Annotated in this window: 119 protein-coding genes and 1 pseudogene (1 of these 120 only partly in view); 47 read left to right on the forward strand and 73 right to left on the reverse strand. The window is 66.2% G+C overall.

Going from position 1 to position 110,142, the window contains the following annotated elements; all coding sequences use genetic code 11:
• Positions 1-9 precede the first annotated feature (9 nt).
• Positions 10-144 carry an integrase core domain-containing protein gene (locus tag AB4089_RS08685; RefSeq protein WP_441409070.1) on the forward strand — a complete coding sequence of 45 codons (135 nt, stop codon included), beginning with the start codon at positions 10-12 and terminating at the stop codon, positions 142-144.
• Between the two features lie 549 nt (positions 145-693).
• On the opposite strand, the gene AB4089_RS08690 is transcribed toward AB4089_RS08685, so the two are convergent.
• The 5 genes from AB4089_RS08690 to AB4089_RS08710 all read right to left on the reverse strand — a co-directional run bounded on the left by AB4089_RS08690 (position 694) and on the right by AB4089_RS08710 (position 4,202).
• Positions 694-1,281, reverse strand: a complete 588-nt coding sequence (locus AB4089_RS08690) for a TetR/AcrR family transcriptional regulator (RefSeq protein ID WP_441408887.1) — start codon at positions 1,279-1,281, stop codon at positions 694-696.
• Between the two features lie 98 nt (positions 1,282-1,379).
• Positions 1,380-1,958, reverse strand: a complete 579-nt coding sequence (locus AB4089_RS08695) for a histidine phosphatase family protein (protein WP_441408888.1) — start codon at positions 1,956-1,958, stop codon at positions 1,380-1,382.
• 60 nt (positions 1,959-2,018) lie between these two features.
• The gene (locus tag AB4089_RS08700; protein ID WP_441408889.1) at positions 2,019-2,771 is read right to left on the reverse strand and encodes a lytic murein transglycosylase; all 753 of its coding nucleotides are present in this window, start codon (positions 2,769-2,771) and stop codon (positions 2,019-2,021) included.
• 94 nt (positions 2,772-2,865) lie between these two features.
• Complete coding sequence (locus AB4089_RS08705; protein WP_441408890.1) at positions 2,866-3,168, reverse strand: DUF4193 domain-containing protein; 303 nt, start codon at positions 3,166-3,168, stop codon at positions 2,866-2,868.
• 125 nt (positions 3,169-3,293) lie between these two features.
• Positions 3,294-4,202 (reverse strand): LysR family transcriptional regulator, encoded by a 909-nt coding sequence (locus AB4089_RS08710; RefSeq protein ID WP_441408891.1) that lies wholly within the window; start codon positions 4,200-4,202, stop codon positions 3,294-3,296.
• A 69-nt stretch (positions 4,203-4,271) separates the two neighbouring features.
• Between AB4089_RS08710 and AB4089_RS08715 the strand changes: the two genes are divergently transcribed.
• Positions 4,272-5,183, forward strand: coding sequence for an EamA family transporter (locus tag AB4089_RS08715; RefSeq protein ID WP_441408892.1), 912 nt, complete (start codon positions 4,272-4,274; stop codon positions 5,181-5,183).
• 67 nt (positions 5,184-5,250) lie between these two features.
• On the opposite strand, the gene AB4089_RS08720 is transcribed toward AB4089_RS08715, so the two are convergent.
• The 13 genes from AB4089_RS08720 to AB4089_RS08780 form a co-directional block, all read right to left on the reverse strand.
• On the reverse strand, positions 5,251-5,484 hold the full coding sequence (locus AB4089_RS08720) for a hypothetical protein (protein ID WP_441408893.1): 234 nt from the start codon (positions 5,482-5,484) through the stop codon (positions 5,251-5,253).
• A 148-nt stretch (positions 5,485-5,632) separates the two neighbouring features.
• Complete coding sequence (locus tag AB4089_RS08725; protein ID WP_441409071.1) at positions 5,633-6,184, reverse strand: GNAT family N-acetyltransferase; 552 nt, start codon at positions 6,182-6,184, stop codon at positions 5,633-5,635.
• 17 nt (positions 6,185-6,201) lie between these two features.
• On the reverse strand, positions 6,202-6,717 hold the full coding sequence (locus tag AB4089_RS08730; protein ID WP_441408894.1) for an RES family NAD+ phosphorylase: 516 nt from the start codon (positions 6,715-6,717) through the stop codon (positions 6,202-6,204).
• 209 nt (positions 6,718-6,926) lie between these two features.
• Positions 6,927-8,330 (reverse strand): LLM class flavin-dependent oxidoreductase, encoded by a 1,404-nt coding sequence (locus tag AB4089_RS08735; RefSeq protein ID WP_441408895.1) that lies wholly within the window; start codon positions 8,328-8,330, stop codon positions 6,927-6,929.
• Positions 8,327-9,274: a TauD/TfdA dioxygenase family protein gene (locus AB4089_RS08740; RefSeq protein WP_441408896.1), complete on the reverse strand. Its 948-nt coding sequence runs from the start codon at positions 9,272-9,274 to the stop codon at positions 8,327-8,329. The genes AB4089_RS08735 and AB4089_RS08740 overlap by 4 nt, the downstream gene beginning before the upstream one ends.
• A gap of 58 nt (positions 9,275-9,332) precedes the next feature.
• Positions 9,333-10,259, reverse strand: a complete 927-nt coding sequence (locus AB4089_RS08745; protein WP_441408897.1) for an ABC transporter permease — start codon at positions 10,257-10,259, stop codon at positions 9,333-9,335.
• Positions 10,259-11,212, reverse strand: a complete 954-nt coding sequence (locus AB4089_RS08750) for an ABC transporter ATP-binding protein (protein ID WP_441408898.1) — start codon at positions 11,210-11,212, stop codon at positions 10,259-10,261. Before AB4089_RS08750 ends, AB4089_RS08745 begins: the two co-directional genes overlap by 1 nt.
• Positions 11,209-12,264, reverse strand: coding sequence for an ABC transporter substrate-binding protein (locus AB4089_RS08755; RefSeq protein ID WP_441408899.1), 1,056 nt, complete (start codon positions 12,262-12,264; stop codon positions 11,209-11,211). Before AB4089_RS08755 ends, AB4089_RS08750 begins: the two co-directional genes overlap by 4 nt.
• A gap of 390 nt (positions 12,265-12,654) precedes the next feature.
• Positions 12,655-12,912 (reverse strand): hypothetical protein, encoded by a 258-nt coding sequence (locus AB4089_RS08760; protein ID WP_441408900.1) that lies wholly within the window; start codon positions 12,910-12,912, stop codon positions 12,655-12,657.
• Complete coding sequence (locus tag AB4089_RS08765; protein WP_441408901.1) at positions 12,909-13,031, reverse strand: hypothetical protein; 123 nt, start codon at positions 13,029-13,031, stop codon at positions 12,909-12,911. Before AB4089_RS08765 ends, AB4089_RS08760 begins: the two co-directional genes overlap by 4 nt.
• Before the next feature lie 38 nt (positions 13,032-13,069).
• Entirely contained in the window at positions 13,070-13,597 is a 528-nt protein-coding gene (locus AB4089_RS08770; protein WP_441408902.1) for a hypothetical protein, read from the reverse strand.
• A gap of 154 nt (positions 13,598-13,751) precedes the next feature.
• Positions 13,752-16,466, reverse strand: coding sequence for a LuxR C-terminal-related transcriptional regulator (locus tag AB4089_RS08775; RefSeq protein ID WP_441408903.1), 2,715 nt, complete (start codon positions 16,464-16,466; stop codon positions 13,752-13,754).
• Positions 16,467-16,756: 290 nt separating this feature from the next.
• Entirely contained in the window at positions 16,757-16,909 is a 153-nt protein-coding gene (locus AB4089_RS08780; RefSeq protein WP_441408904.1) for an LPXTG cell wall anchor domain-containing protein, read from the reverse strand.
• Positions 16,910-17,090: 181 nt separating this feature from the next.
• On the opposite strand from AB4089_RS08780, the gene AB4089_RS08785 reads away from it, so the two are divergent.
• Genes AB4089_RS08785 through AB4089_RS08795 form a run of 3 tightly spaced genes read left to right on the forward strand, consistent with a single transcriptional unit; the run spans position 17,091 to position 20,142 of the window.
• Positions 17,091-18,242, forward strand: a complete 1,152-nt coding sequence (locus AB4089_RS08785; protein WP_441408905.1) for a hypothetical protein — start codon at positions 17,091-17,093, stop codon at positions 18,240-18,242.
• Entirely contained in the window at positions 18,239-18,952 is a 714-nt protein-coding gene (locus AB4089_RS08790; protein WP_441408906.1) for an ABC transporter ATP-binding protein, read from the forward strand. The genes AB4089_RS08785 and AB4089_RS08790 overlap by 4 nt, the downstream gene beginning before the upstream one ends.
• Positions 18,949-20,142: an ABC transporter permease gene (locus AB4089_RS08795; protein WP_441408907.1), complete on the forward strand. Its 1,194-nt coding sequence runs from the start codon at positions 18,949-18,951 to the stop codon at positions 20,140-20,142. Before AB4089_RS08790 ends, AB4089_RS08795 begins: the two co-directional genes overlap by 4 nt.
• A gap of 134 nt (positions 20,143-20,276) precedes the next feature.
• On the opposite strand, the gene AB4089_RS08800 is transcribed toward AB4089_RS08795, so the two are convergent.
• From AB4089_RS08800 to AB4089_RS08810, 3 genes are all read right to left on the reverse strand, one after another.
• Positions 20,277-20,846 carry a TetR/AcrR family transcriptional regulator gene (locus AB4089_RS08800; RefSeq protein ID WP_441409072.1) on the reverse strand — a complete coding sequence of 190 codons (570 nt, stop codon included), beginning with the start codon at positions 20,844-20,846 and terminating at the stop codon, positions 20,277-20,279.
• Positions 20,847-21,052: 206 nt separating this feature from the next.
• Complete coding sequence (locus AB4089_RS08805; RefSeq protein ID WP_441408908.1) at positions 21,053-21,730, reverse strand: PAS and ANTAR domain-containing protein; 678 nt, start codon at positions 21,728-21,730, stop codon at positions 21,053-21,055.
• A 45-nt stretch (positions 21,731-21,775) separates the two neighbouring features.
• Complete coding sequence (locus tag AB4089_RS08810) at positions 21,776-22,237, reverse strand: YegP family protein (protein WP_441408909.1); 462 nt, start codon at positions 22,235-22,237, stop codon at positions 21,776-21,778.
• A 352-nt stretch (positions 22,238-22,589) separates the two neighbouring features.
• Here AB4089_RS08810 and AB4089_RS08815 point away from each other — a divergent pair, with 352 nt between their 5' ends.
• A complete protein-coding gene (locus tag AB4089_RS08815; RefSeq protein WP_441408910.1) occupies positions 22,590-22,976 on the forward strand; it encodes an ArsR/SmtB family transcription factor in 387 nt (128 codons plus the stop codon).
• A 288-nt stretch (positions 22,977-23,264) separates the two neighbouring features.
• On the opposite strand, the gene AB4089_RS08820 is transcribed toward AB4089_RS08815, so the two are convergent.
• Entirely contained in the window at positions 23,265-24,002 is a 738-nt protein-coding gene (locus tag AB4089_RS08820; RefSeq protein WP_441408911.1) for a VOC family protein, read from the reverse strand.
• Positions 24,003-24,222: 220 nt separating this feature from the next.
• Here AB4089_RS08820 and AB4089_RS08825 point away from each other — a divergent pair, with 220 nt between their 5' ends.
• From AB4089_RS08825 to AB4089_RS08840, 4 genes are all read left to right on the forward strand, one after another.
• Positions 24,223-24,810, forward strand: a complete 588-nt coding sequence (locus AB4089_RS08825; protein ID WP_441408912.1) for a ferritin — start codon at positions 24,223-24,225, stop codon at positions 24,808-24,810.
• 11 nt (positions 24,811-24,821) lie between these two features.
• Positions 24,822-25,589: an SDR family NAD(P)-dependent oxidoreductase gene (locus tag AB4089_RS08830; protein WP_441408913.1), complete on the forward strand. Its 768-nt coding sequence runs from the start codon at positions 24,822-24,824 to the stop codon at positions 25,587-25,589.
• Between the two features lie 228 nt (positions 25,590-25,817).
• Positions 25,818-26,753, forward strand: a complete 936-nt coding sequence (gene ppk2 / locus AB4089_RS08835) for a polyphosphate kinase 2 (RefSeq protein WP_441408914.1) — start codon at positions 25,818-25,820, stop codon at positions 26,751-26,753.
• Between the two features lie 9 nt (positions 26,754-26,762).
• Positions 26,763-29,303 (forward strand): PEP/pyruvate-binding domain-containing protein, encoded by a 2,541-nt coding sequence (locus tag AB4089_RS08840; RefSeq protein ID WP_441408915.1) that lies wholly within the window; start codon positions 26,763-26,765, stop codon positions 29,301-29,303.
• Here the strand turns inward: AB4089_RS08840 and AB4089_RS08845 are convergent, their stop codons facing one another.
• Positions 29,304-30,215, reverse strand: coding sequence for a helix-turn-helix transcriptional regulator (locus AB4089_RS08845; protein WP_441408916.1), 912 nt, complete (start codon positions 30,213-30,215; stop codon positions 29,304-29,306). It abuts the gene before it with no gap.
• 145 nt (positions 30,216-30,360) lie between these two features.
• Here AB4089_RS08845 and AB4089_RS08850 point away from each other — a divergent pair, with 145 nt between their 5' ends.
• Positions 30,361-30,999 (forward strand): LysE family translocator, encoded by a 639-nt coding sequence (locus tag AB4089_RS08850; protein WP_441408917.1) that lies wholly within the window; start codon positions 30,361-30,363, stop codon positions 30,997-30,999.
• A 7-nt stretch (positions 31,000-31,006) separates the two neighbouring features.
• On the opposite strand, the gene AB4089_RS08855 is transcribed toward AB4089_RS08850, so the two are convergent.
• From AB4089_RS08855 to AB4089_RS08865, 3 genes are all read right to left on the reverse strand, one after another.
• Positions 31,007-32,380, reverse strand: a complete 1,374-nt coding sequence (locus AB4089_RS08855) for an FAD-dependent oxidoreductase (RefSeq protein WP_441408918.1) — start codon at positions 32,378-32,380, stop codon at positions 31,007-31,009.
• Positions 32,381-32,464: 84 nt separating this feature from the next.
• A complete protein-coding gene (locus tag AB4089_RS08860; RefSeq protein WP_390202580.1) occupies positions 32,465-32,887 on the reverse strand; it encodes an arsenate reductase ArsC in 423 nt (140 codons plus the stop codon).
• 149 nt (positions 32,888-33,036) lie between these two features.
• The gene (locus tag AB4089_RS08865) at positions 33,037-33,711 is read right to left on the reverse strand and encodes an arsenate reductase/protein-tyrosine-phosphatase family protein (RefSeq protein WP_441408919.1); all 675 of its coding nucleotides are present in this window, start codon (positions 33,709-33,711) and stop codon (positions 33,037-33,039) included.
• 45 nt (positions 33,712-33,756) lie between these two features.
• Here AB4089_RS08865 and AB4089_RS08870 point away from each other — a divergent pair, with 45 nt between their 5' ends.
• The 3 genes from AB4089_RS08870 (at position 33,757) to AB4089_RS08880 (ending at position 35,442) form a co-directional block, all read left to right on the forward strand.
• Entirely contained in the window at positions 33,757-34,497 is a 741-nt protein-coding gene (locus tag AB4089_RS08870; protein ID WP_441408920.1) for an aquaporin, read from the forward strand.
• A 73-nt stretch (positions 34,498-34,570) separates the two neighbouring features.
• Positions 34,571-34,921: an ArsR/SmtB family transcription factor gene (locus AB4089_RS08875; protein WP_441408921.1), complete on the forward strand. Its 351-nt coding sequence runs from the start codon at positions 34,571-34,573 to the stop codon at positions 34,919-34,921.
• A gap of 35 nt (positions 34,922-34,956) precedes the next feature.
• Entirely contained in the window at positions 34,957-35,442 is a 486-nt protein-coding gene (locus AB4089_RS08880) for a GNAT family N-acetyltransferase (RefSeq protein ID WP_441409073.1), read from the forward strand.
• A gap of 25 nt (positions 35,443-35,467) precedes the next feature.
• On the opposite strand, the gene AB4089_RS08885 is transcribed toward AB4089_RS08880, so the two are convergent.
• Together AB4089_RS08885 and AB4089_RS08890 are read right to left on the reverse strand one after the other, a co-directional pair.
• Positions 35,468-36,238 carry a cation transporter gene (locus AB4089_RS08885; RefSeq protein WP_441408922.1) on the reverse strand — a complete coding sequence of 257 codons (771 nt, stop codon included), beginning with the start codon at positions 36,236-36,238 and terminating at the stop codon, positions 35,468-35,470.
• Positions 36,235-36,561 carry an ArsR/SmtB family transcription factor gene (locus tag AB4089_RS08890; RefSeq protein WP_441408923.1) on the reverse strand — a complete coding sequence of 109 codons (327 nt, stop codon included), beginning with the start codon at positions 36,559-36,561 and terminating at the stop codon, positions 36,235-36,237. Before AB4089_RS08890 ends, AB4089_RS08885 begins: the two co-directional genes overlap by 4 nt.
• A 164-nt stretch (positions 36,562-36,725) precedes the next feature.
• Here AB4089_RS08890 and AB4089_RS08895 point away from each other — a divergent pair, with 164 nt between their 5' ends.
• Positions 36,726-37,592 (forward strand): class II glutamine amidotransferase, encoded by an 867-nt coding sequence (locus AB4089_RS08895; RefSeq protein ID WP_441408924.1) that lies wholly within the window; start codon positions 36,726-36,728, stop codon positions 37,590-37,592.
• Between the two features lie 25 nt (positions 37,593-37,617).
• Here AB4089_RS08895 and AB4089_RS08900 read toward each other — a convergent pair whose 3' ends face one another.
• Positions 37,618-38,031 carry a MarR family transcriptional regulator gene (locus tag AB4089_RS08900; protein ID WP_441408925.1) on the reverse strand — a complete coding sequence of 138 codons (414 nt, stop codon included), beginning with the start codon at positions 38,029-38,031 and terminating at the stop codon, positions 37,618-37,620.
• Between the two features lie 110 nt (positions 38,032-38,141).
• Complete coding sequence (locus AB4089_RS08905) at positions 38,142-39,539, reverse strand: MFS transporter (protein ID WP_441408926.1); 1,398 nt, start codon at positions 39,537-39,539, stop codon at positions 38,142-38,144.
• A gap of 215 nt (positions 39,540-39,754) precedes the next feature.
• Between AB4089_RS08905 and AB4089_RS08910 the strand changes: the two genes are divergently transcribed.
• Positions 39,755-40,402 (forward strand): hypothetical protein, encoded by a 648-nt coding sequence (locus tag AB4089_RS08910; protein WP_441408927.1) that lies wholly within the window; start codon positions 39,755-39,757, stop codon positions 40,400-40,402.
• Positions 40,403-40,414: 12 nt separating this feature from the next.
• Here the strand turns inward: AB4089_RS08910 and AB4089_RS08915 are convergent, their stop codons facing one another.
• Positions 40,415-40,762 carry a UBP-type zinc finger domain-containing protein gene (locus tag AB4089_RS08915; RefSeq protein WP_441408928.1) on the reverse strand — a complete coding sequence of 116 codons (348 nt, stop codon included), beginning with the start codon at positions 40,760-40,762 and terminating at the stop codon, positions 40,415-40,417.
• Positions 40,763-40,889: 127 nt separating this feature from the next.
• Positions 40,890-41,831 (reverse strand): DUF5996 family protein, encoded by a 942-nt coding sequence (locus AB4089_RS08920; protein ID WP_441408929.1) that lies wholly within the window; start codon positions 41,829-41,831, stop codon positions 40,890-40,892.
• A gap of 305 nt (positions 41,832-42,136) precedes the next feature.
• Between AB4089_RS08920 and AB4089_RS08925 the strand changes: the two genes are divergently transcribed.
• Entirely contained in the window at positions 42,137-42,886 is a 750-nt protein-coding gene (locus tag AB4089_RS08925) for a GAF and ANTAR domain-containing protein (RefSeq protein WP_441408930.1), read from the forward strand.
• A 16-nt stretch (positions 42,887-42,902) separates the two neighbouring features.
• On the opposite strand, the gene AB4089_RS08930 is transcribed toward AB4089_RS08925, so the two are convergent.
• The gene (locus AB4089_RS08930; RefSeq protein ID WP_441408931.1) at positions 42,903-43,235 is read right to left on the reverse strand and encodes a hypothetical protein; all 333 of its coding nucleotides are present in this window, start codon (positions 43,233-43,235) and stop codon (positions 42,903-42,905) included.
• 286 nt (positions 43,236-43,521) lie between these two features.
• Between AB4089_RS08930 and AB4089_RS08935 the strand changes: the two genes are divergently transcribed.
• Genes AB4089_RS08935 through AB4089_RS08945 form a run of 3 tightly spaced genes read left to right on the forward strand, consistent with a single transcriptional unit; the run spans position 43,522 to position 45,114 of the window.
• Positions 43,522-44,025: a molybdopterin-dependent oxidoreductase gene (locus AB4089_RS08935; protein WP_441408932.1), complete on the forward strand. Its 504-nt coding sequence runs from the start codon at positions 43,522-43,524 to the stop codon at positions 44,023-44,025.
• A 10-nt stretch (positions 44,026-44,035) separates the two neighbouring features.
• Positions 44,036-44,773 (forward strand): ferredoxin reductase, encoded by a 738-nt coding sequence (locus AB4089_RS08940; protein WP_441408933.1) that lies wholly within the window; start codon positions 44,036-44,038, stop codon positions 44,771-44,773.
• Positions 44,770-45,114, forward strand: a complete 345-nt coding sequence (locus tag AB4089_RS08945) for a DUF6510 family protein (RefSeq protein WP_441408934.1) — start codon at positions 44,770-44,772, stop codon at positions 45,112-45,114. The genes AB4089_RS08940 and AB4089_RS08945 overlap by 4 nt, the downstream gene beginning before the upstream one ends.
• Here the strand turns inward: AB4089_RS08945 and AB4089_RS08950 are convergent.
• Positions 45,111-45,245 (reverse strand): hypothetical protein, encoded by a 135-nt coding sequence (locus AB4089_RS08950; RefSeq protein ID WP_441408935.1) that lies wholly within the window; start codon positions 45,243-45,245, stop codon positions 45,111-45,113. The genes AB4089_RS08945 and AB4089_RS08950 overlap by 4 nt on opposite strands.
• Positions 45,246-45,417: 172 nt before the next feature.
• On the opposite strand from AB4089_RS08950, the gene AB4089_RS08955 reads away from it, so the two are divergent.
• Genes AB4089_RS08955 through AB4089_RS08965 form a run of 3 tightly spaced genes read left to right on the forward strand, consistent with a single transcriptional unit; the run spans position 45,418 to position 49,117 of the window.
• On the forward strand, positions 45,418-48,084 hold the full coding sequence (locus AB4089_RS08955) for a PEP/pyruvate-binding domain-containing protein (RefSeq protein WP_441408936.1): 2,667 nt from the start codon (positions 45,418-45,420) through the stop codon (positions 48,082-48,084).
• 44 nt (positions 48,085-48,128) lie between these two features.
• The gene (locus AB4089_RS08960; protein ID WP_441408937.1) at positions 48,129-48,554 is read left to right on the forward strand and encodes a GNAT family N-acetyltransferase; all 426 of its coding nucleotides are present in this window, start codon (positions 48,129-48,131) and stop codon (positions 48,552-48,554) included.
• A 56-nt stretch (positions 48,555-48,610) separates the two neighbouring features.
• Entirely contained in the window at positions 48,611-49,117 is a 507-nt protein-coding gene (locus tag AB4089_RS08965) for a hypothetical protein (protein WP_441408938.1), read from the forward strand.
• Between the two features lie 19 nt (positions 49,118-49,136).
• Here AB4089_RS08965 and AB4089_RS08970 read toward each other — a convergent pair whose 3' ends face one another.
• Complete coding sequence (locus AB4089_RS08970; protein ID WP_441408939.1) at positions 49,137-49,487, reverse strand: DUF3846 domain-containing protein; 351 nt, start codon at positions 49,485-49,487, stop codon at positions 49,137-49,139.
• Between the two features lie 377 nt (positions 49,488-49,864).
• Here AB4089_RS08970 and AB4089_RS08975 point away from each other — a divergent pair, with 377 nt between their 5' ends.
• Entirely contained in the window at positions 49,865-50,512 is a 648-nt protein-coding gene (locus tag AB4089_RS08975) for a hypothetical protein (RefSeq protein WP_441408940.1), read from the forward strand.
• A gap of 60 nt (positions 50,513-50,572) precedes the next feature.
• Here AB4089_RS08975 and AB4089_RS08980 read toward each other — a convergent pair whose 3' ends face one another.
• The 7 genes from AB4089_RS08980 to AB4089_RS09010 all read right to left on the reverse strand — a co-directional run bounded on the left by AB4089_RS08980 (position 50,573) and on the right by AB4089_RS09010 (position 55,238).
• Positions 50,573-50,926 (reverse strand): hypothetical protein, encoded by a 354-nt coding sequence (locus AB4089_RS08980; protein ID WP_441408941.1) that lies wholly within the window; start codon positions 50,924-50,926, stop codon positions 50,573-50,575.
• A 65-nt stretch (positions 50,927-50,991) separates the two neighbouring features.
• Positions 50,992-51,411, reverse strand: coding sequence for a cupredoxin domain-containing protein (locus AB4089_RS08985; protein ID WP_441408942.1), 420 nt, complete (start codon positions 51,409-51,411; stop codon positions 50,992-50,994).
• Positions 51,412-51,522: 111 nt separating this feature from the next.
• Entirely contained in the window at positions 51,523-52,314 is a 792-nt protein-coding gene (locus AB4089_RS08990; RefSeq protein ID WP_441408943.1) for a MerR family transcriptional regulator, read from the reverse strand.
• Positions 52,315-52,469: 155 nt separating this feature from the next.
• The gene (locus tag AB4089_RS08995) at positions 52,470-53,249 is read right to left on the reverse strand and encodes an SDR family oxidoreductase (RefSeq protein ID WP_441408944.1); all 780 of its coding nucleotides are present in this window, start codon (positions 53,247-53,249) and stop codon (positions 52,470-52,472) included.
• A complete protein-coding gene (locus AB4089_RS09000; RefSeq protein ID WP_441408945.1) occupies positions 53,246-54,001 on the reverse strand; it encodes a carboxymuconolactone decarboxylase family protein in 756 nt (251 codons plus the stop codon). The genes AB4089_RS08995 and AB4089_RS09000 overlap by 4 nt, the downstream gene beginning before the upstream one ends.
• A 146-nt stretch (positions 54,002-54,147) precedes the next feature.
• Positions 54,148-54,774, reverse strand: coding sequence for a DedA family protein (locus AB4089_RS09005; RefSeq protein WP_441408946.1), 627 nt, complete (start codon positions 54,772-54,774; stop codon positions 54,148-54,150).
• A 71-nt stretch (positions 54,775-54,845) separates the two neighbouring features.
• Complete coding sequence (locus AB4089_RS09010; RefSeq protein ID WP_441409074.1) at positions 54,846-55,238, reverse strand: VOC family protein; 393 nt, start codon at positions 55,236-55,238, stop codon at positions 54,846-54,848.
• Between the two features lie 184 nt (positions 55,239-55,422).
• Here AB4089_RS09010 and AB4089_RS09015 point away from each other — a divergent pair, with 184 nt between their 5' ends.
• Positions 55,423-56,409, forward strand: a complete 987-nt coding sequence (locus tag AB4089_RS09015) for an aldo/keto reductase (RefSeq protein WP_441408947.1) — start codon at positions 55,423-55,425, stop codon at positions 56,407-56,409.
• A 189-nt stretch (positions 56,410-56,598) separates the two neighbouring features.
• Positions 56,599-57,309, forward strand: a complete 711-nt coding sequence (locus tag AB4089_RS09020) for a GAF and ANTAR domain-containing protein (protein WP_441408948.1) — start codon at positions 56,599-56,601, stop codon at positions 57,307-57,309.
• Here the strand turns inward: AB4089_RS09020 and AB4089_RS09025 are convergent.
• From AB4089_RS09025 to AB4089_RS09040, 4 genes and pseudogenes are all read right to left on the reverse strand, one after another.
• Entirely contained in the window at positions 57,281-57,664 is a 384-nt protein-coding gene (locus AB4089_RS09025) for an SHOCT domain-containing protein (protein WP_441408949.1), read from the reverse strand. The two genes, AB4089_RS09020 and AB4089_RS09025, sit on opposite strands and share 29 nt — an antisense overlap.
• 109 nt (positions 57,665-57,773) lie before the next feature.
• A pseudogene (locus AB4089_RS09030) lies at positions 57,774-58,109 on the reverse strand (SHOCT domain-containing protein); the annotation flags it as partial.
• A 24-nt stretch (positions 58,110-58,133) separates the two neighbouring features.
• The gene (locus tag AB4089_RS09035; RefSeq protein ID WP_390202628.1) at positions 58,134-58,289 is read right to left on the reverse strand and encodes a hypothetical protein; all 156 of its coding nucleotides are present in this window, start codon (positions 58,287-58,289) and stop codon (positions 58,134-58,136) included.
• Between the two features lie 115 nt (positions 58,290-58,404).
• Positions 58,405-58,881, reverse strand: a complete 477-nt coding sequence (locus AB4089_RS09040; RefSeq protein WP_441408950.1) for a VOC family protein — start codon at positions 58,879-58,881, stop codon at positions 58,405-58,407.
• 190 nt (positions 58,882-59,071) lie between these two features.
• Here AB4089_RS09040 and AB4089_RS09045 point away from each other — a divergent pair, with 190 nt between their 5' ends.
• A complete protein-coding gene (locus AB4089_RS09045) occupies positions 59,072-59,515 on the forward strand; it encodes a DUF3054 domain-containing protein (protein ID WP_441408951.1) in 444 nt (147 codons plus the stop codon).
• Between the two features lie 88 nt (positions 59,516-59,603).
• Positions 59,604-59,885 carry an Lrp/AsnC family transcriptional regulator gene (locus AB4089_RS09050; RefSeq protein ID WP_441408952.1) on the forward strand — a complete coding sequence of 94 codons (282 nt, stop codon included), beginning with the start codon at positions 59,604-59,606 and terminating at the stop codon, positions 59,883-59,885.
• A 136-nt stretch (positions 59,886-60,021) separates the two neighbouring features.
• Here AB4089_RS09050 and trpD read toward each other — a convergent pair whose 3' ends face one another.
• Complete coding sequence (gene trpD, locus AB4089_RS09055) at positions 60,022-61,083, reverse strand: anthranilate phosphoribosyltransferase (protein WP_441408953.1); 1,062 nt, start codon at positions 61,081-61,083, stop codon at positions 60,022-60,024.
• 148 nt (positions 61,084-61,231) lie between these two features.
• On the opposite strand from trpD, the gene ctaE reads away from it, so the two are divergent.
• From ctaE to qcrB, 4 genes are all read left to right on the forward strand, one after another.
• A complete protein-coding gene (ctaE, locus tag AB4089_RS09060) occupies positions 61,232-61,870 on the forward strand; it encodes an aa3-type cytochrome oxidase subunit III (RefSeq protein WP_230009034.1) in 639 nt (212 codons plus the stop codon).
• Between the two features lie 85 nt (positions 61,871-61,955).
• The gene (gene qcrC, locus AB4089_RS09065) at positions 61,956-62,744 is read left to right on the forward strand and encodes a cytochrome bc1 complex diheme cytochrome c subunit (protein ID WP_441408954.1); all 789 of its coding nucleotides are present in this window, start codon (positions 61,956-61,958) and stop codon (positions 62,742-62,744) included.
• Between the two features lie 100 nt (positions 62,745-62,844).
• Positions 62,845-63,918, forward strand: a complete 1,074-nt coding sequence (gene qcrA / locus AB4089_RS09070; RefSeq protein ID WP_441408955.1) for a cytochrome bc1 complex Rieske iron-sulfur subunit — start codon at positions 62,845-62,847, stop codon at positions 63,916-63,918.
• Positions 63,896-65,572, forward strand: a complete 1,677-nt coding sequence (gene qcrB, locus AB4089_RS09075) for a cytochrome bc1 complex cytochrome b subunit (RefSeq protein WP_441408956.1) — start codon at positions 63,896-63,898, stop codon at positions 65,570-65,572. The genes qcrA and qcrB overlap by 23 nt, the downstream gene beginning before the upstream one ends.
• 158 nt (positions 65,573-65,730) lie before the next feature.
• On the opposite strand, the gene AB4089_RS09080 is transcribed toward qcrB, so the two are convergent.
• Positions 65,731-66,522, reverse strand: a complete 792-nt coding sequence (locus tag AB4089_RS09080) for a GntR family transcriptional regulator (protein WP_441408957.1) — start codon at positions 66,520-66,522, stop codon at positions 65,731-65,733.
• 261 nt (positions 66,523-66,783) lie between these two features.
• Here AB4089_RS09080 and AB4089_RS09085 point away from each other — a divergent pair, with 261 nt between their 5' ends.
• Positions 66,784-67,077 carry an HPr family phosphocarrier protein gene (locus tag AB4089_RS09085; RefSeq protein WP_441408958.1) on the forward strand — a complete coding sequence of 98 codons (294 nt, stop codon included), beginning with the start codon at positions 66,784-66,786 and terminating at the stop codon, positions 67,075-67,077.
• 106 nt (positions 67,078-67,183) lie between these two features.
• On the opposite strand, the gene AB4089_RS09090 is transcribed toward AB4089_RS09085, so the two are convergent.
• The 5 genes from AB4089_RS09090 to AB4089_RS09110 form a co-directional block, all read right to left on the reverse strand.
• Complete coding sequence (locus AB4089_RS09090; RefSeq protein WP_441408959.1) at positions 67,184-67,585, reverse strand: cytochrome c oxidase subunit 4; 402 nt, start codon at positions 67,583-67,585, stop codon at positions 67,184-67,186.
• Positions 67,582-69,303: an aa3-type cytochrome oxidase subunit I gene (ctaD, locus tag AB4089_RS09095; protein WP_441408960.1), complete on the reverse strand. Its 1,722-nt coding sequence runs from the start codon at positions 69,301-69,303 to the stop codon at positions 67,582-67,584. The genes AB4089_RS09090 and ctaD overlap by 4 nt, the downstream gene beginning before the upstream one ends.
• 10 nt (positions 69,304-69,313) lie before the next feature.
• Complete coding sequence (gene ctaC, locus AB4089_RS09100) at positions 69,314-70,186, reverse strand: aa3-type cytochrome oxidase subunit II (RefSeq protein WP_441408961.1); 873 nt, start codon at positions 70,184-70,186, stop codon at positions 69,314-69,316.
• Positions 70,187-70,394: 208 nt separating this feature from the next.
• A complete protein-coding gene (locus tag AB4089_RS09105) occupies positions 70,395-70,784 on the reverse strand; it encodes a HesB/IscA family protein (RefSeq protein WP_441408962.1) in 390 nt (129 codons plus the stop codon).
• Between the two features lie 173 nt (positions 70,785-70,957).
• A complete protein-coding gene (locus AB4089_RS09110; RefSeq protein WP_441408963.1) occupies positions 70,958-72,388 on the reverse strand; it encodes a dipeptidase in 1,431 nt (476 codons plus the stop codon).
• A 113-nt stretch (positions 72,389-72,501) separates the two neighbouring features.
• On the opposite strand from AB4089_RS09110, the gene AB4089_RS09115 reads away from it, so the two are divergent.
• Entirely contained in the window at positions 72,502-73,101 is a 600-nt protein-coding gene (locus AB4089_RS09115; RefSeq protein WP_441408964.1) for a DUF3043 domain-containing protein, read from the forward strand.
• Between the two features lie 124 nt (positions 73,102-73,225).
• Here AB4089_RS09115 and AB4089_RS09120 read toward each other — a convergent pair whose 3' ends face one another.
• Positions 73,226-74,299, reverse strand: coding sequence for a quinone-dependent dihydroorotate dehydrogenase (locus AB4089_RS09120; RefSeq protein WP_441408965.1), 1,074 nt, complete (start codon positions 74,297-74,299; stop codon positions 73,226-73,228).
• A gap of 151 nt (positions 74,300-74,450) precedes the next feature.
• On the opposite strand from AB4089_RS09120, the gene AB4089_RS09125 reads away from it, so the two are divergent.
• Both AB4089_RS09125 and AB4089_RS09130 read left to right on the forward strand, forming a co-directional pair.
• Positions 74,451-76,142: an FAD-binding dehydrogenase gene (locus tag AB4089_RS09125; protein WP_441408966.1), complete on the forward strand. Its 1,692-nt coding sequence runs from the start codon at positions 74,451-74,453 to the stop codon at positions 76,140-76,142.
• A 63-nt stretch (positions 76,143-76,205) separates the two neighbouring features.
• Positions 76,206-77,180, forward strand: a complete 975-nt coding sequence (locus tag AB4089_RS09130) for an alpha/beta hydrolase (RefSeq protein WP_441408967.1) — start codon at positions 76,206-76,208, stop codon at positions 77,178-77,180.
• 36 nt (positions 77,181-77,216) lie between these two features.
• Here the strand turns inward: AB4089_RS09130 and AB4089_RS09135 are convergent, their stop codons facing one another.
• Together AB4089_RS09135 and recO are read right to left on the reverse strand one after the other, a co-directional pair.
• Positions 77,217-78,068: an isoprenyl transferase gene (locus AB4089_RS09135; protein ID WP_441409075.1), complete on the reverse strand. Its 852-nt coding sequence runs from the start codon at positions 78,066-78,068 to the stop codon at positions 77,217-77,219.
• 20 nt (positions 78,069-78,088) lie between these two features.
• Positions 78,089-78,841, reverse strand: coding sequence for a DNA repair protein RecO (gene recO, locus AB4089_RS09140; protein ID WP_441408968.1), 753 nt, complete (start codon positions 78,839-78,841; stop codon positions 78,089-78,091).
• Between the two features lie 199 nt (positions 78,842-79,040).
• Between recO and AB4089_RS09145 the strand changes: the two genes are divergently transcribed.
• Complete coding sequence (locus tag AB4089_RS09145; RefSeq protein ID WP_441408969.1) at positions 79,041-80,072, forward strand: S66 family peptidase; 1,032 nt, start codon at positions 79,041-79,043, stop codon at positions 80,070-80,072.
• A gap of 156 nt (positions 80,073-80,228) precedes the next feature.
• Here AB4089_RS09145 and leuA read toward each other — a convergent pair whose 3' ends face one another.
• On the reverse strand, positions 80,229-81,968 hold the full coding sequence (leuA, locus tag AB4089_RS09150; protein ID WP_441408970.1) for a 2-isopropylmalate synthase: 1,740 nt from the start codon (positions 81,966-81,968) through the stop codon (positions 80,229-80,231).
• A gap of 255 nt (positions 81,969-82,223) precedes the next feature.
• Here leuA and AB4089_RS09155 point away from each other — a divergent pair, with 255 nt between their 5' ends.
• Complete coding sequence (locus AB4089_RS09155) at positions 82,224-84,176, forward strand: M13 family metallopeptidase (RefSeq protein ID WP_441408971.1); 1,953 nt, start codon at positions 82,224-82,226, stop codon at positions 84,174-84,176.
• A 79-nt stretch (positions 84,177-84,255) separates the two neighbouring features.
• Here AB4089_RS09155 and AB4089_RS09160 read toward each other — a convergent pair whose 3' ends face one another.
• The 7 genes from AB4089_RS09160 to AB4089_RS09190 all read right to left on the reverse strand — a co-directional run bounded on the left by AB4089_RS09160 (position 84,256) and on the right by AB4089_RS09190 (position 90,744).
• Positions 84,256-85,818, reverse strand: a complete 1,563-nt coding sequence (locus AB4089_RS09160; protein ID WP_441408972.1) for an LCP family protein — start codon at positions 85,816-85,818, stop codon at positions 84,256-84,258.
• Positions 85,819-85,938: 120 nt separating this feature from the next.
• Complete coding sequence (gene era, locus AB4089_RS09165) at positions 85,939-86,898, reverse strand: GTPase Era (protein ID WP_441408973.1); 960 nt, start codon at positions 86,896-86,898, stop codon at positions 85,939-85,941.
• Positions 86,882-88,213 (reverse strand): hemolysin family protein, encoded by a 1,332-nt coding sequence (locus AB4089_RS09170; RefSeq protein WP_441408974.1) that lies wholly within the window; start codon positions 88,211-88,213, stop codon positions 86,882-86,884. The genes era and AB4089_RS09170 overlap by 17 nt, the downstream gene beginning before the upstream one ends.
• Positions 88,210-88,683, reverse strand: coding sequence for an rRNA maturation RNase YbeY (gene ybeY / locus AB4089_RS09175; protein WP_390202654.1), 474 nt, complete (start codon positions 88,681-88,683; stop codon positions 88,210-88,212). The genes AB4089_RS09170 and ybeY overlap by 4 nt, the downstream gene beginning before the upstream one ends.
• A complete protein-coding gene (locus AB4089_RS09180; protein WP_441408975.1) occupies positions 88,680-89,768 on the reverse strand; it encodes a PhoH family protein in 1,089 nt (362 codons plus the stop codon). Before AB4089_RS09180 ends, ybeY begins: the two co-directional genes overlap by 4 nt.
• 260 nt (positions 89,769-90,028) lie before the next feature.
• Positions 90,029-90,232, reverse strand: coding sequence for a hypothetical protein (locus AB4089_RS09185; protein ID WP_441408976.1), 204 nt, complete (start codon positions 90,230-90,232; stop codon positions 90,029-90,031).
• Entirely contained in the window at positions 90,229-90,744 is a 516-nt protein-coding gene (locus tag AB4089_RS09190) for a flavin reductase family protein (RefSeq protein ID WP_441408977.1), read from the reverse strand. Before AB4089_RS09190 ends, AB4089_RS09185 begins: the two co-directional genes overlap by 4 nt.
• A 231-nt stretch (positions 90,745-90,975) precedes the next feature.
• Between AB4089_RS09190 and AB4089_RS09195 the strand changes: the two genes are divergently transcribed.
• On the forward strand, positions 90,976-91,632 hold the full coding sequence (locus AB4089_RS09195) for a class I SAM-dependent methyltransferase (RefSeq protein ID WP_441408978.1): 657 nt from the start codon (positions 90,976-90,978) through the stop codon (positions 91,630-91,632).
• Between the two features lie 6 nt (positions 91,633-91,638).
• Here the strand turns inward: AB4089_RS09195 and AB4089_RS09200 are convergent, their stop codons facing one another.
• Entirely contained in the window at positions 91,639-92,673 is a 1,035-nt protein-coding gene (locus tag AB4089_RS09200; RefSeq protein WP_441408979.1) for an NAD-dependent epimerase/dehydratase family protein, read from the reverse strand.
• Between the two features lie 323 nt (positions 92,674-92,996).
• Between AB4089_RS09200 and cls the strand changes: the two genes are divergently transcribed.
• Positions 92,997-94,463: a cardiolipin synthase gene (cls, locus tag AB4089_RS09205; protein ID WP_441408980.1), complete on the forward strand. Its 1,467-nt coding sequence runs from the start codon at positions 92,997-92,999 to the stop codon at positions 94,461-94,463.
• Between the two features lie 26 nt (positions 94,464-94,489).
• On the opposite strand, the gene AB4089_RS09210 is transcribed toward cls, so the two are convergent.
• A complete protein-coding gene (locus tag AB4089_RS09210) occupies positions 94,490-95,401 on the reverse strand; it encodes an aminoglycoside phosphotransferase family protein (protein WP_441408981.1) in 912 nt (303 codons plus the stop codon).
• 117 nt (positions 95,402-95,518) lie between these two features.
• Here AB4089_RS09210 and AB4089_RS09215 point away from each other — a divergent pair, with 117 nt between their 5' ends.
• The 3 genes from AB4089_RS09215 (at position 95,519) to AB4089_RS09225 (ending at position 98,175) form a co-directional block, all read left to right on the forward strand.
• Positions 95,519-96,151 carry a CG0192-related protein gene (locus AB4089_RS09215; protein ID WP_441408982.1) on the forward strand — a complete coding sequence of 211 codons (633 nt, stop codon included), beginning with the start codon at positions 95,519-95,521 and terminating at the stop codon, positions 96,149-96,151.
• 192 nt (positions 96,152-96,343) lie between these two features.
• Positions 96,344-96,814 (forward strand): META domain-containing protein, encoded by a 471-nt coding sequence (locus AB4089_RS09220; protein ID WP_441408983.1) that lies wholly within the window; start codon positions 96,344-96,346, stop codon positions 96,812-96,814.
• A 440-nt stretch (positions 96,815-97,254) separates the two neighbouring features.
• Positions 97,255-98,175, forward strand: a complete 921-nt coding sequence (locus AB4089_RS09225; RefSeq protein ID WP_441408984.1) for a GerMN domain-containing protein — start codon at positions 97,255-97,257, stop codon at positions 98,173-98,175.
• A gap of 93 nt (positions 98,176-98,268) precedes the next feature.
• On the opposite strand, the gene AB4089_RS09230 is transcribed toward AB4089_RS09225, so the two are convergent.
• The 3 genes from AB4089_RS09230 to hrcA form a co-directional block, all read right to left on the reverse strand.
• Positions 98,269-99,042 carry a 16S rRNA (uracil(1498)-N(3))-methyltransferase gene (locus tag AB4089_RS09230; RefSeq protein WP_441408985.1) on the reverse strand — a complete coding sequence of 258 codons (774 nt, stop codon included), beginning with the start codon at positions 99,040-99,042 and terminating at the stop codon, positions 98,269-98,271.
• Between the two features lie 2 nt (positions 99,043-99,044).
• The gene (gene dnaJ, locus AB4089_RS09235; RefSeq protein ID WP_441408986.1) at positions 99,045-100,175 is read right to left on the reverse strand and encodes a molecular chaperone DnaJ; all 1,131 of its coding nucleotides are present in this window, start codon (positions 100,173-100,175) and stop codon (positions 99,045-99,047) included.
• A 63-nt stretch (positions 100,176-100,238) separates the two neighbouring features.
• The gene (gene hrcA / locus AB4089_RS09240) at positions 100,239-101,252 is read right to left on the reverse strand and encodes a heat-inducible transcriptional repressor HrcA (protein ID WP_441408987.1); all 1,014 of its coding nucleotides are present in this window, start codon (positions 101,250-101,252) and stop codon (positions 100,239-100,241) included.
• A 316-nt stretch (positions 101,253-101,568) separates the two neighbouring features.
• Between hrcA and AB4089_RS09245 the strand changes: the two genes are divergently transcribed.
• Both AB4089_RS09245 and AB4089_RS09250 read left to right on the forward strand, forming a co-directional pair.
• Positions 101,569-102,420: a DUF3097 domain-containing protein gene (locus AB4089_RS09245; protein ID WP_441408988.1), complete on the forward strand. Its 852-nt coding sequence runs from the start codon at positions 101,569-101,571 to the stop codon at positions 102,418-102,420.
• A 146-nt stretch (positions 102,421-102,566) separates the two neighbouring features.
• On the forward strand, positions 102,567-102,986 hold the full coding sequence (locus AB4089_RS09250; RefSeq protein ID WP_018773108.1) for a DUF4870 domain-containing protein: 420 nt from the start codon (positions 102,567-102,569) through the stop codon (positions 102,984-102,986).
• 119 nt (positions 102,987-103,105) lie between these two features.
• On the opposite strand, the gene hemW is transcribed toward AB4089_RS09250, so the two are convergent.
• Positions 103,106-104,344 (reverse strand): radical SAM family heme chaperone HemW, encoded by a 1,239-nt coding sequence (gene hemW, locus AB4089_RS09255; RefSeq protein ID WP_441408989.1) that lies wholly within the window; start codon positions 104,342-104,344, stop codon positions 103,106-103,108.
• Between the two features lie 45 nt (positions 104,345-104,389).
• The gene (gene lepA, locus AB4089_RS09260) at positions 104,390-106,243 is read right to left on the reverse strand and encodes a translation elongation factor 4 (RefSeq protein ID WP_441408990.1); all 1,854 of its coding nucleotides are present in this window, start codon (positions 106,241-106,243) and stop codon (positions 104,390-104,392) included.
• A gap of 198 nt (positions 106,244-106,441) precedes the next feature.
• Between lepA and AB4089_RS09265 the strand changes: the two genes are divergently transcribed.
• Both AB4089_RS09265 and rpsT read left to right on the forward strand, forming a co-directional pair.
• Positions 106,442-107,047: a type II toxin-antitoxin system PemK/MazF family toxin gene (locus AB4089_RS09265; protein ID WP_441408991.1), complete on the forward strand. Its 606-nt coding sequence runs from the start codon at positions 106,442-106,444 to the stop codon at positions 107,045-107,047.
• A gap of 223 nt (positions 107,048-107,270) precedes the next feature.
• Positions 107,271-107,531 (forward strand): 30S ribosomal protein S20, encoded by a 261-nt coding sequence (gene rpsT, locus AB4089_RS09270; RefSeq protein WP_090581023.1) that lies wholly within the window; start codon positions 107,271-107,273, stop codon positions 107,529-107,531.
• A gap of 189 nt (positions 107,532-107,720) precedes the next feature.
• On the opposite strand, the gene holA is transcribed toward rpsT, so the two are convergent.
• Both holA and AB4089_RS09280 read right to left on the reverse strand, forming a co-directional pair.
• Positions 107,721-108,737: a DNA polymerase III subunit delta gene (gene holA / locus AB4089_RS09275; protein ID WP_441408992.1), complete on the reverse strand. Its 1,017-nt coding sequence runs from the start codon at positions 108,735-108,737 to the stop codon at positions 107,721-107,723.
• Positions 108,671-110,142 carry the 3' portion of a ComEC/Rec2 family competence protein gene (locus tag AB4089_RS09280; RefSeq protein ID WP_441408993.1) on the reverse strand. The gene runs 328 nt beyond the window's last position, so only the last 1,472 of its 1,800 coding nucleotides appear in the window; the start codon falls outside the window, past its right edge — the gene reads right to left on this strand; it ends in the stop codon at positions 108,671-108,673. The genes holA and AB4089_RS09280 overlap by 67 nt, the downstream gene beginning before the upstream one ends.

Below are 110,142 nucleotides of genomic sequence, written 5' to 3' on the forward strand. Positions count from 1 at the left end.
TACCGGCAGATCTTCACCAGCAGCATCTTCACCAGCAGCGGTGACCGCCAAGCCGCACTTGCGCCCTGGCTCCAGCACTACAACACTGAACGAATCCACACCGGCATCGGAACCACACCCGCCAACCGAGTGTCACCAACCTAATGGCTCAGTACAGCTAGACGACGCCATAAGCGCCCGGTAAGGGATCCCCCAGGCGGACGGCCGCACCGTCGCCACGGGTGGGAAGCGTTTGCGCATCGGTAGGCTACGCCCATGGCATTGGGGGATGCGCGGCCGCAGGCAGTTCGGTCACACAGGCTGGTCCTCGATGCGTACGCCTTCATCAAAGGCCGACTCATCGCCACCTCGCACTGGGTGGGCGTGCTGCTTCTCCAGGTGGCGGCAGCCATGGCGTTCCCGCTGCGCAGTGCGGCGCCGACGCCGGCCACGCGGGGCTTCTTGGGTAGGCCAAAAAGGGCGTCCTCGACAGCGATTATCTGCCGACTCCTTTTTCGGAACCGGACCAGCTGCACCCGAACTGCCGTGGCCACGCCAGGCTGGCGGAGGTCCTGACCAGTGTGCTTGAGCCATCTGTGGTCAAAACCCGGGTCGACGTCCAAGTTCTGGGGTGACATCTAGCGCTGCGAATACGACGCCACTTATCTCTGCGATACACAGACGGCGCCGGACCCAGAGCCTGGTTCTTCGTGCTCAATCAGTGAGCAGGAAGCACCAGTTTTCGACCATCAGGTCCAGCGAAGTGTCACGGTCCACGGTCCAGCCGAGCCGCATCCAGCGCCGCGAAAAGAATTCCAGTTCGCCGAAAGCCAGCGCGCACCGCACACGGCGGCTGGTTGGCTCAAACCGCCCGGCCCGGTCGAGGCCGGCCTGCATGTCATCGATCGCCGAGTCGAACCACTGGTCCAGGGCCGCCTGGATGTCCGGTTCGCTGGCCGCTGCCTGGTGGGCCGCCACTACGTAAGGGCGGATATCGGCCCACTGGTCAAACTTCCGGGCGAGCCAGGCCCTGATCAGTTCGCGGTCCCCGGATTCCACCACCGAATGCAGCGGCGGGACATCCGCCTCGGTCAGCATCTCGTTGGACCGCTCGAGGAGCGACCGCATGAGCTGGGCCTTGGACGGAAAATGAGCGTAGAAGGTGGCCCGGGTGGTGCCGACGGCGGCGGCGATGTCATCCACCGTGGTGGCGGCATACCCCTTCTCTTCGAAGAGCTCCAGCCCCTTCTCGCGCAACAGTCGGCGGGTCATCTGCTTCTGAGCTTCTCGAATGCTTGCCACTCCCCCAGATTAGTGCAGGACTCACAGCGGCCTTTCACTTGACGCGCTGTGTAGCTCCGGCCACGGCAGACGGCGTGGTGATGGTCGCCCGGATCGCCCTAGACGGCGGCCATGACCCGCTCGCCGTTGAAGTATTCAAGCTCCCAGCCGTCAACGGCATGGTGGTGGGCCAGATTGAGCACGGCGTTGTCGATGCTTTCCAGGGTGCGGCCAATGGCCAGACTGAGGCTGACCCGCAGCAGCGTGCCGTGGGCGACGGCCAACACCCGCTGGCCGCTGAACTCCYCGGCCAGCGCTTCCAGCGCCGCCAACCCGCGGCTGGCCGCCTCGTCCTCTCCTTCCGCACCGCGGAAGCCACCGGGGATGCGCAGTGCCTCCAGTTCCGGTCCGGCCTGCAACCCCTCAGCGGGTCCGAAGCTGCGCTCGGCAAGTTCCGGCACGCGCCGGGCCACACGGAGCCCCAGCCCGTCGGCAATCAGGTCGGCGGTTTCTGCGGCACGGCGCAGCGGCGAGGACACGACCGCATCCCAGCCGTAGCCCGACAGGACGGCGACCGCGTCGCGCGCCTGGCCGCGGCCGACGTCGTTGAGCGGAATGTCGGTGGACCCCTGAAGGCGGCGCTGCGCATTCCAGTCGGTCTGGCCATGGCGAACAAGGGCAAAAGTCGTCAGGGTCATGCCGTCCATTCTGCCCTGACCGCGGGAGGTCTCCATCATCCGTGCGTCAGCAGCACGACATTATCCCGCGGTGCCGGCCTGCGCGGCGTAGCCGGTGGCCCGGTCGCGGACCTTGTTCACGTACGAATCCGACTGGTTGTAGGAGTAGATGGCGTCGGACCAGCCACTTGCGGTGGTGAGGTCACCGCCGTGGGCGCACAGGTACGAGGCGRCCGTCAGCGCGGCGTCGTCGATGTTGAACGGGTCGGCTTTTCCGTCTCCGTTGCCATCCCGTCCGGCGAGCTGCCACGTGGAGGGGATGAACTGCATGGGCCCGACGGCGTGATCCCAGCGGGCGTCACCGTCCAGGGCGCCGCCGTCGGTATCAGGGATGGCGGCAAAGCCGTCGCCGTTGAGGCTGGGCCCAACGATTGGCCCGCTCGCCTGCCCGGTGGCGGTCAGGCTTCCGCCGCCGTAGGTGCCGTGGGCGGTCTCGACGAAGCCGACGGCCGCCACTGTATTCCAGCCGATCCCGCACGTCGGAGCGGTTTCATTGGCCGTACCGGCCGCGGCCACGTAGGCCTGGAGGGCCCGGGCAGGGATGCCGGTCCGCGCCGCGGCCTCGACCAGCCACTGGGCGTCCGCGCTCCGGGTGATGTTCACCGCGGGGACTATGCCGCCGGACAGCGCGGCCAGTTTTGCCTCCGCTCGCGGCGGTGCGGGCAGGGCTCCGCGGGCTTCTGCGCCGGAGAACTGAAGCGCCCAAAACAAGAAGCCGGTGATGACGCAGAAAACGAACAGGCCCAGGACCACAAGGCGTTTCAGACGCAGCACGGACTAGCAGGACCTGCCGCGTACCTTGGCTGCCCGCGGATCCATAGCCGGGAGGAAATTCGCCCCGGCGCCGGATACGTGCAAAGCCATGGCCCTAGCCTTCACATTCAACGCAGTAAGCGTGGCCGTTCTTTTCGCGCGCGACTTGGGACCGGTGCCGGACCAGGAAACAGGAGTAGCAGGTAAATTCGTCCTGCGCCTGCGGGATGACCTGGACAACAAGCTCCTCGGCGACGAACTCACCTCCCGGGCTGATCGCATCGTCAAAGGCATCGGCTTCATCCAGCTCACGGACAACGCTGCGGGCATCCGGGGCGTTGGCGGATTGGAGCGCCTGCAGGGAATTGTCCTGCGACTCCTTGACGTCGGATCGGACTTCGTCGTAATCGGTTGCCACGGGGGTGACTCTCATTCCTATGTTTAGTTCTGACGGGAAGCCAACGTACACCATTGCGCGCCTTGCCGCGGCATATGAACTGCGGCACCCCCGCCGGAGACCTCAGGCCGAGCGGGAAATGGCCGCTAATGGCCCGGGCGCGACTTGCCTGGCCCTTTCCCGGGGGGCCAGGGGGCAGGGTGTTCGGCGAACGCTTCCCGGGCGAGGCGCGCAAACCCGGCAAGCAGGGCTGATGGGTCGTCCTTCCAGGATGCAAGGAACACTGATATCGGTGCCGCGTCGCGGACTGGCTTGTAGACAACCCCGGAGCGCTGGTACTGCGCGGCGGTGGCCTCGGAGGACATGCCCATGGCCTTGCCTGTGGAGATCAGCGTCAGCCAGTCGTCCACGCTCTGGACGGGGCGCAGCGATGAAGGCTGGGACTCCGGACCCCAAAGGTCCCCGGCAGTGGTTCCGGTCCGGCTGTCGACGGCGACGCTTCGCCCGGCAAAGTCCGCCATGCGCAGGAAGCGCCGGCGGGCCAGCGGATCCGTCGCGGCGACGGCCGCAACCCGGCGTTCCGTTCCGATCAGCGCCTCCGTGAAGCGGGGGTCATTGAGCCGGCGTCGGACGACGGCGACGTCGACGGATCCGTCCGCAAGGCCGGCCGCTGCGGAGTTCGACTGCACCCAGATAAGCTGCGCTGCCGTGTTTTCTTCCTCCCAGCGGCGCTGCAGCGCTATGGTCCGGCTGCCCAGAGCGGACCAGGCGTAGCCGACCCTCAGCTCACCGGCATGATCCCGCGCGGCCACTTCGAGCAACCTGGCCTCATCAAGGACCCGCCGTGCGTGTTCGATGATGCGTTTCCCTGCCGCCGTCGGGGTCACGCTGCGCGTGGTTCGCTGAAAGACACGCACTCCCAGCGTGCGTTCCAGTGCCGCGACAGATCGGGAGATGCTTGCCTGGGACGTTCCCAAAGCGATGGCGGCGTCGGTGAATGTCCGGGCATCGTCGACGGCCACGAGCGCCCGGAGATGGCGCAGCTCAAGATTCATACGGTCATCGTATAGAAGCGTCATCGCAAGCATTTATAGGTTTGACGATTTCGCCCCACACTTTGGGTTATGGAGGCATACACAGAGGACGGTTTGGGCCCGGACCGCGGCCGGTCGGCGCAGTCCCAACCGCGGATTTTCGGCGGCCTGTTGACCATGACGGGCAGCGGACTCAGCAATCAGATCGGGGCGGGAATCGGAGCGCACGCTTTCCCGGTCCTCGGACCCGCAGGGGTGGTCGCCGTGCGCCAGCTCGTGGCCGCGGCCGTGCTCCTGACTGCGGCCCGGCCGCCGCTCCATCGCTTTACATGGAAACAGTGGTGGCCGGCACTCCTGCTGGGCGGAACGATCGCCCTGATGAACATTTGCCTCTACGTGGCCATCCAACGGATCGGGCTGGGGCTGGCCGTCACCCTGGAATTCCTGGGCCCACTTGCAATCGCCCTCCTCCGATCCGGGTCCAAACTCGACCTGCTGTGCGCGCTGTGCGCCGGCACCGGCGTCTACATCCTGGTGCTGCCCGGATCCTCGAGCGACTTCCTGGGCATTGGAATTGCCGTGGCCGGCGCCGCCTGCTGGGCGGCCTACATCCTGCTGAACGGGGTCGTAGGCCGGCGGCTGCCGGGCCTCCAAGGCCCGGCAGCTGCGACCTCGGTCTCCTTGCTGTTCTACTTGCCGGTGGTCGGCTATCTGGTCGCGGCGGGGTCCCTGACCGGCCCGGCCCTGTTGTTTTCGGTGATTGCCGGAGTGCTGTGCTCAGTCATCCCGTACGCCGCGGACGTGGTGGCGCTCCGACACGTCAGGCCGGCATTCTTCGGCGTGTACATGAGCATCAATCCGCTGCTTGCGGCTCTCTCGGGGATGATCGTGCTGGGGCAGATCCTCGCTGTTCACGAATGGCTGGGTATCGGCATCATTGTCGCCACCAACGCGGCTGCCATCCTCCTGGCCAGCTTGAAGCCGAGCGCATCCAGGCCCTGAGGCTGGGGTGTGCCTTTCCCCAGAAACAGCGGCGCAAGAGCATTCAGTGGAATGATGGCGGCCGGGGTCAGCCCTGCGAAATCTCGCCGGGTGGACGATCACCCTTCCCCACGGGCTTCTGCATCCCGAGGATCAGGAACGTGACGCCCATAGTGAAGAACGCAATCCAGGCCGTGGTTCCAAGGAAGATCATTGTGATCGCAACGGCGAGGAAAACGATTCCGATGGGCAGGAATGCCGTGCCCCGGCTTCGCTTCGCTCGGCCGCCAGACTCCGACCTGGGCTTTCTTTCATCGCTCACTTGGCCGACCCTACGTGGGTGGACGGGGACCCGCAAACGCTATGGCAAAAGCGCCGCGCCCGAACGGATGGCTGGGATGTCCGGAATCCGGCGCACAAATCACCAATTGAGCGGGAGTCCGCCGGACCGCATTGCCCTCGGATGTGCGCTAGACACTTTCGTCGTGCAGGACCGCCTGGTAGAGGTAGTGGTCTTGCCATTTGCCCGCAATCTGAAGGTATTGCGGCGCCATACCAATCTGCTGGAACCCGGCCTTTAGGAGCACCCGCTGCGAACCAACATTGTGCAGCAGAGTGCTCGCCTCGATACGGTGCAGTCCGAGTTCTTCACGTGCCATTTCTACTATCACCTGAACCGCGGCGGACGCCAAGCCGCGACCTGCATACTCGCTGTCCACCCAGTAACCCAGCCCCGCGCTCTGGAAGGGGCCGCGCACGATTCCAGCCACGTTGAATCGACCGACGAGCGTATTGCCAGCGAACAGGCCGAGCGGATACCCCTCCCCTGCTTCATGCGCAACGAGGCGGCTGGCAATGTCGGCAGCCTGCCAAGTCTCGGTGTAGTACTCCTCGGGTCGTACCGGCTCCCAGGGGGAAAGGTACGCGCGGTTGCGCACATATGCCGCGGCAAGGGCTGCCGCATCACTCTCGCGCAGTACACGCATGCTGACGCTTTCACTAAGTTGGCGCGGTTCAATCATCACTCGACAAGGATCCTTTACGGTGAGGGAACTTCAAGGACACTGGGAGAGCCCGGACGATTCCAGTCGAAGAGGGTCAGATGCCACAGGTGCGGCTGCTTGCGTGATGGGTCGATCAAGCCGTGTGCGCCTAGGCTCTCCAAGGCTTGTCGAACCCGCCATGACGAAGGTGACCCTCCGGCGGCAACGGCCTCCTGCCAGTCGGCTGCGGCGTCCGCTGGATCAATTCCAACTGACGCCAGTGCATCATGGTCACGAAGATCAACGATCCTGTCCGCCTGTACTTCGAACCGCAGCACCCGAAGGTCGGGAGTGCGATCGTCTGTGTGGGCGATCATCGCGGCCGCTACACCGTCCAGCGAAGAGCTTAGGTACAGCGTTGGCACGTTTGGAGGGGAATACCGGCCGGCGTACCGCGAACCAGCAAGTGCGTTGTCACTGTAGGTGGGATGAACTGCCCGATAGAACGAACCCATAACAGTACGCATCAGGGGATCGTCCCCGCCGATGGCTGGTTGGTCTCGTTGCGCCATAAAGATCTCCCCATCCTGACTGCACTAAGGAGCGGCCATCTTCCACGTCCCATGACCGACTGATTATGGCAGTTTGTGTGGGGCCGGCGGCGACCACTGCGGCCATCGTCACCCGTGGCGCGACGTGACGAAACCCCGGACAGCTGTTGCCGCCCGGGGCTTCCAGTCACGCGCGGCGGGTCCTGAGCCAGACTCCGAACCCGCTCGGATCAGCGTTCCGAGACCAGCAGGCCGCCTCGCGGGGCACCAAGGTTTCCACCAGGGCTGCCCTCAAGGCTGGACAGTCCGGCCGCAACGAAGGTGTTGGCAGGCCGCGGGAGCCCGTAGTGTTCGCGGAGGGTCCGTCCGGTGTATTCGCGCCGGAAGAGTCCGCGGTCCCGCAGGATCGGGATGACGTGGTCCACGAACGCGTCCAGGCCGGACGGGAGCACGGGCGGCATGATGTTGAAGCCGTCCGCTGCCCCGGCCAGGAACCATTCCTGGATGGCGTCGGCCACCTGCTCGGGGGTCCCGGAGAAGGTGCGGTGTCCGCGGCCGCCGCCGAGACGGCCGATGAGTTGGCGCACGGTCAGGCGTTCCCGCCGGGCGAGGTCCACGATCAGCGTGTATCGGCTCTTGGCGCCCTCAATCTCGTCCTCGGAGGGCAGGTCCTCCGGCAGTTCGGCATCCAGGGCCAGCGACTCCGGCGAGACCTTCAGGACCCCGGCAAGTTGCCGCCGGGCGTGGTCTGGGTGGATGAGCTCATCGAGTTGTTGCTCCAGGCGCCGGGCCTCGGCCTCGGTGGACCCGATGACCGGAACGATGCCCGGAAGCACCTTGATGGTTTCCGGGTCCCGGCCTGCCGCGGCGGTCCGCTGCTTCAGGTCGGCATAGAAGCGCTGCGCGTCGGGCAGGGTCTGCTGGGCGGTGAATACCGCTTCGGCATAGCGGGCGGCGAAGTCCTTGCCGTCCTCCGAGGATCCGGCCTGCACAATGACTGGGTGCCCCTGGGCCGAGCGCGGCACATCCAGGGGTCCCTGGACACTGAAGTACGTGCCAGAGTGGTTGACCTGGTGGACGCGGGTGCTGTCTCCCCAGATCCCGGCTTCCTTGTCCCCGACGGCGACCCCGTCCTCCCAGCTGTCCCAGAGCTTGCGGGCGACGTCGAGGAATTCCGCGGCGCGCTCGTACCTCCGGGCGTGGGCCGGCTGGTCCTGCAGCGAGAAGTTCCTGGCCGCAGCGTCGCCGGCGGTGGTGACGACGTTCCACCCGGTACGGCCGCCGCTGATGTGATCCACGGAGGCGAACCGCCGGGCCAGGTTGTAGGGGTCRTTGTAGGTGGTGGAGGCCGTCGCGATGAGCCCGATGCGGTCGGTGACGGCGGCGATGGCTGCCAGCAGCACGGTCGGCTCGAGACTGCCGTAGGGGCGCTGCCCGACGTCGCCGTGCAGCACTGGCGAGTCCGCGAAGAAGATCGAGTCGAACGTGCCGCGTTCCGCCGTCCGTGCCAGCTGCTGGAAGTGGGCGACGTCGGTCCCGGCGAAGCTGTCGCTTTCCGGCAGCCGCCACGAGGCTTCATGGTGGCCGGTGCTCATCAGGAAAGCGTTCAGGTGCAGCTGCCGTTCGCCGCTCACAGCGGGGCTCCGGAGACGTCTGCGGGAAGGACAACCGTTTCGGAATAGGTGGAGGAGTCGCCCTGGATGGAGCTGCTGCTGCGGCCATCGATCCCCACGGGAACGTCGCCGGCGACCGTGACCCGGTTCAGCTGGCGGGGTTGGCCGTCGTAGTTGTCGGGGGCGTAATGCTGGGTGATGCGGTTGTCGAAGAGCACCAGCTGGTTCGGGTCCCAGTTGACCCGAACCACGTTTTCCGGGCGCGTGACGTAGGCCTGGAGCAGCCGCAGGATGTCCTTGGATTCGGTGTTGGACAGTCCCACGATGCGCAGCCTTTGGGCAAAGCCGCCGATGAAGAGTCCCCGTTCCCCGGTCAGCGGATGGACCCGGACCACGGGATGGGCGGTTTCGAAGTGGATCCGGGTGAATTCCTTCCGCCGCTCATCGGCGTTGGCGTGCTCAAGGTTCTTCGGCACGGAGTAGTCGTAGTCGTTGGTGTGGACGGCCCACAAGGTGTCGGCGAAGTTCCGCAGTTCCTCCGGCAGGTCCTGGTAGGCACCTGCCGAGGAGGCGATCAGGGTCTCCCCGCCATAGGACGGCAGCGTGATGCTGCGCAGGGTGGAGGCCTGCGGCGGGTTGACCACAAACGTGACGTCGGTGTGCCAGTTGTTCGCGCTGCCGTTTTCGCTGTCCACCGGCAGGACCGACGGTTTGCCGTCGACGGACGCCACGGTGGGGTGCGCCTTGGTGAGCGGGCCGAAGCGGCTGGCGAAGCGCACCTGGGCTTCGTCGTCGTGGATGTTGGCGTCCCGGAAGACCAGGGCCTTGTGCGTGTTCAGGGCCGCACGGAGTTGGGCGATCGTGCCGTCGCTGAGGTCGCTGCTCAGGTCCAGGCCGCGGATCTCGGCGCCGATGCGCGCGCTGAGCTTGCGGAAATCGAGGCGGGTTTCGGTAGCTGTCGACATGGTGGTGGTCTCCTTGAAAGTTGGGGGTGGTGAGTTTGGCAGGTTCAGTTCAAAGGCGTTAGTTCGCTTGGGATCCGACGGCGGTCCGCCACCGGGAGAAGTGCCGTTCAACGGCGACAAGTAGGTAGTTGACCAGCAGGCCGAGCACCGAGACGGTCAGGATCCCGGCGTACATGTCCGGGATCAGGAAGCTCATCTGGGAATTGACGATCAGGTACCCCAGGCCCGCCTTGGCCCCGACCATCTCCGCAGCGATGAGCACCAGGATGGAGGATGTTCCGGCCATCCGGATTCCCGTGAAAATGGTCGGTACCGCCGAGGGCAGGATGACCTTCTGGAACAGCCGGAAGTTCGAGAGCCCCAGTGAGCGGGCGGCACGGATCAGGAGCGGGTCAACCGTCCGGACGCCGGCGATGGTGTTCAACAGCACGGGGAAGAACGCGGCATAGGCCACGATGCTGATCTTGGACGTCTCGCCGATCCCCAGCAGGAGCGTGAAGACCGGGAGCAGGGCCAGTGCTGCCGTGTTCCGGAAGACTTCCAGCAGCGGGTTCAGGAACCGGTCCAGTGCCCGGTACCAGGCGACCAGCAGGCCCAGGGCGACGGCGGAGACGACGGCGATGCCGAACCCGCTGGCGGAGCGGGTGAGGCTTGCCGCCAGGTGGTCCTGCAGCTGGCCCTTGGCGACGAGGGAGCCCAGGGCGCGCAGGACCTCGTGCAGCGGCGGGAGGAACACCCTGGTGGAAGGCGAGGCCAGGTAGGTGGGCCCCAGTTCCCAGAGCAGGAGGAACAGCAAGATGGCGCCGGAGGCCCATATCCCGCGTCCGGCCCTGCGGGCACCGGACCGGACCAGGGAGGGCAGTTGTCCGGTTGCCGCTCGCGCCGCGGTCCGCCCGGCATCGGCCGTGGGTGCGGCTCCCGGTGCCGGTGCGGTTGCGGGTGCGGCCGGGGCGGCGACGTCTTTGGTCAGTGTAGGTGCGGTCATCAGGCTGCCCTTCCCTTGCTAAGTTGGCCTCTGCCGAGTTGGGGTGCCTCGTCGGGTGCCGAGCCGTCGGGGCGTATCTTGGCGTGTCCGGCTTCCTGGGCTTTGCGGACCTCGTCGTGCAGCAGGGACCAGACCTTGTGGCGGTGCTCGACGAAGACGGCGTCGGAGCGGACGTCCCCGCCGCCGGTCCGCTCCCCCAGGTCAATATCGACGATCTGTTTGAGCCGGCCGGGCCGGGAGCTGAGTACGGCCACCCGCTGGCCCAGGTACACGGCCTCGTCGATGCCGTGGGTGATGAAGATGATGGTCTTGCCCGTGGACCGCCAAATGCGCAGGAGTTCCTCCTGGAGCTGTTCCCGGGTCTGGGCATCCAGCGCCGCGAACGGTTCGTCCATGAGCAGGATGTCCGGCTCGTAGGCCAGGCTCCGGGCGATGGCGACGCGCTGCTTCATGCCGCCGGAGAGCTCATGCGGATACCGGTCCTCGAAACCGGACAGGCCCACAAGTTCCAGGAAGTGGCGAGCCTTCTCGGTACGTTCCTTGCGGCCCAGGCGGCGCCCGTCGCTGCCGGGTCCTTCCAGGCCGAAGGCGACGTTGGCCGCGGCGGTGCGCCATGGGAACAACGCGTACTGCTGGAAGACCACGGCGCGGTCGCGGCCGGGTCCACTCACCTCCTGGCCGTCCACGAGCACCTGGCCGGTGTCAGGCCGGGTGAGCCCGGCGAGGAGGTCCAGGAGGGTGGTCTTGCCGGAGCCGCTCGGACCCACCAGGGTGATGAACTCGCCCGCGGCGACGTCAAGTGTGATGCCCTCCAGCGCCGTCAGGGTGGAGCCTTCGGGGTTTTCCTTGCCGGGCCGGACGGTGAACTGTTTCCCGACGTTCCGGAGGCTGATCTTCGGCGTCGGAATGTACGGTACTGGTAGGTTCGGCGTCGTTTCCGTGCCGCGGGTCATGATGCCGCCCCCTTCAGCAGGCCGTTGAAGTCGTTCGTGTAGTACTTGGAGGGTGTGATGTCGCCGGTGACGATGCCGGTGTCATTCAGCCAGGCTGACCAGCGGGTGAAGTCCTCGTCGCTGATGACGCCCTTGGACGGGACACCGACGCTCTTCCAGAACTTCAGGGTTGCTGTGCTCTCGGAGCGCTGGCGCTTGTTGATGATGCTCGTAAACCGCGCGATCACCTCTTCGCGGGGAGTAGTGCGTTCCCATTCGATGGCCTTGGCAACGCCGGTGGTGAAGATTTTCGTGGTCTCCGGGTTCTTCTCGATGAAGTCCTTGCGGAGGACGAGCTGGCCGCCGGCGAAGGTGCCAAAGAGTTCGAAGTCGTTGAACAGGGACCGCAGGCCGCCCTTGGCGACAGCGTTATCCTGCAGCACTCCGCCGAGCGCCCCGACGTCGACCTGTCCGCGGCGGATGGCCTCCTCGGTGTCGTTCGGTGGTACGACGACGAGTTGTACCTGCTTGATCTCTTCCTGCGAGAGTCCGTTCTTCTTCAGGTAACTGTTGATCACGGCGTCCGAGTGGGCACCCAGGGTGTTGACGGCGATTTTTTTGCCGATCAGATCTCGCGGCGACCGGATCGGGCTGTCCTGGGTGACGTAGAAGCCGTTGAACGTTTTGTCGTCTTCGCCGTAGTAATTGATCACCGCGGTGACGGGGGCGCCGGCTTCGATGAGTTTCACCACGGCACCCGAGAACGCGCCGCCGAAGTCGGTGGCCCCGGTCGCCGCTGACTGGATGCTCGCCGGACCACTGATGGTGTTGCCCACCCAGTTCAGCTTCACGTCGCCCAGGTAGCCGAGGTCCTGGGCCAGTTCCGGCAACGTGACATTGTTGGCCGAGCCCTCGTAGCGGAGTTCGGTCACTTCCGGCGTGCCGGGGGCGCTTCCTGCCGCGGGCTGTGCGCTCGCAGGGCCGCCGCAACCGGAGACCACCAGCGAGACTGCCACGGCGGCAGCCACGGCCAGGGCGGAGGAAAGTCCTGCGGGTAAGAGTCGGTTTTTCATAGCGGATTCTTCCTGGATTCGATGGTGCGGACCGGGCCAGCCGGCTTGTGCCCACCACTAGAGCAGAGATGAATCCCGGCCGGCAGGCCCCTCGACACCCAACGAAACCGCGCGTAACCCGGCGACGAAAACAGCCACGGACGCCCGCCGCTACCCACTCCGACGCATCAGGAAGCAGTCCGTAACGGGGCGGACTCACGCGGTCATCTGCGGCCGTCCCGGGACACCTCCGCGGCCCGTTGGGTCGGCTGTGTGACGTGATGGTGACGCCCGACGACGGCGGGCGACGGCGCCGCTGCCGCGCCGCCGTCGTGCCCCAGAGCGAAAGAATTCCTCAGAAGTAGCCGAATGTTGCGTCCCTCAGCGCTGCAAAAGAAGGCCGACGGCGGGTCACTGCCCCCGGGCTGGGGTCCCGGAGGGGTCCATTGCTTCGACGGAGATCAGGGTCAGGCCGAGGTCCCGGACTTTCCCCAGCAGCCCGTGCAGCGCGGCCTGGTCAGGGACTAGGCCGCTGAGGCTCGTTGTGCCGTCCCTGTCCCGGGTCACCGCGAGGTCCCCGAACCAGGCGGACCAATGGTCCTCGAGGTGCCCGTCGACCACGATCCGGTAGCCCGTGGTTCCCGTCCCGGACGTAGGGTGCGTACTCATTTGGCGTCGGCCGGGTCGAGCGGCGCGGGTGTGGCCTCCGGCTGGGGACGGCCGGCGGCAGCGCGCTGTTCGCGCCACAGCGAGTAGCCCAGGCCGATCAGCGCGACCCCGGTGGGCACGGCGAAGAGCCGTTCGTTGATCTGCGGCAGCAGCGGGATCAGGGTGGTGGCGAGGTGCCGCCGGCAAGGACCGCGGCCGCCCAGCGGGCGAGGACGTTGGCGCGGAAGAGTGCGATGCCAAAGATCAGCCCGCCGGCCAGGTAGGTGATCCCGCCGACCCCGCTCAGGGGCAGCATCAGGCCAATGTCGCCCGCAGCGTGCCCGCCGGTGGCGACGGCGAGGACGTCGCTGACGTAGCCCGGTGCACTGTGGACCAGAGTAGGGAGGACCACCGCGCCAACGACTTCGATGCTCATCATGATCAGGTAGCCGGCGCCAAACACCAGGTAGCCGAGGAGGCCCAGCACTCCGATCTGCTTCACCTGGCGCAGGTACATGCCGGTGATGCCGATGAGCGACAGGACCGCCATGAATACCTTCAGGGTTTGCCGGACTTCCCATTCGGTCGTGGTGACCAAGCCGGCGTCCACGTGGGGGTGGTTGATCTGGACGCCGATGAACAGCAGTCCCCCGGCCACGGCGCAGAGGCCGGCCGCACGGGTGAGTTTGGTGGTGGTGATGGACATGTCCGGCTCCCTGGTTCTGGGTATCCGTGGCGGGCGCCTCGGAATGACTCAAATCTAGGAACGGACGGGGTGACCGGGCGTCACCCGATGATGTGACCGGCCGGGTGATTTCTGCGGCCGCGCCGCCTGGATCGGGCCGCCAACATCGGGCCGGCTACATCAGGCCGCGCTCGCGGGCCCGCCGTACTGCCGCCTGGCGGTTGGTGACCTCCAGCTTGGTGAAGATGTGCTTGGTGTGGGTGCGCAGGGTGTTGTGGGAGATGAACAGTTCGCCGGCGATTTGCGGGCCGGTCAGTTCGCTGGCAAGGAGCCTGAGCACCTGCCGTTCCCGCCTGCTGAGAGCCTCAGGCGACGACGGCGGCCGGTGTCCCGGTCCGTCGGCCGGCGGCGCGGCAGCAGGGACGAGGCTGAGCAGGCGGCGGGCTTGGTCCCCTCCGGCGCCTGGGTGGGTCCCCTCAAGGTGCGCGGCGTCGCGCAGCAGCTCCAGCATGGGCTCGCCTTCGTCCAGGAAGAGCAGCACATACCCATCTGCCTCGGGCGCTTCGGCAAAGGCCCGGCCAAGCGCGGCACGGGCCTGCGGACGGTGCCCTTGCGCGTGCCGGGACAGTGCCTGCAGCATCCGGATTTCCACCAGGCTTCCGTCGCGTCCGGAGGACCGGGCGGCGTCGCCCAGCCGCTCCAACAAGCGATCCGTGCCCTCAGCGGCGCCGGCATCGGGGTGCAATCTGTGCTGCGCGATGAGCAGGCGCACCAGCGTGAGGTGGTCGCACTCGTGCAGATAGCTGGCGGCGTCCGTGACGGCAATGTCACGTTCGCGGGCCCATTCGGCGGCCTGGGCCAGCTTGCCCTGCGTGATCCAGACCCGGGCCTTCATCGCGGCAATGGGACGGACCTCGGGGAAAAATCCGCGCCGGTACAGCGGCTCCGCCTGATCGAGGAACCCGATGGCCTGCTCCGGGCTTCCCTCGGCGTGGGCGAGAAGTCCCCTGGCAACGAACCAGCGGTAGCGGCTTTCTGTCATCCCTCCCCGGTCGAAGAACACGGCCGCGGCGTCAAGGTGTTGCCTGGAGTGGCCGAGCTCGCCGCGTTGGCAGTCGGTCTCGCTCAACCCCACATGCAGCTCAGCTGTGGCCCGGGCGACGGGCTCGCCATGGGATTCGGCCACCCGCAAGGCATCCCCGTAAAGCCGGCGCGCCGTGCCGGGTCTGCCCGCGGCCAGCCACATGTCGGCGAGCGCCACCGTGCTGCTGAGTTCGTCCACTAGGTTGCCGGATGCCTGCAGGCTGGCCACAGCCTGCGTGAAGGTCTGCAGTGCTTCCGGGATGTCGCCTTTCGCCCAGGCGGCGAGGCCCAGAAACCCGGCTGCGGCGCCCCTCGCCAGGTGATCCCCGGGGCGGGCCAGGGCAAGGGCGTGCCGGGCGTTTTCCTCGACGCCTGCCGCATCGCCCCGTGCCTGGGCCAGCGAGGCACGATAGACGGCGATGGTCGCGGGCAGCGTCCGGAGCTCCTCGGTGTCTGCCCACGGCGGAGCCGCCCCGTCCGGTACCCCTGCCAGCGCGCGTTCGGCGTCGTCGAGTCTTGGCTCCACGCCGTGGAGATCGCCGGAGACCATGAGCATGAAACCGTAGAACACGCTCAGCACCGGGCTCCGCCGGACAGCGCCATCGGGGAGGTCCTTCAGCCAGCCGACCAGCATGGCTTCCTGCCGGTTCCGACGGATCGCCGGTACGGCAAGCTCCATGAGGTGCGCCGCGCGGTCGAAGTCCCGGCCCGCCAGGGCGTGCCGGACCGCATCCTCTGGCAGGTCGTGGTGCTCGAACCAGCGGCTGGCGCGCTCATGCAGCAGCGGCAGCTGTTCGGGCCGCTCGCCGAGCAGGTTGGCCCGCAGCACGTCGGCGAAGAGGTGGTGATAGCGGTACCACTCCCGCCGGTCATCGAGCGGGACAATGAAGAGGTTGGCGCGCTCCAGTGCAAGGAGCATGCTGCTCCCGTTGTCGCGGCCGGTGAGGGCGTCACAAAGCGGTCCCGTGAACCGGTCGAGCACCGCCGATTGCAGCAGGAAATCGCGGACCCGCTCGGATTGATGCCGCAGCACCTCCTCGACGAGGTAGTCGACGATGTACCGGTCGTTCCCGGCGAACCGGGCAATAAAGCCGGCGGCGTCGTCGCGCCCCTGGATGGAGAGCGCGGCGAGCTGAAGCGCGGCGATCCAGCCCTCCGTCCGCTGTCCCAAAACGGCCACCTCCTCCACACCCAGGTCCAGGGCCGCCACCCCGTTGAGGTACGCGGCCGCCTCCCCGGACGTAAAGCGCAGCTCCGCCTCTCGGATCTCGACCAGTTCGCCGCGGGCCCGCCAACGGGGCAGGGGCAGGCCGGGGTCGGCTCGGGTGCTGATGACCACGTGCGCGCGGGGCGGAAGGTGATCCAGAAGGAAGGCCATCCCGTCGCCCACCTCGCGATTGTCGATGAAGTGGTAGTCATCGAGCACCAGCCAGAGAACGCCCGGAACTGCCGCCAGCTCGTTGAGTACCGTAGTGAGGACGAGATCGGTGGGCACCGGAGACGAAGAGCTGAGTTCCAGCGCAGCAGACCCGACGCCGGGTAGCGCTGATTGGAAGGCGGTCACGACGCCGGTCCAGAAGGACGCGGGGTCGTTGTCCGCCGGGTCGAGCGAAAGCCATGCGACACAACGGTCTTCGGCGGACGTCGCGGCCAGCCATTCGGCCAGGAGCGTGGTCTTGCCGAATCCGGCCGGCGCGGACAACAGGGTCAGCCTCGACTCGGCCCCGCGGCGAAGGCGTTCGCTGAGCCGCGGGCGTGCCACGAAAGGACGCCGCAGCTGCGGGACGTACAGCTTTGTTGCAATCATCGGACGTGCCATGGGACCCCGTTCCAAAGTGCACAACCGTGCCCGAAGTGTGCAACAGCTAAGGCTAGCGCACGGAGACTCTGGTGGTCAGGCTGCCGGCCCGGGTTCTGCATGCCTGCGTTCTGCATGCCTGCGTTTTGCATGCCTGCCTTCTGCCTGCCTGCCTTCTGCCTGCCCGGGTGGGCCAGTAGACCGGGCACGGCCCTGGATGAGCGCTCAAAAGCCCCGGGATGCGAAAACGGCGGCCGGCCCTGTGAAGGACCGGCCGCCGCCGAAGATCTAACTGGACGTCAGGCCCGGGCCTTTCGTTTCACCCAGCCCCAAACAGCCGTAGCCACCAGCAGCACAAGGCCGATGATTGCCAGCCAGAGCAGGCCCTTGACGGCGAAGCCGAGGATCGAAAGAACAAGCCAAATGATAAGCAATGTGATTATTAGTCCCATATCGACAGCTTAGGGCATGCCCGCACCCAACAATCGCATCGGCGCTCGCTGCCGGCGTCCGACAGCGAGCCCAGCGACGGGCCGAATACGCGGCATCCCCAGCCGGAGAAGGCTCCCCTATAGGCTGTGAAATGCATCTCTCGCAGAGAGGTTCTGTGGGGAGTTACCGAATGGGGCAGAGATGAGAATTTTCAGGCGCGTCGTCATGCCCGTGGCATGGCTGGCCGTGTTCACCGTCATAGCAGTGGCACTGGTCAAGATCGCATTTATCGATGGCATGAAGCCGGGAGAGGTCCTTGCCGGACCCTCCGCGGAGGTGGCCGTCCCGGTGGTTCAGGCCACCCGGGCCACCGTGACAAATGCAGTGCAGGTCAAGGCAACCGTACAAAGCGATGCTCCGGTGGGAATCCGCAACACAACCGCCGGAGTCGTGACGCACTTTTTTCTTGCGGAGGGCCAACCAGTCACATCCGGTGACCGTATTTACCAGGTCCGAACCGAAGTGGTCGCCGAATCAACAACACAGGACACCGCCGGGCTTGTAACGGCGGCTGACCAGGCGCCGTCACAAGCCCGGCAGCCGGTGACGCGCACCGGTCCTGTCTATACATATGCCGACGTCCTCGCCCCGGCGACGGGTCGGCTGGAAAGCCTCACAGTTCTGCTCAACCAGCAGGTTGGAGTCGGCGAAGCTGCGGGGACCGTCAACCCGGGCACTTTTACTGTCAGCGGATCCATCGACGCGGCTCAGCAGTACCGTCTGCTGGCCAAGCCCGGCTCGGCGGAGATCGCCGTCGTCGGGGGCCCTGCCCCGTTCTCCTGCCCCGCGGTGGCGTTGAAGGAAGCTGCCAGCGGCGGCGTATCAGGGAACGTGGGCGGCGTGTCGGGCGGGGTCAGCCGCACGGTGCCGTACGCCGTCGCCGTCCCGGGCGGGGGCAGCGGCCCTGAACAGGGCGGCGCGCCGACCGGAACCGTCAGCTGTGCCGTTCCGTCCGGCGTGGAGGTATTCGCAGGCCTGGGCGCGACAATGACTGTGACCGCAGGCCAGGCCGCCGACGTCGTCACGGTGCCGCTCACCTCCGTTCGCGGCAGCGTGAAGGAAGGATCCGTGTGGCTCGCTCCCGCGGGAGCTGCACCGGATTCCTCAACCGGAACCCCGGCCGGCGAGCCGCAGGAACGCAAGGTGCAGCTGGGCCTCAACGACGGCTCGATGGTGGAGATAGTCTCCGGCCTGGCCGAAGGCGAAGCTGTGCTGGAGTTCATTCCCGGCGCCCCCGCACGCCAGGCCGGCGAGCAGTTCGCCGGACCCGGTTCCATCCCGGCGGGCGGATGACCATGGAAGAACTGGTGTCCCTGGAGGGCGTGACCCGGGCTGTCCGGCTTCCCGACGATCAAGAACTGCACATCCTCCGGGGCGTGGACCTTGCCGTCCATGCCGGAGACCACACGGCGGTGATTGGGCGTTCCGGGTGTGGGAAATCCACACTGCTGAACCTCCTCGGGCTGCTGGACCTGCCCACCAGCGGGGAACTCCGTTTCCAGGGAACCCCGGTGCGGCAGCTAAGCGGCAACGCGCGGGCTGCACTGCGCGGCTCCTCGGTGGGCTTCGTGTTCCAGCAGTTCAATCTCCTGCCTGGCCGGAGCGCGCTGGAGAACGTCATCACTCCCCTGTTGTATGCCAAGGGCGCACAGTTCTGGCGGCGGAGGGAATTGGCCATGGACATGCTGGACCGCGTGGGCCTGGCCCAGCGCGCGGATACACTGCCGAACATGCTCTCCGGCGGGGAACAGCAAAGAGTGGCGATCGCGCGTGCCCTGGTTCGCCGGCCCCGGCTCATCCTGGCGGACGAGCCCACCGGGGCGCTCGACGTCGACACCGGGCAGGCCGTCATGGCGCTGCTGGATATGGTGGCAACCGAATCGGGAGCCGCGCTGATCACCATCACGCACGACGTCAACGTCGCGGCCCTCGCCCGGGCGTGCTACCGGCTTGATGCCGGCGTCCTCGCCGCCGCGGAGATTCCGGCAGGGGTGCCTGCATGACCGGGGTGGTGTCGGCCCTCGTGGAGGCCTGGCAGGAATTACGGATCAATAAGACGCGCATTCTCCTGGCCCTGGTGGGCGTTGCACTTTCGGTCGCGGCCCTCACCTCGGTGGTCGGCGTCGGCGACCTCGCCCGGGAGGGCTTCAAGGCCAGTTCGGAACGAAACGGCGGCCGTTCGGCGACGCTCGGCGTCGGGGTCTACGGCCCGAACGAACCCGATCCCCAACAGCTGGAGGAGGCCTACCGCGGCATTCTGGAGCGGTACGGCATTACGTACTTCACGCATTTGACCCAGACGCAGCAGTCCTTTCAGTTCCCCCACGGCGTCCAGCCCGTGCAGCTGCAGGTGATCGATCCCGGCTACGGCGTCATTCACCGGGTTGACGTCAGCCAGGGAGGCTGGTTCGCTGCGAACGACGACGAGCGGCTGGCACCTGCGCTTGTGGTCTCCGAAGGTTTTTACAACGCCGCCGGACGGCCGAACCTGGTCACCAGCCCCAAGATCACGATGGCCGGAGCACAGAGGGCCTCGGCAGTGATCATTGGGGTGGTACCGGACCCCTATCCGGAGTCACCGCCCTCGGCCTACATCCTCACGGGCGCTGCAGGACGGGCAGGGATCACCACCGACGGCCAGTCAGGACCCGGGCAGTTCAAGATTTGGGTCCAGGACGAGCAGGCCGATCAGCTCAAGGCAGCCATCACGGCGGACCTTCAGCAGCAATTCCCCGGCATGCAAGCCCAGGTGGACCGCATGGACTACGCCAGCTACGGAGATCCGTTTGCACCGGCCCAGCTTGCGGTAGGCGGGGTGGCCGGGCTCGTTCTGCTGCTTGGGGCGGTGGGAATGCTGAACATCTCGATGGTCACCGTGCGATATCGGGTGCGCGAAATCGGGATTCGGCGAAGCTTCGGAGCCACGTCCCGGCGCATCTTCCTGGGCGTCATGATGGAATCGGTCGTGGCAACGGCCGTGGCCGGGGTGGCCGGCGTAATGCTCGCCGTCGCGGTGGTGAAGAACCCCTGGCTCGAATCCAAGATCGCACCGGGCCTGACTGAGTATCCGCCGTTCCCGCTGGACGCGGCACTGCTCGGCCTGGCGTCGGCCGTTCTAGTCGGTGCGCTGGCCGGGGCGATCCCCGCCGTCGTGGCGGTCCGGGTGAAAGTCATCGACGCCATCCGGTTCTAGCCGCAATGGTTGAATCCAGTCCCTTGTGACGATGGCGTGTCCGCCGCTGCCCCGCGGCAGCGGCGGACACGCCAGATAGCAGGGCTAGCGGGCGGAGTCAGTCACGGGTCAGTCGCCCGGTTCCAGGATTGCGGTTAGAGGTTCCGGTGGTGTTCGATGAGCCAGCGCGCCATCTGCTGGGCCCGCTTGGAGGCCAACAGGTCCCCCTCGGTGGCCGAGATGATGGAACCTTTCATCAGAATGTGCCAGGAGCGCGAAAATTCCTCGGGACGGTCCAGTCCAGCCTCCTCGGCCAGGGCCTGGATGTGACCCCTGATGCGGCTGAGGTAGTCGATGCTCGCCTTCCCCAGGGGGTGGCCGGCGCCCATCTCAAGAAGGACGTTGATGAACGAGCAGGCCTCGAAGTCATCACGCTGGAACCAGTCGCCGAAAACGTCAAATACCGCGAGCAGCTGCTCCTCGGGGGTGGTGCCCCGCTTCCGGGCCTCCCCGACAATCAGGTCCACGGTCCACACCTGGTCGCGGAGCTCCAGGAAGGCCAGCACCAGGGCGTCCTTCGACGGAAAATGCCGGTAGAAGGTGGCCTTCGAGACCCCCGAGCTGTTGATCAGCTCGTTTACTCCGACTCCACGGATGCCACGACTGGAAAATAGCTCGTAGGCAGTGGCAAGAATACGGTCCACCGGCTCATCGCGGCCGACCATGGCTGTAGCGGGCAATAACGTAGGACCCGCAGCATCGTTGACAGTCATGATAAAAGGATTTTACACCGCGGAGGGGCGGACAGACCGGTCTGCCTCAGTGCATTCCATTCCTATATGACTGTCTGCGGTCCCGGCGCCGTGCCGGCCGCGCGCATTGGCCAGTGCGCTGGCCGCCGCCTGGTCCTGCCCGGGGGCACCGGGTCCCCCTACGGATGAAGGACGCGGTCCGCATCATGGCGTGCCGAGAAACGGCTGTCCAGTGCGTGGACCAGGCTGCGGAGCGTGGCACTTTCCTGCGTGTTGTTTGCCAGCCTGACTATTGCCGAGGCCGCATGGGCAAGCTTGATGTTGTGGTGCTGGCTGTAGGCGGAGAGCCGCTCGAAGGCTGCGTCGGAACCGATGTGCAGAATACCCATCAGGATGCCCTTGGCCTGTTCAATCAGGCCCCGAGTGCCGATGGCACCGGCAATGGCATCGCGGGCGGACCGGTCCGTTTCCAGCTGGATCGTCCTGGTAAGATCCAGCACGAAGCCCTCAACGTAGAGTATTTTCCCCTCGCGGTCGACAACACCTTCCCCCGCGGCGAGGACGCGGCGCTCCCGCCGGCGGGCGTCGAAGAGCCGATGGTAGTTGGCAAAGAATCCTCCCCCACGGCACACGTCCTCAAAGATTTCCCTGCACCGCTTGCGGTCGTCGGGATGCGTGTGGGACACCACCAGGCCCAAGGTCGGCACAACCTCACCGCGGCGGTAGCCGTGGATCTGGTAGATCTGTTCAGACCACTCGAGTTCCCCGGAATCCACTTCGTAGCGAAAGGTCCCAGCGGGGCAATCTTCGCCGACCAGTGCGCTGGAGTAGGCCTGCAGTGCCTTCAGTTCGGCCATGGACGCGCTACCTGCCCAGCCGGGTGTCGCGGATCACGACGCCGGTCAGCACGAGCTCAGCCCGACCTCACCGGTCCGCGAGTCCAGGGCCTGCCGCCACCGCGCAATCAACTGCTGGTTCCGGACGACGGCCCTTCCGCCCAGGAATCGTGCGGCGGATGGGATTCGAATGCGTGGCGGCCGGCCAGGAGACCCGGACGCGCCATCACGGACCGACCTCCCTGGCGCGTGCGCCTCAACGGCGCGTGCCTCATTGGTGCTGCGGTGCACAACGGCCGCCTGTGAAAGCTTGCCTTCCGCGGACCGGTCGACGTCGTCGCTCTGCGGTTTCGCAATTTCTGTCACGTGCCCCATGCCGGCGTACTCCCGCACGGCGGCGATCCCAGCCACAGCTGATCGCTTGTCTGGGAAGGACCTGGAGAGGGCCATGATGGTCCCGTCCGGGGCGGTCAGTCGGAATCGGTAGGAAGTGTCGGAATCGGTGAACAGTTCGAACATGCCGGTCATAGAACCCTCCAGAAAGCTGAGACCCGATTGTTCCCGGCGACGCCGTTGTCACCGGGAACAGCCTGCATCCACCCGTACGACACCAGCCACACACAGGGGGCCGGATCTAATTGATGAATTCATGAAAGTCTGAACTATGGTCCTGACCTGCGCAAGAGGTAACACTTTGTCTACCGGAGGCGCGACACGGCGGCGACATGGCGGTGTCCGGGCGCTAGGATGTACGTGCGAGCGGGCCAATAGTGACCGTTGCGAGACAGACTTTTCTGTCTCGCAAATGCAAGATTTATTGCGACGGGTTCTGCGCAGACGCGCGGCTCAGAAAATGTATATGTGAAGGAGGGAAGCCCCGATGCCGGATGATATTCCCGCAGGTATGGCCCTCACCGATGTGAAGGCCGAACTCTTCAAGTCCTTGGGCCACCCTGCTCGAATCCAACTGCTGGAAATGCTCGCTGACGGGCCGGTTGCCGTGAGCAGGCTGCGCGACGGCACCGGCCTGGAGCCCTCCAACCTCTCCCAGCATTTGAGCCTGCTCCGCCGCCAGCGACTGATTGTCCCCTCCCGGCGCGAAGGGCGGCTGTTCTACGAACTGGCCAGCCCTGAGGTGAATGTCCTGCTGGCGGCTGCCCGATCCCTGCTCGGCACTCTCCTCCACACCTCCGGCTTGACCCTGAGCCCCCTGGGCGGGGCCCAGGACGTAGCGCGGGAAGACGCGCGCGAAGAGGCAATCCGCTAGGTTCCGGCCGGCACGCCCCCGCAAGGCAGCTTGCCTTCCAGGTCGTCGCCGGCCCGGCCCGACCGGCCGGCGCCTACCATCTCAGTGAAGCGCTGGGGGGAACGACCGTTCTGTTCACCCTGGATATGCAGCCCAAGGGGCTCATGAAGCTCGTGGGCCCGATGACCGTCCGCACCATGAACGCCGAGGTCGCCCAGCTGGCCAACCTCAAGAAGGTTCTCGAATCCGCTTAGCGACGCCGTCCGGCGCGGGGCCGATGCGGCCCAAGCAACGAGCCGGGGCTCTGCGTCAGCCAGGGGTGAGGACACAGAACTCGTTGCCCTCCGAGTCGGCGAGGCACACCCACGGCACATCGCCCTGACCGACGTCGGCGATAGTGGCGCCCAAAGCCCGCAGCCGGGCCACCTCTGCTGCTTGATCGTCCCCTGGGTACGGCCTCAGGTCGAGGTGGACACGGCCCCACACCGACCGCACGGCGGGCGTGCGAAGAAACTCCAGATATGGCCCGACGCCGTTGGCCGAACGCAGCCTCGCATGATGGTCAGTCACCTCGTGCAGGGTCCAGTCCGTCGCCTCGCCCCAGAACCGGGCCATGGCCCGCGGATCCGCACAGCTGACTACCACCGCGGCGATCGGCCCGGTGTCCCGGTAGATCGCTCGAGGCTCCAGCACGCGGAACAGGTTGCCCTCCGGGTCGGCCAGAACCGTCCACGGCACGTCACCCTGGCCCACGTCGGCGGGCGTCGCACCAAGCTTGCACAGGTGCTCCACCAGCTCTACCTGGTGGGCCGCAGAAGCTGTGTTGAGATCGAGGCGCGTGCGGTACTTCACCGTCTCGGGGTCCGGGACGGTGACGACATCGACGCAGAAGGCGGCGGGGTCCGGGTAGACGGAGCCCACGGGTTCGACATTGGTCACACCGGGTCCCTCGCTGGAAATACCCCAGCCGAGCGCCTCCGCCCAAAACCGGCCGAGCGCGGAGTCATCCCGAGCCTTGAAATTCACCTGAACAAGTCGCAGCGCCATACCGGCTGACCCTATACCCCGGCATTTCCCGGCATAGGCGGACACGCCCTAGCGAAGAATGGGACGGTGTCCGCCGAGAACCCGCAGCACCGCGCGGTCTGGAAGGTATTGACCGGCCCGTGCGCATCAGGGAGTCTCGAAAGAGTCCAGTCCAGCGGTGAAGCGGCCGTCCCCTCGGTCCTGCCGCGATTTGGCACACCAACAACGCGAGGAGACCCTGATGGGAACCGCCAGTTTCACCGAACTGCTGACCCGCCAAGTCGGCAACGAATTCGCCGCCTCCCACCAATATGTCGCCGTGGCCGCATGGTTTGACGGGCAGGACCTTCCGCAACTGGCCAAGCATTTCTACCGGCAGTCGCTCGAAGAACGCAACCACGCCATGATGATGGTCCGCTACATCCTGGACCGCGGACTGAAGATCGAGATCCCCGGAATCGATCCGGTCCGGAACGACTTCGCGAACGTCGAGGAACCGCTCGCCCTTGCCCTCGCGCAGGAACTGGAAGTCACCGAGAACATCAAGGCAATCTTCGCCGCGGCCAGGGCCGAGAACGACGCCCTGGGCGAACAATTCATGCTCTGGTTCCTCAAAGAGCAGGTCGAAGAGGTCGCCTCGATGACCACGCTGCTGAACATTGCCCGCCGCGCGGACAACCTCTTCGACGTCGAAAACTTCCTGGCCCGTGAACGCGTCGGCGACCAGGGCGGTATCGGCGGACACCACGGATCAGGCGGCCATCACACCGGGCAAGCCGGAGGGAACCACGACTCCGGAACACCGGAGGCCGCCGGCGGAGCACTCTGACCGCCGGCGCCATGGCACGCATTTTCATTACCGGCTCAACCGACGGACTCGGCCTCGCCACCGCCCGGGCGCTCATCCACGACGGCCATGAGGTCCTGCTGCACGCCCGCTCCAGGGAACGTGCGGCCGCCCTCGCTGGACTCGCCCCGCTAGCGGCCGGCGTTGTTATTGGTGACCTCAGCAGCGCCGCCGAAACCCGGCACCTCGCCGAACAGGTCGACGCGCACGGGCGGATGGACGCCGTCATCCATAACGCCGGTGTCTACCTTTCGGCCGGGCGGATGGCGACCCCGGAGGGACACTCCCGCACGCTGGCCGTCAACGTGCTCGCACCCTACCTGCTCACCGCGATGATGGCTCGTCCCGGCCGCCTGATCTACGTCAGCAGCGGGATGCACCACGGTGCCGGCAGCAGTCTCCAGGACATCGACTGGACCGGGCGGCGCTGGAATGCCGGCGCGGCCTACTCCGAGAGCAAGCTTTACGTCTCGGCGCTCTCCGCCGCGGTGGCCCGCCGCTGGCCCTCCGTGCTCAGCAACTCCGTCGACCCCGGCTGGGTCCCCACCAGGATGGGTGGCCCCGGGGCGCCCGATGACCTTGCAATGGGCCACGACACCCAGAGCTGGCTGGCGGTCAGCGAGGACCCCGCCGCGCTGGTCTCCGGCGGCTACTGGCACCACCGCCGGCAGCGGAAGCCCGCCCCCGAGGTCACCGACCTCGGCTTCCAGGACAGGCTCACCGCCAAGCTTGCCGAGCTCACGGGCATCACGCTCGCCTGAGCCGAAGGCCATGGAATTTCGGCCCCCTTCCCGCGTTGCCGCCCCAGCCGGTCCCGGCGGGTGTGGCGGTGCGGCGGCCAGTCCCCCGGCTGGTCTCTATCCTCAGTTCCACCCGGCGGCTTACGCTGGTCGCATTCGATGAACTCGGTTGTGTCTCAGCTGAGTATCGAACGCAGTCGGCACCGTATGTTTCAGGTGACGGTTCAGCGAGGCGAGAGGGGGCCTGGGATGTCGCAGGCGGATAGGACGTGGACACCCGAGGATCAGGGCTGGCTCCGGGAAAACCTGCGGGAGGCCATCGACCACCTGGTGGAGATGGGCTACACGGTGCGCGGCGGGCAAGGGGAGGATCCAGAACTGATCCACCCCGGCGGTTCGGCCGTGCAGACGTGGCGGGAGGACTACCCCTACGAGGAACGGATGTCCCGCGAGGAGTACGAGCTGGAGAAATACCGGCTCCAGGTAGAGCTGCTCAAGTTCCAGTACTGGGGCCAGGACCAGGAGTTGCGGCACGTGATCGTCTTTGAAGGCCGGGATGCGGCCGGCAAGGGCGGCACCATCAAACGCTTTACCGAGCACCTGAATCCCCGCTCGGCCCGGGCGGTGGCACTGAGTAAACCTTCCGACCGTGAACTTGGCCAGTGGTACTTCCAGCGCTACATCCAGCACCTGCCATCGGCCGGGGAGATCGTGATGTTCGACCGCTCCTGGTACAACCGGGCGAACGTGGAGCGGGTCATGGGCTTCTGCACGGAGCAGGAGTTCGACACGTTCATGGTTCAGGCGCCGCTCTTCGAGAGGATGCTGGTGGACTCCGGGATCCACCTGACCAAGTTTTGGTTCTCGGTGACCCGCCATGAGCAGCGCACCCGCTTTGCGATCCGGCAAATAGACCCGGTGCGGCGCTGGAAGCTCTCCCCCATAGACCTGGCCTCGTTGGACCGGTGGGAGGAGTACACGGCGGCCAAGGAAGAGACGTTCGTGCGAACCGACACTGACCACGCACCATGGATCACCATCAAGTTCAACGACAAGAAACGCGGACGGATCAATGCCATGCGCTACTTCCTGAACCAGTTCGACTACGAGGACAAGGACACATCAGTGGTCCACAGCCCTGACCGGCTCATAGTGCGTCGCGGCCGTGAAGCCGCGGGCGACTAGCGCGCCCCCATGATTGGCGAGCGCCCCGCAGCGGGCAGGGTGGCGGCTCCGGACGGCACTGTGGCTGGCCTGGCCGACGTCGGCGCGGGCGACAGATCCGTCGCCGGCGGGAAAGGGGCGAACCTGGGCGAGCTGATACGGGCCGGTTTTCCGGTGCCTCCCGGGTTCGTCATCACCACCGTGGCCTATGGATTGATGCTCGAAGAGACGGGATTGGCCCAGACCCTCAGCGGCCTGTTGCGGGAAGGGGCGGAGGGAGAACGGATCAGGGCAGCTTTCAGCGGTGCGCCCATGCCCGCGGGCATACGCGGCGCGATCACTGCCGCCTACCGGCGCCTGGGATCCGGTGCTGTGGCCGTCCGTTCCAGCGCCACGGCCGAAGACCTCCCTGGAGCCGCCTTCGCCGGTCAGCAAGACACCTTCCTGAACGTCGTCGGAGAACAGGAGCTCCTCAGGGCGGTCGAAAGTTGCTGGGCGTCGCTGTGGACCGACCGGGCGATTTCCTACCGGGCACGGCAGGGCATAACCCCGGACGGCCTGGCGATCGCCGTCGTCGTCCAGAGGATGGTGGACGCAAACGTCGCCGGAGTGATGTTCAGCGCAGACCCGATCACGGGGCGACGGGACCGGATCCTCCTGGACGCCGGCCTGGGTGTGGGTGAGGCTGTCGTCTCGGGGACCGTGACCCCCGAACACTTCGTGATGGACCGACGCGGCAGGCTCTTGAGCTGGCAGCCCGGGGGCGCTGCGGTGCTCACCGGTGCCGGATCCATTCCCGGCGTTAGTGCCAGCGCCAGTGCCAGTGCCGCCATGGACGGGACCAGCAAGCCTGCGCTGGCGAGGGACCAGCTCGCCCGGCTGGCAGGACTTTGTGCGCGCGCTGTGGACCTTTTCGGCGTACCGCAGGACATGGAATGGGCGGTGTCCGGCGGCAGGGTGTTTCTGCTGCAGGCACGTCCGATGACGGCGTTGCCGCCCGAGCCGGTGGGCCTGAACTTCTTGCAGAAGAGAATCGGCCCCACGTATGTCGAGATGTTCAACCAGCGGCCCTATCCGCTGGATGTTTCCGGGTGGCTTCGACTCGGGCTGTTCGACATGCTCGGGAAGATGGCCGGCAGCATCGGCGTTGGCTTTCCCGCCGTCGCGCAGATCCTTCCCGAAGCGGACGGCGTGGTGGTCCGGCTGGTGCCGCCCGTACCCCGCCCCACGTTCAAGATCCTGGGCGCGCCGGTGCTGATCCTGGCCAGGAGCCGGCGCTTCAAATTGTCGCACTGGACCAGCGACGCCCGGCTCACGGCCTATCTAGCAGAGGTGGACAGGATGAACACGCAGGATCCCAGTCAACTGGACTGGCCCCAGACCCTCCAGCACGTGCGCCGCATTTTCGCGGGGCTGTCACCGGTCACCGACCTGCGCGTCTCGTATTTTCCCGGCCTGCTGATCTCCCAGGCCAGGCTGAGATCGCTGCTGCTTCTGCTCGGCCAATCACGGCTGGCCCCCGCCCTGGACGCCGGCGCACCCACCCAAACCAGCGCCGCGAACCAGGAATTGGAAACCCTGGCCGGCCTGGTGCGCGCCGACCCCGGCCTGCGGGCCTTGTTTGAAAAGCCCGGCGCCCCGGATCTGGCGGCCATCCTGGCCAACCCACGGTACACGGACTTCGCGGGCCGTTTCGGGGACTTCCTGCGCACGTATGGCCACCGGGAGACGGCCAGCGTGGTGCTGAGCAGTTCACCCACCTGGTCCGAGGTACCTGAGGTTGTCCTGGGACTGGTCGAAGTCCTGGTTGATGCCCCGCCCGCGAAAACGGACCAGACCGGCAACGCGCTCCGGACGCTCCTGGCCCACCCGGCCATGAAGAGCCCCCGGTTCCGGCGCCTGGTGCTGAACGCAGTCGAGCAGGCCAAGGCAGGAATGGCCTTCCGGGAGGACACGCACTTTTACGCCACGGCGCTCCTTCCCCCGCTGCGCAGGTCCCTCCTGAGCCTCGGCCAGCGGTTGCAAGCTGCGGGGATCATCGACCGGCCGGACGAGGTCTTCCACCTGCGGTTCGAAGAGCTCTGCGCCATAGCCGACCCTGACCGCCTCACGGCCGCCGAACGGGTCCGGTGGCGCGGCCTCGTGATCGCGCGCACCGCCAAGCGCCGCGACCTCGAAGCCGTTCCGCTCCTGGAACTGAGCGATCTTTTCGGGGAGGCGGCGCAGGACGCGGATGCGCTCGTGAAAGGATCGGGCGCCAGCAGGGGCACGGCCACCGGCGCGGTGCGCGTCATCTTGCAGCCGGCGGAATTCGGTAACCTTCGCAGCGGCGAAATCCTGGTCTGCCCCTACACCAACCCGTCCTGGACACCCCTGTTCCAGCGGGCCGCCGCCGTCGTGGTGGACACCGGAGGGATAGGCTCGCACGCCGCCATCGTGGCCCGTGAATATGGCATTCCCGCCGTCATGGGCACCCGCAACGGCACCGGCATCCTCACAACAGGCCAGCGCGTCACCGTGGACGGCGGCACCGGACTGGTCATCCCCGCCCTGCAGCCTCCCGCCGTGTAGCTAGGACGCGCTGCCCAGCTCGCTGCGGGCCGGGGCTTCGGGCGCGCTTTCCCGTTCCTGGGTTGCAGCCCAACTCGCCAGGAGACGCACCCGCTCCGCGGTGGGTGTCCCGGGTTCGGCCGTGTAAATCAGGAGGGTCCAGCCGGGGTCGGCCATCAGCTCGGTGCCTTCGAAGAGGAATTCGAGGTCACCGACAATCGGATGGTGGAACCGCTTAATGCCGGTGGCGTGGCGGCGGACATTGTGATCGCCCCACTTGGCCCGAAACTCCTCACTGCGGGTGGACAGTTCGCCGACGAGATCCTGGAGGCCCTTGTCGTAGGGGTCGCGGCCCGCCTCGGTTCGAAGGATCGCGACGATCGCATCGGCCGCGGCATCCCAGTCCGGATAGAACAGTTCGGCCTTCCCACGGTCCAGGAAGGCGTGCCGGGCCAGGTTTACGGGCCGTTCTGCAGCGGCATACGCCTCGACGTGGAGTGCCCGGCCGAGGATGTTCGCGGCGATGATGTCCAGCCTGCCGTTGCGCACCAGGGCGGGGCCGCCCGTTATCGCGTCGAGAGCCAGCTGAAGGCCGGAACGGACCGTCCGGCTGCGAGGCGAACGGCGCTTTCGGTGGGCCGGCGACGCGTTCGCGGCACGGCCGAGGTCGAAGAGGTGGTCGCGTTCGGCGTCGTCCAGCAGGAGCGCATCCGCGATGGCGTGAAGAACCGCGTCCGAGGCGCCGGCGAGGTCCCCGCGCTCCAGCCGCGAATAGTACTCAACACTCACTCCGGCCAGAAGCGCGGCCTCGGTGCGTCGGAGCCCGGGGACCCTCCGGTTCGTGCCAGGGGCCAGTCCCACTTGCTGCGGCTGCACCTTCGCCCGCCGCGTCGTGAGGAACTCACGAACTTCTTCCCGGTTCTCTGCGGTCATAGGACAACACTAGGAGGTGTTCGGGGCGCATGGGGTTCCCTGGCAGGGCACCCATAGATGTGAACTGGTTATGAACGCGTCCGACGACGTCTTACAGTTCCGCGGTAATTGCAACCAGGCGGCCGGCACCCCGACAATGGTCCTCATGACTGCCGTAACCCTGCTGGCCTTTGCCGGGCTGTGCCTGCTGCTTTCCGTCACTCCGGGCCCGGACACCTTCCTGGTGCTCCGGATCTCGTTGCAGAGTGCCGGGGCCGGCCTGGCCGCGGCGTTCGGCTCGGCGCTGGCCTCCATGGTCTGGGCGGCGCTGGTGGGCGTGGGGCTCGCCGCCGTGCTGGAGGACTCCGCGGAAGTGTTCCGGTGGCTGAAGATCGCAGGCGGGTTGTACCTCCTGTACCTGGGTATCTCGTCGCTGATCCGTGCCCGCGGCAGGACAACCACCACCACAACGGCCGGACACCCTCCGCGCCGCAGCCACAGCCGAAGGGCAGGGTTTGGCGCCGGCGCACTCTCCACACTCCTGAACCCCAAAGTGGGTCTGTTCTATCTCGCCGTCGTGCCGCAGTTCATTCCCCACGGCGGCAACACTCTGGACACCGCTCTGGTGCTTGGCGCCATCGAAAGCATTATCGGCTTCCTCTATCTGGCGGCCGTCGCCATCGCGGCGGCGAAAGCAATGGCATGGCTGCAGCGCCCCCGCGTAAGCCGGTGGCTCGAACGCGGCAGCAGCGGCATCATCGCCGCACTCGGCCTGGGCGTGCTGGCGTCCAGCACCAGCTCCTAGGCCCGCTTCAGCCGGTTTCGCCGGAGCGGCCGTGGGACAGTCCTGTGGGGAACCCGACGAGCACCGGTTCAGGAGCCGCGCAGCACGAGGACTCTGATGCCGCGGGGGCGGCCGGGACGTCGCAGCTGGTTCCGGCGTCGGAGGAGCAGACGCCGGTTTCGGGGAGTTCGAGCTGGACGGTGTCGGCCGCTTCGCGGTCGCCGGCCAGGGCGGCCGCGACGGAGCGGACCTGTTCGTAGCCGGTGGCGAGCAGGAAGGTCGGAGCCCGGCCGTAGGACTTCATGCCGACAATGTAGAAGTCCTTCTCCGCGTGGGCCAGCAGTGCTGCGCCGTGCGGGGGGACGGTGCCGCAGGAATGGAATTCCGGGTCGATGAGCGGGCCGAGTTCGGTGGGTGCTTCGACGGCGGGGTCCAGGTCCAGCCGGAGTTCACGCAGAATGTCCAGGTCCGGGCGGAACCCGGTGCAGGGAACGACGATGTCGGTCTCGAGGGTGCGGCCGTCCACGGACTCGACGGAGACGTGCGAATCGAGGGATTTCAGCGACCCGATGCCGAAGCCGGTGTGCAGTTCGATGCTTCCTGCCTCGACGAGGCGGCGCAGGCGGGCACCGAGCTGGCCACGGGCGGGCAGCCCATCGGCGTCGCCACCACCGTAGACCTTCCCGGCGGACGCGCCGCGGACCGCCCAGAGGATCCGGGTGTCCGGTTCATCCTTGGCCAGGTCCGCCAGGCTGATCAGGGTGTTGGCGGCGGAGTGACCGGCGCCGACCACCAGGACGCGGCGTCCGGCGAACGCGGCACGGCCGCGGCCGGTGACATCCGGGAGCGGGGCGGAGATCCGGTCCGCGGCGGAGTCTTCGCCGATGGCGGGGAGCCCGGAGGTCCCCAGCGGGTTGCGGGTGGACCAGGTGCCGGAGGCGTCGATGACCGCGGCCACGGTGTGGTCGCGGGTTTCTCCGTCCGTGTGCTGGACCCGGAGGACGAACGGCGTGCTGTCGCGGTTGCGGGTGTGGGTCTTGTCCATGCCGGCGCGGGTCACGGCGATGACCCTGGCGCCGGTCTGCAGCTTTGAACTGATGGCCGGGAGGGCGGCCAGCGGGGCGAGGTAGTCATCGATGAGTTCTCCGCCGTAGGGCAGGGCCGTGGGGCGGGGCGATTTCCAGCCGGAGGCTTCGAGCAGGCGGGCGGCGGCGGCGTCGACGTTGAACCGCCACGGGGAGAACAGCCGGATGTGGCGCCACTGCTCAATGGCCGCGGCCGCGGACGGGCCGGCCTCGAAGATCAGAGGTTCCAGGCCGCGTTCGATCAGGTGGGCCGCGGCCGCCAGGCCCACGGGCCCGGCGCCGATCACTGCAACGGGAAGGTTCTTCGCAGAATCCATGGTTTCCTCTGTTTGATCCGTAGGTGTGGCGGTTCAGTTGGGAGAAGCCTGCGGGTCCGAATCTCCCAATGCTCAGCGGGGGGGCTATTTGGCGACGGTCGTGAGCGACGCGATCAGATCCTCGATGCGGGTCTTGATCTCGTCGCGGATCGGGCGGACGGAGTCCACGCCCTGCCCGGCGGGGTCTTCCAGGACCCAGTCCTCGTACCGCTTGCCGGGGAAATAGGGGCATTCGTCACCACAGCCCATGGTGATGACGACGTCGGATTCCTTCACAGCCTCGGTGGTGAGGATCTTCGGGATCTCGGCGGACATGTCGATCCCGAGTTCGGCCATGGCCTCCACGGCCGCCGGATTGACCTTGTCCGCGGGCTGGGAACCGGCGGACCGGACCTCGATCCGTCCCTCGCCGAGGGTAGTCAGGAAGGCGGCGGCCATCTGGGAGCGGCCGGCGTTGTGGACGCAGACGAACAGGACGGAGGGCTTCTTGGCGGTTTCGGTGCTCACGGGTTTCTCCTGGAATCAGTTAGGTGTGGATCGGTTTTGATGAGGTCGTCGTTCCCGCACCACTCTTGACTGCGTAGACATTGATGCTTGTCGATGCTTGAAGTATCGAACTATAAATCGATACTTGTCAATATTTGTGGGTTCGGGTTTTAGGCGGCGATCACGCGGGGTGCGAGGCCGTTGATGCGGTGGGCGATATCCGTAAACGCTTGCTCGAAGGCTTCATCGGTACCCAGGCGCAACGGGTCCGACACGGACCAGTGCACACCGCCGAGGCTGGCCAGTTCCTCATGGGCGTTGTCGCACACGGTCACCACCAAGTCCCCCTCCCCCGCCACCTGCTCCAGCTTGCGCGGTGGAACGTCTGCCAGATCGACGCCGTGGCGGCGGGCGACCTCAATGGCCCCCTGGGCGATGCTCTCCGCGGGATGCGTTCCCGCCGACGTCGAGGGGATTTCGCTGACATGCCCCCAGAGCGCGGCGGCCAGCTGGGACCTGGCACTGTTTCGTGTGCAGACGAACAGCAGGCGGCGGGCCCCGTGCTCAGCCCCGGGCACCAGGCCTTCCAGGGCGCCGGCAACAAGCTGAACATAGCTGCGGCGCCGGTCGGCCTCGGAGCGGTGGCGGGTTGTCAGCCCAGCCTCTTCCAGGGCGCGCAGGTGATGGGAGAGCAGATTTGACGGCATCCCTAGCTCCGCCTGCAGCTCCGTCGGGGAGAAGTCACCCAGCGTCAGCAGATCAACGATGCGCAGGCGCGCAGGATCAGCGAGGGCCGCGTGCTTGGCGACCCTCGCCCGGAAAGCGCCTGCTGTCTCAATATTCATTGGTTCAATTTTGATTGAGGCAATTCTTTCAGTCAAGCTGTTGCCATGACTTCAAACCAGCCGCCGTTATGGCGCCGCGCCACCGCCGAACTGCTCGGCACCAGCCTGCTCGTGATGATCGTCGTCGGCTCCGGAATCGCCGCCCAGCAGCTCTCCCCCAATGACACGGGCCTGCAGCTGCTCCAGAACAGCACCGCCACCGTCCTCGGCCTGACGGTGCTGATCCTTGTACTCGGGCCCGTGAGCGGTGCGCACTTCAATCCGGCGGTCTCGGCCGCCGACTGGATCCTGGGCCGGCGCAATGGCACCGGATTGAGCCTGCCGGAGCTTGGCACGTATGTGGTTGCCCAGACTGTGGGTGCGGTCGGTGGCAGCCTGGTCGCGAACGCAATGTTTGAGGTAGGCACCTCCATCTCCACCAAGGAGCGTGCAACCACGGGACACCTGCTGGGCGAGGTCGTCGGTACCGCCGGGCTCATCCTTCTCATTTTCGCCCTCGCTGCCACATCCCGTGGCGTTCTCGCGGCACCGGCGGTGGGCGCCTACATCGGGGCCGCCTACTGGTTCACCTCCTCGTCATCGTTCGCCAACCCGGCCGTCACGGTGGGCCGAATCTTCACTGACACCTTCGCCGGCATCGCACCCGCCTCCGTTCCCGGCTTCGTCGCGGCACAGCTGGTAGGCGCGGCAGCGGGTCTCGGACTCCTCCTCATCCTGTTCCCCTCGGCGGCCCGCACCGCGGACGACGTCGTGCTGGCGCACAGTTCCGAGCCAGCCCGCACCTAGCCTCGCCGGCCGCCGGGCGACTCCTCACACTTTTGTACATTGATGATTATCAATATCCGGGCATAATAGGTACATGAACTTGCTCCCTGTCCTCGAACCGGCCACCGGGGAAACCTGCTGCACCCCGGCAGGAGTGCCTGCCCTCGGTGCTGAGGAGGCGAAGCAGAAGGCGCTGGTCTTCAAGGCGCTGGCCGACCCGAACCGGTTGCGGCTGCTCTCCATCGTCAAGGCCGATCCCTCCGGCGAATCCTGCGTGTGCGACCTGACCGAACCGCTGGACCTCAGCCAGCCCACCGTCTCCCACCACCTGAAGATCCTGGTCGACGCTGGGCTGCTGCACCGCGAAAAGCGCGGCACGTGGGCGTATTACTCCCTGGTTCCCGGCGCCCTGGAGCGGACAGCCGGACTCCTGGCGGCCCTGTGACCGCGCTCGAACTGTCTGCGATCACGATCCGCGCCATGCACGACGGCGACTGGCCGGCCGTCCAAGGGATCTATCGTGAGGGAATCGCCACCGGCCACGCCACCTTCGAGGCAGAGGCGCCCGACTGGGAACGCTTCAACGCTTCAAGACTGCCGCGCCACCGGTTCGTCGCAGAGACCGCAGACAGCCGGATCCTTGGCTGGGCCGCCGTCGCCCCCGTCTCTGCCCGCCCTGCCTACGCTGGCGTGGTGGAGCACTCTGTCTACGTCGCAGCCGATGCACGCGGTCGCGGCCTGGGCGCGGCGCTGCTGCATGCCCTGGCAGACTCCACGGAGAGTGACGGGATCTGGACCATCCAGGCCAGCGTCTTCCCCGAAAACGAAGCCAGCCTCAAACTCCACCTGGCCAACGGCTACGTCGTCGTCGGGCGCAGGAGCCGCATCGCCAGGATGGCCCACGGCCCGCTTACCGGACAGTGGCGTGACACCGTCCTGATCGAGCGCCGCTCCCCCGCCATCTGACCGGCCCGCCGGGGACCCGGCAGGCCTACAACTCAGTGCTTCCGGGAGCCAACGTCAATTCCACATCCTGTGGTCCGGGCCCGGTTCCGCAGCCCTCGCAGCAGCCCGAACCGGCGCCGGGCGCAGGATCGGCCCCAGTTTGAGAGGCCTCACCGGCATTCGCCCCGTGCGGAACGGCGCAGCAAACATCTCCGCGCCAGGCGTTGATGCCCTCGCGGACGGCGATCGCTGCAATGACCAGGGCTGCGCCGGCGTCCGCCCACCACCAGCCCAGGGTGCTGTTCAGCACCAGGCCGACGAGAAGGACCGCGGAAAGGTAGGTACACAGAAGGGTCTGTTTGGAGTCGGCGACCGCGGTCCTGGAACCCAGCTCCCGGCCCGCCCGGCGCTGCAGCCAGGAAAGGACAGGCATAATGGCCAGGCTCAGGGCGGCGATGACGATGCCCGGGACGGAGTGCTGCGCCTCGCCCCCGCCGGTGAGGGACCGGACGGAATCTGCGGTGACGAAGGCCGCCAGGGCAAAAAACGAAATGGCGATGATCCGCAGCGTCAGGTGCTCACGCCGCTCCGGATCCTTCGCGGAGAACTGCCAGGACAGCGCCAGTGCCGACGCAACCTCAATCACGGAATCCAGTCCGAACCCGATCAGCGCCGAAGAGTCCGCTACGCCGCCCGCCCACAGGGCCACGACGGCCTCGATCACGTTGTAGGTGATGGTTGCGGCGGCGAACAGCCGGATCCGCCTGGTCAGGACAGCCCGGCGCTCAGGCGCCGGCGCGTGCAGGAGGGCCGTCATGCCAGGCACGTCCCGTCCGGGGCGCAGCAGGACGGGTCGACCGCGAGTACCACGCCGATCAGGTCCTTGATGGCATGGCCCAGCCGGGCATCAGCAAGTTCATACCGGGTCCGCCTGCCATCCGGAACCGCAACCACAAGCCCGCAGCCGCGAAGACAGGTCAGATGGTTGGACATGCTCTGCCGCGATACCCCGAGGGAGTCGGCAAGATCGGACGGATACGCCGGCGCGTCTGCCAGGGCCAGCAAGGTGCGGGCCCGGGTAGGGTCCGAAACCGCGTAGCCGAACCGTGCCAGCACCGGGGCATGCGTGAGGGTCTCCATGATTCTAAAGTACAGCCGCACATGTATTCACGCAATGATGTACATGACGAAGGCCAGGAAGGGTGGAGGGCAATTGGCTTGGGCGCAACGGCCGCCGCGGGTAGCGTGACCAACAGGCAGGTCGTGCCGCGGCTGCGGCCGACACACCATAAGGAGGAGGGCCCATGTGCCGACTGTTCGGCCTGCACGCCGGGCCTGGTCCGGTCCGGGCGACGTTCTGGCTCCTGGACGCCCCGGACAGCCTGTCGGCCCAAAGCCGTCGGGAGCCCGACGGCGCCGGGATAGGCACCTTTGACGCGAACGGCAGGGCCCACGTGGCAAAGCAACCGCTTGCGGCGTGGGAGGACCACGCCTTCGCGCGCGAGGCCCGGGTCCTGAAGAGCACCACTTTCCTTGCCCATGTGCGGTACGCCAGCACCGGCGCACACACCATGGTCAACACGCACCCGTTTGAGCAGGACGGGCGGCTGTTCGCCCACAACGGCGCCTTCGGCGACTTGGGGCGGCTCAATCAGCGCCTGGCCGGGCTCGGCGTCGCCGATCTGGTGCACGGCCAGACGGACAGCGAACGCCTCTTTGCGCTGATCACCGCCGAGAGCCGGCGCGCAGGCGGCGATGTCGGGCAAGGCATCACCCGGGCCATCCGGTGGGTTGCCGAGGAATTGCCCGTCTTCAGCCTGAACTTCATCGTGACGACGGCGACCGACCTTTGGGCGGTCAGGTACCCGGCCACCCATGAGCTGCACGTGCTGGAACGCAAGCCCGCCGCGGGCGCCGAGCCGGCGCCCCTGGATGCACGGAGCGCCCGCATCCACGCCCACAGCCGGGATCTGTCCCGTTTCGCGCATGTCCTCATCGCCACCGAGCCCATGGATCCCAACCCGGGGTGGCGTCCCATGGGTCCCGGCGAAATGGTGCACGTTGATCCGGATTTGGCCGTGACGGCCACGTTCCCCTTCCCGGAGGCGCCGGCGCATCCACTAACCCTCGCGGACCTTGACCCGTCCGCGGCGGCGTCCCAGAAGCCCTGACCATGGCAAGCTGCCCCAAAAGCAGTTATCTCGCCGCGAGCCGGTCGGCGTTGTTGGTCATGCGTTCGAGAACGCTGACAGCGATGGCGTACTCATCGGCTCCGATGCCTGCCGTGAGCTCATGGCGGGTCGCTTCGACCAGTCTGGAGGCCTCCGAATGCAAGGCGTAGCCGGCCCCGGTGTGGGCGAGGCGGCCATCGAGGAGGAAAACGAGCTCCCTGCGAACGAGCGCGGCCAGGTCGCGTTCCTGTCCTCCGTCGCCAGTGTCGAAGGGGCGCAAGAAATCCCATATCTCCGCCGGAGTTGCGGGTGCCGAGCTCAACAAGTTGAGGACCTGCCACTGCCGTCTGGTCAGGTGGACGCGGGCCAGCGTGGAATCGAGTTGTGCCTCCAGCGCCGCGTCCAGGCGCTTGACCCAGTATCCGATAGGCCTGTTCACCTTGCCATCGTCGCAGGAGCGTCATACCCGGGCAAGGCCTGCTGACGGGCCCCACTGGGCCGAGTCAGGGGTGGGGTCTGCCCTGCCGGCTCTGGGCCTCCGATTTGCCGTCAGCCCGGCCGTGTCTGCCGGTTGCCCCGGATGCTTTTCGATCCGGCTTTGTGTCGTAACAGGCCCGCCTGCGGCATGGGATGGTTCCGGATACCGACGCCGGAAACTATGCCTCCGAGGATGAGCAGGACGGCGGTCACGCCCAGCATCCGGTGAAATCCGTCCAGTTCAAGTTTGCCGCCCACAACCAGGCCGACCACTGCGATGCCGACCAGACCCGCAACCCTGCTCACGGCATTATTTACTGCAGAGCCGATGCCGGCCTGCTGTTCTAACACCGAGCCGAGAATGGCGGCGGTGAGCGGTGCGACTGTCGCTGAGAGCCCGACTGCGAACAGGAGGATTCCAGGCATCAGCTGGGTCCAATAGTTGACCGGGATTTCAGTTGCGAGCATCAGGAGGTAGCCAACTCCTGCGAGCGCGGGTCCCAGGGCCATGAACCAGCGCGGCCCGAACCGCCCGGCCAGTGAGCCAAACCATGATGCCAGGAGGATGTTGACGAGACTGACCGGAAGCAACGCCAGAGCAGCCAACGTCGCCGGAAACCCGGCCACCTGCTGCAGGAAGAGCACGATGATGAATCCCCCGATCGACAACGCCGCGTAGACGAAGGCCGTCGCCACGTTGCCGACGGCAAAGTTTCGGACGGAGAAGAGGCTGAGTGGCAGGAGAGGCTGCCGCGCGGTCCGTTCCCGCCAAATGAATCCGGCGAGGCACAGGATGCCCAGGACGAACGGCATCAGGATAAGCGGGCTCCGCCAGCCATAGTTGCCTTGTTCGATCAGCGCGTAGACCGGACCCGCCAACCCCAGAACACAAAGCACGGCGCCCGGGTAGTCGATGCGCACCCCAGCGACCCGAACATCCTTGGCCCGCAACACGCCCAACATGTACAGCGTCAAAGCAATGGGCAGGACGTTGATTCCGAAAACCCAACGCCATCCCACCGAGTCCACCAGCACTCCCCCAAGCAGCGGGCCCGCGATGAACGCCACGGTTGTACCGGCGGTCCACTGCCCGATAGCTTTCGCCCGGGGAGCGTCGTCGAAGTTTGAGGTGATCAGGGCGAGGGAACTGGGCACCAGCAGGGCGCCCGCGACGCCCTGGAGCGCCCTCGCCAGGATCAGGAACTCCTCCGTGGGGGCCAGCGCACACATCACCGACGTTGCGCCGAATCCGATCAGGCCAGCGCGGAGGACCACAACGCGTCCGAGCAGATCAGAGAGCGAACCGGCCACCAGGATCAGTGAACCCAGGGTAATCAGGTAGGCGTCAACAACCCATTGCTGCGTCGTCAGTCCGCCGCCCAGTTCACGGGAAATGGCCGGCAGCGCCACGTTGATGACGCTGCTGTCCAGAAACGACACGAAGGACGCGAGAATCGCGATCCACAGCACGAGCCTCTGGGTACGCGCCGACGGTAGGGAGGTCACCCTCCCAGTTAACACCCTCATCTTCTGCTCGAGGGTTGCCCGCGGCCGGTGACCGGTCGATGAACATTGGATGTCCTTCGGCTTCCGGCCTCTACCAGCGCCATAAAATGAAGCGGAAACCTGCCCCGCGGCGATCAAACCAGACAATCCAAACAACCCAGACGGGATGGGCGGCCACAATGGAATCTACTGCCGCAAGAGCCGCCAATGAAGCCGTCCCCGGCATCTACGAGTCCGCCCGCCGCGCCGCCGCGGACCGCATGGAACGCGCGCTGGGACACGCCAGCAAGCGACTCCTCAAGCGCTCCGTACCGACGAGCCTCGCCGTCGTCACCACCGGAACCGATTGGACCGCCTGGCATTTCGTGGCCCAGTCCCTCGGCTGGCCCTTGGAAAGCGAGCACCAAGGCACTGCATTCCTGACCGTCGACGGCCGCATCTGCTTCTACCGCCAGTCCACGAGCTTCGGCGGAGACGAGTTCCTGAGCATGGACACCATTCTGAGTACATTCGAAGGCGGTAGTGCCGTAAAGAAGCTGGTCAATCCCAAGGAGCTGGTCCCGGCGTCGGGCCGCGTGATCTCTCTGCCGTCCCGCAAACCAGGAAAGGAACCTGCCTGGACGGCTGCCCCGCAGCGCCTGATCGAAATCACCGACAACGTGGCTATTGCCCGCTGGCCCAGGACCGCCCTGGACAACCTGGTAAACATCGATTTTGACGGCAAAGGCAAGGTTTGGGTCACCCACTCCGAGCGGGACCACCACCAGAACATCCCACTGAAGGACTGGCTCRCAATCGCAGCGGCCAAGCTCCTCATCACCGGCTGACTCCGCCCGTCATCAGTGCAGGTGCTGCGTCCAATCACTGGGCACACGCGAGGCTGGGCCCGGAACGCTCTGATCTTCTGGGTGGTGGGCCGGCGGTTCAAGGTCCGGCCCGTCAATAAATGAGGAGCTTGGATAGTGGTAGAACCAGCTTTCGCCAGGCTCAAAGCTACGGACGACCGGGTGGCCAGTAGATCGCGCATGTGCCGTGGCGTGTTGGGCCGGCGAGGTATCGCAGCAGCCGATGTGACCGCATTGAGCGCAACGGCGAAGGTGCAGCCACCACCCTCCGCCGGCCAGGCACTCAACGCAACCGGTCCCGCTGGGTGGAACCGACACTTCGATTCCAGAGATGGCGTCCATGTGGCTTCCCCCTCGGATCCGCGCCCTCGACTCACGCTCCACCCTACTCTCGCAGCCAATCCCAACGCAGGAAAGGGTTCCGGGGCGGATCGTGCCTCGCGTGTTCTGCTGCCTGGGGGGGGTTACATCACCGCCGCCAACGGCGGGGATCCACCTCAAGTCCCGCGCGGTCCCAGTTTCCTGTCACCGCGGCCGCCTCGTACGTGGAGCGGAGGAAACGCAACAGCGTGCTGTCGGGGTCCGGCGCGGTCCGGACATTTTCGTAGGGCAGGAGGTAGAGCTTGTCCTCCCGGCGGTAGACAACCCCATCGGTTTCCCGGATGTACTCCGCGTACCCTGCTGGTTCAGGGTACGCGTAAGCGTAGAAGGCCCCTTCATCCCCCACCCCGGGCCAGAACCCGCAACTGCTCAGCTCATGGGAATAGCCCTCCACCATGACCCAATCCGCGCAGTTTGGGACACCTCCGGGGTGGGTGGGGGCTTCGCGTCCGGAGAAGCGGGCATATGCCAGGTCCATGGACCCCCAGAAGAGGTGGACAGGGCTGGCTTTGCCTCTGAAGTACGAACTGAAGTCTTTCAGGACCCGGTCCACCTGAACCAGCTGCTCCCAGAAGATTCGGACGGCATCTGGGTCGTAGGATGCGTGCCGGTGGTCATCGTCGAAGGGTATGGCCGGGTCCACCTCGTTCGGGACTGCACGGATGGATGACCGGATGCCGAGCCTGGCAAGGGTCGCGAACACCTCCGCATAGAATTCGGCCACCGACTTGGGCTCCAGGACGATGCTCCCGGCGGAGCCATCGCTGGAGCGGACGTTCAGCCGGTGGCCACAGAAATCGAATTCCATGTCGAAGGCCCCGCGCCCATGAGGGATTGTCGACGTCGTAAGTCCTCGCGGCGTGACGTACAGGGTCACGTGCCACCAGTGGTTCAGCATTGGAGAATGCGCCATGCGGATCTTGCCGACGATCTGAGTCCACATGTGCACGGTGTCGCGGGTCTGAATCCAATCATCGACCCGCAGCCGGGGCCACCCGTTGTGGGTGCCAGGATCGTCAATGGCGTCCATCGCAGGTCCTTTCCGTGCCGGACTCGTCCCGAGGCTCCCGGTCGGGGCCGTGCCCTCAGAACCAAGGCGATTGCAGGGGCAGTGGATGTCCGCAGCGCCGGGCTTCAGTTGCCGGGGGGCAGTGGGCACGGCCTCTCCTGCGGGCGAGCCTACGCCGGCGCCGGAGGGCCAGCAATGGGGTCCTGAGTGGGTTCCTGCTCGGGACGCACGGCGTTGGAACTGTCCGCGACCACACGGCGGGCGCGGAAGCGGCGCGGACGTATAGGATCAAGCAAAACACCGAGCAGCGGAGGCCAGCGATGGGCGTGGACCGACCAGATGCAGACACCACCCGGCAGGAAAACAGTCCCGTCAGCGCCGAACTGGCCACCCAACTCAGCGAACTCGCCCGGGAGCTGCAGCAGGAAGATGACGTCCACGCCGTCCTCTCCGGCATTGTCTATGCCGCCCTGGACCTGATTCCTGGTACCGCGCATGCTTCCATCAGCCTCGCGACAGGGCGGAAGACAATTGACTCCAAAGCCGCCTCGGGCGAGCTTGCACGCCGGGTCGATGCCCTGCAGAGTTCCACCGGGCAGGGGCCGTGCATGGACGCGGCCCACGAGGATCGGGTGGTTCGTGTCCCAGACCTCAGTCTGGAGGACCGCTGGCCCGATTTCGCCAGGGCGGCCGTGGAACTCGGGGCGCGAAGCATGCTTTCGTTCCAGCTGTTCGTTGAAGATGATCGGCTCGGCGCCCTGAACCTCTATGGAGCGGGTCCCGATGCCTTCGACGGCGAGTCCGAACAGATCGGTTTGCTGGTCGCGGCGCATGCCGCCGTAGCGTTCGCGGATTCCCAGAAAATCAGTCAGCTCGGCGAAGCCCTGGTGGCCCGGCAGCTGATCGGCCAGGCCGAAGGCATCCTGATGGAGCGGTACAAGATCACGGCCGAGCAGGCCTTTTTGCTCCTCAGCCGTGCCAGTTCCAGATCCAACCTCAAGCTCCGGGACGTTGCCGAACATCTCGCCCGCAGTGGCGAAATAGTTACTCAGCGTCTCCCAGCATCTGAGGGGTGACGTCGCTGACCGTGGCTCAACGCCGCGGCAGGCTGGTATCGACCGGGAAGGTCATGAACGCCGGCGTCTCGTACGGATGCGCGGACAGCGCGGCGTCGACGACGGCGCTGCGCCGGGAGCGCGGGTAAATGGCCTCGATCCGGGTTTCAGGCACCTCCTCGGGGGAATCGACGACGCCGATTGTCGGGTTCGCGCCGGGCAGCGGAGTGAAGCGCCCGGTGCCTTCGAGGCTGAACGAGCAGTGCGAGTAGTTGCCCAGCCTCCCCGCTCCGGCGTCGCCAATGGCCTGCCGGACCGCCTCCGCAGCTGCGGTGGGGACGTAGATGACCAGACAGTCCATTGGGTCCATGGCAGACAGTTTGCCACGAGAGCACCGACGGAGCAGCGCCATGGAAAGGGGCTGGCGAGAGGAGGAAGCCGAGCCGGTCATCAGGGCCGTGGCACCGGGCCGGAATGTTTGCATGTCTGGACCCTGTCCGGACGTTGCCCTATCGTTGGGGCACCGACTACATTCGACCTGCGGATCTCCGCATCGGAGGTACATGATGGGAATCATCTCGTCCGGATTTCATGGAAAACGGCGCACCGGCAATCCAGCGTTACCGCCCGGCCAATACGAGACGGGAAGCTTTCCCGTGCTGACGGCAGGCCCGGCACCCTATATCGCCCCGACGGACTGGAAATTCTTCATCACATCCGAGACGGGGCAGCGCCGTGCCTGGTCCTGGGATGAGTTCATGGCGTTGCCGCAGGATGACATCCGGACCGACATTCACTGCGTGACCAGCTGGTCCAAGCTGGGCACCTCGTGGCGGGGCGTGTCCCTGGACACCCTGTTCGAGGACGTGGAAACGTCGTCGGAATTCACCACCGCCCACTCCTACGGCGGCTATACGACCAACGTTCCCCTGCAGGACCTGCTGGACGGCCAGGCATGGGTGGCCTGGGAATTCGACGGTGAGCCACTGGAACGGGCCCACGGCGGACCTGCCCGGCTGCTGGTACCCCACTTGTACTTTTGGAAGAGCGCGAAGTGGATCAACGGCATCGAACTCATGCCACACGATGCTCCCGGATTCTGGGAATCCAACGGGTATCACATCTACGGCGACCCGTGGCGCGAAGAGCGCTACTCATGAGGCAGGACATATGAGCACCCTGTGGCGCGTCGCCGAGGTGGTCAGTGGAGTTCCCGAAACGGAATCATCCAGAACCATCGGGCTGCGCGTGGACGGTCTGAACGGCAACCTTGCCGGCCAGCACATCGATGTCCGGCTCACGGCTGACGACGGTTACACAGCCGTGCGGTCCTACTCCGTGGCGACGGCCGGAATGGACGAAATCCTGGAGATCACGGTTGACGAATTGGCCAACGGGGAGGTCTCCCCATATCTCGTGAGGGACCTCATGGTCGGAGACCAGCTGGAGATCCGGGGCCCCGTCGGCGGCTGGTTCGTCTGGCGGCCAACCGACCCGAACCCGGTACAGCTGATCGCCGGAGGCTCCGGCGTCGTCCCGCTCATGGCCATGATCCGCGCCCACGAGGCATCGAAGAATCCTTCACAGTTCCGGCTGCTCTACTCACTCAAGTCGCCGGAGACCGGGTTCTATCGGGACGAGTTACTTACGTTGAGCCGGGAATCCCCAAAGCTCACCGTCGACCATGTATACACACGCGCAGTGCCAGAGGGTTGGCCAAGCGCCCCGAAGAGACTCACCGCAGAAACACTGCTGGCGAACATCCTGCCGGCGGAGGCTGCCCCCGATATCTTCATCTGCGGCCAGACGATGTTTGTCGAAACGGTCACAGACTGGCTCGTGAAGGTGGGCTATCCGGCCGCCTCAATCAAAACCGAACGCTTCGGCGGAACGGGAGGAATCCGGTGACTGGCAGCAACGGCTCTTCCCCTGGCGCCGAGGACCCGCGCCTCGAGGACCAGGACATCGCCGGCACCCCGGGCAATCCAATACCTCACCTCGATGGAAACGCGGCGGCAGGACAGCTGTGGGAACTGTTCCGCATTGACATCGTCGCCGCGATCGGTCGATGCAAGAACTGTGGCGCCGTCAGGGTCTTCGGGGAAGCAGCCGTCTACGCCGACGCTCCGGGAATCGTTGTGCGCTGCAGTTCCTGCGGGGGCGTCCTCCTGCGTCTCGTTGAGACGCCCACCAAGTTCTGGCTCGACGTCAGCGGACTCAGCTACCTTCAGATCGACCGGGAGAGCTAGGTCAACGGCTTTGGTGTCCGCCCGGCAAAGCCGGCAGCCGCGGCGATCGTGTGGTTCGGGTCGGTTCCGAGCCTGACAGCCAGATTTTCCGCCGCCTGGATTACTGATATCTCGGACTCGAATAGTTTCATGGGCCTATTCTGCCCGAACCCAATCTTATGGCTCCGGGGACCCCCGGGTCGTGCGGACATTCCTACCCGGACCTGCGGAGCAGCTATGGCCTCTTGCCTGCCGTGGTGTCAGTATGTTGGGAATCAGGCTCAATCAGGGCAGCCCCGTTCCGGGCAGAAAGGACGCGCAGTCATGACCTACATCATCAACTTCGGCGATGTGGGACAGGGCGACGTCGCCTTGGCCGGCGGTAAAGGCGTCGGGCTGGGAGGCCTCGTACGGGCCGGACTCCCTGTCCCACCCGGGTTTGTGCTGAACACCGCAGCCTATGCGGATTTTGTGGCGGCCAACCACCTCGCAGCGGGCATCCGGGAGCTAGCCTCCCTGTCGCCGCAGTCGACGCCAAGGGACTACGAGGATGCCTCCAAAGGGATCCGCGCCTTGTTCGCCGGCGGAACCATGCCGGCCGTAATCGCAGCAGAACTCGGCGCCGCCTACGGGCTTCTCGGCGACGGAGATACGGCCGTGGCGGTGCGCTCCTCCGCCACAGCCGAGGACCTGGCCTCGGCCAGCTTCGCCGGCCAACAGGAGACCTACCTCAACGTCCGCGGGGTGCAGGCCGTGGCCGCGGCTGTGACTGATTGCTGGGCATCCCTGTGGACTGCGCGCGCCATGGCCTACCGCGCACGTGAAGGCATCGAACCGGACGCGGTCCGCCTCGCGGTTGTGGTCCAGCGGATGGTGGAGGCCGAGGCGGCCGGGGTCATGTTCACCGCCAATCCGGCCAACGGACGCCGCGACCAGACTGTGATCAGTGCCGCGTGGGGCCTGGGCGAGTCCGTGGTCAGCGGAACTGTCACCACTGACGACGTCGTTGTCGAAGCGGCGGCGGGCAGCGTGCTGTCGCGCCGGACTGCTGACAAGGAGGTCATGACGGTCTACGCGGAGCACGGCACGAGGGAGCAGTCCGTGCCGGCGTCCCGCCGCCGTGAGCCAGTTCTGGATGACCGTGCCGCGGCCGTGCTGGCCGCTTACGGGGCACGGATTGCGGACCATTTCGGTACGCCGCAGGACATTGAGTGGGCGCGGGCCGGTGACGAGTTCTTCATCCTGCAGTCCCGGCCGATCACGGCGCTGCCTGAACCGGCGGCCGACACCCCCGATGTGTGGACGGTGCCCTACCCGAAGGGAATGTACTTCCGGGCGAGCATCGTGGAGCAGTTGCCGGACCCGCTCTCGCCGCTGTTCGCCGACCTCATTGACGGCTCCGTCACCCGGTCGCTGAGAGCCTTGATGGCCGAGGCCGTCGGTCAGAACGTCATCCGGGAGGACGACGTCGGACTGCCTACCGTGAACGGCTACGCCTACTATTACTACCGCAACTCCGGTATGTGGCGGGTGATGGGCAAGTCGCTGACCGCGGTTCGCGCGCTGGCCCGCGGCAAGGCGCACATGGGGGTGGCCGGGTGGCGGGACTTTTCGCATCCGCGCTACGAGCGGGTGATCCAGGATTGGTCGGCGAAGCGGGTCGGGGAGCTTTCCGGTGAGGAACTGCTTGAGGGTGTGCAGGCGTTGCTGGACGCCGGCACGGTGTACTACACGGCGGTGCAGTCGATCATTCCGATCGCGGCGACCAGCGAAGTCACCTTCCGGGCGTACTACGACAGGCTCGTCCGCCGCGATGGGGATCCCCCGGCGCAGACGTTCCTCCTCGGCTACGACAGCGAACCCATCCGGGCTGAGAAGTCACTGTACGACCTCGCGGTGTGGGCCCGGGGAGTTCCAGGGCTTGCACCGGCGATCCTCGATATGCCGACGGCGGCACTGGTTGAGTCGCAGCGCACCGGGTCCATCCCGGCCGGTTTCGACCAGACACTGTGGCAACAGTGGCAGACGCGCTTCCAGGCCCACCTGGACCGGTTTGGCCATGCGGTCTTCAACCTGGATTTCCTCACCCCGGTGCCGGCCGATGATCCGTCGTCGCTGCTGGAGACGGTGAAGTTCTACCTGCGCGGGCAGGGCAATGACCCGCACGAGCGCCAGCGGCTGTCGGCCGCACGGAGGGAGGACCACACCAATCTGGCGGTTAGCCGGCTCGGGCCAAAGCGGCGGGCCGGCTTCTTCCGGTTGCTGCGGTGGGCGCAGAGCGCGGCTCCGATCCGCGAGGACGCCCTGGCCGACGTCGGCCTGGCCTGGCCGCTGCTGCGGCGCATGCTGCTGGAACTCGGGCAGCGTCTGGTTCACTCCGCGGTCATTGCCCAACCGGCCGACGTGTTCTGGCTGCGCGAGCAGGAACTGCGAAGCGCCGTCGAGTTCGGCCTTGCCGCGCCGGGCGAACCGCCCGCAGTGGCAATCACCGGGGCGGACCGGCCCGTCCGCGCGGACGCCGTCGAGGAGCGCAAGATGCTTTGGCGGGGCCAAGCCAAGGCCGCTGCCCCGCAGTTGCTCCCGGAGAGCCGGTGGATGCAGCGGGCCTTCGGGAGCATGATGCCCGCAGGCTCACAGAACCAGCCGGGCGACATTATCAAGGGCGTCGGCGCAAGCGCGGGTCGGGTCACCGCTCCGGCGCGCGTCCTGAGAGGGCCCCAGGATTTTGCCCTGATGGTCCCCGGGGACGTCCTGGTGGCCCGCATCACGACGCCGGCTTGGACCTCGCTGTTTGCGATGGCCTCCGCGGTGGTCACCGACGTCGGCGGCCCGTTGAGCCACAGTTCAATCGTGGCCCGTGAGTATGGCATTCCCGCCGTGCTTGGCACCGGGGTGGCCACCCAGCGGCTCACCAGCGGGCAGCGGATCCGCGTGGACGGCGACGCCGGTACCGTCACGATCGAGCAAACTGCTACTGGGCAGGAACCGTGACCGGATACCCTCCGGTGAGAGGACAGCCGTGCAACACTGATCCGATGGCCGCGTTCAGCATCGATTCTTCCGGCGAATTTTCCGACGCCGAAGTCCTGTCCCTCTACGAGTCCGTGGGGTGGACTGCCTACACACGGGACCCCAAACTGCTCGCCCGCGCCATCCGAAGTTCCTCGTATGTCGTCACGGCTCGGGACGGGAAGGGCGGCCTTGTCGGCCTCGCCCGGGCGATTTCCGATGATGCGAGCATCTGCTATTTGCAGGACATCCTGGTGCACCCGGCATTCCAAGGTGCGGGAATTGGGCGGGCCCTGGTTGAGAAGGTCGCCGCGAGATACCAGCACGTCCGTCAAACCGTCCTCATCACCGACAATGAGCCTGGGCAACGGGCCTTCTATGAGGCCATGGGGTTTACCGAAGGGTCGGACTTCACTCCGGAGCCCGTGCGCGTCTTCGCTCAATTCCGCTAGATGCACCTTCCACGGACCAGATGGCCCGGCGTAGTGCCAGGGCGTAGATTGTGGGCATGGAACAGATTTCCTCCGGCCGCCGGGAAACGATCGCTGACGGACTTCTGGGCATTGCCGAGTTCAGCCACGCCCACTGGTTCTTCGGCAACCTCTACGAGGCCATCGTCAAGGTCCCGCACCGCGTCGCCGCCTCGGAAGCAAGCCCTGAACTCCCCCGGTCGCCCTTTGGAGCGGGAAGCCCGGGCCGCTACTACGCCCCGATCGCACCGCTCAATGCGCCCGTCGCCGTCGCTGCCGTCGTGGCCGGCTGGAAGCATTCCAATACCAGAGGCTGGCTGATAGTCGCTGCCGTGGGCTCCGCGACTGGTGCGGCCGCCACCGCGTACTTGCTCCGGTCCATCAACCCCCGCTTGTTCTTCAGCCCCCACCCGCTGAGCGAGATGCGCCGCAAACCCCTGCTGGCGCGGTGGTACCGGATTCACGCCATCAGGCTCACGGCCAGCGCCATTGCGCTCGTAGCCATCCACCGCGCGCGGACAATCCGGCTGACCAGCCGCGGATGAGGTTCCGTGCGATCCCCCGTTAGGCAACCAGCCGGGTGTCGAACATTTCTTCTGCCCGCCGGATCAAAGGCTCGGGGACGTCTGCCTCCTCGCCGAGATCGCCGCGGCCCAGAAACACAGCGGTGCCGCGTGCTACCCCTGCCAGATCCAGGCCGCAGTCATCCATCAGCTGGGCGGCGCGCAGGTTCGGCGGAAGGTTCACAATCACGCCTTCGGCGTTGAGGAAGACACGCCAGTCACCGCGTGTCACGTCCTCAATGTCCCCGCCAACCAGGCTTTGCAGGGGCTGAAGGCCGGGTTCAACAGATTCAATCCGGATAGGTTCGGCGAGTTGAGATGGAATTATCAGTGCTGTGTATGCGGTTCTCATTTTTGGTCTGTAGTTGTTAACAACCCTGGCTGAAGGTGTGTTCCCTGACGCCGGGCCACGGGCCTTGCCTGATAGTCATTGTCCTGCTGATCTTCGGCGCTATTGCCGGCCGCAGGAGCAGGGTCTAGAGGATCCGAAGCGTTTTGGGCAGCCCGACGCTCTCATCAAGGCACTCATGAACGAGGACCTCGTCGATGAATATTTTCTGCTGGTCTCGCCGATTGTGCCCGGATGTGGCATGAAGATGCCGCCGTCCCGACTGGCAACTCAGCGGAAAAGCCCGCAAGCTAGATAGGGGGTAACCAAGGAGAGCCGAACGCGCTCCAGCCGCACAGGAAGGCCCCGCAATTCCGAAACCAAAACGGCAACTCAATCCATTGATCCTCAAGTACCTCAAAGCCGGCCAGCCCGCCCGTGCTGCTGCCGGAGGCCTTGGCGAGCTCAAGCCGGTCGAGCCGGCCGCCCGGCGGGAAGGGCTGCCGCTTCTCGGCCATGACCAGGTCTACGTGATGAAGTACGGGACCGAATACCATACGGCGTGGTGTCCCGTCGTGGCCGACAAATGGAGCCACGCACCCCGGGGACTGCTCGTTACCCGGTTCGCGGACGCCGGGGCGCGTACACCGTGCCAGGAATGCGACCGGCACCTGAAAGCAGCCAGGGCGATGCCCGAACCGGAATCCCCCCTCCGTCCAGGAACCACGCTGGAGCCTGACGCCGTGATCCCGCTGACGGTCGTAGGCGTCGCCCACGGAATCCTCTTCCTGGCCGCGGGGCCCGAACATCAGGAACGACTCAAGGAGACCGCGGTGGAGCCGGCAACCCCGCTGCTCGTGGGCGGGCGGCGGGACGGCATGGTGGTGCGGGTTGAGGCCGCCCGCGACGAACCACTCCTGGTTGTCCAGTTGGACCCCCGCGCCACGTTCCTGAGCGGCCCCTACCAGGTGCGGCTGCGCCGTCCACTGCAGCGCTCGGCCACCAAACCCTACGCCGTGGAGTGCGTCGAACCCGCGCCGCAGGGGTAGCTTCAACAGGCAACCGGACGGCAGCAGGCCATATCCGGCGTGCCCGCGCGCCAGACGACGTCAGCGCTGAAGGGCTTCGCACCCCAGGCCGGAAACAACCCAGCCACCAGGAACGGTGCGGCTGACACCCACGATCCAGTCACCACTGCGCACCGTCTGCTCATCAACTTGTTTCCATTCATCGGTTGGGGCCCCGGCAGGCGCGACCACCAACTTGGCCCACCCCGCAGCGGCCGCCTCAGGCGTCGGATCCCCCGGGACACTCGTGTCGATATCCGCGACATAGGCACCGTGACACGCCACGGTCGACACCGCTTCCCTAGCCATATCGGTCGACGCCGGTGCCGTGGCACACGAGGACAAGGCGAACAGGAGAACGGCCGTCATTCCGCCCGCGCGGACGGTTTTTCCCATGGGCGAAACCGCACTGCCGGGGCCGCACGACGCATATGCTCCCCGTGCTGAGCTCAAGTCCGCGGTCACTTAACGGTCAGTGAGCCGTGCATGTTGGAGTGATACCTGCAGTGGAAGGGGTAGGTGCCCGGCTGTGAAGGTGCTTTGAAGGTGGCCGTACCGCCGTTTTCCTTGACCTCGACATCAAAGAGTGTCGCATCCTGGTCAGCCGTCACCGTGTGCTCGGCCGTATCCAGGTTGACCACCTTCACCTCAGCACCGGGAGCCACCGAGCCGGGGATCTCGTAGGCGAAGCTTTTGATCGTGATGGCCGCCGCGGCGGCGGTTGCCGCCCCGCTCCCCGTTCCTGGCGCGGTCGACGCCGCCGGGGCAGAGGTTGCGGCCGTCGTGGCCGGCGCCGGTGTTCCGCCACCTCCGGCACACCCGCTCAGCCCTATCAAAACCGTTGCCAACACAAGTGCAGTCCGTGCCCTGTTGCTCGTCATGATGTGCCGTCCTCGATGCTGGAGGGGGCTGCGGAATCAGCCCGGCTTCCTTCCATTCTGCATCCGCCGCTTCCAAAAAGCACCGCGAAAAAGCTCGGCCAAAGGACGTTGTCAGGATTGCGCTCTTACCTTTTCCAGGTAGGCCATCAGTCCGGTCAGTTGCTCCGCGGACCATGGCAGATCGGCGCTGAGGGCGGCGCTATTTTCCTGCCACATGGAGCGGGCGGCGGTTTTGGTCTGCTCGCCCGAGTGGAACAAGGATCCGACTTCCTCCCAGGCCCTGGCCCACTCCCGGACCGACGGATCCGAGACCGGCGTCCCGTTCCCTGCGTGCCGGAGGCCTTCCTCGACCAACGCGGTCCACCGGGTTTTGGCCGCCTCGAGGCGGCCGACGCCGAGTTCTGTTCTGCGGTCGGCCAGTTCCTGGCGCTGTTCGGTTGTGAAGTGGTTTTCGAGCACGGCAATCATCTCCAATGTTGATAGGAACTGTTCCGGGTCCGGCATGGCGGGCCCGTCCTCGTATGAAGCGTCGTTGTGTGAGGGGTCGATGCGTGACAGCAGGTCCCGTAGCCGGTCCTGGACTGCCTGGATCTGCTCGGCCTGCCGGCGAGTGTGTTGCAATTGCCTCTCCAGGAGCGTGCGCAGCGAGTCCATATCATCGGCGGCGGTCCCCAGCGCGGGGCCGATATCGGCCAGCGGGAATCCAAGCATCTGCAGTGCACGGATCCGGTAGAGCCGCCGCACGTCTTCCTCGGTGTAGCGGCGGTGGCCGGCAGAGGTCCGCTTGCCTGCCGAGAGCAAACCAATGTCGTCGTAGTGATGGAGGGTCCGGACCGTGACGCCACCCGCGCTGGCGAGTTCGCCGATGCTCCACTGACCTGCCGCGCCGCTCGTCTCTTTCATGTGGACAACCGTAGATCCTCACGCCGCGTGAGGATCAAGACCCACCGTGTCGGCCGCTGCGGCGGCCCCCCGAACCGGCGAGGGGCTGTCCCGCCCGGTCAGCCGGCTATCCCGACGTCGGCGACCGTTTTCCATGCTGCCAGCGTCCCGGGGAGCTAGTGCCCGGCGGCGCCGAGATCGTCCCGCACCCGTGCGGGCTCGTCGGCGAGCGGCATGTTGGCCGCGTCGCCGACGCCGTCGAGTGCGCCGGCGGCGTCCGCTTCAAGCCGGTCAAACAGCGCGTCAAAGTCCTCCGGTGCCGGGCCGGCGGTTGCCACCAGTTCGAAGGTCTTGCGCAGCGCGGAGCCCGAGCCCAGGCTCCGGACCAGGACTTCCGCAATCTGTCGGCGTGCGATGACCCCGTCGCTGGAATTTCCGGCCTGGCGGGTGTCGCCCTGCAGGAGGACGAGCCTGTGCTCGTCGGACGCGTTGTAGTCGAACCATCCGGGCCGCACGATCGTATAGGGCAACCCGCTGGCCCGCACCAGACGCTCGGAGCGCCGCTTCCAGTCGTGCGCCTCGGTCGATAGGTTGTAGGCGCCCGTGCGGTTGGTGACGCCGATCGCCGTCATCAGGGCGATGCGCGCCGTGCGGAAGCCCAGTGCGGTCAGCACGTTGCGCACCCCGCCGTAGTCGATGCTTTCCGCCCCGGCTTTGCCGTCGTGGGAACCGTGGGTGAACACGACGGCGTCGATCCCCTCCACGGCAGCGGCCAGGGTTTCCGGCCGCGTGAGATCCCCGAAAACCACTTCGGCCCCGGCAGGCAGTTGCCCGGCCTTGCCAGGATCGCGGACCAGGGCGCGGGTGAGGTACCCGTGCCGGAGAGCCTCTTCGACCACCAGATGCCCAATGCTGCCGGTCGCACCCACAACAAGGACCGCGGTGGGGTCAGTCATGCCGGGACGACTTCGTTGAGGACCCGCAGCGCGTTGAGAGTCCGGGGGTAGCCGATGTAGGGCAGCAGCGCGGTGATGACCTCCAGCAACCGGGCGCGGCCGTTGCCGACGTTGAGATTTGCGGCCACGTGGCCCCTGACTTGCGGCTCGCAGCCACCGAGCGAGACGAGCATCGCCAGGGTGAGGAGCTCGCGCGTGGGCACGTCGATGCCGGCGCGGGTCAGGTGGTCGCCAAAGCAGTTGGCCGAGAGGTAGCGCTGGAAGTGGCTCTCGTCGTCGGCCGCCGAGGCGTGCATCGCATCGATGACGCCGGCACCGGCGATCACCTTCTGGACGGCGAGGCCCTTCTCCGCACGGTCGGCGGGCGTAGTCGTGGACTGGCCCGGCAGGGGCAGTTCGATCCCGCGTTCGGTGAGGACCTCGTTCGTGGCGTGAATGAAGTCGAAGACCTTGGCCATTCCCACGTAGGGGACGGCCTGGTAGACGATCTCCTTGACTTCGACCGGGCTGACGCCGACGGTGAGCGCCGCGCCGAGCATCACCCGGTATTGCCCCAGCGCCTGCGAGGCGATCATCGACGCGAGCTGGACCATGAGCCGGGTCCTCGTGTCCAGGTCTCCGTGGCCGAGCACTTCGTCGAAGGCGAAGTTGCCGAAGGACTCGATGAGCTCCGGGTCGGTGACGGCCAGGGTTGAGACGCGCCCCGGGAAGAGCTCGTCGAGGTTCTTGCGGGCTGCTGCGCTGATGGCCATTGCTGTCCTGTCGTTCAGAATCGGGGAAGAGACGCTCGTAACGCTCACCTGCCCAGCAAACTGCAATCAACGCGAATGAGGGAGCGCCCCCTGCTACGAGTACTGCCAGTACCCCCTTCGCGGGCGCCCAGCGAGCATCGGGAAAATTAGCGGACGCCCGAAGCTCCCTCGGCTTTCCGCCGCCGCCTGCGAACCTGCCAGATAATCAGGCCAATCACCGCCAACACCCCGACGACGACGGCGATGTCCCGCCCTGCCGCTTTGGCCACGGCTTCATAGGAGTTACCGGCCACGAACCCCAACAGGACGAACCCCACACCCCAGAGAATGCCGCCGGCGACGTTGAAGGCGAGAAAACGCGGATAGGGCATCCGGGCGGATCCGGCCAGGGCCGGCATCACGGCCCGAAAGAACGCCACAAAGCGTCCCAGGAAAACGGCAGCCCCTCCCTTGCGGCGGAGAAAATCCTGCGCCTCATCCAGTCTGGTTCGCTTCTTCCGAAAACCCCGCAACTCAAGGAATCTGGGGCCCAAGTGCTTGCCCACCTCGTATCCCACCGAATCCCCTACGACAGCGGCCATGACCACCAGGACCATCATCAGCCACAGCTGTGCGTTTCCGCGGCTGGCGACGACTCCGCCCAGAACCGCAGCAGTCTCCCCCGGGATCACAAAGCCCACAAACAGCGCGTCCTCGGCGAAGACGAGGCCGGCCACGATCACGTACGCCAGGAGGGGCGGGAAGTTCAGGATATTTTCGACAAACTGCGTCATCGTGGCCCTGCTTTCAGACCGATCCTCGTGCTGCCGCGGCGGGCAGTTGACGCCTCGGCGGGCGGCTGTGCCTAAGGCTGAAGGACTTCCGTGGCGTCCGGCCGGGTGGCTTCCTGGAGGACCCAGCGGTTGCCGTCCGGGTCACCGAAATAGGCGAACAGGACCCCGCCCATGTCCTGGACCTCGCTGATCTCCGCCCCCCGTTCGAGAAGCTCAGACCGCGCCGAGGCCATGTCCGGGACCACCAACTGCAGGCCTTCCAGGATCCCAGGCTGCATGCTGGTCATCCCTGTGCCGATGACTATGGAAGTGGCGGAACCAGGCGGGGTGAGTTGGACCACCCTCATGCCCGGTATGTATTCCACGTCGTGGTCCAGGACGAAACCGAGCCGGTCGGTGTAGAACGACTTGGCTTTGTCCACATCGGCGACAGGTACTTGTACGACCTCAAGGCGCATCTCCATGCGCCTCACAGTACCTCCTCTTGCGCAGGTGGCTCCTTCGATTCACCTATGTGTCTCCGATCAGCACGCTTTGGGGGATGCCCTGCCAGTACACCTTTCATCAGGGACTCCCATACAGTCCCTGGGGCAGGTTGACTGGAGGCGCTGGGTCCACACCCCGCGCACAACAAACTGAGGAGACACGATGCACACGCGAACTCTCGGACAGGGCCTGCAGGTCTCGGCTGTCGGCCTTGGCTGCATGGGCATGTCACAGGGCTACGGCCCGAACCCCGGCGACCGCCAGGCGATGATCGCGGTGCTCCGCGACGCCGTCGATCTCGGAATTAGCTTCTTCGACACCGCAGAGGTGTACGGCCCCTTCGTCAACGAGGAACTGGTCGGTGAGGCACTGGCCCCGATGCGGGACGAGGTGGTGATCGCGACGAAATTTGGCTGGCGGATCGAGGACGGCAAATCGGTGGGACTCGACAGCTCCCCCGAACGGATCAAACGGGTCGCGGACGAGTCGCTGCGCCGGCTGCGCGTAGACAGCCTCGATCTTTTCTACCAGCACCGGGTCGACCCCAATGTTCCCATCGAGGAAGTGGCAGGCGCAGTGGGCGAACTCGTCCAGGCCGGCAAAGTCCGCCACTTCGGGCTATCGGAGGCCTCAGCCACAACAATCCGGGCCGCGCACGGAGTCTTCCCGGTGACAGCCGTCCAGAGCGAGTACTCCCTCTGGACACGCGACCCGGAATCGGCGGTACTGCCAACGCTGGCCGAACTGGGTATTGGATTTGTACCCTTCAGCCCCCTCGGCAAAGGCTTCCTCACCGGCACCGTAAATCCGTCCACGCCATTTGCAGACGGCGACATCCGGGGCACCATCCCGCGTTTCACCGCCGAGAACCGGGCCGCCAACCAGGCACTCGTGGACCACGTCGCCGGGCTGGCCGCCGCCAAGGGCGCAACACCCGGCCAGGTGGCGCTGGCGTGGCTCCTGGCCCAGCAGCCGTGGATCGTGCCGATCCCAGGCACCCGTCGCCGGGTGCGCCTCGAGGAAAACACGGCCGCAACCGCCGTCGCGCTTTCCGCTGACGAGGTCGCAGACTTGGATGCCGTAGCTGGCCGGATTGGTGTGCAGGGTAACCGCTACAACGACCTGCACATGGGTCTCGTGGGGCGGTAGCAGGCAGTCCTCGCACTGATCGCGACCTGCAATGACCTGCAGGGTGGGTTTATTCTTAGCGATTAAGAGCAGTTGTCCGGTTCAGTGTGCACCGGATTCTGCCGTACCGGGATGATGGGATCTGAGGCTCGAAAATGGACGTTGCACACGCCGCACGGGTGCCAGCCCAGATTCATCGCGGTGCTGCGCATGGCTGATTCCGGCGTCCAGACCGGGGCCAGCAAGGACGGCGGTGATCTGTGCTCTCCTTTCCTGGACGAGCTGCCCATTAGCGGTGCTGCGGTATCCATGTTCGGCGGCGCCGCCCCGGAGACCCTGGTCTGTGCAACCGATGCACTGGCGGCCCGGCTTGATGAGCTGCAGTTTGACCTTGGCGAAGGGCCACGATGGGAGGCTCTTCGCAGGCGGCTCCCAGTGCTCGTCCCCGACGTGCGATACACCCAGCCGTACTCGTGGCCGGTATTTAGCAAGGCTCTCCTGGAGACAGAAGTCGCAGCGATTTTCGTCTTCCCACTGACGTTGGGAGCACTGGACCTGGGCGTCGTGGAACTTCACCACACAGCGCCGGGCAGCCTCAGTTACGCCGACTCGACGAAGGCGGGGGTGCTCGCCGGCCAAACGGCATGGCATCTTCTCCGCAGGGTTCTCGCTGTGCACTCCCCCGACACGGATCCCACGGTGGATGCTCCCCTGATGTCCAGACGGGAAATCCACCAGGCAACCGGCATGGTCCTCGCACAGGCAGAAACCACCGCCACCGAGGCCCTCCTGCTGCTGCGCGCGCACGCATTCGCCAATGCGCTGACACTTCGCCAGGCGGCCGATGAGGTTCTGCAGGGCCGGCTCAGCTTCGTCCGGGGCAATGAAGAGCTCAGGCCTGGCTCAACGCCTTGGCCTTGACAGCATCGAACTCCGCCTGGGTCAGGGTGCCGGCGTCGAGGAGTTCCTTGGCCTTTGCGATTTCCTGGGTCGGGGACGCTGAGGCGACCGAGCGGATGTACTCGTTTGTGGCCGCCTGCGCCTCCTGCGCGCCCTTGGCCTGGCGCTCGGCCATGCTGCGGCCCCGCGCAATCAGATACACCAGCACGGTGAGGAACGGCACGAAGACGAGGAACAGTATCCACACGGCCTTGAGCCAGCCGTTCAGGTCACGGTCCCGGAAAATGTCCGTGATGACAGCAAACAGCGCGAAAAGGTAGGCGACGAACGCAAATCCCCAAAAGAACAGCCAAATGACGTTCCAGAATTGCTCCACGGGAGCCATCCTTTCGTTCTGAGGAAGCCCCACTGGCATCCCCCTTAGGCGCCAAAGTAGTCTTCCGGGCAACCGGCGGTTAGGACCATAAGGCCTGAATTTGCCGAGGTCAAGGCCCCATACCACCGCGGATGCGGTCCGAACCAGGCGCCTCCCAGCCGATCGCCTTGGCCTTGAGCATCTGGAATTCCTCGCCTGTGATGGTTCCTTCATCAAGGAGCTTCTTGGCAGCGGCGATCTGCTCGGCCGGGTTGGCGTTGGCGGTCCGCCGGATGTAGTCAGCCATGTCGTCCTTCGCAACGTCCTGCCGCGCTGATTGCCGGATGGACATTTGCTGCACGTAGAACATCATGTACGCCAGGCAGCCGAGTAGCGGGAACAACAGAACGCCAAGAATCCACAGGGCCTTCACCCAGCCAGGCCGCAGGCTGTCCGCAAAGATGTCCCGGAAGACGAGGACGGGCTGGGACTAGAAGAAGTGCAGCTCGCTGGCCGCGTCCGGGGAAGGATGCACCACGGGGGCCTGGCCGAGTTCGAGCAGGATGTCGTTAATGCTCAGCTGGCCGGCCAGCTGAGGATCCAGCTGCACCGGGACAACAGCCTCCGGAACGGCGTCGCTACTCATGCCACGATCATATGTGCCGGCCACTGCTGCGCCCGGGGGCCACGCCGATCGGGGGCACTGACAGCTTGGCCAGGGCATTGACTTCAGGGCAGCCGACGCCGGGACCCCAGGCGCGTCAGGCGCCGTCGTACGCTTCCTGAAGGGCGGCGATGTCCAGCTTGCGCATGGCGAGCATTGCCTGCACGGCGCGCTGGGCGCCATCGGCGTCGGGGCCTCCGATCAGTTCTCCCAGCACGGACGGCACCACCTGCCACGAGAGCCCGTACCGGTCTTTGAGCCACCCGCACTGGCTTTCCTCGCCCCCGTCGGTCAGGGCGGACCAGTAGCGATCAACTTCTTCCTGCGACGCGCAGTCGATGACAAGGGACACTGCCTCGGTGAAAGTGAAGACTGGTCCACCATTCAGCGCCGTAAAGGTGCGCCCGTCGATCTGGAAGCGGACGGTCATTGCCTGGCCGGCGGGCCCGGGACCGGCGTCGCCGTACCGGGAAACATCGAGGATCTTGCCGCCGTCGAAGAGGGAAACGTAGTACTCCGCCGCCTCCTCGGCCTGGTTGTCGAACCACAGGCAGGTGGTGATCTTTTCACTCACAGCGCTCCCCTTGCGTTCGCCCGTGCCGCCGGGTGGCTCCGGCGGCGATCAGTGGCTTGGGACCGAGCCTAGCCCCACGGTGATTTTGCGCACAACGGGTCCCTGGCGCCCCGCGGACCACCGCCGGAGGAAGCTCACGGCCGCTGCCCCGCCCCGCGCAGCCCAGCCGGACGGGACTAGGCTTGGAGGTATGCCCTCTCCAACCCCGAGCCTCCCCCACCCCTCAGCCCCGGACGCGCAAAAAACCGGCCTCCGGCCGGCGCAGGCGGCCACCCTGGCCGCAAGCGCGGACGCCCTCCTGATTCTGCTCTTCGCGGCGATCGGTCGCGACGCGCACCAGCGCGGCGAGATCATCACCGGAGTCTTTGCGACGGCCTGGCCGTTCCTGGCGGGTGCGGCCGTGGCATGGCTTGCCCTGCGGCTGTGGCATGACCCGCTGCGGGTGTGGCCCGCCGGCGTCGCCGTCTGGCTCGGAACCGTCGGTGTCGGCATGATCCTGCGGGCCGTCACGGGCCAGACGGTGGTGCTGCCGTTCATCATCGTGGCCCTGCTCAGCCTCGCCGTATTCCTCCTGGGATACCGTCTTGTGGTCGCGGGCGTTCGGCGGTTGCGTTCCCGCCCCCGCAAGGGCTGATGCACTAGGCTTGCAGAAGATGGCAGCGCCCGGGCAAGGGCCGCCGACAGGCCCGCAAACGGCGCAACCGATCCGGAAAGGCTCACACGTGGTCACCGCATTCGTCCTGATCAAGACAGACGCTTCACGCATCCCGGAGACCGCCGAGGAAATCTCCGCCATCTCCGGCATCAGCGAGGTCTATTCCGTAACTGGCGAGTGGGACCTGATCGCCATCGCCCGGGTCGCCAAGCATGAAGACCTGGCCGAAGTCATCGCCGACAAGCTCTCGAAAGTTCGCGGCGTCGCCCACACCACCACGCAAATCGCCTTCCGCGCGTACTCCCAGCACGACCTCGACGCGGCCTTCGCCCTCGGTTTCGAGCAGTAGCCGGCAACTGGCAGCGCAAGCAACACAAACGACGGGCCCGGCAGAATCTGCCGGGCCCGTCGTTGTAGTGGGTGCTTTATTGTCAGGCGTGCCTTGCGGTGATGCGGTGCCTGTGGTCAGGGCCGCCTGAGTTCGCTCAGGCGGACTGAGACAGAGCGACCCACCTGTCCAGCACGGCGGCCGCAGCACCGGATTCAACGGACTGCTCGGCCCGCTTGAACGCGGCTGCCATGCGTTCCGTGAGCGGACCCACAGCGTCGAGGTCGAACGCCACCAGCCCGGCCGCGGCGTTGAGCAGCGCGGCATCGCGGGCCGGCCCCGGCGCGCCGCCAAGGACAGCGCGGACGACGGCGGCATTTGCCTCGGCGTCGCCGCCGCGCAGCTCTTCCAAAGTGGCCTGCCGGATGCCGAGATCGCGCGGGTCAAACATCTTGTCCGTGACCTCACCGTTGCGGATCTCCCACACCCGCGACGGGCCAGTGGTTGTGAGCTCATCCAGGCCATCGTTCCCCCGGAAGACGAGGCCGCGGCTGCCTCGTTTGGCCAGCACTCCGGCCACCAGGGGGGCCATCTGCTCATTGGCGACGCCCACGGCCGAAGCCTGGACATGCGCGGGGTTGATCATGGGACCCAGGAAGTTGAAGGCAGTCGGAACGCCGAGTTCGCGGCGGGCGACGGCGGCGTGGCGCATCGAGGGGTGGAAAACCTGGGCGAAACAAAAAGTGATTCCCGCCTCCTCGGCGTTGCGTGCCACGCGGGGAATGGGGAGGTCCAGTCGGACGCCGAGGGCTTCCAGGACATCGGCGGATCCCGAGGAGGACGACGCCGCGCGGTTGCCGTGCTTGACCACCTTGGCACCGGCGCCGGCCGCGATGAGGGCGGCCATCGTGGAGATGTTGACGGTGTTCTGCTGGTCGCCGCCGGTGCCGACGATGTCCAGCTTCTCACCGGGGATGTCTATGGGGTTGGCATTGGAGATCATCGCCTCCACCAGGCCAGCCAACTCATCCACAGTCTCGCCTTTGGACCGCAGCGCCACCAGGAACCCGGCCACCTGGGCCGGCGTCGCCTCGCCCGACATGATGGAGTTCATGGCCCATTCGGTGCTCCCGGCGGTGAGGTCTGCGCCGCCGATGAGTGCGTTGATGAGCCGCGGCCAGGTGTTGCCTGCCGCCGGTGCGGATGCCTGAGAAGTCACCTCCCGATGCTATCGAGGTCGGCCCCGCGATGACCAATGTGAACCCCTCCGGGAACTTTTCCGCGCGAATTCGCGTCTTTGTAGAAAAAGTCCTCCGAAAAGGCGGTTTGCGTTGGGCAGTACGGAGTTTTATAGACATAATGTCTATGTGACATCTGCGACCCATGCCCCCAGTACCCCGGCGCACCCGACGCTGAACCGCCCCAACATGGTTTCTGTAGGAACCGTTGTGTGGCTGTCCAGTGAGTTGATGTTCTTCGCCGGTCTCTTCGCCATGTACTTCACACTCCGTTCGACTTCCGGACTGATGTGGGCCGAAGAGACAGCCAAGCTCAACTTCCCGTTTGCGCTCGTCAACACCATCGTCCTCGTGGCAAGTTCCTTTACTTGCCAGATGGGCGTCTTCGCTGCCGAACGGCTCCAGCCGCGCCGGACCGGCGGACGCTTCAGCTTCACCCAGTGGGGAATGAACGGATGGTTCATCCTGACGTTCCTCATGGGTGCTTTCTTCGTCGCCGGCCAGGCGACCGAGTACGCCATGCTCGTTTCCGAGCATGTTTCGCTGTCCTCCAACGCCTACGGTTCAGCCTTTTACATCACCACCGGCTTCCACGGCCTGCACGTGATCGGCGGCCTGATTGCCTTCCTGCTCATCATGGGACGTTCCTTCGCGGCGAAGAAGTTCGGGCACTTTGAAGCAACTTCGGCGATTGTCACCTCGTACTACTGGCACTTCGTGGACGTCGTCTGGATTGGCCTCTTCCTGGTCATCTACGTCCTCAAGTAGCAGGTTTGACTCTTTTTCTACAAGAGGCAGAATTTATAGAAGCGGCTCCCGGAGCCACCGCAGGATCGAAAAAAGGAACCACCACGTGAAGGCACTCTCGCAGAAGCGACGTCACCCACTGGCAGCAATAGCACTGCTGCTGATGGGCCTCTTGGTCACGGGTGGGCTGTACGCCGTTGCCACCACCGTCAACCAGGCCAAGGCCGACACCACCACTTACAGCGCAAGTGACGTAGAGGAAGGCGGCAAGCTCTTTGCCGCCAACTGCGCCACCTGCCACGGCATGGGTGCCAGTGGCTCGCAGGCCGGGCCTTCCCTTGTGGGCGTCGGTGCCGCTGCTGTTGACTTCCAGGTCGGCACCGGCCGTATGCCCATGCAGATGAACGGCCCCCAGGCCCAGCAGAAGCCCGCCCAGTTCAACGAGGAACAGACCAAGCAGCTCGCTGCTTACGTTGCCTCGCTCGGCCCCGGCCCGGCCATTCCCGAGGCGGGTGTGCTCGACGAGAAGGGCGACGCCGCTAAGGGTGGAGAGCTGTTCCGCACCAACTGCGCCATGTGCCACAACGCTGCAGCTGCCGGCGGTGCCCTCACCCGGGGCAAGTTTGCCCCGGCCCTCGCCGGAGTTTCCGGTCAGCACATCTACGAAGCCATGGTCACTGGTCCCCAGAACATGCCGGTCTTCAGTGACGCGAACATCTCCCCCGAGGGCAAGCGCGACATCATCACCTACCTGAAGCAGATTGAAGCCAACGGTTCACCCGGCGGCGCAGATCTTGGGGCCCTGGGACCGGTTTCCGAAGGTCTCTTTGTTTGGATTGCCGGCTTGGGCGTCATCATCGCGTTCACGATCTGGCTCACGTCCCGCACTTCGTAAGCGGGCCTTACACCTGTAAGAATTTTCTGCTGACACGTCAGCAGTTCGAATTGAAACCTAACTCGGCAGAAGCCGAGACGAGAGAAGGATGAGGCGAATTATGGGCAACCATAGTGACGGCAGTCCGAACCACTCGGGCACCGTAGCTACGGCTGGTCAGAATGGGGTGGAGAAGTTCCAGGATCCTGGACTTCCCCCGCACCGTTTGCGCCTGGCTGACACGGACCCGAGGGCCGCAAAGAAAGCAGAACGGCAGGTAGCCCTTCTGTTCGGGACCTCGGTCGTTGGCACCCTGATATTCCTGGTGTCGTACTTCGCGATCGATCTGGGGAATGATTCCTCGATCGCCACGATCCGCCTCCAGAATGCCTTGCTGGGCATCGGCACCGCGTTCGCGATGCTGGGCATCGGTACCGGCATCGTCCACTGGGCCAAGGCCCTGATGCCGGACCACGAGGTCTCGGAAGAGCGCCACGCGATCCGAACCGAAGAAGACCGCCAGGCCGCCGTCCGCATCGTTGATGACATTGTGGAAGAAACCGGCATCAAGCGCCGGCCGCTGATCCGCAACACTCTGCTCGGCGCGGTCGCACTGGCGCCCCTGCCGGCATTGGCTATCTTCGGTGACCTTGGCCCCCGGCCGGACTTCGCGCTGGCCCACACATTGTGGGCGCCGGCTCCGGACGGCAGACTGAAGCGCCTTGCCCGCGACCCCGATGGCACTCCCATCAAGGCCGCGGACGTCACCATCGGCTCTGCTTTCCACGTCATCCCGGAAGGGCTGAACGAGCTGAGTGAAGGCAAGCTGAACGAGAAGGCCAAGTCTGTTGTCCTGCTCATGCGCCTGGACCCGAGCGAACTCCACCCTTCCCCGGAACGCGTCGATTGGGCCTACAACGGCATCGTTGCGTACTCCAAGATCTGTACCCACGTTGGTTGCCCTGTTGCCCTGTACGAGCAGCAGACCCACCACCTGCTGTGCCCGTGCCACCAGTCAACCTTCGACCTGACCCAACAGTGCAAGGTTATCTTCGGCCCCGCCAGCCGCCCTCTTCCCCAGCTGCCTATCGCAGTCGACGCCGAGGGCTACCTGGTCGCCACGAGCGACTTCCATGAACCCGTTGGACCGAGCTACTGGGAGCGTGAGCAGCATGTCCTCATCCCTAACGCCTGATGCCCCCGTCTTCGTCGCCAAGACTACGGGCGGCCGCATCACTGACTTCGTCGACCAGCGTGTTGGCGGCTCCGGCATCCTCCGCGAGTTCGGCCGGAAGGTCTTCCCGGACCACTGGTCGTTCATGTTCGGCGAAGTGGCGCTGTATTCCTTCGTCATCCTGCTGCTCTCGGGCACGTTCCTGACCTTCTTCTTCGATCCGTCCATGGCGGAAACGCACTACGCGGGCTCCTACACGCCGCTGAAGAACGTTGAAATGTCTGTGGCGTACAGCTCGTCCCTGAACATCTCCTTTGATGTCCGCGGTGGCCTGTTCATGCGCCAGGTACACCACTGGTCGGCCCTGCTGTTCGTCRCCTCGGTGTCCGTGCACATGCTCCGCGTGTTCTTCACCGGCGCGTTCCGCAAGCCCCGCGAGCTGAACTGGGTGGTGGGCAGCGTCCTGCTCATCCTGTCCATGGCTGCAGGCTTCACCGGCTACTCGCTCCCCGATGACCTGCTCTCCGGCAACGGCCTGCGCATCATCGACGGCGTTATCAAGTCCATCCCCGTCATCGGCACCTACACCTCGTTCTTCCTCTTCGGCGGCGAGTTCCCGGGCACCATGATCATCAGCCGCCTGTACATGCTGCACATCCTCCTGGTACCCGCACTCATCCTGCTGATGATCGTGATGCACCTCTTCATGGTGGTTGTGCACAAGCACACGCAGTACCCCGGCCCCGGCCGCAACGACGGCAATGTCGTCGGCTACCCTTTGGGCCCGGTCTACGCGGCCAAGGCCGGCGGCTTCTTCTTCATCGTATTCGGTGTGGTTGCCCTCATGGCGGCGTTCTTCACCATCAACCCGATCTGGAACTACGGTCCGTACGACCCCTCGCCGGTTTCCGCCGGCACTCAGCCTGACTGGTACATCGGGTTCGTTGACGGTGCTCTGCGCCTGATGCCGGGCACGATCGGGGACTGGAAAGTCGAACAGATCTGGTTCGGCCACATGTTCACGTTCAACGTCCTGCTTCCGGCACTCGTCCCGGCCGGCATCCTCTTCACGGTCATGTTCGCCTACCCGTGGATTGAGCGCTGGGTCACCAAGGACAACCGCGAACACCACGTCCTGGACCGTCCCCGCAATGCTCCGACCCGTACGGCGATCGGCATGGCCGGTTTCGTCTGGTACTGCGTAATGTGGGCCGCCGCAGGCTCTGACCTCATCGCCACCCACTTCCACGTGGCCCTGAACGATGTCACCTACTGGCTGCGCGCACTGTTCTTCATCGGCCCGGTCATCGCCTTCATCGTGACCAAGCGCGTCGCCCTGGCGCTGCAGCGCAAGGACCGCGAGATTGCCCTGCACGGCCGCGAAACCGGCCGCATCGTGCGCCTTCCGCACGGTGAGTTCATCGAGGTTCACGCCCCGCTGGACGAGTACAAGCGCTACAAGCTCGTGGGCTTCGAGTCGCCGGCCCCGCTGCCCGCGGTGCCGAACGAACACGGCGTTGTGGACCGCAAGGAAAAGCGCCGCGCTGCGCTCTCCCGCTGGTTCTTCGAGGACCGGGTTGCCCCGGCCACGCCCGCCGAGCTGGAGGCCGCCCACGGCCACCACGGCGCGCACGAAGCGATCGAAGCAGCAGAGTCGAAGTCGCTCAGCCACTAAGAGGCTGCAAGTAGATAATCGGAAGGCCCGGTCCCCTTGGGGACCGGGCCTTCCTGCATTCCGGAGTGCAACAGCAACGCGGAGATCCTTCTATGGTTGTCACTTGGCGCCCATCCCAGGGGCTTCATGGGCGCAAAGGGACCCCGCGTTGGTCTGGGTTACGGGCGGTACCCCGAGGCGTAGTTGCGCGTGGGCCGGACGCCGGGGCGCTGCAGGGGCACCCAGAGCTTGTAGCGATCGGCACGGTAGTAGGACACGGAGTAGTCCACCATGGCGCGGGCCACGAACGCGTGGCGCTGGATCTTCAGCAGCGGGGTGCCGACCTCGACGTTCAGGAGCCGGGCCGTCGACGGCGATGCGGCCGTCGCCTCGATCATGTCCTCGCCCCATTCCATGACCAGCCCGAAGCGTTCGCTGAGCACGTTGTACAGGGAGGTGGGCGGTTCGCCGTCGAGCAGGCCGGGAACCCGGTGGGCGGGGATGAAGTTCTCGTCCACGCTCATGGGCTCGTTGTCGGCCAGCAGGAGCCGCCGGAACCGGACCAGCGGCGTCCCTTCCTCCAGCTGAAGCTCACGGGCCAGGAAGGCGCTGGCGGCGATCTGCTCGAAGCTCAGGACCTTAGCAGCCGGGACCATGCCGCGGCGCTGCATCTCCTCGCTGTAGGAGGTCAGCTTGACCTGGAGATCGAGTTTGGGTTTGCGCACGAACGTGCCCAGCCCCACGACGCGCTCAATCACTTCCTCGCCCACCAGGGCATCGATGGCCTGGCGGACGGTCATCCGGGCAAGGCCGAAGCGCTGGGCAAGGTCCCGCTCGGACGGCAGCGCCGATCCCGGCGGGCAGGCGGCCGCGATGTGCGCACGCAGTATTTCCCGCAGCTGCACGTAGATGGGCACGCCGCTCTCACGGTCGATCTCGCCAATCATCCTGGACGCGTTAGAGGACGCCATGGGTCAGCCTCCAGTTGGGCTCAGGCGCGGGTAAAACATTCATATCTCAAGGGTAAGCCCGTTGCCCTGCAGGTCTAGACCACCGGGCCGTCTCATGTCGTGCCGGCCCCTCCCCCGCGGCTACCCTTGAAGTTGCAGACTGCTGACGGGCAACGGAGCCCCCCGGTCTGATGAATCCCCGCCTTCCCGACCAATCCGTCGTCGACGGCACCCGTCCACTTGCACCACCTGCAGAACCAACACCAGCATGAGGGAGTCCCGTTGCCAGTTCGCAAGGCAATCGTCACGGCCGCCATCGGCCTCCACGCCCGGCCGGCGGCCGTATTTGTCCGGGCCGTCACGGCCACCGGACTCCCGGTCACCATCAGCAAGGACGGCAGGCCCGGCGTCGACGCCCGCTCGCTGCTGGAAGTCATGACCGAGGACTTCGAATGCGGCTGCGAAGTCGAGCTGGCCGTCGCTGCGGAGGCCCTCCCGGCCCTCTGCAGCCTCACGGAGGCGCAGACCGCGCTCGAGGAACTGGGAGTCCTTTTGGAGTCGGCAGCAGCCGCCTGACACCCTCCCGCGCGCAGCACCCGCGTCCCGGACGCATACGACGGCGGGCCCCACCAAAAGGTGGGGCCCGCCGTCGTGCAATATGAACTTTTAGTCCGGGTGGACGCTAGTGCGCGTGGTCACCGCGGCTGTATTCGTAGACCCAGCCGACCAGGGCGACTACTGCCATTCCGCCGGCGATGAAGACGATCCACCAGCCAACGGCCAGGCCGAGGAAGCCTGTTGCGCAGGACAGGCCCAGCATCAGCGGCCACCAGCTCCAGGGGCTGAAGTGTCCCTGCTCGCCGGCTCCCTCATGGATTTCGGCGTCGTTGCGGTCCTCGGGGCGCATGCCCACGCGTTTGCCGGTGAAGCCGAGGTACGCGCCGATCATGCCGGCAAGACCGCCCACGAGCAGGATTCCGAGGATGCCTACCCATTCGCTCCAGTGGGTCAGGTAACCGTAGATGAACGCCACCGGCACGAAGAAGAAGACGCCGAAGCCAAAAATTCTTGATTCGAGTTTCACTTGGCGGTGTCCTTCTGGTCGGCGTTACCGAGGGCTGCTGCTGCCGGAGCAGGCGAGTCGACGGTGTAGGACTGGGAGAGCTCCGGGTGGTGCAGGTCCAGGGCAGGACGTTCGGAGCGGATGCGGGGCAGGGAGGTGARGTTGTGGCGCGGAGGCGGGCAGGACGTGGCCCACTCGAGCGAGGCGCCGAAGCCCCACGGGTCATCAACTTCCACGCGCTCGTTGCTGCGCCAGGTGATGTAGACGTTCCAGAAGAACGGGATCAGTGAGGCACCGAGGACGAATGAGGCGATGGTGGAGAACTGGTTCATCCACGTGAAGCCATCCTGCGGCATGTAGTCGGCGTAGCGGCGGGGCATACCCTCGACACCCAGCCAGTGCTGGATCAGGAAGGTGCCGTGGAAGCCGAGGAACAGCATCCAGAAGTGGATCTTGCCGAGGCGCTCGTTCAGCATCTTGCCGGTCCACTTGGGCCACCAGAAGTAAAAGCCTGCGAACATGGCGAACACGACGGTGCCGAAGACCACGTAGTGGAAGTGGGCCACGACGAAGTAGGAGTCCGAGACGTGGAAGTCCAGCGGCGGCGAGGCCAGGATGATGCCCGTCAGGCCACCGAAGAGGAACGTTGCCAGGAAGCCGATGCTCCAGAGCATGGGGGTTTCAAAGGTGATGGAACCGCGCCACATGGTGCCGATCCAGTTGAAGAACTTCACACCGGTCGGAACGGCGATCAGCATCGTCATGAAGGAGAAGAACGGCAGCAGGACCGAGCCGGTGACGTACATGTGGTGGGCCCACACGGTCACGGACAGGGCGGCGATGGAGATGGTCGCGTACACCAGGCCCTTGTAGCCGAAGATCGGCTTGCGGCTGAAGACCGGGAAAATCTCCGAGACGATGCCGAAGAACGGCAGCGCGATGATGTACACCTCGGGGTGGCCGAAGAACCAGAACAGGTGCTGCCAGAGGACGGCACCGCCGTTCTCCGGATCGAAGATGTGGGCACCAAAGCGGCGGTCCGCGCCGAGGGCGAACAGGGCGGCGGCCAGCGGCGGGAAGGCCATCAGGACCAGGATGGACGTCACGAGGGCGTTCCAGGTGAAGATCGGCATGCGCCACATGGTCATGCCGGGGGCGCGCATGCAGATGATCGTGGTGATGAAGTTGACCGCGCCAAGGATGGTGCCGAAGCCGGAAAGCGCCAGGCCGAAGACCCATAGGTCACCGCCCACGCCGGGGCTGAACGTCGTGTTAGACAGCGGCGCGTAGGCAAACCAGCCGAACGACGCGGCACCCTGCGGGGTGATGAAGCCGGACACGGCGATGGTTGAACCGAAGAGGAAGAACCAGAAGGCCAGCGCGTTCAGTCGCGGGAACGCGACGTCGGGGGCACCGATCTGCAGCGGCATGATGACGTTGGTGAAGCCGGCAAACAGCGGCGTCGCGAACATCAGGAGCATCACGGTGCCGTGCATCGTGAAAAGCTGGTTGTACTGCTCTTTGGTCTGCAGGATCTGCATGCCGGGCTCGAAGAGTTCGGCACGGATCAGCAGCGCCATGATGCCGCCGAAGCAGAAGAAGACGAACGACGCGATCAGGTACATGTACCCGATCGTTTTGTGGTCGGTCGAGGTGATCCAGTTGACGACGATGCGCCCCTTGGACTTCGGTACTACGGGAGCCTCGAGGATCCCGGCGGATTGAGTGTAAGTTGCCACGTCGCTCGCCTTACTTGGTTTCGGTCGGGGCCGGGTTGCGGTCGTACTCTTCACCGAGCAGGCCGGTGTTCCCGTCCTGGCGCAGCTTGTTCATGTGCGCCTGGAACTCCGACTCGGAGACAACCTTCACGCGGAACAGCATTTCGGAGTGGTACTCGCCACAAAGTTCGGCACACTTGCCGTCGTAGGTTCCCTCCTTGGTGGGGGTGAACCGGATGTAGTTGGTCTTGCCGGGAATCATGTCCCGCTTCTGCAGGAACGCAGGTACCCAGAAGGAGTGGATGACGTCGCGGGAGTTGAGCTCGAGGTCAATCGACTTGTTGACCGGCAGGTACAGGGTGGGCAGCTTTTCCTTGTCCACGTCGTTGCCGGTCAGGTGGGCCTGGACGCCAGCTTCGTGGACGTCCCCGGTGACGACTTCACCCTTTTTGTAGTTGAAGTCCCATGCCCACTGCTTGCCGCGGACGTCGACGACGACGTCGGCCGGCTTGGAGCGGTCATCGATCGACGCGGTGTCGCGGTCGGTGAAGTAGAAGAACACCAGGACCATGAACAGCGGGATCGTCAGGTAGAACACTTCAAGCGGAAGGTTGAAGCTGTTCTGGCGGGGGAAGCCCACGGTGCCCTTGCGGCGGCGGTAGGCGACGACGCACCAGATCATCAGGCCCCAGGTGATGATGCCGACGACCAGCGCGGCAATCCATGAGTTGACCCAGAGGTCCATGATGAGGCCAGTGTGATTTGTGGTGTCACGCTCGGTGGGCAACCAGCCCCTCTGTACCTCTGGTGAACATCCAGTCAAAGCCAACGCGCCGGCTAGTGCCAAGCCAGTGATCGTAGTGATCTGTTTGCGTCGGCTGCCGGTTCGGTTCTGCGAACTCACAGACGGCCCTTCCTACTTGTTGCTGTTGCCCCGCGAATTACGGGCAGGGCAAACGAAAAGTTTTACTACTCGGTGTAGAGCTTACCGCTCCCCGGGAGTTTTCGCCCACATGTCCGCACCGTGCGTCGGGAGCTTTTTATGGCCGCCGCTCGTTGAGGATCCTGCGCCACTAAGGCCGGGCAAAATGCCCGGCCTTAGTGGATAAGAATTAGTGGAACGAATCTCCGCAGGCGCAGGACCCGCCGGCATTGGGATTGTCGATCGTGAAGCCCTGTTTGGAGATGGTGTCCTCGAAATCGATGCTGGCACCGCTGAGGTAGGGAACGCTCATCTTGTCGACCACGACCTCCACGCCGTCGTAGTCGCGCACTGCGTCCCCATCGAGCAAACGCTCATCGAAGTAGAGCTGGTAGATCAGGCCGGAGCAACCGCCGGGCTGCACGGCAACGCGGAGGCGCAGATCGGTGCGGCCTTCCTGCTCGAGCAGGCTGCGGACCTTGCCAGCTGCCACGTCGGTCAGCTTGACCTCATGCGTGGCCAGCTCGCCGGCCTCAGCGGCAGTGGCGTCGGCGCTGTTTTCATTGGTTGTAGTGCTCATGGCCTACCTTCTTGCAACGGTGGTGGCGGCCCCGTTCGCACGGTGCCCGCCCCTACTTAAACGGTATGGGCTATAGCTACATGCTACTTCGCGCAGCCCTGTAGCTCTAACTCCTGACGTAACTGTGGGAGACGGCTGGATGTTCCCCCGGCCGGCCCGGGACGGGTTGGTGGCTAGAGCGCACCTTCCTCGTTGAGACGCGCCAGCAGCAGGGCCTCGGCGACGATGGCGTTCCGGAAGTCACCGAGGTGCAGCGATTCGTTGGCGCTGTGGGCGCGGGAATCGGGATCTTCGACCCCGGTCACGAGGATCTGCACGTCGGGGTAGAGCTCTGTCAGGTCCGCGATGAAGGGAATCGACCCGCCGATCCCCATTTCAACGGCGGGCACGCCCCAGGCCTCGCCGAGGGCCCACATGGCCACGGACGCGGCCTTCGAGCTGGTATCGGTCAGGAAGGAGTTGCCGCTCTCCCCCGGGGTGAACACGACCTGCGCGCCGAAGGGGGCATTCGTTTCAACGTGCTTGCGGACCGCGTCCATTGCCGCCGCCGGATCCTGTCCGGGGGCGAGGCGCAGGCTGAACTTGGCCCGAGCCCGCGGCAGGAGGGTATTGGAGGCCACGTCCACGGCGGGGGCGTCAAAGCCGATGATGGAAAGGGCGGGCTTGGTCCACATCCGTGACGCAATGCTCCCTGTTCCGGCCAGCTTCACGCCGTCGAGCACGGACGCGTCGGTTCGGTACTCCTCCTCGGTGAGGTCCACGAGCACGTCATCGCGGCTCACCAGGCCCTCGACCGCAACGCTGCCCTCGTCGTCGTGAAGGGTCGCGATCAGGCGTGCCAGCAGCGTCGGGGCGTCCAGCACCGGGCCGCCGAACATGCCCGAATGCACCGCGTGGTCCAGGACCTTGACCTCGATGGTGCCGTCCACCAGTCCGCGCAGGCTAGTGGTCAGCGCCGGAATGCCGACCTTCCAGTTGCTGGAGTCGGCCACGACGATCACGTCGGCGCGGAGCAGTTCGCGGTGGGTCTCGAGGAAGGACCGGAACGTCGGGGAACCGGCTTCCTCTTCGCCTTCGAAGAAGAACGTCACGCCCAGGCCAAGTTCCTCGCCAAGCACACGCGTCACCGCCGAGTAGGCAGCAATGTGGGCGAGGATGCCGGCCTTGTCATCCGCGGCACCGCGGCCGAAGAGCCGGCCGTCGCGTTCGACGGCGGTGAACGGGTCGGTGTCCCACAGCGCCAGGTCGCCGGTCGGCTGGACATCGTGGTGGGCGTACAGCAGAACGGTCGGCTTGCCCTCGGCGGCCGGACGGCGTGCGACGACGGCGGGCCCGCCGGGCGTCCCGTCTTCCTTGTCGCAGCGGAGGATCCGGACGTCGTCGAATCCGCTGGCACGCACCAGGCCGGCGACGGCGTCGGCGCTGCGGTTCAGCGGGGCAGGATCAAAGCTGGGCCAGGCGATGCCCGGGATGGCAACAAGATCCGTCAACTGGCTGATCGTTTGATCGAACGATTCGGTAACGGCTTGACGGAGGGCTTCGGCGTCGATGGTGCCGGCGTGGTCCAGTGCGGTCTGCGGGTTCCCCGCGGTAGAAGATGTCATGGCCAAAACACTACCCGTGCGCTGGATCACGCTAAACCTTGAACAAAGTCATCACTGGCCCGACGCCGTGTGGGCTGGGTCTCGCGCCTGTGTCTGCGGGGTATTCTTTAGGGGTGTTTGGACGTAAAAAGGAAGCGCCTACGGCGCAGGACGTAGTTGACCAGCAGGCGGCCGAGGCAGCAGCCCGGGGCGCCGTGACCGGCAAGGGCGCACCCACGCCCAAGCGGAGCGCCCAGGAGGCGGCCCGCAAGCGCCCGCTCGTGCCGGAGGACCGCAAGGCTTCCAAGGCCGCCGAGCGCGCCGCCGTCGCGGACCAGCGGCTCAAGATGCGGCAGGCCATGGACAGCGGTGACGAGAAGTTCCTGCCCGTGCGCGATAAGGGTCCGCAGAAGCGCTTCGCCCGTGATTACGTCGATGCGCGGTTCAGCCTGGGCGAGTACCTCATGTTCGGAGCCCTGCTGTTCGTTGTCATCTCGCTGCTGGTGCCTGCTTCCAGCGCGCAGATGATCTACGTCCTGGGCGCCTTCTGGGTCATGTTCCTGGCGGTCTTCGTGGACGTCTTCATCCTCTCCCGCAAGCTCAAGAAGCGGCTGGGTGAAAAGTTCGGCGAGGTGGAGCGCGGCACCGTCTGGTACGGCTCCATGCGCTCCCTGCAGTTCCGCCGCCTGCGCCTGCCCAAGCCCCAGGTCAACCGCGGCCAGTTCCCCGCCTGATCATCCGCTCCTAGAATTCTTCAATCGGGAAGCCCCCGGCAGTTCAGTGAACTGCCGGGGGCTTCCCTGTTAACCCGGGGCTTTGAGTTGCGCCGCAGCGTCCGGGTCCGCTCGCCCGGAACGCCTAGCGGCGGCTCGGGTGGCTGGCCAGCAGCCGGTTGATGCGGGCGGCCCAGAAGGGGCCCTCGTAGAGGAAAGCCGTGTAGCCCTGGACGAGGGTGGCACCGGCGTCCAGCCGTTCCTGCACATCCTGGGCGGTTTCGACGCCGCCCACCGAGACCAGGGTCAGGGCTCCGCCCGTGACGGACTTGAGCCTGGCCAGCACTTCGAGGGACCGTGCTTTCAGCGGTGCTCCGGAAAGCCCGCCGGCGCCGCACGCTTCGACCTTGTCCTGGCTGGAGGAAAGTCCGCTGCGGGCGATCGTGGTGTTGGTGGCGATGATGCCGTCCAGCTTCAGGTCCAGCGCCAGGCGCGCGACGTCGTCGATGTCCTCATCGCTGAGGTCGGGCGCGATCTTGACCAGCAACGGAACGTGGCGGCCGGCCGCCTTGTCCGCCTCCTCCCCCACTGCTGCCAGCAGCGGGCGAAGGGTCTCAACGTCCTGCAGCAGCCGCAGGCCCGGCGTGTTGGGCGAGCTGACGTTGACCACGAGATAATCCGCTGCCGGGGCCAGGCTGCGCGCGCTGATCAGATAATCCGACACCGCGTCCTCGAGCCCAACCACCTTGCTCTTGCCAATGTTCACACCGATCACGGGCCGCACGCCGGGGTGCTGCCGCTGAAGGGCGGCCCGGGCGGACTTCAGCCGCGGGGCGACCGCCGCGGCGCCGTCGTTGTTGAAGCCCATGCGGTTGATGACGGCCCGGTCTTCGACCAGGCGGAACAGCCGCGGCGCCGGGTTTCCGGGCTGGGCATGGCCGGTGATGGTGCCGACCTCGACATGGCCGAAGCCCAGTTCGGTCAGAGCCTCGATGCCGTGGCCTTCCTTGTCGAAGCCGGCCGCGAGCCCGAACGGCGACGGGAAGGTCAGGCCAAAGGCCTGGGTCTGCAGGGACGCCGCCGGGGCGGTGAACTTGTGCAGCAGTCGCCCTGCGCCGCTGCTGTGGGCGAGCCGGATGGCCTTGAACCCGATCTTATGGGCGCGTTCGGCGTCCATCCAGGAGAAGGCGAGCCGGAAGAAGGTGGGATATACGCGCATGCCTCTAGTTTTCCGGTTCGGCCCGCGCAGACCAAACCAACGCACCGGCGGGCGGGAGTTGTGACTGACGTTGTGACTGCCCGTGCGTGTATGGCGGGTCGCGCCGTGGGACGGGCCCCGGAAGGGCGCCGGCCCGAGTTAGCATGAAGCCATGACCAGCAATGAAGGTGTCGGAACGGGGGGCGGCGTGCCGGGCCGCTTGATCGAGGCCGATGTGGTGGTGGTCGGCGCGGGCCTGGCCGGACTCGTCGCCGCGGCCCAGGCCTACGCCGCGGGCAGGCGGGTGGCCGTGCTCGAGCAGGAACCCGAAGCCTCCGTCGGCGGCCAGGCGCACTGGTCCTTCGGCGGCCTGTTCCTGGTCAACTCCCCCGAACAGCGGCGGCTCGGGGTCCGGGACAGTGAGGAGCTGGCCCTCGCAGACTGGCACGCGTCCGCCGGGTTCGACCGGCCGGAGGACGCGCTGGCAAAGAAGTGGGCGGCCGCGTACGTGAACTTCGCCGCCGGGGAGAAACGTGCCTGGCTCGCCGCCCTGGGCGTCAGGCTGTTTCCCTTGGTTCAGTGGGCCGAACGCGGCGGCTACGGCCCCGACGGCCACGGCAATACTGTCCCGCGCTTCCATGTCGCGTGGGGTACCGGCCCCGCCTTGGTGGCCCCGTTCCTGGCCAAATTGCGCGAAGGCGAAGCCGCCGGGCGGGTCTCCTTCCATTTCCGGCACCGTGCCACCGAGCTCGTGAAAACCGCGGGCCGGGTGAGCGGTGTCCGCGGCGAACTGCTCGAAGACAGCAGTGCGGGGCGGGGCGAAGAGTCTTCGCGGCGCCCGGCCGGCGCCTTCGAGGCTGCGGCCGCGGCCGTGGTGGTGACCAGCGGCGGCATCGGCGGCAACCACGATTCGGTCCGCAGGCAATGGCCCGGCGGCGTGGCGCCGGAGCGTATGCTGAGCGGCGTGCCCGCTTCCGTGGACGGGGATTTCCTCCCGGCCGTGGGCCGGGCCGGCGGCAGCCTCATCAATGGCGACCGGATGTGGCACTACCCGGAGGGCATCCACAACCATGCTCCCGTCTGGCCGCGGCACGGCATCAGGATCCTGCCCGGACCGTCGGCCATGTGGCTCGATGCCACGGGACGGCCGCTCCCCGCTCCCCTGTATCCGGGCTTCGATTCGCTCGGGGCGCTTCGCCACATCCTGGCCACGGGACATGCCCATTCATGGTTCGTCCTTAACAGGGCCATCGCCCTGAAGGAGTTCGCGCTCTCCGGATCGGAGCAGAACCCCGATCTCACCGGCAAGGATGTCCGGCTGCTGGCCGCCCGGCTGATGCCCGGCAGCGACACCCCGCTGCAACGCTTCCTGGACCACGGTGTGGACTTCCTGCAGGCAGCGGATCCCGCCAGCCTGGCCGAACAAATGAACGGTTTGTCCGGCGAAGGACTCATTGACGCCGAGTCCCTCGAGAACCTGATCCGGGCCCGGGACAGGCAGTTTTCCAGCGGGCTGGGCAAGGACCCGCAGCTGGCGGCGATCCGGGCCGCACGCCGTTTCGCCACCGACAAGATCATGCGGGTGGCGCCGCCGCACCGGTTGCTGGATCCGCGCCACGGTCCCCTGCTTGCAGTCCGGCTCTCGGTCCTGACGCGCAAGAGCCTCGGCGGCCTGCACACGGATCTGCAGTCGCGGGTCCTGGATGCCGCCGGGCAGCCCGTACCCGGACTGTACGCCGCCGGTGAGGCCGCCGGGTTCGGCGGCGGTGGAATCCACGGCTACCGGGCACTCGAGGGCACGTTCCTGGGCGGATGTCTCTTCTCCGGGCGTTCGGCCGGCCGCGCCGCGGCTTCGGCGGCATAGGTCAGCAGTCCGGCCAGCAGCACAGACCAGCGGCACAAGAAAGCAGCGCAGGAGGAAGAGTCGATGCAGTGGCGGACGGACATACTGGGGGACGATTTCCAGGCATGCGCCTTTGAGGCAGCCGGGCCCGACGGCGTGCTGCGCACCGCAACCCTGGTCCGCTACGTCCCGCTCGGGCCGGCGCAGCCCGCGGCGCTGCCGGCCCGGGCCGTGCTGTTCCTGCACGGTTGGAGTGACTATTTCTTCAACGAGGAACTTGCCGAGTTCTGGGCCGGGCAGGGTTTTGAGTTCTTCGCCCTCGACATGCACAACCACGGCCGCAGCCTGCGGCCGGGTACCCACGGCGGGTACGTGGCCGACCTGGACAACTACGACGCCGAAATTACGGCGGCGATCGGCATCATCGGCTCGCTCCGACCGGCCGGAGCGGCGCCGCAACTGACGCTGATGGGTCACTCCACCGGCGGCCTGATCGCGGCGTTGTGGGCCGACCGGCATCCCGGAGTGGCATCGCATCTGGTCCTGGACAGCCCGTGGCTGGAGGTCCACGGCAGCCCGGCCCTGCGCCGCGCCGCCCGGACCATGGTGGAGCCGTTCGCCAGGTTCTGGCCGGAGTCGGTGATCCGGCTACCCGAGCGTGCCTTCTATTGGCGCAGCATCAGCAGCGCCGCGGAAGGCGAATGGGCCCTGGACGATGCCTACCGCCCGCCGCACGCCTTTCCGGTCCGCGCCGGCTGGCTCAGCGCCGTGCTAAGCGGACAGTCCAAGGTGGCCCGCGGCCTGAACATCGATGTACCCATCCTCGTGCTGATTTCCGGTGCCAGCGCCAACGGGATGTTCTGGAAAGAGTCCATGCGCCGCACCGACGCGGTCCTGGACGTGAACACGATCGCCCTGCGCGCACTCAGCCTGGGCCGCACCGTCACCCTGGAGCGGATTGACGGCGCCCTGCACGACGTCTTCCTGTCCGCACCTCGTGTCCGCGCGGACGCCTACTCCCGGCTGTCCCGGTGGCTCAGGGCGTACGTGTTCGATTGACGCGGACCGCGACGCCGTCGAGTACCGGCAAGCCGGTCAGGTGACTTCGCCGCCCGCGGCGGAGGCGGCGTCGACCGCTCCGCCGTAGCGGCGGTCCCGCTGGGCATAGATCTCCACGGCGTCCCACAGTGTCCGGCGGTCCACGTCCGGCCACAGCGTGTCCAGGAACACGAACTCGGCGTAGGCCGACTGCCACAGCATGAAGTTGGACAGCCGCTGTTCCCCGGAGCTGCGCAGGAACAGGTCAACGTCCGGCAGGTCCGGCTCATCCAGGAATTTCTGGATGGTCCGCTCGGTGATGGCTCCCGGCTTGAGCCGGCCCTGCGCCACTTCCTCCGCGATCGCGGAGACGGCGTCGGCGATCTCGGCGCGTCCGCCGTAGTTGACGCACATGTTCAGGGTGCACGTGCTGTTGCCCCGGGTGTAGTCCTCGGCCTCTTCGAGTTCGCGGATCACCGAGCCCCACAGTTTCGGACGCCGCCCGGACCAGCGGATGCGCACGCCCCACTCGTCCAGCTGGTTCCGCTGCCGGCGCAGCACGTCCTTGTTGAAGCCCATGAGGAAGCGCACCTCCTCGGGGGACCGGCGCCAGTTCTCAGTGGAGAAGGCGTACACGCTGACGTGCTCGATACCGAGTTCGATCGCGCCGGCCACGACGTCCAACAGGGCAGGCTCCCCCGCCCTGTGGCCCTCGATCCTCGGCAGGCCGCGCTGGTTGGCCCAGCGGCCGTTTCCGTCCATGACGATCGCCACGTGCCTCGGAATGAGCTCCGCGGGGATGGCCGGCGGCACCGCGCCGGACGGGTGCGGATAGGGAGCCACCACCGGCGTGGTCCGCTGCCGGACTTTGCCCTGCTTCGCCTGGCTCTTATCCAGGTTCCTTCCCAGACTTCTTCCCAATGCCACTTTTACGTTCGCTCCACATGTTTGAGGGATTTCAGGACTCGTTCCAGATGCCACTGGAGATAGCTTGCCACCAGGCCGGCCGCCTCCCGGCGGTGGACGGACTGCGAGGCATCCGCCGTCGTCCAGTTCCCGGTCAGCAGGGCACCGAGCAGGAGCACCGTCTCCGGTGCCGGCGCCGGGGATCCCGGCGGCCGGCACGCTGGGCAGACCATGCCGCCCAGCGGTGCGGAAAAAGCCGTGTGCGGGCCCGGCGCACCGCATCTGGCGCAGTCGGTAAAGCTGGGCGCCCAGCCGCCGGTTGCAAGGGCCCGGAGCAGGTAAGAATCCAGGATGAGCTCGGAGGCATGATCTCCACGGCTCAGCGACGCCAGCGCGCCCACCAGCAGGTTGTACTGGGCGGTTCCGGCTTCGCCGTCGACGTCCGTGAGCTTCTCCGCCGTTTCCGTCATGGCGGCCGCCACGGTGTACCGGCCATAGTCGGCCGCGATGTTTGAGCCGTAGGCGCCCTTGGCCACGGCCTGCGTAACAACGTCCAGGGTGCGTCCGGAAACCAGTTGCAGATCGACCACCATGAAGGGTTCCAGCCTGGCGCCGAATCGGCTGCTGGTGCGGCGGACACCCTTCGCCACCGCACGGACCTGGCCGTGGTGCTTCGTCAGCAGGGTGATGATCCGGTCCGCCTCGCCCAACTTGTGGGTACGCAGTACGACGGCGTCATCACGGTAGGCGCGCGCTGCGAAGGATTGTTGGGCCACAGTTAATCTTCGCACTGTCTCTGTTGATTCATGGCATGGGCCACGAATCGCAGCGTCGGATGGCCGGTTAAGGCGCTGTTGCCCTAAACCCAACGCCGCAGCACGCTGAAGATCCTTTCACCGGCAGGTCGTGGCCTCCGGTTGCCCGGACGCGCGCCCAATCTGGTTCGATGGTTGGAGGGATTATTCGCAGCTGAACTTGTCCGCTCCGAAGCTCGTTCCGGGCGGCCGGGTGGCGGTACTCTCCCCCTCGTTCGCGGCGCCCGGATTCGCCCCCGCCGTGCATGAGCAGGCGATGCGGCGGCTCACTGCGGCTACGGGGTTGGTTCCGGTGGAGTTCCCGACGACCCGCAAACTTGGATCCAGTCCCGAGGAGCGGGCTGCGGACATCAATGCGGCGTTCGCCGATCCCGGCATCCACGCGATTCTCGCCACGATCGGCGGCGACGACCAGATCACGGTCGTGCCGCATCTCGACGAGGCGGTGGTTGCGGCGAATCCCAAGATTTTCATCGGATACAGCGACAACACCAACCTGCTCAACTGGCTGTGGTCACTGGGAATACCCGCATATTATGGCGGTTCGACCCAAGTCCATCTCGGCGCCGGGCCCGGTGCGGACGACGTCCATGTCGCTTCCCTGCGCGCTGCGCTGCTCACTGGGGGCGAGCTCGAGATCACCGATCCCGGGGAATCGGAGGACTTCGGGCCAGATTGGCTCGATCCGCGGGCACTGGTCGAGTACGGCGACCGCGAACCGACCGAACCTTGGGCGTGGACAGGTCCTGAACGCGCGGTCTCCGGCCACACGTGGGGTGGCTGCATCGAAGTGCTGGACCAGCTGGGCATCGCCGACAGGCTGCCTTCCGTCGACGCGCTCCGGGGCGCCATCCTGCTCCTGGAAACCAGCGAACTGCTGGCTCCCGCAGATTGGGTCAAGCGATGGATTCGGGCGCTCGGCGAACGTGGTGTCCTTGGGGCGGTCGACGGCGTGATGGTCGCCAGGCCACCGGTCAGCAGCCACGGGCAGGTTCCGCCTGGCGCCGAACGGGCCCGGCTGCGCGATGCACAGCGGGACGTGGTCATCACCGAAGTCGCCCGGTACAACCCGGACGCCGTCGTTTGCATCGGAGTCCCGTTCGGCCACACCAGGCCGCAGTGGATCCTCCCCTACGGCGGGCGAATCCGACTCGACGGAAAGGCCAAGACCGTTACCGCCAGCTATGCCTGATCACGGTGGCGCGCGTAACGCCCTGCCGAGCTGAAAACATTGCTGTGCTGGAATCACTTCCGGGCGTAAACAACGTGACGGCAAAAAACTGCGCCGCCGGAATGATCCGGCGGCGCAGTTCTTCAGTGAGGGGGCTTGCCGTGTCGGCGGACCAAATCAGGCGCGGGCGTCCCGGATGGCGCGGTTCACGGCCGAGATGACGGCCTTGAGGGCGGACGTGCTGGTGTTGGCGTCGATCCCCACGCCCCAGAGCACGCGCTCGCCCACGGCGCATTCGACATATGCGGCGGCCAGGGCGCTGCCGCCCTCGGAGAGTGCGTGTTCGCTGTAGTCCAGGACTCGGACGTCCACGCCGTCCTCGCGCAGGATGCTCAGCAAGGCCGCGATGGGGCCGTTGCCGGTGCCGCTCCGGCGAACCAGGTTTCCGTCGATCTTCAACGCGGCGGTCAGGGTCATGTCGCCGTCCTCGTCAGTCTCTGTGCTGATCGAGCCGAGGGCGTAGCGTCCCCACTGCGCGTCGGCGGAACCCGAGGGCAGGTATTCATCCTGGAAGACCTGCCACAGCTGGGCTCCGCTGACTTCTCCGCCAACCGTGTCGGTCCGCTTCTGAATGACGCCGGAGAACTCGATCTGGGCGCGGCGCGGCAGGTCCAGGCTGTGTTCGTTCTTGAGCAGGTAGGCGACGCCGCCCTTGCCGGACTGCGAGTTGACCCGGATGACCGCCTCGTAGCTCCGGCCCAGGTCCTTCGGGTCCACCGGCAAGTACGGGACCTGCCAGGTGTAGTCGGCGACGTCCTTGCCGGCCGCGGCGGCATCCTTTTCGAGTGCCTCCAGGCCCTTCTTGATCGCGTCCTGGTGCGAGCCGGAGAACGCGGTGAAGACGAGGTCTCCGCCGTAGGGGGCCCGCTCGGCCACGGGCAGCTGGTTGCAGTACTCCACCGTGCGGCGGATTTCGTCGATATCTGAGAAGTCGATCATGGGGTCGATGCCCTGGACGAACATGTTCAGTCCCAGGGTCACCAGGTCCACGTTGCCGGTCCGTTCGCCGTTGCCGAAAAGGCAGCCCTCGATCCGGTCTGCGCCCGCCATGTAACCCAGCTCGGCGGCGGCGACGCCGGTGCCGCGGTCGTTGTGCGGGTGCAGGGACAGGATGATGCCCTCCCGCGGGTGCAGGTTGCGGCTCATCCACTCGATGGAGTCGGCGTAGACGTTGGGGGTGGCCATCTCAACGGTGGCGGGCAGGTTGATGATGACCTGGCTGTCGGCGGATGCCTCGAAGACGTCGGCGATCGCGTTGCAGACCCGAACGGCGTAGGCCAGCTCGGTCCCGGTGAAGGACTCGGGCGAGTATTCGTAGGTGATGTGCGTATCGACGAGGGTTTCCTCGTACTTCTTGCACAGCCGGGCGCCCTGCAGGGCGATGTCCAGGATGCCGTCTTCGTCCTGGTTGAACACCACGCGGCGCTGCAGGACGGACGTGGAGTTGTAGAGGTGGACGATCGCCTGTTTCGCGCCGACCAGGGACTCATAGGTCCGCTCGATCAGGTGTTCACGGGCCTGGGTCAGGACTTGGATCRTGACGTCGTCGGGGATGTGGTTGCCCTCGATCAGCTGCCGGACGAAGTCGAAGTCCGTCTGCGACGCGGAGGGGAAGCCGACCTCGATCTCCTTGTAGCCCATCTGGACCAGCAGCTGGAACATCTTCAGCTTGCGGGCCGGGCTCATCGGATCGATGAGGGCCTGGTTACCGTCCCGCAGGTCCACTGCGCACCAGCGCGGGGCCTTGGTGATGACTTTGTCCGGCCAGGTGCGGTCCGGCAGTTCAACGGTGATCTGGTCCTGGAACGGGATGTAGCGGTGGACCGGCATTCCTGAGGGCTTCTGTGCGTTTCGCATTACTTATCGGGGCCTTTTCTGTGATTCTTGGTGAAAGGGTGGCCGGGCAACACAAACTCCGCAGCGAGGGTGGGCCTTGCGCTAGATCGCGTCTGAGGCCTCGCCGCGGCAGCTAAGGAGAAGCAGTTCTGCGCGCACCATTTCACAGTAACACGGGTGCGTAAGATGAAGGAGCCAGACCACCGTAACGTCCACCATGCAGACCGTGCACCGATCACACGCTCCGGTGCCGGACTGCCTCTCAAAGGAGCATACGTGCCACTTTCGGGGATCGACCTGTCCACCATCGACGCCAGCGTCCGTCCGCAGGATGACCTGTACCAGCACGTGAACGGCGGCTGGCTCAAGAGCACTGTCATCCCGGACGACCGGCCGCTGGAGGGAACGTTCACTTCGCTGCGCGATGCTTCCGAGCTCGCCGTGAAAGAGATTATCGAGCGGGCCGCCGCGCGCGGCGCCGACGCCACCGGCATCGAGCGGAAGATCGGGGACCTCTACAACAGCTTCATGGACGAAGCCGCGGTGGAGGCCAAGGGCCTGGAGCCGCTCCGGGCCCGGCTCGCGGAGGTCTTTGCCACGGAGTCCGTGGCCGGACTGGTTACGCTGGCCGGACGGCTCTTCCGGGCCGACGTCTCGGGGCTGTTCTACATCTACCCGGCTCCGGACGCCGGAAACCCGGACCGGACCCTGCTGTACACCGGCCAGGGTGGCCTCGGCCTGCCGGATGAGTCGTATTACCGGGAAGAGAAGTTCGCCCCGATGGTCCAGGCCTACCGCGAGCACGTCCAGGCCATGCTCGGCCTCGCGGACGTGGCCGACCCCGAGGGCGCGGCAGGCCGCGTGGTGGCGCTGGAAACCGCGCTGGCTTCACACCATTGGGACAATGTGACGTTGCGGAATCCGCAGAAGACGTACAACTTGAAGTCCGCCGCCGAGGCGGCGGAGCTGTTCCCGCTGCTGGCCGATTGGTTCGACGCCGCCGGCATCGAGCCGGAGAAGCGAACCGAACTGGTGATGAGCACCCCCGATTTCTTCGCCGGCGCCGCGTCGCTGCTGGAGACAGAACCGCTGGCGGCCTGGCAGGAGTGGCTGGCCATGCGCGTCGTCAGCTCGGCCGCCCCGTACCTGTCCTCGGCGTTCGTGGACGCAAACTTCGCTTTTTATGGCACCACGCTGAGCGGGACGCCGCGGATCAAGGACCGCTGGAAGCGCGGCGTCGCGGTGGTCGAGGCGGCACTGGGTGAGGCCGTCGGCCAGATCTACGTGGCCGAGCATTTCCCCGAGGGCCATAAGGCTCGCATGCAGACCCTCGTGGCCAACCTGATCGAGGCTTACCGGGAATCCATCACCGGGCTGGACTGGATGGGCGAGGCCACGAAGCTCGAGGCGCTCAAGAAGCTGGACTCCTTCCGAGCCAAGATCGGTTTCCCGGACAAGTGGATCGACTATTCGGCGGTGCAGGTGGATCCCGCAGATCTGCTGGGGAACGTGGAGCGCGCGCACAGCGCCGACGTCGACCGTCACCTCGACGAGGTCGGCAAGCCCGTGGACCGGGAGAAGTGGCTCATGACCCCGCAGACGGTCAACGCCTACTACCATCCGCTGCTGAACGAGATCGTGTTCCCCGCCGCCATCCTGCAGCCTCCGTTCTTCACGGCCGACGCCGATGACGCGGTCAACTATGGCGGGATCGGTGCCGTGATCGGCCATGAAATCGGCCACGGCTTCGATGACCAGGGCTCGCAGTACGATGGCAGCGGCCTGCTGCGCAACTGGTGGACCGAGGACGACCGCACCGCCTTCGAGGCACTGACCTCGAAGCTGGTGGCGCAGTTCGACGCGCTCTCCCCCAGCGCCGCCCCGGGCCACAACGTCAACGGCAAGCTGACTCTGGGCGAGAACATCGGCGACCTCGGTGGCCTCACCATTGCGTATAAGGCCTACCTGATCAGCCTCGACGGGCAGGAATCCCCGGTGCTCGACGGCATGACCGGGGTCCAGCGTTTCTTCGCGTCCTGGGCGGCAGGGTGGCGGCAGGTCATCCGGAATGAAGAGGCCATCCGCCGGCTGGCGACTGACCCGCACTCGCCGAACGAGTTCCGCACGAACGAGATCGCCAAGAACCTGGACGCCTTCCACGAGGCATTCGGCGTCACGGATCGGGACGGCATGTGGATGGCGCCACAGGAGCGCGTCAGCATCTGGTGACCCCGGCGTTCATCCGGTGAGAACGCGGAAAGGCCCCCGTTCAGAGAAATCTGAACGGGGGCCTTTCCGCGTTCGGGACCTAGCGGGTGATCAGCGCCGGGTTCGCCTGCTGACAGACCGTGTCGCCTGCCGTCTGGTTGACGATGTTCGCGGGAAGCTGCGGCGTGGCATCTGCCGTCGGCGTCCCGTTGGCGAAGTCGCCGCCCAGGTAGACCTGGACTCCGACGACGCCGGCAGCCGGGAGCACCTGGCCCGGCGCCACGCCGAGCAGGGCAGCCACGTCCGCGGCGACGTCGGCGTACTCCGCACCGTAGTAGACCGCGGTTTTTGCGACGGGCTGAGCCGCCAGCTGGCCGACCTTGGAGAACCCGCCCGCCTTGATGGCCTGAACGATTTCCTGGGTCCGCGCCGGCGCACCGGAGCCGTTGGCCACGGTGATGGGCTGCAGGGTCTTGTCGTAGGCCGGTTCCGTGGCGGTTGGCGTCGGGGTGGCACTGGCGCTTGGTGAGGCGCCCGGCTTCGCCGTCGGATCGGTCAGGTCAACGTCCCTGCGCATGGCGTCGAACAGCTGGGACGCCGCGGGCTCAGCCAGCTGCAGCCGGTTGATGTCCGTTTCGGCGGGGACCGTCGGGGTGGCCACGAAGGCCACCTTGCCGACGTCGATGTTCTTCAGCCGGTTGCCGACAGTCAGCAGCGTCGGAACCGAGGCGAGGCCGTCGTCGATGGTCAGGTTCTTGGTGATCGCGTCCGCGATGCCGAGCATCCGGGCGGGGTTCGTGAGCGTGCCGTCGTCCTTGATTTTCCGGGTCAGGGCGGAGAGGAAGCCCTGCTGGGCCTTGATGCGGCCGAGGTCGCCGCCGTCGCCGAACGCGTGCCGCGTGCGCACAAAGGACAGTGCCTGTTCGCCCTGGACGGTGGAGTTGCCCTTGGGCAGCCTCAGCTTGGAATCGGGGTCATATACGGCGTCGCTGACGCACACCTCCACGCCGCCGACGGCGTTGGAGAGTTCCTTGACGGCGTTGAAGTCGGCCATCATGAAGTGGTCGATCTGCAGGCCGGTGAGCTTGTTGACGGTGTCCACCGCGCAGCCGATGCCGGCCTCGGACATCGCCGAGTTGATCATGACGCCGCTCTGGGCCGGGTAGACCTTGTTCGTCTTCGGATCCGTGCACTGCGGGATGTCCACCAGCAGGTCGCGCGGGAAGCTGATGACGTTGACACGTTTGTTGTCCGCGGAGATGTCCATGAGCATCATCACGTCAGAGTGGCCGTAACCGGTGGAGTCATCGCTGGTGCCGTACTGCGAGTTCTTGCCGTCGCGGGTGTCCGAGCCGAGGATCAGGATCTGCATCCGGTCCGTCGAGTCGTTTACGGCGCTCCCGGACTGGACATTGCCGGCGCTCAGCGGGGCCTTGGTGAGGTTGCCCTGGAGCCGGATGGTCCAGTAGGCGCCGAATGCGACCACGCCGACCAGGAGCACCGCGATGACTCCCGTGGTGACTTTCAGCCAGGTGGGGGTTCGCCGGACGGCCCCGAGGTGGCGGGCCGGGCCAACGGAGGCGTCGGCCGTGTGCCGGGCAGCGGCAGCTGACCGGGCCGGCGGGGTGGAACCGGCGGCACGGTTGTCACGGGGTCGAACCACTTGTTGAGCCTTCCTTCACGAACGGGAGTCTGCCCATTTTAGTGTCCGAATCTGAGAAAACCCCGATGGTCACGCTCTTGGGAGCGGCGAGGCGGGCAATTGGCCAGGTAAAGGCCCTGCTCAGAAGCCCAGTTTGACCAGCTGCTTCGGGTCGCGCTGCCAGTCCTTGGCAACCTTCACGTGCAGGTCGAGGTAGATCCGGGCGCCCAGGAGTGCCTCAATCCCCTTGCGCGCGTTGGTTCCGACCTCGCGGAGCCGGGCGCCGCCCTTGCCGATGATGATGGCCTTCTGGGAGGGACGCTCGACGAACAGATTGACGCGGACGTCCAGGAACGGCCGGTCCTCGGGCCGGCCTTCCCGCGGAACGATTTCATCGACGACGACGGCCAGGGAGTGCGGCAATTCGTCGCGGACGCCTTCGAGGGCAGCCTCCCGGATGAGTTCGGCGATCATCACCGCTTCCGGTTCGTCCGTCAGGTGCCCGTCCGGGTACAGCGGCGGCGACGCGGGCATGTGGCTGATCAGCACGTCGGCGACCGTATCGACCTGGAAGCCGTCGGTGGCGGAGACCGGAACGATGTCCTTCCAGCCCTCCTCGCCTAGGACCTCGCGGCCCAGGGCGGCGACGGCGAGCAGCTGCTCCGTGAGGGCCTGGCGGTCCACGGTGTCGGCCTTGGTCACGATCGCGATGATCGGTTTGTTGCCGACGGCGGCGAGCTGGGCGGCGATGAACTTGTCACCGGGGCCGATCTTCTCGTTGGCCGGCAGGCAGAAGCCGATCGCGTCGACCTCGGCGAGCGTGTCGGCGACGAGTTCGTTCAGCCGCTTCCCCAACAGGGTGCGCGGGCGGTGCAGGCCCGGGGTGTCGACGAGGATCAGCTGGGCGTCGTCCCGGTGCACGATCCCGCGGATGGTGTGGCGGGTGGTTTGCGGCTTGGCCGAGGTGATCGCGACTTTTTGGCCGACCAGGGCGTTGGTGAGGGTGGACTTGCCCGCGTTGGGCCGCCCGACCAGCACCGAGAAACCGGCGCGGTAGCCGCTCTGGGCTGCGCCGCCGTCGGACTTATTCTGCTTGCTCACGTGAGACTCCCTGTTGGATTGGTGCGGCCTCGTCGAGAAGGTCTTCAAGGTCAGTTTCTTCTTTTGCTACGGCGGCCGCAATGATGTGGCTGACGCGGTTCCGCCTGCCCTCGAGCCGGTCGGCGCGGAGGGACAGTCCGTGGACCTGGACGGCGCTGCCGACAATCGGCACCCGCCCGAGGGCCTTGGCGAGCAGGCCGCCGACGGTGTCCACTTCGTCGTCGTCGAGCTCCAGGTCAAAGAGTTCGCCGAGGTCTTCGATGCTCATGCGGGCACTGACCCGGTAGGTTCCGTCGCCGAGCGCCACGGCTTCGGCGCTTTCGGTGTCGTATTCGTCCACGATCTCGCCGACGATCTCCTCGATGAGGTCCTCGAGCGTGACCAGTCCCGCCGTTCCGCCGTATTCGTCGATGACGATCGCGACGTGCGTGGATTCCTTCTGGAGTTCGCGCAGCAGGTCGCTGACCAGCTTCGAGTCCGGCACGTAGCGGACCTCTCGGGCGAGGTCGTCCACCACCGGGGGCTGCTCGTCGGCGCCGAGGTTGTGCAGCGAGGCGGCGACGTCCTTGAGGTACACAATGCCCAGGATCTGGTCCGTGTTTTCGCCGATGACGGGGATCCGGGAGTACCCGGAGCGCAGGAACATTGACATCGCGCGCCGCAGGCTTGAACCGGAGTCGATCGTGAGGATGTCGGTCCGCGGGACCATGACGGAGCGGACCAGGGTGTCTCCGAAGTCGAAGACGGACTGGATCAGCTCGGCCTCGTTGTCCTCGATCACGTCGGACTCGGTGGCACGGTCCACGAGCTCGCGGAATTCCTCTTCGCTGAAGAACGCCTCGCTGTCGGCGGGCGCGCCGGGGGCCACGACGCTGCCGAGCCGCACCAGCCAACCCGGGATCGGGCCCAGCACCGCGTAGAGCGAGCGGACCAGCGGGGCGCTGAACCGGACCAGCGCGGCGGAGTGAACCCGGCCGAGCTGGCGCGGGGACACCCCGACGATCACGAAACCGACCACCGCCATGATGCCGGTGGCCGCCAGGCCGGCAAGCCAGACGTTCTCCAGCATGCTGGAGAGCAGGACGGTTACGGCGACGGCGGCTGCCGTCTCGAACCAGACCCGCCAGAACCGGAGGGCGCGCATGTGCCCCACGGGCTGCGCCAGGATACGTTTGAGCGACGTGCCCCTGCTGTGCAGGACCGCCTGCTCGGCGTCGTGCCGGGGCAGGAAGTTGAAGGCGGATTCGGCTGCGGTGAGCACCGCGGCAACGCCAAGGAACACCAGCGCCATGCCGGCGAGGATCAGTGGGGTCACTGAATCGTCTCGGACGGGGCCGCTTTGCCGGTGAAGGCGGTCAGCAGTTCGCGCTGCAGCCCGAACATCTCTTCCTTCTCTTCCGGCTCCGCGTGGTCATAGCCGAGCAGGTGCAGGATGCCGTGCGTGGTCAGCAGCAGCATCTCGTCCTGGGTGGAGTGGCCGGCGTTGCGGGCCTGGACCTTGGCCACCTGGGGGCAGATGGCGATGTCCCCGAGCATGCCCTGCGGTGTCGGCTTGTCCGGGGTGCCCGGGGTCAGCTCGTCCATGGGCACGGAGAGGACATCGGTGGAGCCGGGCTCATCCATCAGTTCCAGGTGGAGCTTCTCCATGGCCGGTTCGTCCACCAGCAGGATGGAGAGTTCCGCCTGCGGGTGGATGTACAGGCGTTCGAAGATGAAACGCGAAAGGGCCACGAGTTCGGCCTCGTCGACGACGACGCCGGATTCGTTGTTGACCTCAATGCTCATGCGCGTTCTCCCCGCGTTTCCCGGGCTACGGAGTGCTTGACCCGGTTCCTTTGGACTTCATCCCAGATGCTGTAGGCGTTGACGATGTCCCCGACCAGGCGGTGCCGGACGACGTCGGAGGCGTCCAGTACCGAGAAGTTGACGTCATCGATTCCCTGCAGGATCTCCTCGACGATCCTTAGCCCCGAGCGGGTGCCGAACGGCAGGTCCACCTGGGTGACGTCGCCGGTGACCACCATCTTGGAGCCGAAGCCCAGGCGGGTCAGGAACATCTTCATCTGTTCCGGCGTGGTGTTCTGTGCCTCGTCGAGGATGATGAAGGCATCGTTCAGCGTCCGGCCGCGCATGTAGGCCAGCGGTGCCACCTCGATAGTGCCGGCGGCCATGAGGCGCGGAATGGATTCCGGGTCCATCATGTCGTGCAGGGCGTCATACAGGGGCCGCAGGTAGGGGTCGATCTTGTCGCTCAGGGTACCCGGCAGGAAGCCGAGCCGCTCCCCCGCCTCGACGGCGGGACGGGTCAGGATGATGCGGCTGACTTCCTTCTGCTGCAGGGCCTGGACGGCCTTGGCCATCGCCAGATAGGTCTTGCCGGTACCGGCCGGCCCGATCCCGAAGATCACCGTGTTGGCGTCGATCGCGTCCACGTAGTTCTTCTGGTTCAGCGTCTTGGGCCGGATGGTCTTGCCGCGGGTGGAGAGGATGTTGGTGGTCAGCACTTCCACCGGGTTCTGCAGCGACTGGCTGCGGAGCAGCGAGACGAGCTGCTGCAGGACGGCCGGGGTGATGACGGTGCCCCTGGCGACCAGCCCGCGTACCTCGTTGAGCAGCCGCATGATCCGCGGCACGTCGGCGGCCGGGCCGCTGATCGCGAGCTCGTTCCCCCGGACGTGGAAATCGACGGCAGGGAACTGGTTTTCGATGAACCGCAAGGCTTCGTCATGGCTGCCCAGCGACTGGACCATTTGTTCTGAGTCGTCGAACAAGACCACCTCCGTCCGCAACCCTGGTAGGGAGTGGGGGAATTCCCCTGCGGTGCGCTCTCCGGCGCTGAACCGGGCCTTGCCGTTCGCTGCTTCAGTCATGGTGTTGGCCCGCGGGCCTCTGGTCCCCTCCAGTATGAATATGGTCTGTCGCCGTGATCCGTACCGGGCCGGTTCGCACCGTCCGCGGCCGGGGTCAGCGGGTCCTTCCATCTTACGCCAGCGCGGCGCGCCCGACGCCGGTCGGCATGCGGCCATGCTTGGGGCGCCGGGCCGGCGGGGAACGGGCACCGGAATCGGGCGCACCCGGCGTGAGCTGGGTTTACGTTTCCTGGAGGTGGCTGTCCGCGCGGCCGGCGTTCCTAGAGGTAGGTGTTTCCGAAGATGACATACCCATCAAGCCAGTGGGCCCCGGTCCTCGGGAACGGCTGTTCCGCGTCCTCCGGCGCGAGCCCCTGGGCCGGAACGGTTGGCACCGCCGCCGTCCAGGGCCACGCCGCCCACAAGCCCGCGCCGGCCAGCAGCACGCCACATGCCGCGACGATCCAGGCGGCGCTCACGGTCATGCCACGCTCTCCAGCGCGCCGGCCCGGGACCGGACACCCACATAGTCGCCCTTGAAGAAGAGCAGGGGCTCCGCGTCGGGGCGGGCGCTCAGCGCGCGGACCGCGCCCACGACGATGGTGTGGTCGCCGCCGTCGTACTCCTGGTGCAGTTCGCAATCGACCCAGGCCAGCGCCTGGTCCAGGACGGGGTTGCCCAGGGGCGAGGGCGAGTGGTCGACGCCGGCGAACTTGTCCGCTCCCGAGCGGGCGAACTGCGCCGCCAGGTGCTGGTGTTCTGCGGGCAGGATATTGACGGTGAACCGGCCGGCCTCGCGCAGCAGCGGCCAGGTGCTGGAGGTCCGTGCCGGGCTGAACGTGACCAGCGCCGGTTCCAGGGACAGGGACGCGAAGGACTGGCAGGTGAAGCCGGCCGGTCCGTGCTTTGTTGCTGCTGTGATCACCGTCAGTCCGGTGGCGAAGTGTCCGAGAATGTGGCGGAGTGTCTTCGGGCTGAGGTCAGATTGTTCCGTCATGGCGAGTCCTTTCGACGCTGGTAGCCCCAATCAACCACCACGGAACCCGGTTCCCAAGCCCGGTTGAAACGCACAGTCGCGCAGCGACACAGCACGTCACGGACCCGTTGCATAACGTAAGAATCCGACCGCAGCCGGGACCTGGACTACCTCCCCAGTTCCCTCACCGGCTCTCGTGGGCGGCTGCAGCGGCAAGAGGAATCCGCCGTCCATGGCCGGTAGGCTCGATCAATGGCAAATCACGAGACCCTGCTAGACGTCAGATCCGCATATGACACGGTTGCCGAGGCTTATTCGACGGCGCTGCCGGATACCAGCTTCGAGGCGCCCCTGGATCTGGCCATGGTGGACCACTTCGCAGCACACATGCGCGCCACGGCAGACCGGCTGGTGATCGACATCGGATGCGGTGCCGGACGAATGAGCAGCTACCTGAGCCACTCCGGACTGAACGTCAGCGGCATCGACCTGTCGCCCGAAATGGTCAGGGTCTCACAACGGCTCCATCCCGAACTGCGCTTCGAAGTGGGAGAGCTGACCGACCTGCCGGCAGCCGACGCGTCAGCGGACGGCATCCTCGCCTGGTATTCGATCATCCACTCTCCCCTGGCAACCCTGCCGGCGATCGCGCGGGAGTTCTGGAGGGTGCTCCGCCCGGGCGGCTCGGCGCTCATCGCCTTCCACGCCGGCAGCGGCAACCGCATTATTGACCGCGCCTACGGCCACGACGTCCAGCTCCGCGCGGAACTGCATGCCCCCGACGACGTGGCGCTCCGGTTCACGGAGCAAGGATTTGAGATGCGCGCGCAGCTTGTGCGCACACCCCGAACGACAGAGAAGCACCCGCAGGCTGCCATCCTCGTCGACAAACCATGTTTGCCCTCGTAGTGCGCGTTAACGTGTCCGCCCGGGACGACTGGCGGTGAACTGCTCCTCCGGGGCGTAGTCGATGTAGTGCTCGAAGAACGGATCGTCGGTTCCCGGCACGGCTCCGGCAGCGTCCGCCTGCACCAGCCAGTCGAGCTGAAGCGGGATGGTCTGGGCGTATGTCCCAACGGGCTCATAGCCCAGGTCAAGGGAGGCCTTCGTGCTGAGCACCAACGGCGGCCGGAAATCCCACGGGTGGTCCCCCAGCCCGGCGGGGGCGGTGGCATCGAGCAGCACCTCTTCCCATTGGTGGCCCAGATGCTGGGCGATTGCTGCCGCGATCTGTCGGGCGTTGGGGGCGTCCGGATCGGCGCTGTTGAGGACGCGCGGCCCGGGTTCGGCGGCGACCCGTTCCACGAGGGCGGCCGTGTTGACTGCCGCCGTCGTATGGTCCCCGCCGAGTCCGGCATGGGCCAGGAACACCGCCGGGCGCCGGTCGAGCACCCGCTTGACGAACATCCACTCCCGCGGCATGGCCGCGCCCTCGCCATGTACCTTGGACGCCCGGATCACCGTCACCGGATGGCCACTGTCCAGCAGGGCATGCTCCGCTGCGACTTTGTTTGCTCCGTAGCCTTCACGGGAGTCGTACTTCCCCGCGCCGGGCACCATAGTCGGATTGCTTTCGAGAATGGGGGCGTCAAAGCGGGGCGGCGCATCGGAATTGACGTGGTTGCCGGCGGCGTCAACGTAGACGGCCTTGCTCGAGAGCATGGCGGCCGAGGTCACGGCGGGAAGGTGCGGAAGGAGCTGCCGCGCGTCGGCCTCCGTGTAGCACACGGCGTCCACGAGCAGATCCGCACCGCCGCCGACTACACGAGCCAGGGCTTCGTCGTCACGACGTTCGGCGACGATGAACCGTGCCCCGGCTTCCGTCAGTTCAACCGGCATTTTTCTGCGGTCCCGGCCTGTGATCTCCACGGCCCAGCCGGCTCTGATCAGCCGCCACGCGATGGCGCGCCCGAGGACACCGGTACCTCCAAGGATCACTGCCCGTTTCATGGTCCGACTCTAGCGGAGGGCAACTCTGGGCTCCTTTGGCCCGCATGCCAAGATTTCCGGGATTTCACCCGCACCGGGTGAGGCCCACCCCGGACTTGACGCCAACAATAAGTCATACCCTCCATGGACAGGGCTGAGGGACAGAGCGTCCCGGAAACGAGAAAGCATTTTTGAGAGCAGGAAAGACAAATGGGTTTCTGGGAAAACTTTTGGGACACTTTCTGCTGGTTCTTCACAGCATCCCTGTTCTTACCTGAGGAAAGAACCAAGAGCCGGGTGCTGGTCTGATGGCGTTCGCAGCATTGAAGAACGGCTAGGAAGCAGTGCGCGAATTCTTTCAGGACCCGGAAACGTTGGCCTTACTCCTCCTGGCGATCCACATAGTCCTCGTGACCGTCGCAACTGTCCTCGTGTCGATGAATCGCCGTCCATCCTCCGCTATTGCCTGGGTGCTCGCCATAATTTTCATCCCAGTCCTTGGTGCCGTCGCTTTTTTCTTTGTCGGTTACTCGAAACTGCCCAAGGCCCGCCGCGACAAACAGCGCGAAATCAACAATCTTGTCCTGGCGCGGACTGAAGGCAGCCCGCTGGTCAGCCGCGGCCTTGACTGGCCGGACTGGCTGCATTCGGCGGTGGTGTTGAACAGCAACCTTGGGGCGCTCCCTATGGTCGCGGACAATAGTGCGACCCTATTGGGCGACTACAACGGCGCTTTCGATGCCATGATCGCTGAGATTGATTCGGCCACCCAGTACGTGCACGTGGAGTTTTACATCCTGGTGCTGGACGCAACCACAGCGCCGTTCTTTCAATCGTTGGCCCGGGCAAGACTACGCGGCATCGACGTCCGGGTTCTGTCCGATCATCTGGCTGGCCTGAAGTTCCCCGGCCGGAAAGAAACCCTGAGCTTCCTCCAGGAGATAGGGGCGGAATATCGCCCCATGCTGCCGGTGCGGCCGTGGCGTGGCGAATGGCAGAGGCCGGACCTGCGCAATCACCGGAAGATCCTGGTTGTAGATGGCCGCGTGGGATTCACTGGATCCCAGAACGTCATCGACGCGAGCTACGACACGAAGGCCAACCTGAAGCGCGGGCTCCAATGGCACGAGCTGATGATGCGCGTTGAGGGACCTGTGGTCCGGGAACTGGATGCGGTCTTCGCGACGGACTGGTACAGCGAAACGGATGTGATACTGCCACTGGATTCAAACCCCATAGGCGTCAGCCACAGTTCTGTGCTCATTGACGCGCAAGTCCTGCCCAGCGGCCCCAGCTTCGACAACGACAACAATTTGAAGCTCTACGCGACACTCATCCACAAAGCTGAGCGGCGTGTCAGCATCACGAGTCCATACTTTGTCCCGGACGAATCCATCCTGATGGCTATCGTCACGGCAGCGGCGCGGGGGCTCAGCGTCGAGCTCTTTGTTTCCGAGGTCGGAGACCAGAGCATGGTCTACCACGCGCAGCGTTCATACTACGAGGCACTGCTCCGCGCCGGCGTCAGGATCTACCTCTACCGGTCACCCAAAGTGCTGCACTCGAAGCACTTCACCATCGATGAGGAGGTTGCGGTCATTGGGTCCAGCAACATGGATGTCCGTTCCTTCAGCCTCAACATGGAGGTATCCGTACTTGTGCACGGGCGCGGTTTTGTGGACGCAATTCGGGGGATCGAAGACGGGTACCGCATGGAAAGCCGTGAGCTGCAGCTCGAGGACTGGCTCCGTCGACCCCTAGCCCAAAAAGTATTCGACAACCTGTATCGCCTGACCGCCTCCCTCCAATAGGGAATTGGCGAACGGCAAGCCCAGCCTCACACCGTCTGCGAGATGTCGGCAACGACCTGCTCGATTTGATACCTGGAAACCCGCGCAAGGGCCGGGTTGGTGTGGACATAGTAGGGATAGGCGATGATTCCAATCGACAGGGCCCAGGCGCGGCCGCGCTCCCAGGTCATCTGGTCAACGCCCACTGCGTCGCGAAATGCGGCGCGCCCCTTATCCTCCAGCAGGTTCCAGGCGACGATCAGGTCCACGGCCGGATCGCCAATGGCGATTCCACCCCAGTCGAGGACACCGGCGAGCCGTGCCTCGGCGATCAGAAGGTTGCCGGGCTGCAGGTCCGTGTGAATCCAGGTCTGCTCCCCGGCGCCCTCCGCCACCTGCCGAGCCGCGTCCCATGCCGCTGAAAGGAGCGGGACGTCCAGGAGTCCTGCGCAGCTCGCGATCGCGGCACGCGTCGCCGCGTCCCTGGCGGCCAACTGGCCGCCACGGTAGGACCACAGCGCTTCCTCGGGCGCTTCAGTCCCGACGTCGGCGCCATGCAGTACGCGGATGAAGCGTGCGAGATCAAGCGCGAGGTCGGTTCCGTACGCGTGGCCCGGGGCAGGGTTTTCCCCTTCCAGCCAGCCGGACACCGTCCACGGCCACGGGTAGGCCCGGCCCGAGACGCCCTGTGCCAGGGGAATTGGTACCGGGACAGGCAACTGGGGACCGAGCATGCGCGGGTATTTCCACTCCTTGGATAGCGAGGACGCCGCGTCTGCCGTGCGGGGAAGCCGTACGACGAGCCTGTCGCCGAGCGCGAGCATGACGTTGTCCGTCCCGGTGGAAGCCACCGGCTCCAGCGTCAGACCAGCCCACTCGGGGAACTGATCCGCGACCAAAAGGCCCACCTGGCCCGTGTCAATGTCGGGCTCCGAGTCGTGCAGCTTTGCGATCATCATGGGTTCAACCTAATCGACGGCGGACGGAGAGCTCCGCGGCGGAGAAGTTTGGATCTGACAAGCTCGGATCCAGCGGCGCCGTATCCGGCTCGGGCGGCCGCAGCTAGGCTTGCAGTCATGGCGATCATCCACCAAGCAGAATTGCAGCCGACGAAACTCGAACTCCTCGAAGAGTGGCTGCCCAGCCAGCCGTGGTTCCCGGAGTCCGGCGCCGCGGGGCTGAGCAAAGTAGGCTCCTACCGGTTCGACGACCCTGCTGGCGAGGTCGGCATCGAGACGATTATCGTCTCTGCGGCGGGATCCATCTTTCAAGTACCGCTCACGTACAGGGCCCAGCCCTTGGCCGGCTGGGAATCATGGTTGGTAGGAACCATGCAGCACTCGGTTCTTGGCCAACGATGGGTTTACGATGCCTGCGCTGATCCCGTCTACGTGACGGCATTGGCAGCGAGCATCATGCTCGGCCACCCCCAGGCCAAGCAATACCTTGATGTGAAGGGAAAACTCGAAATCCTGGCCGAATCTGTCTTCGTGCAAAGCACCGGGCCAACACTCAACGCAGTGCCCAACGTCTCCTCGGCTACCCCACGCGACACCGCCGACGGCACCGCAGTCGAGACCGCGGACCTGCAGCTACTCGTCATCCGCCGGCTGGATCTTGAAGGGCAACCGGCCGGCCGACTCACACTGACCGGCATCTGGGAAGGACAACAGGACAACGTCAAACTCGCCGCCGTCACTAAGTCCTGACCACAGGAGAAGAATTCGCTCTGGCTGCATGCGCCAGGCACGCATCGGTGTCCCGGCATCAGCAAGAGCTTTTGTAGTGACATGGTCAGCACCCAAGGATAGGCTCCGATAAATGTTGGCCTTCAAGGGAGCGCAATGCGGCGGATTCGGTTCTGGAAATGCGCGTTCTCGGTCCTGTTGCCCGGCGTTCTGATGACGGCTTGCGCACCCGGGACCACGGTGAGTCCCGGGACTGCTGGCCCTACCCGTCCGCCCGCTTCCGTTAATCCACCAATACCGTCCACGGCCCCCGTGGAAGTGTGCGCGAGGTTCCTGCCGTCGGCGTCGTGCTCCTCGTATGTCAGCATTTCGGGCACGTCCCATGGCAAGGATCTTCCATGGGTGGCCTCCGGCGCTGTAACCGTACGGCTTACGACTGTGGCCGGATCACTCCAACTGGCCGTCAAGACTCCGTGTAACCCGGCAAGTGGTCCCGCAACGATCAGGGAAAATACGCTCGTCGCGGGAAATGTGGCCTCGGGCGCCATGGGCTGTCCCGCAGAAGCCGGAACCCAGGAAGCGTGGGTTTTGCATTTCCTGCGGGGCCCCATCGAGATGACATCGTCCGGCGGAACACTCACCTGGAAAAGCGGACCGGACACGCTGACACTCCGGGCCGACTAATACAGGCCATCCAGTCCGGAGGGCGCTGGACAGGCCAACGCGCTGATCCGGATGGTGCTCCGGCCTCTCGCCCGGACCATGACGGATCCCGAGGCGAATCAGATCCGGGACGCTGTCTACCTGGCCTTGCACGAGGGGGCCATCAAGGAGCTCATCGCAGGAAGGGGCTAGTGCCCGCCGCAGACCCGCCCGATGCCGACCGGCCACCCGCGGGCGCCGGGCGGGTCCGGAGCAAATTAGGTATCAAGTTTGTATCGGCCTCATATCGTTCCCATTGCAGTTCCGGCGCCGTGGCCCAAACCCGGCAGACGGGCCGCACCCGTGTGCCATGCTGGAATTCGGTCATCCCCAAGAGCGCCGTGCCGCTGACCGGCACGTCAAGCGGGGCGCTAGAGGAAAGGGACAGCAGCATCACGAAGCGTGGAGTTCAGCAGCTATCAATGGGGCGCGCCCGCCGCGCCGCACTGGCGCTTGCGCTGCCCGCTGCCCTGCTCCTGTCCGGCTGCGTGGCCACACCGCAGAGCGGCATCACGAACTCCAGCAGCCCCTCGGAGCTCATTCCTGTTCCGGCCTCAGGCGTCCCGGCCACGAGCGCGCCGCTCGAAACGGCCCAGACGTCGAACAAGGCTCCGGTGTATTGGATCGGCCGCAGCAATGACAACGCATTCCTTTACCGTGAGTTCCGTGATGTCCCGGACCAGGACAACCCTGTCACGCGGGCCCTGCGCGTGATGATGTCCCAGAAGCCCCTGGACCCGGACTTCTTTACGCCGTGGCAGAACCCGAAAAAGCTGGCGACGTCGATCTCCGGCAAGAACGTCATCACGGTGGATGTCTCCGCGGATGCCTTCAACAGCAACGTGGATGCCGCCATGGCCGAGCGCGCCATCCAGCAGCTCGTCTACACCGCGACGGCAGCCGCGGCCAGCGCGGGCCTGATCGATTCCGGCCAGCAGGTCCAAGTGGTTGTGCTGGTTGATGGTCATACGGACTACGTCGCCTTCAACCACGTCCGGCTGGGCGCGCCGACGTCCCGCAGCGCCGGGATGGTGGCTCCCGTGTGGATCATTGATCCGCAGGAAGGCACGTCCGTAGCCGACGGTTCTGTCAAGATCACCGGCCGGAGCACCGTGCAGGGCGGGAAACTCCGCTGGCAGATCCTCAAGGTCGACGGCGATAACGCCAAGAGTGCCTACCTCAACGGCAGCGCGACGGCGTCAGCGGATTCCATCCATTCCGGGTTGTTCACCCTGTCCGTGAACCTTGGCCCGGGCCGCTACGAGGTCCACGTGTCCCAGGTGGATTCGTCGGACAGCGCCAAGGAAGTATTCCAGGACACTCGCGGTTTCGAAGTCAAATAGGCTTCAAATAGGCTTCGCGGTCAACTAGCCTCTCTCAACCAGCCACTGCGACACGGCCTGCGGCAGGTCAGCTGGGCTATCCAGGCAGACCGATTACCAGCGGCCGAGGATGTCGTTGGCCAGCACGGTCGCGGCGGGCCCGGCGGTGGACGAGCGCAGCACGTGGTTCCCCAGGAGTGCCGTTACGGCCCCGGCGTCGCACAACCGGGTCACTTCCCGCGGACTGATGCCGCCTTCCGGGCCCACGATCAACAGCACTTCGCGGGATCCGGCGTCGCCGGCCGGCGCGGTTTCCAGCCAGGATTCGAGGACGTTCCGCAAGGGGCGGACGGCGTCTTCGTGCAGAATGACGGCCAGGTCCGCGGCCGCAACGGCAGTTTGCAGCCCGGTGCTGTCGACTGCCGCCCTGACCTCCGGAATCCAGGCCCGGCGCGCCTGCTTGGCCGCCGCCGTCACCACCGACTGCCACTTGGCGTGCGCCTTCGCGGCCCGTTCGGCCTTCCACCGCACAATGGACCGCTCAGCCTGCCAGGGAACGACGGCGTCGATGCCCAGCTCGGTGGCCGTTTCGGCTGCCAGCTCGTCGCGGTCGCCCTTGGCGAGGGCCTGGACCAGCACCAGTTGGATCCCGGGCCGCGGCTCGTCGGCGACATCCACGCACTCGACGGTCAGCTCGGCCGGCGCGACGGCGGTCACCGTGCCGGTCAGGCGCTTGCCGGCGCCGTCGGCGATGTCGACTGTCTCGCCGACGGCGATCCGCTTGACGGTGACAGCATGGCGGGCCTCAGGGCCCTCAAGGACGAAGGCGGAGCCGGGGACCTGCTGGTCCAGGGTGCCTGGGGCGGTGAAGAAGACCGGGTTACTCACCGCTACAGGTTACCGAGCCGGTCCCGGAGTTTGGCGAAGACGCCGCCGCTGGCCGCGAGCTTTCCCGCAGTGAAGTGTTCGCCGCGCAGCTTGGCCAGCTGGCGGAGCAGGTCCTCCTGGGCCGCGTCCAGCTTGCCCGGCGTTTCCACCTGCAGGTGGACTTTCAGGTCGCCGCGCCCATGGCCGCGCAGGTGGGTGACACCAAGGCCGCGCAGGGTAATGATCTCGCCGGACTGTGTACCGGCCTTGACGTCGATCTCCTGCTGCCCATCGAAGGTGTCGAGGGAAATTTCCGTGCCGAGGGCGGCGGCCGTCATGGGGATGTTGAGGCTCGCGTGCAGGTCGTCGCCGTCGCGGACGTACGTGGCGTCGTTGTTGACCCGGATCTCCACGTACAGGTCCCCGGACGGGCCGCCGGCCGGCCCTGCCTCACCCTGGCCGGAGAGCTGGATGCGCGTGCCGGTGCCGACGCCGGCCGGGACCTTCACGGTCAGCGAGCGGCGGCTGCGGATCCGGCCCTGGCCGCTGCATTCGTTGCAGGGGTCCTTGATGACGGTGCCGAAGCCCTCGCAGGACCCGCAGGGTGCCGACGTCATGACCTGGCCGAGGATGGAGCGCACGGCGCGCTGGACCTGGCCGCTGCCGCCACAGATGTCGCAGCGCACGGGGTGGGTACCCTCGCGGCAGCAGGATCCGTCGCAGGTGGGGCAGACCACGGCCGTGTCGACTTCGAGCTTCTTGTTGACGCCGAACACCGCGTCGCGGAGGTCGATCCGGACGCTGATCAGCGCGTCCTGGCCGCGGCGGACCCGGGATGCCGGGCCGCCCTGGCCGCCACCGGCGCCGAAGAAGGTCTCGAAGATGTCCTGGAAGGCGAAGCCCTGGCCCGAGTAGCTGCCGCCCCCGAAGCCGTTGTCGGTGCCGTTTTCATTGCCGGTGGTGTCATAGACCCGGCGCTTCTGCGGATCGGAGAGGACCTCATAGGCATGGGTGACGGCCTTGAACCGGTCCGAGGCGTCTTCTCCCGGGTTCACGTCGGGGTGCAGGGTCCGGGCCAGTTTCCGGTAGGCCTTCTTGATCTCCTCCCCCGTTGCGTCGCGGGAGACTCCAAGAACGTCATAGTGGCTGCTCAAAGTGTGTATCTCTTCCTTTTCGTACTGCCGGTGGGGCAAGAAGTCGTGCTGGGTCCGGGCCGGTCAGGGCCCCAGGATCCTCGAAAGGTAGCGGGCCACCGCGCGCACGGCGGCCATGGTGGTGGGATAGTCCATCCGGGTGGGTCCAAGGACACCGACCTTGGCCGTGGCGTCCGGGCCGTAGGCCGTGGCCACGACGGAGGCCTCGGCCAGACCGTCGTAGGGGTTTTCCCGGCCGATGCTGACGGTCACGCCGCGTGGGTCTTCGGCCATTTCGCTGAGCAGGCGGAGCATGACCACCTGCTCCTCGAGCGCCTCCAGGACCGGGCCGATGCTCAGCGGGAAGTCCACGTTGGAGCGTGCGAGGTTGGCCGTGCCGGCCATGACCATCCGCTCCTCGCGGCTGCTCGTGGCCAGCGCCTCGAGGCCACGGGCAAGGGCCTGGGCCGCTCCCCGGCGCGCCGGCGGGCCGCTGGCAACCACTGTGGGCAGAAGCTGGGGCAGCAGGCTCAGCGGCGTTCCCGAGAGGCTCGCCAGGAAACTTGTACGCAGGTCGGCGAGGGCGTCGTCGGGAATGTCCTGTCCGACGTCGATGACGCGCTGCTCCACCTTGCCGGTGTCCGCGATGAGGACGATCAGCACCTTGCGGGGTGCCAACAGCACGAACTCAATGTGCCGCACCCTGGCGCGGCTGAGCAGCGGATACTGCACGACGGCGACCTGGTTGGTCAGGTGCGACAGGAGCCGCACGGTCCGGTCAAGGATGTCGTCGAGGTCCTCGGATCCTTCCAGCAGCGCCTGGATGGCCCGGCGCTCGGCCGGAGACAGCGGCTTCACCGCTGAGATCTGGTCGACGAAGAGCCGGTAGCCCTTGTCGGTGGGGATCCGGCCCGCGCTCGTGTGCGGTGCTGTGATCAGGCCTTCGTCTTCCAGCGCCGCCATGTCATTGCGGATCGTGGCGCTGGACACGCCGAGATGGTGGCGTTCAACGAGCGCTTTGGAACCAACGGGCTCACGCGAATGGACGTAGTCCTCCACGATGGCGCGCAGCACTTCGAGTTTGCGCGGTTCGCTCACGCTCCACCTCCAATCGACTGTCCCGCAGTCGGTGCCGCCCGCGTTGTACGGTCCGCGTCCAGAACTGGTGCGCGTGGTCCGCAACGGAACAAGTGTTAGCACTCGACATGCCTAAGTGCTAACCAGTCTAATATGACTCGCCGCGTTGTTAGCATTGGATTCGCTCCAGGCGTGGCCTGCGGGATCGCGTTTCCCGTCACATCGGGCGCGGGGACCGTGGCCGCTTCCGCCGGCGCCGCGCCCCTGTGGTCCGGTGCAGGCCACGGAGAGTTCCACTGACCGCCGTACATTCCGAGTGCAAAGTAAGCGTGTAGAGATGTCGTACCAGAACTGGGGACCCCAGGACCTGTCCGCCCCCGCCAAGACCGCGTTGCCGGAGGTACCGGTGGAACGCGGGATGGTCCTCGAGGAAGTCCAGTCCGGCTGGGTGGGTGCCGTGACCCGGGTGGAGAAGTCCGGCGGCATGCACGTCGTGGCGCTGGAGGACCGTCGGGGCAAGTCCCGCTCCTTCCGTTTAGGCTTTGGCTTCCTGTTGGAGGGGCAGCCGATCCGGCTGATGCCTCCGGCCCCCAGGAAGGCGGCGCCGGCCGCCGGTGCCGGCCGCACGGCGTCGGGCTCGGTCCGGGTGGCCGGGCAACGCGCCCAGGTGGCCAAGGCCAGCCGCATCTGGGTGGAAGGCAAGCACGACGCCGAGCTCGTGGAGAAGGTCTGGGGTGATGACCTCCGGGTGGAGGGCATCGTGGTTGAACCCCTGCACGGCATTGACGACCTCGCGGCCGCCGTGGCGGACTTCGGTCCCGGCCCGGGGCGCCGCCTGGGCGTGCTCGTTGACCACCTGGTGGCCGACTCCAAGGAGTCGCGGATCGCCGACGCCGTCATGGCCTCACCGGGCGCCGCAGGCAACGTGCTGATCGTGGGCCACCCCTACGTCGATGTGTGGCAGGCCATCCGGCCGGCGGTCCTGGGGATTGAGCAGTGGCCCGTGATCCCCCGCGGCGTCGACTGGAAGACAGGTATCCTGACGGCTTTCGGGTGGCCGCACTCGACGAAGGAGGATATCGGCCTCGGCTGGCAGAAACTCCTGGGGGCGGTCCGCAGCTACGCGGACCTGGAGCCGTCCCTGCTGGGCCGCGTCGAAGAGGTCATTGACTTCCTCACTGTGCCCTAGCCGGCGCAAGCTCTGACGCTCCCTGATCTCCATTTCCGCGCCAGAGCAAGTATTCTTGAATCGGCGGCCGCGCTCCCAGCGCGGCTCCGGCTATTCCAGGCACAACCCAGGCAGCAACGCATCACCGCAATCCGAAGGGCTTCACCGTGGCAGATAACGCACGCGAACACACGGGCAACCAGGCCGGCCATGGCCAGCCCCCGTACCATGGCGTTCCGGCAAATGCGCTGCCGTTGACGGCCAGCGAGGACCGCCAGTGGGCCACGCTCGCGCACTTCGGCGGCATCCTGGGCTGCGTGCCGTCGCTGCTGATCTACCTCATCTTCAAAGACCGCGGCCCGTTCACGGCGCAGGAATCCAAGGAAGCGCTGAACTTCACGCTGCCGCCGACGATCGCCGCGGTGCTAGCCAATCTGCTGGTCTTCATTCCCGTGGTGGGCAATCTCTTTGCCGTGCTCGCCACCGTGATCTGGATCGCCGTGACCTGCTTCTCAGTAGCCGCCGGCATCCACGTCAACCGTGGCCAGCCGCACCGCTACGAGTTCAACCTGCGCTGGATTAAGTAGCCCGGCCTTTCCGAACAAAAACCTCACACAAAAGAGCCGGCCGCTGCCCCTCGGGGCGTAGCGGCCGGCACCTTTGTGTCCGGGTAATTCGGACCGGCAGTTTCAGTTAAGCGGGCTATTCAGTCCGGCAGGATCCTGCGGACCACGGCGTCAGCCAGCAGGCGGCCCTTGAGGGTGAGAATGAGCCGGCCCTTGAAAGCGGCTGCAGGCTCCACGAGGCCGTCGGCGATCAGTCCCGCAACGGCGTGCCGTCCGGTGTCCCCCAGGCCGCCGAGGCTTGGGACGTCGAGTCCGGAGTTCAGCCGGGCCTCCAGCATGACGCGTTCCACGTTGCGGGTTTCGGTGTCCAGCGTTTCGCGTCCGGCGGCGGGTGAGGCCCCTGTGCCGAGGCGGTTGGCGTAGGCGGTGGGGTGCTTGACGTTCCACCACCGCACTCCCCCGACGTGCGAGTGCGCCCCTGGTCCGATGCCCCACCAGTCGTCGCCGCGCCAGTAGGCCAGGTTGTGCCGGCAGGCCTGCTCGGGGGTGCGGGCCCAGTTGCTGACCTCGTACCAGGCGAGTCCGGCCGCGGAAATCAGCTCGTCCGCGAGTTCGTATTTCGCGGCGTGATCGTCGTCGTCGATTTGCGGGACTTCGCCGCGGCGGATCTGGGCCGCGAGCTTGGTGCCGTCCTCAACGATCAGCGCGTAGGCGCTGATGTGGTCGGGCGCGTAAGAGAGGGCGGTCTCGAGCGAGTAGCGCCAGTCCTCCAGCGACTCCCCGGGAGTGCCGTAGATGAGGTCGAGGCTGACCGCTAGGCCCGCGTCCCGTGCCCACTGCACCACTTCGGGCACGCGGCTGGGCGTGTGGGTGCGGTCCAGGACCTTCAGCACGTGCGGCACGGCCGACTGCATGCCGAAGGACACCCGGGTGAACCCGGCGTCGGCCAGCAGCTGCAGGGATTCGGGGGTGACGGAATCGGGATTCGCTTCGGTGGTCACTTCGGCGCCGGGCTGCAGGCCCCATGCGTCGATGGCAGCGGAAAGGATGCTGGCCAGGTCCTCGGCCGGGAGCAGCGTGGGCGTGCCGCCGCCAAAGAACACCGTGCTGAGGGAGCGGTCCGGCAGGGCGGATTCCTTCAGGACGCGGGCAGCGAATTCCACCTCGGCGATCGCGGTGGCGGCGTAGGCGTCCTGGGACGCCCCGCCGCCCAGCTCGGTGGCGGTGTAGGTGTTGAAGTCGCAGTACCCGCAGCGGACCGCGCAGAAGGGGATGTGCACGTACAGCCCGAAGGCGCGCTGGTCTGCGCCCTGGCGCGCCTGGGCGGGCAGGAGCCCGTCCGGCGGCGCAGGGTCGCCGAGGGGAAGAACGCTAGGCATGGGCCCGGCCTGCCGGCACTGCAGCAACTGTCATGACGAGCACCGTTACTTCTTGGCCTTGTCCTTGGACTCGTCCGTGGTGAGGGCTGCGATGAAGGCTTCCTGCGGGACCTCGACGCGGCCCACCATCTTCATGCGCTTCTTGCCTTCCTTCTGCTTTTCCAGCAGCTTGCGCTTTCGGGTGATGTCACCGCCGTAGCACTTGGCGAGGACGTCCTTGCGGATGGCGCGGATGCTTTCGCGGGCGATGATCCTGGAGCCGATGGCGGCCTGGATGGGCACCTCGAACTGCTGGCGCGGGATGAGTTCGCGCAGCTTGCCGGTCATCATCACACCGTAGGCGTAGGCCTTGTCACGGTGGGTGATGGCGGAGAAGGCATCGACCTGTTCGCCCTGGAGCATGATGTCCACCTTGACCAGGTCGGCTACCTGCTCGCCGTCGGCCTTCCAGTCGAGTGATCCGTAGCCGCGGGTCTTGGACTTGAGGATGTCGAAGAAATCGAAGACGATTTCGGCCAGCGGCAGGCGGTACCGGATTTCCACCCGGTCCTCGGAGAGGTAGTCCATGCCGCCCATGACGCCGCGGCGGCTCTGGCACAGCTCCATAATGGCGCCGACAAACTCGTTCGGCGCAAGGATCGTGGCGGATACCATCGGCTCGCGGACCTCGGCGATCTTGCCGGTGGGGTATTCGCTGGGGTTCGTGACGTGGACGATCTTCTTGTCCTCCAGCGTCACTTCGTATTCGACGTTGGGGGCGGTGGAAATCAGGTCCAGGTTGTATTCGCGCTCAAGCCGCTCGCGGGTGATTTCCAGGTGCAGCAGACCCAGGAAACCCACACGGAAGCCGAATCCCAGAGCCGCGGACGTTTCGGGCTCGTAGACCAGCGCGGCGTCGTTGAGCATCAGTTTCTCCAGCGCATCGCGGAGCACCGGGTAATCCGTGCCATCCAGCGGGTACAGGCCGGAGAAGACCATCGGCTTGGCATCCGCATAGCCGGGGAGCGAGTCCGTGGCCGGCTTGGCAAGGTTGGTGACGGTGTCGCCCACCTTGGACAGGCGGACGTCCTTCACTCCGGTGATGAGGTAGCCGACCTCGCCGACGCCGAGGCCCTTGGAGGGCGTGGGCTCCGGGGAGCTCACGCCGATCTCGAGGAGTTCGTGGGTGGCGCGGGTGGACATCATCTGGATGCGTTCGCGCGGGTGCAGCATGCCGTCCACCACGCGGACGTACGTGACCACACCGCGGTAGGTGTCGTAGACCGAGTCGAAGATCATGGCGCGGGCCGGGGCGTTGGGGTCTCCCACGGGGGCCGGCAGGTCGCGGACGATCTTGTCCAGCAGGACCTCGACGCCCATGCCGGTCTTGCCGGAGACGCGGAGCACGTCCTCGGGGTCGCCGCCGATCAGGCTGGCGAGTTCCGCCGCGTACTTTTCGGGCTGGGCTGCCGGGAGGTCGATCTTGTTCAGGACCGGGATGATCGTGAGGTTGTTTTCCATCGCCAGGTAGAGGTTGGCGAGGGTCTGGGCCTCGATGCCCTGGGCTGCGTCCACCAGCAGGATCGCGCCTTCGCAAGCTGCGAGCGAGCGGGAGACCTCGTAGGTGAAGTCCACGTGGCCGGGGGTGTCGATCATGTTCAGCGCGTAGCTGGTGCCCTCGAGTTCCCAGGGCATGCGGACGGCCTGGGACTTGATGGTGATGCCGCGTTCGCGCTCAATGTCCATGCGGTCCAGGTACTGGGCCTTCATGTCACGGGACTGGACGACGCCGGTGAACTGAAGCATCCGGTCCGCCAGCGTGGATTTACCGTGGTCAATGTGCGCAATGATACAGAAGTTCCGGATGAGGGCCGGATCTGTTGCGGCGGGCACCGGGGCGGTGCGGGCCATGGGAGACACGCAGGGTCCTTACTGTTGGCATTACTGTCGGCTGGTCCACGGATCGGCGCGAATGCTGGTGGTGCCATCCCGCGACGTGGGGCATTTCTCGTTCCTATAGTCTCCCACGTCCGGACCCGTGGCACTGCATTCCTGCTTCCGGTTGCGGAGGCGCCCCTTCCCCGTTCTCCGCGCAGGCGTTGCCGGTATGGTTTTTCCATGGCTTGGAACTTACGCTCGATCGGCAACGCGCTCCGCGACACTCTGCGCTTCCTGGACAAACTCGGCGGCTCCGCACCGGCGCGGACCCGCGGGCCGGCTGCAAAACCGGCCCGGAAACCAGCGGCGAAGCCACGCCCGGGCACGTCCCGGCCCGGCTCAGCGACGCACGCCACAGGCGGCGCTCCGGCAGCCGGACTCACCGGGACGTATCCCGGCGACTTCCAGGGCCGGGCGGCCGTCCGCTACGCTCCCGCGCCGAACGGCCTACCCGAGCCCGGCGAAATCGTGTGGACCTGGGTGCCCTACGAAGAGGACTATTCCCGGGGCAAGGACCGTCCGGTTCTGCTCGTGGGCACCAGCGGCCGGTATCTGCTGGGCCTGATGCTGACCAGCAAGGACCACGACGGCGACTCCCGCCGGATGGATGACTACGTGGACATCGGTACTGGTACCTGGGACCGCCAGGGGCGCCCCAGCGAAGCGAAGCTGGACCGCGTGCTGCAGATCAATGCCAAGGACATCCGGCGTGAAGGGGCGATTTTGGACGCGCGCCGCTTCAAGGTTGTCGCGTCGGCCCTGCGGGAGCGCCACGGCTGGACCTGATCCGCTGGGCCGGGAAAGGCGAGTGGACCTGGCAGCGGCTCGCCGCGGGTCGCCCCCGTAATCGTCCCTGCAGCGTCATCTCTGCTATTATTTACAGCTGTGTGTCCGTGCAGGTCGACGGCCACAGATGGTTGGTCGCCATAGGTATCCCCACGCCGCTCAGTCAATGGCCAATCTGAAAGCCCTCTAGACCATTTTCCGCATTGAAAAAGAGAGTTCACACGTGGCTAATATCAAGTCCCAGAAGAAGCGCATCCTGACCAACGAAAAGGCTCGCCTGCGCAACAACGCAGTCAAGTCCGAGCTGAAGACGGCCATCCGCGCCGTCAACACCGCCGTTGAGTCCACCGACAAGGATGCTGCCGCTGCCGCACTGGTTGCCGCCGGCCGCAAGCTGGACAAGGCTGTCAGCAAGGGTGTTCTTCACAAGAACAACGCTGCAAACCGCAAGTCCGCGATCTCCAAGAAGGTCAACGCACTCTAAGGTTTCCAGTTCACTTGAACTGATGATTGTGGCCGGCACCCCCTGGGTGCCGGCCACATCCAGTTAAGCCCCAGGTCGCATCCTCATCCGAACACGCCGCAGCGGGCCGCAGCCGTTCTCCAACCGCAGGCGCCGCATGGGCCCTCCCCGGTATGCCCGCAAGCACTGCCGGTGGTCGGCACCCGTGAGTCAGGAGCTCCGGACCGACGTGGCAATCACGGTCACGGCATGTTCCACGGCGTAGACAGGATCCCGGGACAGGCCCTTGACCTGGGCGTCCGCCTCGGCGGTGACCTGGATGGAGCGCACCAGCCCCTCGGGCGTCCAGCGCCGGACCTCCCGCTGGGCCTGTTCGACGAGCCAGGGCTGCATCCCCAGCTGCTTGGCTATCTGCGAGGACGAGCCCTGCGCGCCGGCCACCTTAGCCAGGGAGCGCAACTTGGACGCCAGGGCCGCAACGATCGGCACCGGGTCAGCGCCGGTGGCAAGGGCGTGGCGAAGTGTGGAAAGGGCCAGCGGGCCGTTRCCGGCCATCGCGGCGTCGGCGACCTTGAACGCCGTCGCCTCGACCCGGCCGCCGTAGTACTTGTCCACCATTGCGACGTCCACGCCGGTCGTTGCGTCCGCGATCAACTGGCTGCAGGCGGCGGCGAGTTCCGCAAGCTGGGCGCCGACCGCGTTGACGAGGGCGTGCACGGCGTCGGGGTCGATACGCCGGGAGGCCGCCTTGAACTCCGAAGTGACGAAAGCGATCTTCTCGGCGTCCTTTTTCAGCGGCTGGCAGTCGACGACGGGCCAGCCCGCGGCCTTGATGGCGTCCAGCAGCTTCTTACCGCGGACTCCCCCGCCATGGCGGAGCACCAGCACGGCGTCCGGTTCCGGTTCCGCCACATACTTCAGGGCGTCGGCGAGGAAGGCATCGTTCATCGCCTCGACGCCCTCGACCTCGATGAGTTTCCGTTCACCGAACAGTGACGGGCTGACGTTCATGGCCAGCGACCCCGCCGCGTAGCTGCCGGCATTAAGCTGCGTCACTTCGACGTCGGGCGACACCGCGCGGACCTGCGCGCGGATACGGTCCATCGCACGGGCGCCCAGGTAGTCCTCCGGACCGCCCACCAGGACAACTGCTGCCGGCGTCACGTCCCGCCAGGTGGCGGTGTTTGACGCCGAGGTCCTGGGCCGTTGGGTCTGGGCAGCAGCCACTCGTGATTCCTCCCGGAAGTTGGTTTGCGGACTCTAAGCGTCCCACGCCCGGACCGGTGCTCCAAGCCGCGTCTTGAGGCGTGCCGGACGGCTGGCAGCCTGGCCGCATGCGACCGGTGTTCAAGGACGGCAACAACCCCTGTGTGTGCCGCCAGGACGGCCCGAACAGCCGCACCTGGGTGCAGGGCCAGCCACGTCGCTGCCAGCGCTGTCGCCGAAAGGATGCCCATGGTGGCGGCGCCGAAGGCCCCTTCGGGCCAGGGCAGCGCTGCGCCCGGGAGTGCGGCGAAGAAGCGGGCTATCCCCGCCACTGCGCCGGCGAAGAGAGCAGCTGCGGCCATCAACAGCCCCGCTGCGGCAGGGACTGCAGGCAGGAGCACCACCGCCGCCGTGCCAAGGAGCGTCGCTGGCGGCACGAGGGCCGCAGCGGCCACGTTCGCCGGCAAGGAGTACGCGCCGAACTGCGGTTGCAACAAGACGATCGCCGGCCCGCAGAAGAGCTGGGCGGCCAGGGGTACGGCAACGCCTGCCGCCACCCAGCGCGGCACCCAGGGCGGCACCCAATCCATGACCTGGCGTCCCGTGACCACGATTCCCAGGGTGGCCAGGACCGAGAGCAGGAATCCGAAGCTTGTGGCAAGGACCGGCTGCGCCAAGAGGAGCCCGATGACGGCAACGCACAGCAGGCTGAGTCCCCGTCCTGCCCGGCCAAGGGCCACAGATACAAGGCCGATAATGCCCATGATCGAGGCCCGCAGAACGCTTGGATCCGGTCCCACCATGAGGACGAAAAGAGCAAGCCCCACGAGACTGGCGGCGGCTGCTGCCGGCCGAGGAAGACGCAGCGTGCGCGCAGTGAGCAGCAGGGCTCCAAGGATCAAGCTGCAGTTCGCGCCGCTGACGGCGGTCAGGTGCGTCATCCCGACCGTCTTCATGGCGGCTTCCAGTTCCGCGTCCAGGGCGCTGGTATCGCCGGTGACCATCCCGGGTAGCAGCCCGCTGGCGTCGCCACCGAATCGTGTCGATGCGGCGGTGAAGGCTTGGCGCAGTTCACCGGGCCCCTGCTGCCACGGCTGGGGTTCCCGCAACACCGCCGGAGCGGACGAAGCTGAAAGGATTCCCGCATCCGGCTCGCCTGGCTCGGCCGGTCGCAGCTTCCCCGTGACACGCAGTCGCTGGCCCGGAACAGCCTGCCCCCACGCCGCTCCACCCATGACGACGAGCCGGGCGTCACCGGCGACACTGTGGCCGCCATAGGTCATCACCTTCAACGTTACGGGAACTGCCCAGCGGTCCGCCGCGCCGCCGGCTCCGGGAATCCTGAGCCGCCGCGGGGCCCCGGCAATCTCAAGCTCGGCGACCACGGCCGCGCGGGCGGCCACTGCCTCCGCAATTGCGCCGTCAT

The organism is Arthrobacter sp. 2MCAF15 (genome assembly GCF_052115605.1).
Taxonomy (GTDB): Bacteria; Actinomycetota; Actinomycetes; order Actinomycetales; family Micrococcaceae; genus Arthrobacter.

Excerpts from the sequence above, each read along its gene's own strand:
- AB4089_RS08920 (WP_441408929.1), bottom strand. The coding sequence starts at position 41,831 with ATGGACGCCATTGACGATCCTGGCACCCACAACGGGTGGCCCCGGCTG.
- AB4089_RS08885 (WP_441408922.1), bottom strand. The coding sequence starts at position 36,238 with ATGACGGCCCTCCTGCACGCGCCGGCGCCTGAGCGCCGGGCTGTCCTG.
- AB4089_RS08840 (WP_441408915.1), top strand. The coding sequence starts at position 26,763 with ATGATTGGCGAGCGCCCCGCAGCGGGCAGGGTGGCGGCTCCGGACGGC.
- AB4089_RS09130 (WP_441408967.1), top strand. The coding sequence starts at position 76,206 with ATGCAGTGGCGGACGGACATACTGGGGGACGATTTCCAGGCATGCGCC.
- AB4089_RS08970 (WP_441408939.1), bottom strand. The coding sequence starts at position 49,487 with ATGAGAACCGCATACACAGCACTGATAATTCCATCTCAACTCGCCGAA.
- AB4089_RS08795 (WP_441408907.1), top strand. The coding sequence starts at position 18,949 with ATGACCGGGGTGGTGTCGGCCCTCGTGGAGGCCTGGCAGGAATTACGG.
- AB4089_RS08830 (WP_441408913.1), top strand. The coding sequence starts at position 24,822 with ATGGCACGCATTTTCATTACCGGCTCAACCGACGGACTCGGCCTCGCC.
- AB4089_RS08745 (WP_441408897.1), bottom strand. The coding sequence starts at position 10,259 with ATGACCGCACCTACACTGACCAAAGACGTCGCCGCCCCGGCCGCACCC.
- AB4089_RS08785 (WP_441408905.1), top strand. The coding sequence starts at position 17,091 with ATGAGAATTTTCAGGCGCGTCGTCATGCCCGTGGCATGGCTGGCCGTG.
- AB4089_RS08845 (WP_441408916.1), bottom strand. The coding sequence starts at position 30,215 with ATGACCGCAGAGAACCGGGAAGAAGTTCGTGAGTTCCTCACGACGCGG.
- AB4089_RS09185 (WP_441408976.1), bottom strand. The coding sequence starts at position 90,232 with ATGACCGTGAGCGCCGCCTGGATCGTCGCGGCATGTGGCGTGCTGCTG.
- AB4089_RS08865 (WP_441408919.1), bottom strand. The coding sequence starts at position 33,711 with ATGAATATTGAGACAGCAGGCGCTTTCCGGGCGAGGGTCGCCAAGCAC.
- AB4089_RS09010 (WP_441409074.1), bottom strand. The coding sequence starts at position 55,238 with ATGGAGATGCGCCTTGAGGTCGTACAAGTACCTGTCGCCGATGTGGAC.
- AB4089_RS09105 (WP_441408962.1), bottom strand. The coding sequence starts at position 70,784 with ATGAGCACTACAACCAATGAAAACAGCGCCGACGCCACTGCCGCTGAG.
- AB4089_RS08710 (WP_441408891.1), bottom strand. The coding sequence starts at position 4,202 with ATGAATCTTGAGCTGCGCCATCTCCGGGCGCTCGTGGCCGTCGACGAT.
- AB4089_RS08715 (WP_441408892.1), top strand. The coding sequence starts at position 4,272 with ATGGAGGCATACACAGAGGACGGTTTGGGCCCGGACCGCGGCCGGTCG.
- AB4089_RS08915 (WP_441408928.1), bottom strand. The coding sequence starts at position 40,762 with ATGGACGCCATCTCTGGAATCGAAGTGTCGGTTCCACCCAGCGGGACC.
- AB4089_RS08780 (WP_441408904.1), bottom strand. The coding sequence starts at position 16,909 with ATGGGACTAATAATCACATTGCTTATCATTTGGCTTGTTCTTTCGATC.
- AB4089_RS09020 (WP_441408948.1), top strand. The coding sequence starts at position 56,599 with ATGGCTGATTCCGGCGTCCAGACCGGGGCCAGCAAGGACGGCGGTGAT.
- AB4089_RS08805 (WP_441408908.1), bottom strand. The coding sequence starts at position 21,730 with ATGGCCGAACTGAAGGCACTGCAGGCCTACTCCAGCGCACTGGTCGGC.
- AB4089_RS09180 (WP_441408975.1), bottom strand. The coding sequence starts at position 89,768 with ATGACTGAAGCAGCGAACGGCAAGGCCCGGTTCAGCGCCGGAGAGCGC.
- AB4089_RS08955 (WP_441408936.1), top strand. The coding sequence starts at position 45,418 with ATGACCTACATCATCAACTTCGGCGATGTGGGACAGGGCGACGTCGCC.
- AB4089_RS09210 (WP_441408981.1), bottom strand. The coding sequence starts at position 95,401 with ATGATGATCGCAAAGCTGCACGACTCGGAGCCCGACATTGACACGGGC.
- AB4089_RS08755 (WP_441408899.1), bottom strand. The coding sequence starts at position 12,264 with ATGAAAAACCGACTCTTACCCGCAGGACTTTCCTCCGCCCTGGCCGTG.
- AB4089_RS08880 (WP_441409073.1), top strand. The coding sequence starts at position 34,957 with ATGCACGACGGCGACTGGCCGGCCGTCCAAGGGATCTATCGTGAGGGA.
- AB4089_RS08820 (WP_441408911.1), bottom strand. The coding sequence starts at position 24,002 with ATGGCGCTGCGACTTGTTCAGGTGAATTTCAAGGCTCGGGATGACTCC.
- AB4089_RS08730 (WP_441408894.1), bottom strand. The coding sequence starts at position 6,717 with ATGGCGCAACGAGACCAACCAGCCATCGGCGGGGACGATCCCCTGATG.
- hemW (WP_441408989.1), bottom strand. The coding sequence starts at position 104,344 with ATGCCTAGCGTTCTTCCCCTCGGCGACCCTGCGCCGCCGGACGGGCTC.
- AB4089_RS08895 (WP_441408924.1), top strand. The coding sequence starts at position 36,726 with ATGTGCCGACTGTTCGGCCTGCACGCCGGGCCTGGTCCGGTCCGGGCG.
- qcrA (WP_441408955.1), top strand. The coding sequence starts at position 62,845 with ATGGGCAACCATAGTGACGGCAGTCCGAACCACTCGGGCACCGTAGCT.
- AB4089_RS08740 (WP_441408896.1), bottom strand. The coding sequence starts at position 9,274 with ATGTCGACAGCTACCGAAACCCGCCTCGATTTCCGCAAGCTCAGCGCG.
- AB4089_RS08750 (WP_441408898.1), bottom strand. The coding sequence starts at position 11,212 with ATGACCCGCGGCACGGAAACGACGCCGAACCTACCAGTACCGTACATT.
- AB4089_RS09120 (WP_441408965.1), bottom strand. The coding sequence starts at position 74,299 with ATGCGCGTATATCCCACCTTCTTCCGGCTCGCCTTCTCCTGGATGGAC.
- AB4089_RS08815 (WP_441408910.1), top strand. The coding sequence starts at position 22,590 with ATGCCGGATGATATTCCCGCAGGTATGGCCCTCACCGATGTGAAGGCC.
- AB4089_RS08950 (WP_441408935.1), bottom strand. The coding sequence starts at position 45,245 with ATGAAACTATTCGAGTCCGAGATATCAGTAATCCAGGCGGCGGAAAAT.
- AB4089_RS09195 (WP_441408978.1), top strand. The coding sequence starts at position 90,976 with ATGGCAAATCACGAGACCCTGCTAGACGTCAGATCCGCATATGACACG.
- ppk2 (WP_441408914.1), top strand. The coding sequence starts at position 25,818 with ATGTCGCAGGCGGATAGGACGTGGACACCCGAGGATCAGGGCTGGCTC.
- AB4089_RS08760 (WP_441408900.1), bottom strand. The coding sequence starts at position 12,912 with ATGAGTACGCACCCTACGTCCGGGACGGGAACCACGGGCTACCGGATC.
- AB4089_RS08960 (WP_441408937.1), top strand. The coding sequence starts at position 48,129 with ATGGCCGCGTTCAGCATCGATTCTTCCGGCGAATTTTCCGACGCCGAA.
- AB4089_RS08990 (WP_441408943.1), bottom strand. The coding sequence starts at position 52,314 with ATGAAAGAGACGAGCGGCGCGGCAGGTCAGTGGAGCATCGGCGAACTC.
- AB4089_RS08810 (WP_441408909.1), bottom strand. The coding sequence starts at position 22,237 with ATGACCGGCATGTTCGAACTGTTCACCGATTCCGACACTTCCTACCGA.
- AB4089_RS08940 (WP_441408933.1), top strand. The coding sequence starts at position 44,036 with ATGAGCACCCTGTGGCGCGTCGCCGAGGTGGTCAGTGGAGTTCCCGAA.
- AB4089_RS09225 (WP_441408984.1), top strand. The coding sequence starts at position 97,255 with ATGGGGCGCGCCCGCCGCGCCGCACTGGCGCTTGCGCTGCCCGCTGCC.
- AB4089_RS08870 (WP_441408920.1), top strand. The coding sequence starts at position 33,757 with ATGACTTCAAACCAGCCGCCGTTATGGCGCCGCGCCACCGCCGAACTG.
- AB4089_RS08995 (WP_441408944.1), bottom strand. The coding sequence starts at position 53,249 with ATGACTGACCCCACCGCGGTCCTTGTTGTGGGTGCGACCGGCAGCATT.
- AB4089_RS08800 (WP_441409072.1), bottom strand. The coding sequence starts at position 20,846 with ATGGTCGGCCGCGATGAGCCGGTGGACCGTATTCTTGCCACTGCCTAC.
- AB4089_RS08850 (WP_441408917.1), top strand. The coding sequence starts at position 30,361 with ATGACTGCCGTAACCCTGCTGGCCTTTGCCGGGCTGTGCCTGCTGCTT.
- AB4089_RS09005 (WP_441408946.1), bottom strand. The coding sequence starts at position 54,774 with ATGACGCAGTTTGTCGAAAATATCCTGAACTTCCCGCCCCTCCTGGCG.
- AB4089_RS09045 (WP_441408951.1), top strand. The coding sequence starts at position 59,072 with ATGCCCTCTCCAACCCCGAGCCTCCCCCACCCCTCAGCCCCGGACGCG.
- AB4089_RS08965 (WP_441408938.1), top strand. The coding sequence starts at position 48,611 with ATGGAACAGATTTCCTCCGGCCGCCGGGAAACGATCGCTGACGGACTT.
- AB4089_RS08790 (WP_441408906.1), top strand. The coding sequence starts at position 18,239 with ATGACCATGGAAGAACTGGTGTCCCTGGAGGGCGTGACCCGGGCTGTC.
- AB4089_RS09000 (WP_441408945.1), bottom strand. The coding sequence starts at position 54,001 with ATGGCCATCAGCGCAGCAGCCCGCAAGAACCTCGACGAGCTCTTCCCG.
- AB4089_RS09245 (WP_441408988.1), top strand. The coding sequence starts at position 101,569 with ATGTCGTACCAGAACTGGGGACCCCAGGACCTGTCCGCCCCCGCCAAG.
- AB4089_RS09125 (WP_441408966.1), top strand. The coding sequence starts at position 74,451 with ATGACCAGCAATGAAGGTGTCGGAACGGGGGGCGGCGTGCCGGGCCGC.
- AB4089_RS09080 (WP_441408957.1), bottom strand. The coding sequence starts at position 66,522 with ATGGCGTCCTCTAACGCGTCCAGGATGATTGGCGAGATCGACCGTGAG.
- AB4089_RS08775 (WP_441408903.1), bottom strand. The coding sequence starts at position 16,466 with ATGATTGCAACAAAGCTGTACGTCCCGCAGCTGCGGCGTCCTTTCGTG.
- AB4089_RS09190 (WP_441408977.1), bottom strand. The coding sequence starts at position 90,744 with ATGACGGAACAATCTGACCTCAGCCCGAAGACACTCCGCCACATTCTC.
- AB4089_RS08855 (WP_441408918.1), bottom strand. The coding sequence starts at position 32,380 with ATGGATTCTGCGAAGAACCTTCCCGTTGCAGTGATCGGCGCCGGGCCC.
- AB4089_RS09265 (WP_441408991.1), top strand. The coding sequence starts at position 106,442 with ATGGCTTGGAACTTACGCTCGATCGGCAACGCGCTCCGCGACACTCTG.
- AB4089_RS09215 (WP_441408982.1), top strand. The coding sequence starts at position 95,519 with ATGGCGATCATCCACCAAGCAGAATTGCAGCCGACGAAACTCGAACTC.
- ybeY (WP_390202654.1), bottom strand. The coding sequence starts at position 88,683 with ATGAGCATTGAGGTCAACAACGAATCCGGCGTCGTCGTCGACGAGGCC.
- AB4089_RS08890 (WP_441408923.1), bottom strand. The coding sequence starts at position 36,561 with ATGGAGACCCTCACGCATGCCCCGGTGCTGGCACGGTTCGGCTACGCG.
- AB4089_RS08875 (WP_441408921.1), top strand. The coding sequence starts at position 34,571 with ATGAACTTGCTCCCTGTCCTCGAACCGGCCACCGGGGAAACCTGCTGC.
- AB4089_RS09110 (WP_441408963.1), bottom strand. The coding sequence starts at position 72,388 with ATGACATCTTCTACCGCGGGGAACCCGCAGACCGCACTGGACCACGCC.
- AB4089_RS09035 (WP_390202628.1), bottom strand. The coding sequence starts at position 58,289 with ATGAGTAGCGACGCCGTTCCGGAGGCTGTTGTCCCGGTGCAGCTGGAT.
- AB4089_RS08770 (WP_441408902.1), bottom strand. The coding sequence starts at position 13,597 with ATGTCCATCACCACCACCAAACTCACCCGTGCGGCCGGCCTCTGCGCC.
- AB4089_RS08825 (WP_441408912.1), top strand. The coding sequence starts at position 24,223 with ATGGGAACCGCCAGTTTCACCGAACTGCTGACCCGCCAAGTCGGCAAC.
- AB4089_RS09015 (WP_441408947.1), top strand. The coding sequence starts at position 55,423 with ATGCACACGCGAACTCTCGGACAGGGCCTGCAGGTCTCGGCTGTCGGC.
- AB4089_RS08980 (WP_441408941.1), bottom strand. The coding sequence starts at position 50,926 with ATGGGAAAAACCGTCCGCGCGGGCGGAATGACGGCCGTTCTCCTGTTC.
- AB4089_RS09200 (WP_441408979.1), bottom strand. The coding sequence starts at position 92,673 with ATGAAACGGGCAGTGATCCTTGGAGGTACCGGTGTCCTCGGGCGCGCC.
- AB4089_RS08725 (WP_441409071.1), bottom strand. The coding sequence starts at position 6,184 with ATGATTGAACCGCGCCAACTTAGTGAAAGCGTCAGCATGCGTGTACTG.
- AB4089_RS08985 (WP_441408942.1), bottom strand. The coding sequence starts at position 51,411 with ATGACGAGCAACAGGGCACGGACTGCACTTGTGTTGGCAACGGTTTTG.
- AB4089_RS08930 (WP_441408931.1), bottom strand. The coding sequence starts at position 43,235 with ATGGACCCAATGGACTGTCTGGTCATCTACGTCCCCACCGCAGCTGCG.
- AB4089_RS09220 (WP_441408983.1), top strand. The coding sequence starts at position 96,344 with ATGACGGCTTGCGCACCCGGGACCACGGTGAGTCCCGGGACTGCTGGC.